Source organism: Variovorax palleresanus, assembly GCF_051144945.1.
Taxonomy (GTDB): Bacteria; Pseudomonadota; Gammaproteobacteria; order Burkholderiales; family Burkholderiaceae_C; genus Variovorax; species Variovorax paradoxus_S.
The window spans coordinates 445,295-558,674 of the sequence record NZ_JBJNVP010000001.1; the positions used below are offsets into that span (position 1 = coordinate 445,295).

Consider the following 113,380-nt stretch of genomic DNA (forward strand, 5'->3'; position numbering starts at 1 on the left):
GTGCAGCATCTGTCGATGATCGACTACCTCTGCATCTCGGGGACGCGAGAAGGGCGGGTGATCGAGTATGTGGACCATCTGCATGAACACTTCGCCGAGCCTTGCGTGATTCGCGGCGCGGCGTACATGCCGCCGACGGCCGCCGGCTTCTCGATCACGATGAAGCCCGAATCGCTCGAGCGTTATCGCTTCCGTGGATAGTCGAAAAATAGAAAGGCATCGCGCAGTCATGGACCTGAACCTCAAAGACAAGGTGGTGCTCGTCACCGGCGGCGGCAGCGGCATCGGCGCGGCCATTTCGCTCACGCTCGCGCGCGAAGGGGCGGTGCCGGTGATCTGCGGGAAGAATCCGCTGGATGCGGCATTCGAGGAAGAGCTGCGCGGGCTGCAGCCGCGGGCGCGGTTTCTCCAGTTCGAGTTGATGGAAGAGGCGGCTTGCGGCAAGGCCGTCGAAAGCACCGTCGCGGAGTTCGGCCGCATCGATGGGCTGGTCAACAACGCCGGCGTGAATGACAGCGTGGGGCTCGAAGCGGGGCGCGAGGCATTCGTCGCATCGCTGGACCGGAATCTCATTCACTACTACGTGATGGCGCATTTCTGCCTGCCGCACTTGAAGGCCAGCCGCGGGGCCATCGTGAACATTTCGTCGAAGACGGCGCTGACGGGGCAGGGCAACACCAGCGGCTATTGCGCGGCCAAAGGCGCGCAGTTGTCGTTGACGCGCGAGTGGGCTGCCGCGCTCGCACCGGACGGCGTGCGCGTCAACGCCGTGATACCGGCCGAGGTGATGACGCCGCTGTACCAGCGGTGGATATCGGCCTTCGACGAACCCGACCGCAAGCTTGCTGCCATCACCGACAAGATTCCCCTCGGCCGCCGCATGACCGCGCCGCAGGAGATTGCGAGCACCGCGGTGTTCCTGCTCTCCGATCAGGCCTCGCACACGACGGGGCAGTGGGTGTTCGTGGACGGCGGGTATACGCACCTCGATCGGGCGTTGACCTGATCACCTTTCACTCTTCCTTTCTTTCATCGACGATCGGAACGAACCACTCATGCGCCACTGCCTTGCCCTTGACCTGAAAGACGATGCGGCGCTGATCGCCGAGTACGAGGCCTACCACCGCAACATCTGGCCCGAGGTGCGCGCGCATCTGCATGCGCATGGCGTGACGGGAATGGAGATCTATCGACTCGGGACGCGGATGGTGATGCTGATGGAGACGGACGACGCGCGCTATGACGCCGAGGCCATGGCAGCTGCGACGCGGAACGATCCGAAGATCCGGGCGTGGGAAGAACTGATGTGGAAGTTCCAGGCGCCTACGCCTTGGACGCCTGCAGGAGAAAAGTGGGTGGGCATGCAGCGGATATTCGAGTTGTAGCTGCTTCTCGAACGCAGTCGCACTGCCAACCGCAGCCTGCAACCGGTTGCTCCGGCATCTCTTTTTTGTCGACCTCGACCTGAGCGCGAACCAAAACTGTCGCATGTGGAGTCCGAAGCGACGCTCCATGTCACTTTTCGGGGTCAACGCGCGTGTTCTTCCCCCGCGGGGAAGTGGGCATGGATCGTGCGCCCGTGTGCCACGGCCGGTGACGCCGTTGGACATGAATGCCCACGGCAAGTCCCCGGCAAAGCGGCCCAGGCGGCAGCTGATTCTCTTTGCCAGGACATTCACCCCGACATCGTGGACACCTACCTCGTGGGCGTGGGCGCGGGCGCCTGGCCCACCTGGAACAGCCCCGAAGGGGCGTACATCACCTACACCGCGCAGGCCATCCAGGCTTACGGCGCGACCCCGATGTTCACGCTCTACCAGATGGCAACGAGCGGCGAGGGCAACTTGAGCGTCCTCAACGACGCGAGCTTCATGAACAGCTACTGGGCGCAGGTCCGGCTGATGTACCAGCGCGTTGCGGCCCTCGGCACGCCCGTCCTGATCAATCTGGAGCCGGATTTCTGGGGATTCGTTGCGTCGCAAGCACCCAATCGCGACGCGACGCAGCTGACGGCCCTCGTGAACAGCCAGTCCGAATGCAGCGGCCTGCCGAACACCGCCGCAGGCCTGGGCCAATGCCTGGTGCAAATGGGCCGGCAGATCGCGCCCAAGGCGCTGCTGGGGTTCCCGCCCGCGTTCTGGAGCGGCACTCCTGCGGCAATCGGCGCCCAGATGCGCGCGGTCGGGGCGCATCAGGCGGACTTCATCGTCGCCCAGACGACCGACCGCGACGCGGGCTGCAGGGAGGTCCCGTCGCCGCCCGCGGAATGCACGGGCCGAAGCGGTCCGTTCTACTGGGACGCAAGCAACATCGCCAGCCCGAACTTCCACGAGTCGCAGCGCCAGATTTCGGACTATCGGGCTGCCCTGGGCAATGGGCTGCCGATCCTGTGGTGGCAAACGCCGATGGGCGTGCCATCCGACACGCCCGGTGGCACCGACCTGCACTATCGCGACAACCACGTCGACTACATGCTGCGCAACGCCCAGGAGTACGGCGACACCCACACCTTTGCGATGGTCTTCAGCCCTGGCGGGAGCGTTCAGACCTCGATCAGCACCGACGGCGGTCAATTTGCCCGCCTGTCGGCTCAGTACCTCGCACGAGGCGGCGCCACCTTGAAGTAGCGGCGGCAACCGGGAAGGCCGAGAGGCTGATTTGTCCGTCAGGGTTTGTCCTGACGGTGCAACGGCGCAAATGTCCTTCGCGCAACAAACGCGACGAGCCTATGTTCATAGGCTTCGCAAGCCTGAGGGAAACATGCAATGAGAGCTCGATCTGGTTTGGTCTTCGCCCGTGTCGTTGGGTGACCGATGCTGCCTGCCAAGGATCTGAGCGCTTTCTTTGAGCGATGCATCTGGCCGCGCGCCTTGACGCAGGCAGAACGAACCAAAGCGTTCGAGGCCCTGTACGTTCGGCATCATGAAGCGCACTCCTATGTGTGCCAACGCGACGAGATCGCCGACAGCTGGATTGGGGTGCTGGAGGGCTTCCTCCGGGTTCAGGACACCACGGTGGACGGTCGCCTGATCATGTTCACCGGGGTTGCAGCCAGCGGTTGGATCGGCGAAGGGTCGCTCCTGAAGCCAGAGCAGCGCAAGTACGAGATCATGGCCACGCGACCGACCATCACGGTCCATCTGCCAAGGACCACGTTCTCATGGTTGCTCGATCGAAGCATCCCGTTCAACCATTTCATGCTTTCGCATCTGAACGAGCGGCTTGGACAATTCATCGCGATGGTGAAGTTCGATCGACTGCTCGAACCGACGGCGCGCGTGGCGCGTGGCATCTCCAGCCTGTTTCATCCGGTGCTCTATCCGAACACCGACTCGACGCTGCGAATCAACCAGGAGGAAATCGGCTTGCTCGTCGGCATCTCGCGCCAGCGCGTCAACGTCGCATTGACCGAACTGGAAACCGCGGGCCTCATCCAACGGGGCTACGGCTACATCACCGTGATGGACAGGCAAGCACTTGCCAGGTACTCCTAGCGAGGCTGCCGCACATCGAAACCGGAGGGTTTTTCCTTAGAAATCAGTGGCCAGAATGTCGGTCTCGGAACAGTTGGCCAAGGGCTCGCCTTTCAGAATCTCCTGGGCATCGCGCCATCTCGTTGCGGTGCGCAGGCTGACAACTGATAAAGGAATAGAGACATGCACTTCTTCTCCCCAAAGGCACCCTTGGCTCGCGCGAAGCTTCACGCTGCTGCCGTCAGCGTGGCGATGCTGGCAGCTTGCGGCGGCGGCTCCGATAACGGCGGCGCGTTCCCCCTGCTGCTCCCTGGCCCGCCAACAGCACAACCCGAAAGTCCTCCATCCGCACCGGTTGTGACGGCTCAGAAGGCCTGCACCGACCTGACCGGAAAAACCGTTGCAGGCGCCGCCCTGACGGCCGTGATGGTGACTGCGACGGCGGACGTTCCCGTGTACTGCAAGGTCACCGGCACCATATCACCCGCGTTGAACTTCCAGATCTCTCTGCCGGAGGCATGGAACGGCAAGCTCTACTACCAGGGAGGAGGCGGCTATAACGGCGCCATTTCGCCGCCTTCGGTGCCGGCCCTGGGCCTGGGCTACGCCGTCATCGCCAGTGACTCCGGACATCAGGACAATGCCTTGAGCGCGGACTTCGCGCTGACCGATACCTTTGCGGCCCAGCTGTTCGGCAGCCTCTCGGTACCCACGGTGATGTCGACGGCGAACGAGACCCTGGCGGCTGCCTATGGGTCTCTGCCGGCAAAGTCGTACTTCGAGGGTTGCTCCAACGGCGGACGCGAAGCATTGATGGCGGTGCAGCGCTCGCCGAATCTCTTCGATGGCGTCATCGCACGTGCCCCTGCGTACAACTGGGTCGGGTTCATGGGCGCTTTCAATCGAAATTCCAGGGCGCTTGCCGCGCCTGGCGGTGCATTCACCGCTGCGAAGACGGCGCTCCTGAGCAAGCATGTGCGAGACGCCTGCGATGGGCTCGACGGAGTCGCCGATGGCGTGGTGTCGAACCGGGCCGCATGCACGCCGGCGCTCGTCAACGTGGCCGCCCTGCGCTGTGCCGGCGGAACCGACTCCGGCGACAGCTGCCTGTCTGATGCACAGCTCGACGTGGTGGCGTCCTGGACCACGGAAGCAAGCTTCACGGGTAGCGCCAGCTTCCGGAACGCCGGTTGGAACCTGACAGGAAACGAGGACGATCCGGGCGCCTGGAGAACCTGGGTCACGGGCGACGGCAATGTAACCATGGCGCTGCAGTTTCTGTTCCAGGATACGACGGTCAAGAACTATCTGGCCCGCGACAGAACGGTGAGTTCGCTCGCCTACACACCTTGGGATCAGAACCAGAATGCGCTCTATGCCATGGCCGCGCTCAATGATGCGACCAACACGGACATCCGGCCCTTCATCAACAGCGGCGGCAAGCTGATCTTGTGGCATGGCGGGAATGATTCGGCGCTCAGCGCGAAATCGACCGCGGAGTACTACGGGAATATGCGAAGCTCGGTGGGCGCCGCGGCGGCCGACGCGTCGACGCGTTTCTATGTGGCGCCGGGGGTCAACCACTGCAGCGGAGGACCGGGTGCCGATACCTCCGATCTGCTGACAGCCCTCGACCAATGGGTGACGAAAAGCGAAGCGCCCTCCACGTTGGTCGCGGAGAAGCGCGATGCACAGGGAGCGGTCGTCCTGAGCCGGCCTCTGTGCCAGTACCCGCAATATCCAAGATACACAGGTCCCGCCAATGATGCCGTCGCTTCGAAGTCAGCTGCCAACTACACCTGCAGCTCCTGAGTGATTGGGCCGCAGTTCTTTGCGCAGAATCTTTCCCACTGCTGATTTGGGCAATGATTCGAGAAACGTGATGTGGCGGGGCACCTTGTACGCCGCAAGGAGCTTGCGGCAATGCGCTTCCAACTCCTCCGCCTGCAAGCCCGGTGCGCGCCGAACGACGAAGAGGTGGGGCGCCTCTGCCGAGCGCTCGTCCGGCACCCCGACGCACGCACATTCGAGTACGTCCGGGTGCATGGCGACCACGCCTTCGATCTCGTTCGGATAGACGTTGAAGCCGGAGACCAGGATCATGTCCTTCTTGCGGTCGACGACGTACATCAGGCCTTGCGCATCCATGGTGACGATATCGCCGGTGCGGAACCAGCCGTCCTGCGTGAAGGACCTGCGCGTTTCGTCCTCACGATTCCAGTAGCCCGCGAAAACCTGCGGGCCCTTGATGAGCAACTCGCCGGGCGTGCCCAGCGGCACGGGCTCGCCCGCATCGTCGACGATCAGAACATCGGTGGAGGGCACGGGCGCACCGATCGTGCCGTTGCAGCCGGGCGCATTGAAGGTAGCGCTGGGTGATGTTTCGGTGAGCCCGTAGGCCTCGGTGATGGGCGGACCACCGGCTTTCACCCACTTCGCGGCAACTGCTTCCTGGATTGAAGCGCCGGCGCCGATGACAACGTTGCAGCGGGAGAAGTCGATGCCCGCGATCTCAGGCAAGGTCACCATGGCATTGAACATCGTGTTGACGCCGATCAGCATGTCGAAAGGCGCCCGCTTGAGTTCGGCGCAAAGCGCCTGGGCATCGCGCGGGTTGACGACCAGTCGGTTGTGGGCGCCGCTGGCAAGGGCGGTCAACGTCGTCCCGAGCGGAAAGATGTGGTACAGCGGCAGCGGCGTCACGATCTCGAAGTTGTCGATGTCGAGCGCCAGTGCCAACCATGACCGCATCTGCAGCGAACTGGCAAGGACGCTGCGGTGCGTCAGGCACGCGCCCTTCGAAACGCCCGTCGTGCCGCCGGTGTATTGCAGGAACGCAAGATCAGATGGACCGACCTGCTCGCTGGTGAAGTCGGCGTCTGCCAGCACCGACATCGCGTCGCGCAGACTCACGATGCGGGCGCCGTCGTTCGCGGCCGCAGCATCGGGTTGGCCGGCCGTCGCGAACAATGACTGCTTCACCTCCCGCATCGGTACGGTCATGACATACCGGAGCTGTGTCTGGTCGAGAATTTCGTTCACAAGGCCCATGAAGGGCTCGGCCGCTACCAGCGCGGTAGCCCCGGAATCGGCCAACTGGTACGCCAGCTCGCGCGCCGTGTAGAGGGGATTCATGGTCACACCCACCATGCCCGCACGCAGGATGGCAGCCAATGCCACCGGGTAGACGAGGTTGTTGTGCAGCAGGAGGGCCACCCTGTCGCCACGCTTCAGACCGGCCGCTTGCAGGGACCGCGCCAGCAGTGCCGACGCATGGTCGACCTGGGCGAAGGTCAGGGATTCGCCAGCGCAGGTCACGGCCGTCCTGGCGGCGTACCTCGTGAAAGCGCGTTCCAGCAGGGTGACGAGGGTTTCACTTTCGTCGAGGATGATGTCGTGCGGAAGCCCTGCCGGATAGGAGGCATGCCAGAGTCGGTGTTCCATGTGGTTTCCTTCGTGCGGTGAACGGGGTTCAGGACTGCAGCGCTTCGCGAACGAAGTCCATCCGGTCCTGGCCGAAGAACATCTGGTCGCCGACGAAAAGCGTGGGTGCGCCGAACACGCCGCGCTCGACCGCCTCTTGCGTCGCGGCCTTCAGCGCGGCCTTGGTCTCGACGTCCTGCGTCAGGCGCTCGATCTCGGCGGGATCGAATCCACCTTCGGTCAGGATGTGCGCCGTGAGTTGCGCATCGTTCAGGTTGAGCGCGTCGATCCAGAGCGCCTTGAACACGCAGCCCAGCAGCTGCTGCAGCTGCTCGGGGCGGCGCAGCTGAATTCCGGTGACCGCGCGCATGAGGAACAGCGTGATGACGGGAAAGTGCGGATTGCCCTGGAAGGGCACGCCATACCGGCGCGCGTGGCGCTCGTAGTCCATTTGCGTATAGCGTCCCTTGACGGGAATCGTGGCAGGCGAGGCGTTGCCCGTGGCCTGGTAGACGCCGCCCAGCAGCATTGGCCGGTAGACGAGTTCGGCGCCATGGCTGGCGCACAAGCCCGGCAGCTGCGTCCACGCGAGGTACGACGACGGACTGCCGACATCGAAGAAAAAATCAACCGACTTGCGCATTCATGGCTCCTTTAAGTTAACGGACGTTTGGTAAACGGAAGCTATGTGATTAATGCAACCCCGTCAACGGGGTTTCACTGGGTTCTTCTTCGATTGACAAACGAACGTTCACCAATTAACGTCCAATGACTTAACGAACGTTTTTTAAAGGAGAACGCATGGACCCATCAACCAATCCCCGCGGTGTGGCTCTCGTCGTCGGCGCCGGCGACGCCACTGGCAGCGCCATTGGCGCGCGTTTCGCCCGCGAGGGCTACGTCGCGTGCCTGACACGGCGATCGGCAGACAAGCTGGAGCCAGCCGTCGAACGCATCCGCGCGGCAGGCGGCCAGGCCTTCGGCTATGGCAGCGATGCACGCAAGGAGGACGACGTCGTCGCCCTCATCGACCAGATCGAGAAGGAGCGCGGCCCCATCGAGGTGATGGTGTTCAACATCGGCGCCAATGTGCCCAGCAGCATTCTGGAGGAGACGGGGCGCAAGTACATGAAGATCTGGGAAATGGCGGCCTTCAGTGCCTTCCTGAATGCGCGCGAGGTCGCGCGAAGGATGGTCGCGCGGGGGCGTGGCACGATTCTCTTCACCGGCGCGACGGCCGGCATCCGCGGCTCGGCGAATTTCGCGGCCTTTGCCGGAGCCAAGCATTCGCTGCGCGCACTGGCCCAGAGCATGGCGCGCGAGCTCGGCCCGCGAGGCATTCACGTGGCCCACATCGTGGTCGACGGCGCGATCGACACCGAGTTCATCCGCAGCAACTTCCCGGAACGCTATGCGCTCAAGGCGCAGGACGGCATCCTGAACCCCGAGCACATCGCGGAGAACTACTGGTACCTGCATACCCAGCCTCGAGACGCCTGGACGTTCGAGATGGACCTGCGCCCTTACATGGAAACCTGGTGAAAGACGACACATGAAAACACGCATCACGGAACTCTTCGGCATTCGCCACCCGATCATCCAGGGTGGCATGCACTACGTCGGCTTTGCAGAGCTGGCCGCGGCCGTCTCCAATGCCGGCGGGCTCGGGCTCATCACGGGCCTGACCCAAAGGACGCCCGAGCTGCTGGCCAAGGAAATCGCGCGCTGCCGCGACATGACGGACGAGCCCTTTGGCGTGAACCTCACGTTCCTTCCAACCTTGTCTTCGCCACCATACCCCGAGTACATCGCGGCGATTGCCGAGGGCGGCGTTCGCATCGTCGAGACGGCCGGGCGCAGTCCCGAGGCCTACATGCCCGCGCTCAAGAAGGCCGGCATCAAGGTGATCCACAAGTGCACCTCGGTACGCCATGCGCTGAAGGCCGAGGCCATCGGCTGCGACGCCGTGAGCGTGGACGGCTTCGAGTGTGGCGGGCACCCGGGCGAGGACGACATGCCCAACATGATCCTGCTGCCCCGGGCTGCCGAGGAACTGAAGATCCCATTCGTGGCCTCCGGCGGCATGGCCGATGCGCGCAGCCTGGTGGCGGCCCTTGCGCTTGGCGCGGAGGGCATGAACATGGGCACGCGCTTCGTGGCCACGCAGGAAGCACCGATTCACCAGAACGTCAAGGACGCCATCGTGGCGGCCACCGAGCTCGACACGCGGCTCGTGATGCGTGGCTTGCGCAACACGGAGCGTGTGCTGACCAATTCATCCGTCGAGCAATTGATCAGGATCGAGAAGGAAAAAGGAGCCGATCTCAAGTTCGACGACATCATCGACCAGGTCGCCGGCGTCTACCCGCGCGTGATGCTGCAAGGCGAGATGGATGCGGGCGCCTGGAGCTGCGGCATGGTGGTCGGCCTGATCAACGACATTCCGACGGTGCAAGATCTGATCGATCGCATCATGGAGGAGGCCGAGCAGCTGATCACACGGCGGCTCTCAGGGTTCCTCGAGCCCGCTCTGGCTTAGCCTTTGGGCATCCGCCGGCTCACTCCGCAGAGTGAGCCGGCTTCTCGAAGAGGCGAACCGCTGCTAGACGCGTTCGAGGCACAGGGCAATGCCCTGACCCCCGCCAATGCACAGCGACACCACGGCCTTGCGGCCGCCGGTTCGCTGGAGCGCATGGGCCACCTTCGTGATCAGGATCGCACCCGTTGCGCCGATGGGGTGGCCGTGCGCGATCGCACCGCCGTCGATGTTGTAGCGTGATGGCTCGATCTTCAGCTCGTCGCGCACGACGATCGCGATGGCCGCGAAGGCTTCGTTGACCTCGAAGCGGTCGACGTCCTGCACGTTCCATTCGGCACGGCCGAGTGCCTGGCGAATGGCGGGCAGCGGCCCCAATCCGAAGAAGCCCGGCTCGACCCCGGCCACGGCGACACTGCGAATGGCGAGCATCGGCGTGAGGCCGGCTTCGCGCGCGACCGAAGCCTCGCAAACGACCATCGCGGCGGCCCCGCCGTTGATCCCCGGGGCGTTGCCGGCGGTGATGGTGCCGTCGGGACGGAACGCGGGCTTCAGGCGTGCCAGCGTCTCGGCCGTGGTGTCAGGACGGTTTCCTTCGTCCGCGGCGAAGACCGTGGATGCCTTGCCGCCCTTGATCGTCAGCGGCTCGATCTCGTCATTGAACCACCCAGCCTCTTGCGCGGCGGCGAATCGCTGCTGGCTCTGGGCCGCGAACGCATCCTGCGCTTCGCGCGTCACGCCGTATTTCTGCACCAGGTCTTCGGTGTGCCAGCCAGAATGTTTGCCTGAGAAGGCGTCGTTCAATCCATCGAGCAGCAGAGAGTCCATGGCCTCGGCATTTCCCATGCGGGCGCCGAAGCGCATGCCCGGCAACAGGTACGGCGCCCGGTCCATGTTCTCCACGCCACCGGCGATCACCATGCTCGACACCCCGGCGAGCACTTCCGCATAAGCGGTCGCGACGCCCTGCGCGCCGGATCCGCAGACGCGGTTCACGGTCATGGCGGGCGCACCCACTGGCAGGCCGGCGTGGACCGCGGCCTGCCTTGCCACGTTCATTCCGTTGCCCGCCTGCACGACGTTGCCCATCACCACGGAATCGACGCGCGCCGGGTCCAAGCCGGAGCGGCGCAACACGGCGGCGATGGCGTGCGCGCCAAGCGATGCGGTAGAAGTGGTCTTGAGCGATCCGCCGAAGCCGGCGATCGCGCTTCGCGCAGGGGAACAGATGACGATCTCTTTGCTCATGGTGGACTCTCCTTGGTTAGATAACGGTCGCGCAGCAACTTCTTGTAGAGCTTGCCGGTCGCGTGGCGAGGAAAATCGGACTCGAAATCGATGCTCCTGGGCACCTTGATCGGCCCGAGCAATTCGAGGCAGCGGGCCTTCAGCGCATCGGCGATCCCCGTGCCCGTGAAATCCGAATGCGCCGGCTGGATGACGGCTTTGACTTCTTCGCCGTATTCCTCGTTCGGCACCCCGAAGACCGCGGCATCCGCAACGCGAGGGTCCTGCAGCAGCACGTCTTCGATCTCTTGCGGGTAGATGTTCACGCCGCCCGAGATGATGACGAAGTCCTTGCGGTCCGTCAGGTAGAGGTAGCCTTCATCATCGAGATGGCCGATGTCGCCGAACGAGCGCCAGCCCTGCGGACTCGTCGCCGCGCGGGTCTTGGCGGGATCGTTCCAGTATTCGAATTGGGCATCGCTTTCGAAGTAGACCTGCCCGGTTTCGCCCGTGAGTAGTTCATGGCCGGCGTCATCCAAAATGTGCAGGATGCCGTCGGTCGCGCGGCCGACCGAGCCCCTGTGCTGGAGCCATTCGCGCGAGGTGATGGCCGTGGAGCCGATGCCCTCGGTGCCCGAGTAGTACTCCTGAAGAATCGGACCCCACCAGTTGATCATCGCCTGCTTGACGTGCACCGGGCAGGGCGCCGCGCCATGGACCGCCTGCACCATGAAAGCCATGCTGTAGCGGCTGCGTACGCCCGCTTCCAGGCGCAGCAGGCGGTGGAACATGGTCGGCACCCAGAGCGAATGTGTACATGCGAAATGCGCGATGGCGGCGAGCGCGCGCTCGGCGTCGAATTTCGCCATCACGATGCTGGTGGCGCCGGCATGAATGGCCGCCGAGAGGAACCGGTTGGGCGCGCTGTGATAGAGCGGCGATGTGGAGAGGTAGACCGACGAGGCGTCGAGTGCGAACGACCGGGCCACCGCGGCGTTGCGGTTGTCGACCGCATCGAAGTCGCCTTCGAAGGGCGGCTTGCGCACACCCTTGGGCCGGCCGGTCGTGCCCGATGAATACAGCATCTCGCGTCCGGGCGCGAGCACGGGCGGCAGCTTGCCCGGCGCAGCCAGAAAGCGCGCATCCCAGGATTCGATGGCCGAATCCGCAAAGCCGATCCCGACGCGCCGTGCGCCACCCAGGTCCAACGACGAAGCCGTTTCGGCGCTCATGCAGGCCGACGACACGACCGCGACCGACGCCCCCGAGTCCTTCACGATGTACTCGAAATCCGCAGCCGACAGCCGCGTCGAGGCGAGCACGTAATACAGCCCGATACGCTGCGCGCCGAGTGCAAGAAAGAGCAAAGCGGGCGCGTTCTCGATGCACAGCACGATGCAGTCGCCCCGCTTCAGGCCGAGCGACAGCAAGGCGTTGGCCGCCCGGTTCGCCTCGCGTTCCAGCTGCGAGAAGCTGAACGCCTCGCCCGATTCGAGAAAGTGCACCGCCACCTTGTCGGGCGTGGCAACTGCGAAGCGGCTCAGGTGGTACATGCCGCGCGGTTAGAAAAGATCGATGGCCGGTTCCATCAATGCGGACGATCCCGCCCGGATCTCACCGCACAGCGCCGCGGTCTGCGGCAGCAGCCGCTGGAAGTAGAAGCGGGCCGTGGCGATCTTCGATGCATAGATCGGGTCGGTGGAGCCGGCGTTCTTGAACGCGACTTCGGCCATGCGGGCCCAACTCCACGCGAGGGCCAGGTGCCCGACCAGGCGCAGATAGGGCGCAGCCGCGGCGCCTGCGGCGTGCGGGTCCTGGGCCGACGTCGCCACCAGCTCGCCGGTGAGCTGTCTGATGTCGGCGACCAGCCCGGCGAGCGGCTCCGCGAACTCGCGCATCGACTCGCGCGGGCTGCAGGTCTCGGCGAATGCGCAGGCCATGTCCAGGAAGGCGCCCATCTGCCGCCCCTGGTCGGCCAGTACCTTGCGCGCGAGCAAGTCCATGGCCTGCACGCCGTTCGTGCCTTCGTAGAGGCCCACGATGCGCACGTCGCGCAGATGCTGCTCGACGCCGTTCTCGCGGATGTAGCCGTGCCCGCCGAACACCTGCATGGCGAGCAGCGTGCACTCCACCGCGAGGTCGCTGGACAGCGCCTTGACGAGCGGGGTCAAAAGGCCTAGCAGTTCGGCCGTCTCGTTGCGTTTGGCGGGGTCGGGATGAAGGCGCTGAAGATCGCTCAGCTGTGCGGTCCACAGCGCCAGGGCACGTGCGCCCTCGATATTCGCCTTCTGCGTGAGCAGCATGCGGCGCACGTCGGCATGCCCGATGATCGGGTCGGCCACCTCACTGGAAGATCTCGCACCGCTGGCACGGCCCTGCAGGCGCTCCTTCGCATAGGCCAGAGCCTTCTGGTAGGCAGCTTCCATCAGCCCGATGGCGATCATGCCGACCAGCACGCGCATGTGGTTCATCTGCACGAACATGCCCGCCAGACCCTTGTTGGGCGCACCCAGCAGCCAGCCGGTCGCGCCGTCGAAGTTGATGGTGCAGGTCGAGTTGCCGTGGATGCCCAGCTTGTGCTCGATGGAGCCGCAGACCACCGCATTGCGCGCGCCAGCCGCGCCGCTCGCATCGGGGATGAACTTCGGAACGATGAAAAGAGAAATGCCCTTCACGCCGGGCGGTGCGTCCGGCATGCGCGCCAGCACCAGGTGCATGATGTTGTCGGTCAGGTCCTGCTCGCCGCCCGAGATGAAGATCTTGCTGCCGGTGATGTTGTAGCTGCCGTCGGGCTGCGCCACGGCGCGGGTGCGCATCAGGCCCAGGTCGGTGCCCGCGTTGGGCTCGGTCAGGCACATGGTGCCGGCCCACTCGCCTGAGGCGATCTTCGGCAGGTAGAGCGCCTTCTGCTCCTCCGATCCGTTGGCCGCCACGTTCACGTAGGTGGCATGCGACATGCCCGGATAGGACGACCACGCCATGTTCGCGCCGCCAAAGACTTCGTAGACCGCGTTGGCCACGACCGAAGGAAAGCCCTGGCCGCCGAACTCGGGGCTGCACGCCAGTCCGGCCCAGCCGTTCTTCGTGAATTCGTCGTAGGCTTTCTTGAAGCCCGGCGGCGTCTGCACCACACCGGCCGAAGGCATGCTGCAACCGTGCTCGTCGCCCGGCGCGTTGAGCGGCGCGATCACCTCGGATGCGAACTGGCCAGCCGCGGTGAGCACCTGGTCGATCGTCGCGGCGTCGAGCTCGGGCTGGCCGCAGGCCTCCAGCATGGCCGGCACCTGGAGCAGCTCGTGCAATATGAATTGGAAGTCCCGCATTGGGGCCTGGTAGCTCATGGTGATATTCCTTCCTTGCCTCAAGCCACTTCGAACAGGCCCGCGGCGCCCATGCCGCCGCCGATGCACATCGTCACGACGACGAAGCGCGCGCCGCGCCGCTTGCCTTCGATGAGCGCATGCCCCACCAGCCGCGAGCCGGTCATGCCATAGGGGTGCCCGATCGTGATGCCGCCGCCGTTGACGTTCAGCTTTTCCGGATCGATGCCCAGGCGATCGCGCGAGTACAGCACCTGGCAGGCGAAGGCCTCGTTCAATTCCCACAGGCCGATGTCGCTCACCTTGAGCCCGTGGGTCTTCAGCAGCTTGGGCACGGCCAGGACCGGGCCGATGCCCATTTCCTCGGGCGCCAGGCCGGCCACCGCGATGCCGCGGTACGTGCCCAGCGCCTTGAGCCCGCGGCGCTCCGCAACTGCGCGCTCCACCAGCACGCAGGCCGATGCGCCATCCGAGAGCTGGCTCGAATTGCCCGCGGTGATGACGCCGCCTTCGATGACCGGCTTCAGCATGGAAAGGCCCTCGAGCGTCGTATCGGGGCGATTGCCTTCGTCGCGGTCCAGCGTGACGTCGCGGTAGCTGATCGCGCCCGTCTGCTTGTCGGCCACGGCCATGCGCGCGGTGATGGGCACGATCTCGTCATCGAACAGGTGCCGCTCCTGCGCCAGCGCGGTGCGGCGCTGCGCTTCCGCGGAATACGCGTCCTGCGACTCGCGCGAAATGCCGTACTTCTTTGCCACGATCTCGGCCGTGTTCAGCATCGGGATGTAGGCGTGCTGCACGCGCGCGATGAGCAGCGGGTCGGCCTCTTCGCCCACCCACTTGACGAAAGGATTCTGCACGGCGGAGATGTTCTCCTGGCCACCGCCCACGGTCACGTCCATGCCGTCCACGATGATCTGCTTGGCCGCCGTCGCGATGGCCATCAGGCCGGACGCGCATTGCCGGTCCATCGTCTGTCCCGGGACCGACTGCGGCAGTCCCGCGGCAAGCGCCGCGAGGCGTCCGATGTTCATGCCCGCAGTTCCGGCGGCCATCGCGCTGCCGACGACCACGTCCTCCACTTCTCCGGGATTGATGCCAGCCCGCTGGACGGCATGCTGGATCGCATGGCCCATCAGGGTCGGCGACTTGATGTTGTTCAATGCGCCGCGAAAGGCCCGGCCGATGCCCGTGCGCGCGGTGGAAACGATGACGGCTTCTCTCATGGTTCAAACTCCAAGGGGTTCGGTAAAAAGGTCGGCGTAGCGGCTCGCCACGACCGAGCGGTTCAGGCGCAGCGCGGGGGTGAGTTCTTCGTCGCCCTGATGCAGCGAGCGCGGGATGACGCGAATGGTGCGCACACGATGGTTCTCGGGCAGGCGCCCGTTCGCGATCTCCACCTGCGCCGCGATGAGCGCAGTGATCTCGGGCAGGCCGAGCAGGCTGGCGTAGTCGGTGAAGGACAAGCGCTGCTGCTGCGCATGCTTCCTGATCCGCTCCTCGTCCAGGGCGAGCAGCGCGGCCGAATGTCCGCCTTCCGCCGGCACGACGATGGCATCGGCGATGTACGCACTGAGCCGGAATGCGTCTTCCGCAATTTCCGGGCTGATGGATTCGCCCCGTGCGCCAATGGTCTGCGCGCGCACGCGGCCGAGCAATTGAACGCGGCCTTGTGCGTCGACACGCCCGAGGTCGCCAGTCCGCAGCCACCCGTCCGCAAGGGTCACGGCGGGGCTCAGCGTTCCGCGCACCCAGTAGCCCGGGCGCGGGATCGCACCGCGCACCAGCACTTCGCCATCGGGCGCCAGCTTCAGCTGCGCGCCTGTTTCGAACGGCGCGGAGGCGGTCTCCGTCGAGCGGCTGGCGAGAACGATCCTGCAGAAGCCGGCCTCGGCCATGCCGTAGCAGTCGAGCATGGGAACGCCGATGGCGTCGAACCAGTCGGCCACCTGCGCGGGGCTGGAGGCGCCGCCCGCGAGCGCGACCCGCACGTTCCGCAAACCCAGGGCGGCGCGTATGCGCGCCTGCGTCCTGCGCTGCAGCCAACCGGGCCGGTGCGCCGAAAGGCACGAGGCATACGTGGTTCGGGCGACTGGCACGGCCTCCTGCATGAACAGCTCGGTCGTTCCTTGCAGCTTCTCGAAAAAGCGTGGGGCTGCGAACAGGAAGTGCGGCTCGACCTCGCTCATGTCGTTGAACACCGTCGCGCCGTTCTCCGGCAAGTGGAGCAAGGCTTCGTGCATGAGCATGGCCTTCTGTGCCAACATGCGTTCGCCATAGTGCGCGAGCGACATGATCGACAAGGTCCGATCCCCCGGGCGCAGTTGCAGCCAGTGGCTCATTGCTCGCACTTCCCGCAAGAAGTCATGCTGGTGACGCGCGATCAGCCGCGCCGGGCCGGTGCTGCCCGCCGTGGCCGCGAGGAATGCAATCTGATCGCCGGTACCGGCGTCGATTCGCTGGTCGAACAGCGCTGGTTTCCTGGCCGCGGCTTGCGAACCGCGCGCAAGCCATTCGTCGTAGGAACTGACTTGCGGGTCCGTGAAGCGCGAGAGCCCGCGTGTCTCGAGGACCACGATGTGGCGCAGGTCGGGACAGGTGTCGCGTACTGCGAGCACTTTCACCAGCTGATCGGCGTTCTCGACGAAGACCACCCGCGTTCCAGCCTCGACGAGCGCATGCCCGATTTGCGCAGCCGTGCTGCAGGGGTACATGCCGTGAGACACGTAACCCATGGCCTGCGCCGCCATGTCGACGATCAACCATCGGGGCCGATTGTCCGAAAGAACCGAGACCGCCTCGCCGGCTTGCAGCCCGGCATCGGCCATCGCGAGACCGATGGCCCGCGCCTCGCTGAAATAGCCGCTCCACGACAGGCCCTGCCAGATGCCGCGCTCCTTGTGCCGGAGCGCGGGCCGATCGCCCCATTCGGCGCATCGGCACCGCCACAACTGAGGCAGGGTCGTGAGGCGCGCCTCGTCCGCGGCCAGCGATGCCGACACGTGGATCACAGGGAGCTCTTGGCCGGGTCGACCACGCTGGAGCGCGCAGTCCAGCGACCCTGCACGACTTGCTCGACCCGCGTCCATTCCGGGTCGATGTGGTTGTTGGCGAAGCGCTGCGTGTCGTACGAAGCCACGCCCTTGAAGGTGGACGCCTGGAGCGCCTTCACCAGCTTCTCGGTCGTCAGGTCGCGGCCCGCGGTGCGCAGTTCCTGGAGGAACCAGCTGGTGTAGTCGTAGAAGGCAGCGGCCACGTCGTCAGGCTCCGCCTTGAAACGCTTGCGATAGCCCTCGGCCCACGATTTCTCGGCGGCGGTGGCCTGGTCGGGCGTCGCGATGCGCCAGGTGCCAACGCCGTACACGCCTTCCATCGCATCTTTGCCGAGGGCGATGGTGAGGCCGGCACGGCCCGGGCTGGCGGTCAGCACGTTGACGCCGGTCAAGCCGAGCTTCTTCACTTCGGCCGCCACCGCGATGGTTTCGCGCGTGGTGGTTGCGCAGACGATGAGGTCCACGCCCGCGGCCTGCATGCGTGCGACGTGCGAGGAGAAGTCGAGATCGCCGACCTTGTAGCTGGCCTCGGCCGCGAGCGGCATGCCCTTGGCTGAGAGTGCCGCCTTTACACCCTTGCCGACCAGGTCGCCGAAGGGGCCTTCCTGGTAGACGAAGCCGACTTTCTTGCTGCCCAGGTTGCCGGTGGCCCACTTCACGGCGGCCGATGTCGTGCTGTCGTAGTTCAGGTTGGTCGTGAAAAGCAGCGGCGTCTGGCCGGCCGCCTGCCGCACGAGGCCCGAGGCGGCATACGGCGCGAAACAGATCACGCCGGCATCCACCGCTTTCTTGACCGTGGCCACGTTCGGTCCGGAACCGAAGGGGCAGAGCAGGGCAAAGACCTCGTCCTTGCGGATCAGCTTGTCCACGGCACGCACCGCTTGTGACGGCTGGCTCGCGTTGTCTTCGATGACCAGCCGGAGCTTGCGGCCGTTGATGCCGCCGGCCTCGTTGGCCTCGTCGATGCGCATCTGGATGCCGTTGCGGATCACGGGCATGGCGATTGCCACCGGGCCGGAAAGGTCCAGGTGCGTGCCCAGGACGAGCTCCTTGTCGCCCACACCCGCAGCGCGCGCGGATGTTGCGGCGGTCCACAGGGCGCCTGGCGCCGCGGCGGCCAGGGTTGTCTTCAGAAGGGTTCGGCGATCGAGTGTCATGGCAGGGTCCTTTTCTCAGTTCCAGGAAGGGCGTCGCCGCGCCGGCCGGATCCCGCCAGCGACACCTTGCGGTAGATGGTGCGATGCGCCACCCAGATAAAACTCCTTGATGTCTTCGCGCTGGGAGAGGGCCTCGCAGCTGCCAGCGGCAGCGACGCGCCCCAGCTCGATGACATAGCCGTGGTCTGCGGTGGCCAGCGCGATCGCCGCGTTCTGCTCCACGACCAGTACGGCCGTCCTGGTCTGCTCGCGGATGCGCTTGATGATTCCGAAGATGTCCTTGGTGAACAGCGGCGAGAGGCCCAGCGACGGCTCGTCGAGCAGAAGCAGGCGCGGCCTTCCCATCAGCGCGCGGCTGATCGCCAGCATCTGCTGCTCGCCGCCGGAAAGCAGGCCCGCCTGTTGGCGCTGGCGTTCGCGCAGGCGCGGAAACCAGTCGTACATCTGCTCCATGTCCCGCGCGATTTCCGTATCGCGCCGTGCGAATGCACCCATGCGCAGGTTTTCCGCGATGGTGAGGAACGGAAATATCTGGCGGCCTTCGGGCACCAGCACCACGCCGCCGCGGGCGACTTCATCGGCGTCCGTGCCGCCGATGGGTCGGCCTTCGAACTCGACGGTTCCATTGGAGGGCGCGAGCACGCCTGCAATGGTGTTGAGCAGCGTCGTCTTGCCGGCGCCGTTGGCGCCCAGCACGGTGACGATCTGCGCGGCATGCACTTCGAGGCTCACGCCGTGCAGCGCGCGCACGGGGCCATACCATGTCTCGAGATTGCGGACGGACAGCAGCGAAGTCATGAGTTCAGGTCCCCAGATAGGCCGCGATCACGCGCGGGTCGGCTTGCACCTGCGCCGGCGTGCCGTCGGTCAGAACCTGTCCCTGGTCCATCACGACCACGCGATCGGCGACCGCGGCGACCAGCGACATGTCGTGCTCCACCATGACCACGGTGACGCCCAGTTCGGCCTGGATGTCCTCCAGCCAGTACGCGAGCCTGCGCGTCTCTTCGGGGTTGAGCCCGGAGGCGGGTTCGTCGAGCAGCAGCAACTGGGGTTCCGCAGCCAGCGCGCGACCGAGCTCGACGACCTTGCGCACGCCATAGGGCAGTTCCGCGACCGGCCGATGCCGGAATGCGGCGAGATCCAGCAGGCGCACGACGTCTTCGACGCGTTCGCGCGTGTGGGCTTCCGCCCGCTGCACGGAGGGCAGGTTGAACATCTGCGAGAAGAAGTTGCCGTGGTTCGCGCGGTGGCGGCCCAGCAGCAGGTTCTCCAGCACCGTGGCGCCTTCGAACAATTCGATGTTCTGGAATGTGCGCGCGATACCCTGGCGGACCACGTCGTGCCGCGCCAGGCGCGAGATGTCGTGCCCGTTGAAGCGGATGCTGCCGCTGCTGGCGTCGAACACGCGCGTGATGAGGTTCAAGAGCGATGTCTTGCCCGCGCCGTTCGGGCCGATCACCGCGAGGATCTCTCCCGCACGAATCGAAAAGCTCACGTCGCGCACGGCCTTGACGCCACCGAAGGACAGGCTCAGATGCTCGACTTCGAAGAATGCGGCGCTCGATAGGGCCCCCACGCTTGTCACTTCGTGTACTGCGCTGCCCCCCGGGGGGGCCTTCGCGCCTTCGGGCGGCCGTGCGGCGCTCATCGGTAACGCTCCGATTTCATGTAGACCTTGGTCTGGTGAACACTGCTCTTGCGCACCCACGGGAACTCGGCCAGCACCTTGCGGATGCGAACCCAGCGCGCGTTGAGGCCGCCCGGCTCGAGCAGTACGAAGAAGGTCAGTACGGCGCCGTAGACGAAAAGCTCCAGCCCGAACTGAGCGCCGAGCCTGGCAGGCAGCGCTTCCTTCAGCGAGGAGATGAACGCGGGCAGGAGGCCGATCAGGATCGCGCCGAGGATGGCTCCGCGCAGGCTTCCGAGTCCGCCGATGAACACCATCAAGACGAGCTGTAGCGACAGCGCCAGGCCGAACGCTTCTGGCGTGATGTGTTGCATCTGGTGCGCGAGCAATGCACCGGCCAGGCCCGAGCACGCCGCTGAAAGGCTGAAGGCGAGCACCTTGGTGCGGGCGACGTCGATGCCCAGGCCCCGCGCGGCGGCCTCGGAGTCGCGAATGCCGATGAAGGCGCGGCCGGTGGCGGACCGCATCAGGTTGACCAGCAGGAGCAAGACCACCGCCAGCACCACCAGGCAAAGGAAGTAGAAGGCGCGCGGACCGCCGAGGCTGAGCCCGAAGAGGGTGGGGTCCGGCACGGCCATCCCGCTGTGGCCCCCGGTGACGCTCTTCCAACGGCCGAGTACATGCTCGCAGACGATGGCAAAAGCCATCGTCACCATCGCCAGGTGCAGCCCCGACACGCGGATGGCCGGCATGCCGACGAGCAAGCCGCCAAGCGCCGCGCCCGCCGTGGTGAGGAGCAGCGACACCGGCAGCGGCACGCCCTGGGTCAGGAGGATGGTGTGGATGTACGCGCCGATGCCGACGAACGCCGACTGGCCGAGCGACACCTGCCCGGTGAAGCCCGTGAGCATCATGAGGCCGAGGCTGGCCACGCACATGATGAGGATGAACGTCGCCTCGCCGATGTGATACGCCGGCAGCATCCAGGGTGCGGCAATGAGGGCCAGCGCGAGCAAGCCGTACGCAAGCCGCTCGGGCTTGCCGCGCAGCAGCCGCCGGCCATCTTCGAATCCCGTTTCGTAGCGTGCCATGGCGTCAGACCCTCCGTCCGTGGCTTTCGCCCAGGATCCCGCGCGGATACAGGATGAGAACCGCGATGAGCACCAGGTAAGGCGCCACGTCCTTGATGCCGTCCGGCAGGTAGACGCCGGCGAACTGTTCGATGAGGCCGATCAGGAGCCCGCCGATCACGGCGCCCGGCGCACTGCCGAAGCCGCCGAGAACCAGGGCCGCCAGCGCCTTGAGCATGACGAACCACAGGCCCAGGTCGACCAGCGTGATGGGCGCAAGCAGCAGCCCGCACAGCGCGGCGATGGCGCCGGAGATGGCCCACACCAGCGAATTGAGCCGCTTCACGCGCACGCCGCACAGATAAGCCGCCAGCTGGTTCTGCGACGTCGCGTGGATGGCAATGCCGAGCGTGGTGCGGCGTAAAAAGTAATACAGGAGTGCCGTCACGCCCATGGCGGCGCCGACGATCACCAGGTTGAGCTCGGCCACCACGCTGCCGCCGAGCTGCATGGATTGGCCTGTCCACGGCGTGGGATAGCTGCGCGACTCGGGCCCGAAGAACATGCTGACGCCGCCGCGGATCATGAAGCCGATCCCGATGGTGAGCATGACGCCCGAGAACTGGGGGCGGCCGACGATCCTGCGCATGATCTTCGCTTCCAGCAGAAAGCAGAACGCGGCCGAGATGCACAGCACGACGACGAAGCTGAGCCAGAAGGGAAGGCCGGCCGCGACGACGAAACCCCAGCCGAGGAATGCGGAAAGCATCACCACGTCGCCCTGTGCAAAGTTGAGAACCTCGGTCGCCTTGTAGCTGAGTACGAGGCCGAGCGCGACGAGTCCGTAGATTGCACCGCTGGAGATGCCTTGCACGATCAGTTGGGTCAGTTGCGTCATCACATCATTCGCTTGGCTTTAAATAACGATCGTTTGGTAAACGGTGGTGAACTATAGGTTTGCAAAGAGGGCAGCGTCAACACGCCGGAGCGGGTTTGGCGCAGGGACAAACCCTCGGTCAATCGACCGGTGACTCTGATAAAACACGGTCGTTTACCAAACGATCGGCATGCTATGATGGAGGCCCCACGATTGCTGAGGCCCATTCATGCGCTATCCGACAAACCACAAAGAGGAAACCCGCAAGAAGCTGCTCGCGAATGCCCGAGCCATCGCGAAGAAGGGCGGCTTCGGAACCACCGGTGTCGATGAATTGATGGCGAGCATCGGCCTGACTGGGGGCGCCTTCTATGGACATTTCCCGTCCAAGGAAGCGCTGTTCGCCGAACTCCTAGAACACGAAATCTCGAACAGCACCGACATGCTGGCCGGGGACCGCGACTCGCCGCCCGACCACGTCGCCAAGCGGCTGCGCAGCTACCTGAGCTCGTACCACGCCCTGCACCCGGAAACCGGGTGCGTCCTGCCGGCGCTGGGACCCGAGATCGCAAGGGCGGGGCCCGAGGTGCGTGCGGCCGTCGAGGAGGGGCTGAAGCGCCTGCAGAAGAGCTGGAGCTCGCGCATCGGCGACCCTGATGCGGCGTGGGCGCTGATTGCCCAGTGCGTCGGCGCACTGGTGCTGTCTCGCGCAGTCGAATCGGAGCGCACCCGCAAGGAAATCCTGGCCTCCAGCCGCCGCTTCATCGACCAGACGCATGCGCTGGACGAAGCTCCCGCAAAGCCGTCCAAGGCATCCTGACCGCCGAAGCCGATGTTGTCTCGGCGCACCACTCCTGCACCTGCGCTGATGCAAACGCTCTTTGCACCGCAGACATGCGCGGTTGCTGCCGCCAGCCTTCAGCGGTCGGCCTGCACCGACACCAAGGCGCATCAGCTCGCTCGCCTGGTCAGGCAGCACTATGACGCGGAACTCGGCAAGGTCGGTCTCAGAATCACGCAGTACCGGCTGTTGATGGAGGTTCTGGCACATGGGCCCGTGCGCCCCTGTGACCTGGCCGAGACGATGTCGCTCTCTCCATCAACGCTGACACGCACTCTCAGGCCTCTCATCTCGGCAGGCTGGGTGGATCTTGGACAGGGCGCTGACGGACGCACCCGCAGCGTGCGCATCACCGCTGCGGGCCGCAGGAAGTGTGCCGAGGGCCTGCCTCACTGGAACGGTGCGCAGGCCAGGGTGCATCAGTTAATCGGTAGCCAAAATGTCAGCGCATTGCATGCCCTCATAGGGGAATGCTTGATAAGCATGTCTGCAGCGGATAGATGACCAAGTGCCTTGGTCTTCGCCGCGGAGCGCCTTTGAGCCAAGGATTCCACGCCAAGGCGTCACTGGCCCGCACTGCTTGCGCGCAGCTGGGGCGTAGTGGCTTCTACGGTCGCTTCCTTCTTCATTCAAGTTCACCTGGAGATCGACATGAAATACTACTTGGCCAAATTCCTTCCACCCCGCGCCGACTTTCTCGCCACCATGACCCCTGCTGAAGTTGACCTGATGAAGGAGCACGGAGCCTTCCTCAACGATCTTCTTCAGAAGGGAGTGGTCGTGGCGCACGGCCCGGTGGACGATCCGGCAGGCGGATGGGGCCTCTCGCTCTACCAGGTGGAGGATGGCCAGGATGTCAGTGCAATCGCCGCGAACGATCCAATGGTGAGGTCTGGCGGCGCCCGCTATGAGATCTTTCCGATGCGGCATCTGAAGGCACGTGGCTGACACCACCCACGGCTACGGGACGCCCCGACGGACTGGCGACCAGCGCTGTAGTACGCCGCTTGGCCACGAAGCGGCGCCGTCAATTCACGAACCATGAGCCCACCATGACCCATCGTCCATTCTCGCTAGCCCTCTGGATTGCCGTGAGCGCCGTGGCCCTGACACAGGTTGCCTGCGCCTACAAGGCCGGGGACGCAGTCGATGCAGGCCGCTCGACCGCCACAACCGTAAGGACCGAGAACGGCAGCATCAAAGGCCTTGCGAAAGGAGATGCAGAAGTGTTCCTCGGGCTGCCTTTCGCGGCGCCGCCAATGGGAAGCCTGCGTTGGGCACCCCCCGAGAGAGCCGCTTCCTGGCAGGGCGTACGAGACGGGACGGTCGCGGGACCCAGTTGCCCGCAGATGGGTGGTTCCCCGGTCATCGGTCGAACGGAGAACGAGGACTGCCTTTACCTCAACCTCTATCGTCCCGCAGGCATCGCTTCGGGCGCATCGCTCCCCGTGCTTGTGTATGTTCACGGCGGGGCCAATACGGTCGGCGGCGCAGTCCAGATCGACGGCGCTCGCATGGCGGCAGAAAACCGGGTTGTGGTTGTTGCCGTCAATCACCGCCTCGGCGCACTCGGTTTCTTGAATCATCCCGCGCTCGCCCAGCAGGCCAAGGATCGCCTGGCGGGAAACTATGCATTGCTCGACATCAAAGCAGCACTGGAATGGGTTCAACGCAACAGCGGTGCATTCGGCGGCAATCCCCACAAGGTAACGTTGGGAGGAACCTCGTCGGGGGGAACCAACGTTTGCGCGCTCCTTGTCAACCCTGGTACCGCTGGGCTTATTCATGCGGCGATTATTTCCAGTGATGATTGCTTGCGGGACGTCGATACGGCCGCGCAATCGGAGGCGCGCGCGGCAGCCTTTGCAGCCAAGCTTGGATGCACGGATCCGGTGAGTGTCGCGACCTGCCTGCGCTCCAAGAGCGCCGGCGAGTTGGTGACTGCGGGCGGCGCTTGGAATCCACATGTCGATCCCAAAGGCTTCCACCGCAAGCCTGCGATCGACGCGATCGCGGCAGGCGAATGGAGGCCGGTGCCTGTATTGATGGGCAGCATGCGCGAAGAAGGGCGTGGTTCCGGCGTGGCTTTCGCCAACTTCACGGCCCAGGCGTACGCAGCCTGGGTCACCCGGCTCGTCGGGGCTGACCGAGTGCCAGCGCTGCTGGCAGCCTATCCTGCGGACAAATACGCGGGCCAGTACGCGCTGCCCTACGTCATTGGCGACTTCATTACCGACAGCGGAATGCGCGGTCTCGGCGGTTGCACCAACCTGGCGCTGGCGAGATCTCTCGCGCGGCAAACGCCCACCTACTACTACCAGTTCGAGGATCCAAGCCCACCGGCGCCCTCGACGCCGCCCGGCTACGAGTTTCGCGCGTCACATGGTCTCGATACCCCGTTCACGTGGCCCGATTCGCCGCACATGGCGCAGTCCTCCTCACGGTTCACCGAAGCGCAGTGGCAGTTGTCGAAAGAGATGACCCGCTACTGGGCCGCTTTCGCCAAGAACTTCAACCCGGAGGTTCCCGGCCAGGCGGCTTGGCCTCGACTGATCGCGGACGGATCGTTGATGTCGCTGCGGCCGGGCGGACGGAGCCAAGCCTCGCCTGTCGCACAGTTTGCAGAGCTCCACAAGTGTGCACTGTGGGAAAAGATGCCCTGGGTGCTCGATCGCGGCGAACGCTGATCTGCTGCGATGCGGAGCGGAAAAGACTTGCGTCAGGCCGCAAGCGGACAGCAGGGCAAACGACAGCGTTGGGTGCGACATCGTCCTCATGTCTTGCGCCCGAGCGATTTCGGCTCAGATGCAGGTGGCGAAGGCGGTTGCGCCGCTTCGCCGGATCGACCGGGATCTCAATGCGACATGATTGCTGCCGCTCTGATGGGCTCAGCCTGCCAGCCGCCGCCCAGCGCCTTGAACGCACTGACCGCCGCGCGCGCCGACTCCGTTTGCGCTTGCGCTCTTGCATCGGCCACGCGCAGCACGCTCTCGTCGGCCTGCAGCACTTCGATCAGGCTGACCACACCTCGCTGATACGCCGCGAACGATGCCCCCCGCGCACGGCCGAGCGATGCCTCTCCCTGCGCGAGCACGGCGGCCTGTTCCTCGCGCTTGACCAAGGTGGAGAACGCGTTTTCCACGTCTTCGGTCGCACGCAGCGCGGCAAGCCGGTAGGCCGCGAGCAACTCCGCGTCCTGCCCCTTGGCGAGTTCGATCTGCGCATCGATGCGCCCGAAGTCGAACAGCCGCCAGCGCAGGCCGAGCAGGGCCGCAGCCTGGCTGGCGCCCCCGGTGAACAGGTTGCCGCTGGCCACCGACGTGGCGCTGCCGATCGTTCCCGCCAGGGACAGCTTCGGGTAATACTCGGCCACGGCCATGCCGATGCGGGCGTTCGATGCCGCAAGGCGCCGCTCGGCGGCGATCAGGTCGGGCCGGCGCCGCAGCAATTCGGCAGGCGATCCGGCGGCGCTGATGCGCGGCGCGACGGGAATGGCCGCGGCTGTCGCGAGTTCGGCGCGGTGCGCGCCCGGCGCCGCACCCAGCATCACGTCGAGCGCGTTCATGGCCGCGGCCTCGCCCGCCTCGAGCGCGGGCACCGACGCACGAACCTGCGCCAGCGCGCCCTCGGCCTGGCGCAACTGCAGCTCTGCGGCCAGCCCCTTGCCGTAGCGCAGATCGATCTTCGACAGCAGGTCCTGCTGCGTGCCCACTTGCCGGCGTGCAATGTCCAGGCGGGTTTGCAGGCCGCGCAGGGTGATGTAGATGTCGGCGGTCTGCGCGGCCACCGCCAGGCGCGTGGCGGCCGCGCCGGCCTCCGAGGCCTGGTAGTCGGCCAGCGCGGCCTCGCGTCCCCGGCGCAGGCCGCCGAAGATGTCCAGCTCCCAGCTTGCGCCGAGGTTTGCTTCGTAGGCGTTGCCGTAGCGATCGAAACCCGGCTGCGCGTTCAGCACCTGGCCCAGCGGCGTCTCCACCGACTGGTAGGCCCTGGCGGCTTGTCCGCCGAGATTGCCCGAAGGCAGCAACGCCGCGTTCGCTGCACCGAGGCTGGCCCGTGCCTGCGCCATGCGGGCGGAGGCCTGCGCAAGATCGAGATTCTGTTTCAGCGCCTGTTCGACATAGCGGGCCAGTTGCGCATCGCCGAAGCCGGTCCACCAGGCCGCCAGCTCGGCGTTGGCGGTGGCCGATCGCCGGTCGAGCACTGCCTCGCCAATGAAGCGGTCCGGCAGGGTCGGGGCAGGCCGGACATAGTCAGGCCCGACAGCGCAGCCTGCGAGCAGGCTGAACAGCAGGGGCAGGGCAAGCGTACGTTGGGACATGGGTTGCTCCGAGACGGCGGACGGGAAAAGCAGAAGGAAGTGTGTGACTATAATTCAATTTGGTCACTTGTTGTCGTTTGTTTGTCCGGGCAGTAAGCTCCGGGCATGAACAACGCAACTTCTTCTCCGCCGGCTGCGCGGGGACCGGCCGATCACGACGTGCGCGCGCAGATCGTCGTCGCGGCCACCGAGCATTTCAGCCAGTACGGGTACGAGAAGACCACGGTTTCCGACCTTGCCAAGGCCATCGGCTTCTCCAAGGCCTACATCTACAAGTTCTTCGAGTCCAAGCAGGCGATCGGCGAAATGATCTGCTCGAACTGCCTGCGCGAGATCGAGGCGGACATCCGCGCGGCGGTCGACGCGGCCGATCGGCCGCCGGAAAAGCTTCGCCGCATGTTCAAGGCCATTGTGGATTCGGGCCTTCGGCTGTTCTTCCAGGACCGCAAGCTCTACGAGATCGCCATCTCGGCGGCCAGCGAGCGCTGGCAGTCGGCCATCGCCCATGAAGAATGCATCCGGCAGATGCTCCTCGAGTTGCTCAAGCAGGGGCGGGAGTCCGGCGACTTCGAGCGCAAGACCCCGATCGACGAGACCGCGGCGGCCATCTACTTGGTCGTTTATCCCTACGTCAACCCCGTGATCCTGCAGCTCAGCTCCGATCACACGGAGCAGGCGCCGGCCCAGTTGTCGGGTCTGGTGCTGCGCAGCCTGTCGCCATAGACGAATAATTTTGTTGGTGACTATTGACTAAAATGGTCACTGTTATCAGAATCGGGGCCCTGATCGATTCGTCAATGGGCCCCTCATGCACTCGCGCCGCTTCCTCACCTCCGTCTTCGTCTGCGCCTTGCCGTTCGCGTTGGTCGCCTGCGACGACAAGGCTCCGGCCGATCCGCGCACCCAGACGCCGCTGGTGCGCGCCGCCACCGTCCAGGCCGCCGCGTCGGCATCGCGCTCGTTCACGGGCACCGTAGCCGCCCGGGTCCAAAGCGACCTGGGCTTCCGCGTCTCCGGAAAGGTGCTGGAGCGCTTTGTCGATGCAGGCCAGACGGTCAAGCGCGGGCAGCTGCTCATGCGCATCGACCCGGTCGACCTCAGGTTGGCGGCGCGCGCGCAGCAGGAGGCGGTCAGCGCTGCGCGTGCGCGTGCGAAGCAGGCCGGCGACGAAGAAGCACGCTACCGCGATCTGCGCGGCACCGGCGCCATTTCGGCCTCGGCGTACGACCAGGCCAAGGCGTCGGCAGATGCCGCCCAGGCCCAGCTCAGCGCGGCGGAAGCGCAGGCCGAGGTTGCGCGCAATTCGAATCGTTATTCGGAACTCACCGCCGATGCGGACGGGACCGTGCTCGAGACGCTGGCCGAGCCTGGCCAGGTCGTCAACGCCGGGCAGCCGGTGATCCGCGTGGCGCAGGCTGGGCGCAGGGAGGCCGTGGTGCAGTTGCCCGAAACGCTGCGCCCGGTCGTCGGCTCTGGCGGACAGGCCACGCTGTTCGGCAAGGAAGATGTTGCCGTGCCCGTCAAGCTCCGGCAACTCTCCGATGCGGCCGACAAGCTCACGCGCACTTTCGAGGCGCGCTACGTGCTCGATGGCGAGCTCGCCAATGCGCCCTTGGGCGCCACGGTGACGGTCCATGTCGCGGACGGCAAGCCTGTCCAGGCAGGTGGCGTCCAAGTGCCCATCGGCGCCTTGTTCGATACAGGCAAGTCGACGGGCGTCTGGGTGATCGGTGGCGATCCGTCGACGGTGCGCTGGCAGCCAGTGGCCGTCGAGCGTCTGGACGGCGAACGTGCCCTGGTGGCCGGCCAACTCAAGCAGGGGGATCAGGTTGTCGCGCTCGGCGCGCACCTGCTGCGCGAAGGCGAGAAGGTGCGTGTCGCGACCTCGGCCGCGACACCTGCGGCGGGCGGAGCCCGCCCATGAGCGAAGGCCGCTTCAATCTCTCGGCGCTGGCCGTACGCGAGCGATCCATCACGCTGTTCCTGATCTGCCTGATCTCGCTGGCGGGGCTGGTCGCGTTCTTCAAGCTGGGCCGTGCGGAAGACCCCGCCTTCACCGTCAAGGTAATGACGATCATCACGGCATGGCCGGGCGCCACGGCACAGGAGATGCAGGACCAGGTCGCCGAGAAGCTCGAGAAGCGCCTGCAGGAGCTGCGCTACTACGATCGCACGGAGACCTACACGCGGCCCGGCCTGGCGTTCACGACCCTGACACTGCTCGACAGCACGCCGCCGGCGCAGGTGCAGGACGAGTTCTACCAGGCGCGCAAGAAGCTCGGCGACGAAGCGGGCAACCTGCCGGCCGGCGTGATCGGGCCGATGATCAACGACGAGTACGCGGACGTCACCTTCGCCCTGTTCGCGCTCAAGGCCAGGGGCGAACCGCAGCGCGTGCTGGTGCGCGACGCGGAGATGCTGCGCCAGCGGCTGCTGCACGTGCCGGGTGTGAAGAAGGTCAACATCGCCGGTGAGCAGTCGGAGCGCATCTACGTCGAGTTCGCGCACGACCGGCTGGCAACCTTGGGCATCGGGCCGCAGGACGTGTTCGCCGCGCTCAACAGCCAGAACGCGCTCAGTCCTGCCGGGTCCGTGGAAACCAGCGGCCCGCAGGTGTTCATTCGGCTGGACGGCGCATTCGACACCCTGCAGAAGATCCGCGACACGCCCGTGGTCGCGCAGGGCCGCACCCTGAAGCTGTCGGATGTGGCCACGGTCAGGCGCGGCTACGAAGACCCGGCCACCTTCATGATCCGCAACGGCGGCGAGCCGGCGCTGCTGGTGGGCGTCGTCATGCGGGAAGGCTGGAACGGGCTCGACCTGGGCAAGGCCCTGGACGTGGAAGCCCGCGCGATCAACGCCGAGCTGCCCCTGGGCCTCCGCTTCACCAAGGTCACGGACCAGTCGGTGAACATCAGCGCATCGGTCGACGAGTTCATGGTCAAGTTCTTCGCGGCCTTGCTGGTCGTCATGCTGGTGAGCTTCCTGAGCATGGGCTGGCGCGCGGGCCTGGTGGTGGCCGCCGCGGTGCCACTGACCCTGGCGGTGGTCTTCGTGGTGATGGCCGCGACCGGCAAGAACTTCGATCGCATCACGCTCGGCTCGCTCATCCTCGCGCTCGGCTTGCTGGTGGACGACGCCATCATCGCCATCGAGATGATGGTCGTGAAGATCGAGGAGGGCTACAGCCATGTGGCCGCGTCCGCCTATGCCTGGAGCCACACGGCAGCGCCGATGCTCTCGGGCACGCTGGTCACCGCCGTCGGCTTCATGCCCAACGGCTTTGCGCCGTCGACCGCGGGCGAGTACACCAGCAACATGTTCTGGATCGTCGGCATCGCGCTGATCGCATCCTGGGTGGTCGCCGTGGTGTTCACGCCTTATCTGGGCGTCAAGCTGCTGCCAAACTTCAAGAAGATCGAAGGCGGCCATGCCGCGATCTACGACACGCCGCGCTACAACCGGCTCCGTCGCGTGCTGGCGCGCGTCATCGCGCGCAAGTGGTCGGTGGCGGGGGCGGTCGTCGGCCTCTTTGTCGTGTCGATCCTCGGCATGGGCGTGGTCAAGAAGCAGTTCTTTCCGATCTCCGACCGCCCTGAAGTGCTGGTCGAAGTGCAGATGCCCTACGGTACCTCGATCACGCAGACCAGCGACGCGACGGCCAAGGTGGAGAGCTGGCTGTCCACGCAGCCGGAGGCCCAGATCGTCACCTCCTACATCGGACAGGGCGCGCCCCGCTTCTACTTCGCGATGGGGCCCGAACTGCCCGACCCGTCGTTCGCCAAGATCGTGGTGCGCACCGCCAGCCAGGAGGAGCGCGAAGCGCTGAAGCACCGGTTGCGTCAGGCCGTTGCCGACGGGCTCGCGTCCGAGGCGCGGGTGCGCGTGACCCAACTCGTGTTCGGCCCGTACTCGCCGTTCCCCGTGGCCTATCGCGTCAGCGGGCCCGATGCGAACGAGCTGCGCAAGATCGCGGCAGACGTGCGGCAGGTGATGGATGCCAGCCCGATGATGCGAACCGTCAACACCGACTGGGGCACCCGCACGCCCACGCTGCACTTCACCCTGAAACAGGACCGCCTGCAGGCCGTTGGGCTGACCTCCAGCGCCGTGGCGCAGCAACTGCAGTTCCTCTTGAGCGGTGTGCCGGTGACGACCGTGCGCGAAGACATCCGCACCGTGCAGGTGGTGGCCCGTTCGGCCGGCAGCACCCGGCTCGATCCCGCGAAGCTCGTGGACTTCACGCTCGCCGGTGCCGGCGGCCAGCGCATTCCGTTGTCGCAGGTCGGCGAGGTCGAGGTGCGCATGGAAGAACCGGTCATGCGGCGGCGCGACCGCATGCCCACGATCACGGTGCAGGGCGACATCGCCGAGGGGCTGCAGCCACCCGACGTGTCGACCGCGATCACCGCGCAATTGCAGCCGCTGATGCAGAAGCTGCCCGCCGGCTACCGCATCGTCCAGGCCGGCTCCATCGAGGAATCGGAGAAGGCGACGCAGGCAATGTTGCCGCTGTTCCCGATCATGCTGGCGATCACGCTCCTCATCATCATCTTCCAGGTGCGCTCGATCTCCGCGATGGTCATGGTGTTCCTGACGAGCCCGCTGGGGCTGATCGGCGTGGTGCCGACCTTGCTGCTGTTTCAGCAGCCCTTCGGCATTAATGCGCTCGTGGGGCTCATCGCGCTGTCGGGCATCCTGATGCGCAACACGCTGATCCTGCTCGGGCAGATCCACCTCAACCAGCAGGAGGGGCTCGACCCGTTCCACGCGGTCGTCGAGGCGACCGTGCAGCGTGCCCGGCCTGTGATCCTGACGGCACTCGCCGCGATCCTCGCGTTCATTCCGCTGACGCATTCGGTGTTCTGGGGCGCATTGGCATACACGCTGATCGGCGGCACCTTCGCGGGGACGATCCTGACGCTGGTGTTCCTGCCGGCGATGTATTCGATCTGGTTCAGGATCAAACCAGGCAACGCGACCCAGCCCGCGCACTGATGCGCTTCATCATCATTCATCGAAATCGAAGGAACCAGTCATGTCGAGTTCATCAGTCGTCGTAGTGACGGGCGCGTCCTCGGGCATCGGACGCGCCGCCGCAGAAATGTTCGTGGCGCGAGGCTGCCGGGTGTTCGGCACCGTTCGCGACCTGCGCAAGGCACCCGCGCTGCCCGGTGTCGAGTTTGTCGAGATGGACGTTTGCGAAGAAGGCTCGGTTCAGACGGGCATCGACTCCGTCATCGAGCGGGCCATGCGCATCGACGTGCTGGTCAACAATGCGGGAATGATGATGATCGGCGCGGTCGAGGAAACCGCGACGGCCGAGGCTGCGGTGCTGTTCGACACCAACGTCTTCGGCATGCTGCGCGTGACGCGCGCGGTGCTCCCCTACATGCGTCAGCAAAAACGCGGGCGAATCGTCAACGTGAGCTCCGTGCTCGGTGTGCTTCCGGCCCCGTACATGGGCCTGTATTCAGCCACCAAGCATGCGGTGGAAGGGCTGTCGGAGTCGCTGGACCACGAGGTGCGCCAGTTCGGCATTCGCGCAACGCTGGTGCAGCCGGCCTTCACCCGCACCAACCTCGATGCCAATGCACCCCGTGTCAAGGCGCGGATCGCGGGCTATGACCGCGAACGCGAACTGGTGTCGCTCTCGGTGGCTAACAGCGTGAGCAGTGCGCCCGAGCCGCACGGCGTGGCGAGCACCATCGTCGAGGCGGCGCTTGGCCCCTGGCGTATGCGCTGCACGCCGCCGGGGCAAGCGTCGCTCTTGACGAAGTTGCGCCGCTTCATGCCGGCGGGACCAGTGGACACGAGTCTGAGAAAACAGCTCGGACTCGGCGGTTGCTAAGCCGTTGCTCCTCCGCACAATGGCGGAAGACTTCCGGATTTTCTGGCGAGCCGGCTCGAGCCTGCGGGATTGCGCATGAGGATGGATTCAAAATGACGACTTGCCTCAATACCGCAGCGAACCAAAGACCGCCGATACATGATCACCCTTCACCATTGCGTCAGCGCACGCTCGTTCCGGCCCTTGTGGACGCTTGAAGAGATCGGCCTCTCCTACGAGCTCAAGATGCTGCCCTTTCCGCCGCGCGTGCTGTCTCGGTCGTACCTCGAGGTCAACCCGCTTGGCACGGTGCCGATGCTGTCCGACGGCGCCATGCGAATGACCGAATCGGCCGCGATCTGCCAATACCTGGCGGCGCGATTCTCGGCGGGCCAGCTGGATGTGGGTCGTGACGAGCCAGACTTCGGGCCGTACCTCAACTACCTTCATTTCGGCGAGGCGACCTTGACCTTTCCGCAGACGCTGGTGCTGCGGTATGCACACTTCGAGTTGGCGGAGCGAAAACAGCCGCAGGTCGCCGACGACTATGCCAAGTGGTTCCTGGCGCGCCTGCGAACGCTGGAGCCGCTGCTCGCAGAACGCGACTACCTCTGTGCGGGCCGCTTCACCGCGGCGGACGTGTCGGTCGGCTATGCATTGTTGCTTGCCGAGCATCTGGGCTTGGCAGAGCGCTTCACGCCCTCGGTGACGGCTTACTGGGAGCGTCTGCAGGCACGACCGGGTTTCAACGCGGCGATGGCTGCGCAATTGCAAGCTGCCAAGGCGCAGGGTGTCTCCTCGACCCCCGCACCGGCCATCAGACCCGATAGTCCTTGACGGTGCCCGCGGCCCCCATCTGACGCTTCAGCAAGCGGCGCTTTGGGATTGCGCCTTGGCCTGCACCCGGGCGTGGCGGAGTGGCTGAAACCCTTCGGCGACTGTTTGTGGCCGAGTGGGAAAGCCATCGTCCGATCCGCAGTAGCGGGCCACGGCGCGTCCCAGATGCGTGATCTCGTTCACTGTCGCACGGGGCGGTGCTGCGCCGTGCGGCGGTGAGAATGCCACCTTGATGTACCCGGCGTCTTCCAGGTGCTTCAGTTGATCGATGACAGCGTTGCCCCAGAACTGCATCGGCAGCCGCGCAGCCAGGACTTGGGTGAACAACGTATGCCCCATGTGCCTCTCCAGTCTTCAATCCTGGATCACATCAATCGCGCTCCGCGGGAAAATCGCATCGAGGTCGGAGCGAAGTTGCGAATGTCGCCCAACTTCGCGATCTCGGCGAGGCCTTCGTCGGTGATCCCCTCCACCGTCGCCATCGAAACCTGTGCGTACCGCCCAGCCGGCTCAAGGGTTGCGAACCTGGCCTCGATCAGCCCCGTGGCCATGAGCACGGACACGGCTCGAATTTCTTCTGGCTCAACGACCTGCACCGGCAGTTGAGTGTGGAGAAGCCTCATCAAGAACAAGAGTGGCATTCGGTCCCCCGGTTGCCGGCGCTTGCTTTGCGCAATGTGCCGGCTTGTTTTGGGACGGAAAGTGTGTTCCCGGGTGTGAGAGGTCGCAACCGGGCTTATCTGCAACCAGGGGGTCAATATGTGAAAAACATCACATTTGGAGACGTATTCAGGTGGAGAGATGCCCCGTGGGCACGTTCGACATCACTCTCGAGCAGGGTGGGATTCGGATTGATAGCCCGATTGCTCATCGCTCTGCAACTCCACCAGTGCCCGGTACAGTTGCTCGGGTGAGATCGGCTTGTGCAGCAGGGGAATCCCGCTGGCCAGGGCTTCGCGCAGACGCTCCGGGGCCGTGTCTCCGGTGATGATGAGGGCGGGTGTATGGCGGCCTTCCTGCCGATGCAATTGCTGACGCAATTCGGCGATGGCGTGAGCCCCGGTGCGCGGCCCACGCAGTCGATAGTCGCTGATGATGCACGCGGGGGGATTCTGCAGCGCCAGCGGCAGGGCTTCCTCCAGGGATTCGGCGTTGTCAGAGGGGCAGCCCCAGCTTTGCAGCAGGTGCACCATGGCGCTGCGCACAGTGGCATCGTCGTCGATCACCAGTACCCGCATGGGTTGCAACTGCGGCCCCTTTTGCAGCGGGGGTGGCACCGGTGCGACCGACAAGGGCAGCTCCAGCCGGAACACGCTGCCCCGCTCAGGCTTGGACGACAGCGTCAGCCCATGGCCCAATGACTTCGCCAGTCCGTCGGCAATAGCCAGGCCGAGCCCCAGGCCTTTGTGCCGGTCGCGTTCAGGGTTGCCCAGTTGGTGAAACTCCCGAAAGATGGCTTGCTGGTCGGCTGGTGCGATGCCGATGCCGGTGTCCCACACCTCGACACTCACGGTGTGCCGACGTTTTCGGCAAGTGACCAGCAAGCCGCCGCGCTGGGTATAGCGGATGGCGTTGGAGACCAGGTTGCGCACCACCATGCCGACCAGGATGGCATCGGATTGCACGGCAAGCCGGGTTTCCCGCGAGCGGTAGACCAGCCCCTTGGCATCGGCCAGCGGAGCAAAGTCGTTCTCGATCTGGTACAGCAGGTCTTGCAGGAGAAAGGGTTGTATCTGGGGCTGCACCACGCCGGCTTCGATGCGCGAAAAGTCCAGCAGGGTGTTGAGCATGTCGCTGGAGGCGCGCCAAGCCGACCGGGTGCTGACCAAGACCTCGCTCTGATACATCGACAGCGGGGTACGCGACAGCACGTCCAGAAACAGGCCTTGGGCGTGGATGGGTTGGCGCAAGTCGTGGCTGGCGGCGGCCAGGAAACGCGACTTGGCCAGGTTGGCTTGTTCGGCCGCTTCTTTCTGGACATGCAGGCGTTCGGCCAAGTCGGCAATCTGGAAGCGAGCCCGCAGCGATTCGGTCAGCTTGCCGTTGAGCGTCCGGGCAAAGCGCACCGCCAGCAGCGAATAGGCAAAAATCGTCAGGCCGACGGCCTGGTACAAGCGAGTGCCAAGCATCAGATTGCCCGCGACGGCACTCACCGCGCAGGGCAGGAAAAAGCCATGAAAGGTCGGCAGATGGATGGTCTGCGAAATCAGCGAACTCGAGACCATGCCGGCCAGCATGAGGGTGACCAGCAAGCGGTGCTCCACTTCGCCGTATTGGAGCAAGCACAGAGCACCGCCACCCCACAGCAACCCCGAGGCGAGCGACAGGACCGTGTGCAGATGAATCCGGCGGCTCACCTCCGCCTCTGTCACGGTCTGGTGCCGCAGCCACCACCAGCATGCCAGGCGCACCAACGCGTGCCCAACCAACAACCCGCTCCACACCAGCAGCACGGCCAAGGGAAGAACCTCGTGCATCACCCACAGCAGTGCAGTGGCCACCAGCAGACTGCCAAGGACGATGAACGGCACGTTGCTCTGCAACGTGATGAACTGGTGCAACTGGATCTGGGATTCGGCCTTGGAAGACAGAGGCGCAGGAGCGGGAGGCGGGTTCATTGAGGCAGTCTTCGGCAACTACCGGAGCCTGAGTTGTTTCACGTTGAGGATTTGCCTGCGCAGCGCCCCGCTGCGTGAGTCCTGTTAACCAATCAGCCCGTTTTGGCGTGCCGCAAACGTGGCCTGCGAGCGGCTGTTGACCCCCAGCAGGCCCAACACCGCTTGCACGTGCCCGCGCACGGTGAACTCCGACACCTGCAGGCGCCGGGCAATGAGCTTGTTGGGCAGACCCTCGCACAGCAGATCCAGCACCTCGCATTGGCGGGGGGTCAGCCGGGGCACGCTGGGCTTTGTCGGGGCGCTGTTGGCGAGGTGCGGCTGCTGCAGATGCGCCAGGGTGTCGCGAATCACCGAGATGATCTTGTCCGGGGTATCGCCCTTGGACACGAAAGCCGCCGCGCCGCGTGCCAGAGCCTGGGCGATGGTGTCCGGCGTCGCGATGGAGGACAGCATCACCACCGGCACCTGTGGCCAGCGCTGCCGAAGCAGCCCCAGCCCTTCCAGTCCGTTGACACCCTGCAGCTGTATGTCGAGCAGCACCAGCGCGGGGGGCTCGTCCGTCGTGCGCACGGCTTGTTCCAGGGACGCTGCCTCCAATACCTCGACGTCGGCCATGCCCTGCAGCAAAACCAGGCGCAGACCCGAGCGGAAAAGCGCGTGGTCGTCTATGAGCAGCAAACGCGAGAGGGACATGCGCAAATTACAACATTGGTTGCAAAAAGTTTCAATCAGTCAAAATTGACTATATGCGTGCCTGGGCGCCGTGTGCACGATGCAATTTTTTGATACAAAAAACAGGGGCTATTTCTCCATGAACCACGCCTACCGCCTCGTCTGGAGCGACGCCGCCGCACGCTTTGTGCCTGCCCCCGAGACCGCCAAGGGCCGCGGCAAGTCGTCGGGACGCGGCGCTGCCGTCGTGGTGCTCTGTGCGGCACTGCTGGCCAGCGGCGCGTGGGCCGGCCCCAGCGGCGGCAGCGTGAGCGCCGGCAGCGGCAGCATCAGCCAGAACGGCAGCACCACCACCATCACGCAGGGCAGCCAGAACCTGGCCATCAACTGGGCCAGCTTCGGCATTGCCGCCGGCGAGCGCGTCAACTTCGTGCAGCCCGGCACCAGCGCCATTGCGCTGAACCGGGTCATCGGCCCGGAGTCCTCGGTCATCAACGGCAGCCTGAGCGCCAATGGCCAGGTGTGGATCCTCAACCCCAACGGCGTGCTGTTCGGCAACACCGCCAGCGTCAACGTCGGCGGCCTGGTGGCCTCCACGCTGAGCTTGAGCGATGCCGACTTCCTGGCCGGCAAGCGCAGCTTCAGCGCCAATGGAAGCCAGGGCACGGTAGTCAACCAGGGCAGCCTGACCGGTGGCTACGTGGCCCTCTTGGGCAAGCAGGCCAGCAACAGCGGCACCATCACCACCGCCAACGGCACGGCGGCACTGGCCGCGGGCGACAAGATCACGCTGGACTTCAGCGGCAGCCGGCTGCTGTCGGTGCAGGTGGACGAAGGCACCCTGAACGCGCTGGCCGAGAACAAGGGGCTGATCCGCGCCGACAACGGCACGGTGATCCTCACGGCCAGCGCCAAGGATGCGCTGCTGAACACGGTGGTCAACAACGAGGGCGTGATCGAAGCCAAGGGCATCGACGCCGCGGGCGGCACCATCCTGCTGCTGGGCGGCCTCAACGGCGGCACCGTCAAGGTGGCGGGCACGCTGGATGCATCGGCCAGCGGGGCCCACGACGGCGGCTTCATCGAGACCAGCGGCGCGCATGTGCAGGTGGCCGGCGGGGCGAAGGTCAGCACGCTGTCGGAGACGGGCAAGACCGGCACCTGGCTGGTCGACCCGACCGACTTCACCGTCAGCGCCGGCAGCGCGGCCGGCACCACGAGCGGCATCGGTGCCGACACGCTGTCGGCCAACCTGGCAACGACCAACGTCACGCTGGCCACCGACAACAGCACGGGCACCGACAGCGGTGACATCAACGTCAACGCGGCGGTGAGCTGGGGGGCCAACACCACGCTGACGCTGAATGCGTACAACGACATCAACATCAATGCGGCGATCACCGCCACGGGCACCAGCGCCGGGCTGGTGCTGAACCACGGCAACTACGCCAGCACGGGAACGGTCACCAGCGGCACGGACTACAACGTGAAGGCGCCCATCACCTTGAGCGGGGCCAGCGCCGCGCTGGGCATCAACGGCACGGCCTACACGCTGCTGCACAGCATGGCTGAGATCGACGCCATCGACAGCACCGGCCTGAGCGGCAACTACGCGCTGGCGCAGGACCTCGATGCCGGCGGCACCACCTACACCAGCGCGCTGGTGGGCTCGAACAGCTTCGTCTTCGGCGGCCGCTTTGCCGGCCTGGGCCACACGATCTCGAACCTGACCATCAGCGCCGGCAGCGCCAACAGTGTGGGCCTGATCGCGCAAAACTTCGGCACCCTCCGTGATCTGGGCTTGGTCGGCGGCAGTGTGTCGGGCGGCGACCGCGTCGGTTCACTGGTGGGCTTCAACGGCAGCAGCGGCAGGATCAGCAACGCCTATGCCACCGGCAGCGTTTCAGGAGACGACTACGTCGGCGGCCTGGCAGGCTACAACGGCGTCGGCGGCAGCATCCGCAACGCCTATGTCGCCGGCAGCGTTTCGGGGACTGGCGACTTCGTCGGCGGGCTGGTGAGCGTGAATTACGGCACGATCAGCGACGCCTATGCCGCCGGCAGCGTTTCGGGAACCAGCAGCTGGGTCGGCGGGCTGGTGGGCGTGAACGCGGGCAGCGGCAGCATCAGCAACGCCTATGCCACCGGCAGTGTTTCCGCGGCTGCCGGCAACTACGTCGGCGGGCTGGTGGGCTTGAACGACGGCGGCGCGATCAGCGGCGCCTATGCCACCGGCAATGTCCTGGCAACCGGCGGATTCGTCGGCGGGCTGGTCGGCTACAACAACGGCGGCATCGGCAACGCCTACTGGGACAGCAGCACCACCGGCCAAGGCGCCGCGGTGGGCACGAACAGCGGCACGGTCACCAACGTCAACGCCGTCACCAGCGGCACCGCCTACAGCCACGGCAGCTACGCCAACCTGGGCACCTGGACCGAAACGGTTTCGGGCTCCGGCGTCTGGGTGGCCAAGGACGGCAGCGGCAACCCGCAGTGGGTGATGGTCGAAGGCGCGACCCGCCCCTTCCTGTATAGCGAGTACTCCACCAGCATCCGCAACGCCCACCAGCTGCAGCTGATGGCCTACAACCTCTCCGCCAGCTACAGCCTGGCCGCCGATATCGACGCCAGCGAAGCCGCCGGCTCCAACCCCAGCGGCATGTGGACCACGGCGGGCTTCTCGCCGGTGGGCAATGGCACGGTGGCGTTCAGCGGCAGCCTGGACGGCCAAAGCCACACCATCGCCGACCTGGTGATCAACCGCAGCACGACGTCGAAGGTCGGGCTGTTCGGCCAGACCGGCAGCAGCAGCGTGATCCAAGGCGTCGGTTTGCTGGGCGGCAGCGTCACCGGCGGCGACGAGGTGGGCAGTCTGGTGGGCCACAACGAAGGCAGCATCAGCAACGCCTACGCCACGGGGACCGTCAGCGGGGCCAACGGTGTGGGCGGCCTGGTGGGCTACGGCTTCGGCGGCAGCATCAGCAATTCCTTTGCCACGGGCGCCGTCAATGGCGCCGGCGACTGGGTTGGTGGTCTGCTGGGATTCAGCTACGCCAGCAGCATCAGTAATGCCTACGCCACGGGTGCCGTCAATGGCGCCGGGAACGATGTTGGCGGTCTGGTGGGCTACAGCGGCGGCTTCAACGGCAGCATCAGTGATGCCTACGCCACCGGCACCGTCAATGGCACCGGCAACGATGTTGGCGGCCTGGTGGGCTACAACCGCGGCAGCATCAGCAATGCCTACGCCACCGGTGCCGTCACCAGCGCGGGCAACCATGTCGGCGGACTGACGGGTCTTCACTACCTTGGCAGCATCAGCAATGCTTACGCCACGGGCGCTGTCCGCAGTTCCAACGCGGCTGGCGTCGTGGGCGGCCTGGTGGGCTACAACGACAATGGCAGCATCAGCGATGCCTACGCCACGGGTAACGTCACTGGCTCCGGAGACAATGTCGGTGGCCTCGTGGGCCTCAACGACGGCGTCATCAGCGATGGCCACGCCACGGGGGCCGTCCGCGGGGCCACCGCCGTTGGCGGCCTGGTGGGCCGCAACAGCGGCAGCATCGGCAGTTCCTACGCCATCGGCACCGCCACGGGTACGAACGACGTGGGCGGCCTGGTGGGCTTCAACTTCGGCGTCTACAGCTTCATCGGCAATGCCTACGCCACGGGCGCCGTCAGCGCATCCAACGACTATGCCGGCGGTCTGGTGGGCCGAAACGGCGCCGGTCGCGTCGTCAATGCCTACGCCACCGGGGCTGTCAGCGCGGCCAATGACTATGCGGGCGGCCTGATGGGCTGGAATGACGGGGACATCCGCAACACCTACGCCACCGGCGTCGTCAGCGGCGCCGGCCTTGTGGGCAGCCTGGTGGCCCACAACGCCGGCTACGTCACGGCATCGTTCTGGCTCGGTGCGGGCAACACTGGCGTGGGCCTCAATGCGGGGTCGGTCGATGCGCTGACACGGGGCCTGAGCATCAGCGAAGCCACCAGCGCCAGCACCTACAGCGCCGCCGGCTGGGACATCGCCACCACTGGCGGCAGCAGCGCGGTGTGGCGCATCTACGAGGGCAACACCATGCCCTTGCTGCGCAGCTTCCTGACCGCGCTGACCGTCACGGCCGGCAACGTCAGCAAGACCTACGACGGCACGACCAGCTTCAGCGACAGCTACGCCCTCAGCGATCCAGGTGCCGACACCAGCCTCATCACGGGGACCGCGAGCTACGACACCAGCAGCAAGAATGTGGGCAGTTACGCCATCACCGTCGGCGGCCTGTATTCCAGCCAGCAGGGCTACGACCTGATTTCAGCGGGTACCGCCAGCATCACCGCCGCCACGCTGACCGTCAGCGGCGCGACTGCGGCCGACAAGACCTATGACGGCACGACCGGTGCCATCGTGAGCGGCGGTAGTTTGAGTGGCTTGGTCAACGGCGACACGGTGACACTCAGCCAGAGCGGCAGCTTCAGTGACAAGAACGTCGGCACCGGCAAGACCGTCACCGAGACCTTCGCCATCAGCGGCAGCGATGCCGGCAACTACGTATTGGCCAGCAGCAGCGGCATTACCACGGCAAACATCACTGCCGCCACGTTGACCGTCAGCGGCGCGACTGCGGCCGACAAGACCTATGACGGCACGACCGGTGCCATCGTGAGCGGCGGTAGTTTGAGCGGCCTGGTCGGCGGCGACACGGTGACACTCAGCCAGAGCGGCAGCTTCAGCGACAAGAACGTCGGCACCGGCAAGACCGTCACCGAGACCTTCGCCATCAGCGGCAGCGATGCCGGAAACTACGTATTGGCCAGCAGCAGCGGCACGACCACGGCAAACATCACCGCGGCCACGTTGACCGTCAGCGGCGCAACTGCGGCCGACAAGACCTATGACGGCACGACCGCCGCCACCGTGAGCGGCGGTAGTTTGAGCGGTCTGGTCGGCGGCGACACGGTGACTCTCAGCCAGAGCGGCAGCTTCAGCGACAAGAACGCCGGCACCGGCAAGACCGTCACCGAGACCTTCGCCATCAGCGGCAGTGATGCCGGCAATTACGTGCTGGCCAGCAGCAGCGGCATTACCACGGCAAACATCACCGCCGCCACGCTGACCGTCAGCGGCACCACCGCCGCGAACAAGACCTACGACGGCACGACCAGCGCCACCGTGAGCGGCGGCGCCTTGAGCGGCGTGATCGGCGGCGACACCGTCGCGCTCGGCCAGAGCGGAACCTTCAGTGACAAGAACGTGGCCACGGGCAAAACGGTGAGCTACACCAGCAGCCTCTCCGGTACCGACTCCGGCAACTACGTGCTGGCTTCCAGCAGCGGCACCACTACCGCCGACATCACGGCCGCCACGCTGACCGTCAGCGGCAGCACCGCTGCGAACAAGACCTACGACGGCACGACCGTCGCCACGGTCAGCGGCGGTAGCTTGAGCGGCCTGGTCGGCGGCGACACAGTGACGCTCAGCCAGAGCGGCAGCTTCAGCGACAAGAACGTCGGCACCGGCAAGACCGTCAGCACCACCAGCAGCCTTTCGGGCATCGACGCGGGCAACTACGTGCTCGCATCGAGCAGCGGCAGCACCACGGCCGACATCACGGCCGCCACGCTGACCGTCAGCGGCACCACCGCCGCGAACAAGACCTACGACGGCACGACCGCCGCCACGGTCAGCGGCGGCTTGAGTGGCCTCGTCGGCGGCGATGCGGTCAGCTTGAGCCAGAGCGGCAGCTTCAGCGACAAGAACGCCGCGACCGGCAAGACCGTCAGCTACACCAGCAGCCTGAGCGGCACCGACGCGGGCAACTACGTGCTTGCGTCCAGCAGCGGCAGCACCACGGCCGACATCACGGCCGCGACGCTGACCGTCAGCGGCACCAGCGCCGCCAGCAAGACCTACGACGGCACCACGGCCGCCTCCCTGAGCGGCGGCAGCCTGAGCGGCCTCATCGGCGGCGACACCGTTGCGCTCGGCCAGAGCGGAACCTTCAGTGACAAGAACGCGGCCACGGGCAAGACGGTGAGCTACACCAGCAGCCTCTCCGGCACCGACGCGAGCAACTATGTGCTTGCGTCCAGCAGCGGCACCACTACCGCCGACATCACGGCCGCCACGCTGACCGTGAGCGGCAGCACCGCCGTGAACAAGACCTACGACGGCACGACCGCCGCCACGGTCAGCGGCGGTAGCTTGAGCGGCGTGATCAGCGGCGACACCGTGGTGCTCGGCCAGAGCGGCAGCTTCAGCGACAAGAACGTCGGCACCGGCAAGACCGTCACCGAGACCTTCGCCATCAGCGGCAGCGATGCCGGCAACTACGTGCTGGCCAGCAGCAGCGCCACCACCACGGCCAGCATCACCGTCGCCGCGTTGACGGTCACCGCCAACAACGACAGCCGCGTCGCCGACGGCAGTGCCTACAGCGGCGGCAACGGCGTCAGCTACAGCGGCTTCGTCAATGGCGAGACCAGCAGCGTGCTCGGTGGCAGCCTGGTCTATGGCGGCAGCGCTCAGGGCGCCACCGCGGCCGGCAGCTACAACATCGCGGCCGGTGGGCTGAACTCGGGCAACTACGCGCTGAGCTATGTCGACGGCGCGCTGGTGATCAGCGCGGCGGTGGCCAGCCCCGTGCCGTCGAGCCCCGTGCCATTGGGCGCCAACCCGTCGCTTGGCGATGCGCAGCAGCGCGCACTGGCCAGCCAGGCCGACTTGCCGAAGCCGCCGGCCAACCCGCCCGAGCGGCTGAGCATCGAACAGTGCGGGCTGCGCCTGGACGAACCCGCGACCGACTTCTTCACCCTTAACGAGAACAAGCTTTCATGCATGTCACGCCTCGAATCCCGCTGAGCCTGCTGGGCGCTTCCCTGGCGCTGAGCGCCGCGACGGTTTCTGCCGCCACGCCGGACGCCGGGCAGATCCTGCAGGAGCCCCGCGCGCCCTTGGCGGTACCGAGTGGCAGCGCGCCGGTGCTGAGCATCGACAAACCTGGCGCCGGCACTGTGCCGGAGGGCGGCGCGCGGGTCCGGCTCTCGGCCATCCGCTTCAGCGGCAACACCGCTTTCAGCAATGCCGCGCTGCAAAGCCTGCTGACCGACGCGGTCGGCAACGAACTGACCTTTGCCGAGCTGACCCGATTGACCGATCGCGTGACGCGGCACTACCGCGAAGCCGGCTACCTGGTCGCGCGCGCCTACCTGCCGGCCCAGGCGGTCAAGGACGGCGTGCTCGACATCGCGGTGCTGGAGGGCAATCTGGGCCAGGTCACGGTCACCAATACCGCTGGACTCAAGGACTCCGCTCTGGCGCCTTTGCAGGCACTGCCATTGAACGCCCCGGTACAAGCCCAGAGCCTGGACCGCACCCTGCTCACGCTGTCGGACTTGCCAGGCACCCGCGTGCAGTCGACCCTGCGCCCGGGCACGACCGTGGGAGCCTCGGACCTGCTGGTGGAGGTGAACAAGACCCGCGCCTTCCAGGGTATTGCCGATATCGACAACTTCGGCAGCACCTACACCGGGCAGTACCGCGTCGGCACCAGCATGTACTGGAACAATCCGCTGGACCGGGGCGACCAGATGAGCTTGCGGCTGCAGGTCAGCAACACCAGCATGCACTACGCGCGCCTGGGCTACCAGTTGCCGCTGGGTCGCGATGGCACGCGCGTGGGCGTGGCCGTGTCGCACCTGGACTACCGCCTGGGCAAGGACTTTGCGGCACTGGACGCCGACGGCAAGGCCGATACCTTCAGCCTGTATGTGCGCCACCCCTTGCTGCGCAGCCTGGAGAGCAACTGGTATGCCCAGCTCCAGATGGACGCCAAGAATCTGCGCGACACCGTGGGCAGCACCGCCACCACGTCGGTGCACCAGCTGCGCAATGTCGTGCTGGGGCTGAACGGCGACTGGCAGGATGCGGTGGGTGGCGGTGCCGGCAACAGCCTGGCCCTGAACCTGACCACCGGCCAGCTGCGGCTGGACAACGACAGCCTGGCGCAAGACGCGGCCAGCACCCGAAGCGCCGGGCACTTCAACAAGCTGAACTACCAGCTGCAACGCGTGCAGGCCTTGCGCCCCAACTGGTCGCTGGCACTCAACCTCAGCGGCCAGCTGGCCGACAGGAACCTGGCTTCGGCGGAGAAATTCAGCCTGGGCGGCAACAACGGGGTGCGGGCCTATGCGCAAGGCGAGGCCCTGGGCGACGCGGGCTGGCTGGCCAGCGCGGCGCTGCGCTGGCAGCCTGCGCCGGGCTGGCAACTGCAAGCTTTCTACGACGCGGGAGGCGTGCAGCTCAACCACCGCGCGTGGGACCGGACCGGCAGCACGAGCAACCGCGCGCATCTGGCCGGCGCCGGTCTGGGCGTGGGCTGGGCGACGGACAAGGTGGCGTTCTCGCTCACCTCGGCCTGGGCCACCGAGGGCCGGGCCAGCGATGGCCGCCGCGGCGCGCGGCTGTGGGCGCAGGCGACCGTGGCGTTCTGAATCGTTGAATCAAGCGGGTTCGCCGGCCTGAGCGTGACGCGGGCCAGCGCGAGAGGGCGAGCACAGCAGACTTGCCGCGCGTCGATGTTCGCCACGAGCCCGAGTCGGCCACCTGCACTTGCGGCTGTGCGCTCGAGCGCATCGCGAAGACGTGGCCGAGACGCTCGACCACGTTCTCGGTGTGTCATCCAAAAATCCGTTTGACACTGCGAATACCTTCTTCTATCCTTCGCGCCACGACGAAACCCATCATCGGGTGAGTCGGGCAGCAACATCGCTGCTTCACATACCGGCTATGAAAGCCCTCGAACAACGCGCAAGCGGGGTCGAGGGCTTTTTTGTTTTTGGAGCTTCAATGACATCGACCGACAAGGTCCCTTTGAGCGGCCAGGCCTTCCCGGACCTGATCGTGGCGAGCGTGCAGATGGAACCGCGGGTGGGCCACACGGCCGCCAACGTCGCCTGCTCGGTCGAGCGCATCGAACAGGCCGCAGCACAGGGCGCGTCGATCGTGGTGCTGCCCGAACTGGCCAACAGCGGCTACGTCTTCGAAAGCCGGCAGGAAGCCTTCGCTCTCGCCGAGACCGTGCCCGGCGGCCCGAGCACGCAGGCGTGGATCGACGTGGCGCGCCGCTGCAAGGTGCATGTGGTTGCCGGCATCGCGGAGCGCGGGGGCACCCGGCTGTACAACGCCGCCGCCGTCATCGGTCCCGAGGGATGGCTCGGCACCTACCGCAAGCTCCATCTCTGGGGCGACGAACACCTGTTCTTCGAAGCAGGCAACAACGGCGTGCCCGTCTTCGATACCGAATGGGGTCGCCTGGGCGTGCTGATCTGCTACGACGGATGGTTCCCCGAGGTGTACCGGCTGCTGGCAAGGCAGGGCGTTGACATCGTCTGCATGCCCACCAACTGGGTGCCCATGCCGGGTCAGCCTGCCGACCAACCCGCCATGGCCACGACGCTCGTCATGGCGAACGCGCACAGCAACGGGCTCAGCGTCGTGTGTGCCGATCGCGTCGGCACCGAACGCGGCCAGGCCTTCGTGGGGCAGAGCGTGATCGTCGGCTCGCAGGGATGGCCGCTGGCGGGGCCCGCCTCGCTCGACCGCGAGGAAATCCTCTACGCGCGCATCAACCTGAAGGCCTCGCGCCAGGGGCGCCACCTCAACACGTTCAACCACGTGCTGCGCGACCGCCGCGACGACGTCTACGACCTGATGCCGGGCAGCGGCCGACTGCTGTCGCGGCATTGACGTGGGAATTCTTCGGCCTGGCGCCGTCGCTCCCTGTTTTCTCCTTCCGTTTCTCAACTCCAACCTCCCGAGGACTTTGCCATGAAGAGCTTTTCGTCATTCACACGCATCGGCGCATTTGCCGCCTTCGCTGCGCTCACGGCCTGTGCGGAGGCCGCGGACCCGATCCGCATCGGCGTGGCCGTGGGCCTGTCGGGCGCCAACAGCGTGGTGGCGCCCGCGGTGGTGCAATCGTCGCAGCTTGCGGTCGAGCAGATCAACGCGGCCGGCGGCATCCTCGGCCGCAAGGTCGAACTGGAGATCGTGGACGATGCCTCGGGCGCAGTAGGCGCGCAGAAGGCCTTCGACACGCTGGTCTTCCAGAAGAAGGTCCAGGCCGTCATCGCCATGGAGACCAGCGCCGCGCGCAATGCCGCGCTGCCCGTGATCAGCAAGGGCAAGATTCCCTACATCTACACCTCGTTCTACGAGGGCCGCTCGTGCAACCCCTGGATGTACGTGAACGGCTGGGTACCCGAACAGCAGGTTGCGCCGATGGTCGACTATTTCGCGAGCGCCAAGGGCGCGAAGAACTTCTTCCTCGTGGGCAATGACTACGCGTTCGGCCGCGGCATGCTGGAATTCACCAAGAAGTACATCGAGAAGAAGGGCGGCAAGGTCGTCGGCGAGGAATACCTGCCGATCGACGGCAGCGACTGGACCTCGGTGGTCTCCAAGATCCGCTCGGTGAAGCCCGATGCGCTGATCAGCGCGACGGCCGGTGGCGCTCCTAACGTTTCCCTGGCCAAGCAGCTGAAGGGCGCTGGCCTCACGCTGCCCTATGGCAACCTCGCGATCGACGAAGGCACGGCAAAGACGATGGGCGACGTGGCCACGGGCCTGTACATGTCGGCCTCGTACCTCACGGGCATCGACACGCCGCAGAACAAGGAATTCATCGCCGCGATGACGAAGAAGTTTGGTGCCGACCTGAAGACGCCCAACGAACTGTCCGAGCCCCAGTACGAAGCGTTCTTCCTGTACAAGGCGGCGGTCGAAAGGGTGGGTTCGACGGACTCGGCCAAGGTGACCCAGGCGCTGGGCGAGGTGTCGTACACCGGCCCGCGCGGCGCAGTTGCGATGAACAGCAGCCGTCACACGCAGCTTTCGATGCGGCTGGGGCATGTGCAGGCCGACGGATCGATCCAGATCCTGGAGACTTTCAAGAACGTCGATCCGGGCGCACAGTGCCCCAACATCAAGTAAGCGCTGACAGAAAGCGCAACTGACTGACCTTCGGAGCCCCTCATGGTGCTATTGCTGGACTTGCTCACGACGGCGGCGATGCTGTTCGTCGTCACCGCGGGGTTGCTGATGATCTTCGGAGTCATGAAGATCGTGAACTTCGCGCACGGTGCCTTGCTCACGCTCGGCGGATACGCGAGCTACGTGGTGACCCAGCTCAAGCTGGACCCGTGGCTGAGCTGGCCGATCGCGCTCGTTGCGGGGATGCTGGTCGGCATGCTTGTCGAGTGGCTGATCGTGAAGCCGCTCTACAAGCGGCCGCTCGACGCCATTCTTGCGACGTGGGGCCTGGGCATCATCATCGGGCAGCTGATCGTGCTGAGCTTCGGGCGCGAGGTGCAGTTCGTCGACGCGCCACTCTCCGGCACCTGGTCGGTGCTGGGCGTGGACTACTCGGCCTACCGGCTGCTGCTCGTGCCAATCGCCATCGTCCTGTGCCTGTTGCTCACGGGACTCTTGAACGGCACGCGTTTCGGTGTTCGCACGCGTGCGGTGATCATGAACGAGGCGCTTGCCAGCGGCCTGGGCATCCATTCCGGGCGCGTGCGCTTCATCACCTTCAGCCTGGGTGCGGGCCTGGGTACGCTGGCCGGCACCATGATCACGCCGCTGTCGAGCGTGGATCCGAACATGGGCCTGCCGTGGCTGGTGAGCGCCTTCATGCTGGTGATGGTGTCGGGGCATTCGATGCTCAGCCTGCTCGCAACGTGCGTTGTCTTCGGTGCCTGCCAGGTGCTGGTGAGCACCTATGCGAGCCCGGTGCTCGGCGGTCTCACGATCGCGGTGCTGGCGGCGGTGACCCTGCGCATCCGCCCGAAAGGATTTGCCCGTGGCTGAAGCAATCAACATGGCGAGACCATCTTCTTCAATGCGCCGCACGCTCCAGTCGGGGCGCGGCATCGCCGTGCTCGGGGCCGTGGGGCTCGCGCTGGTCATCGTTGGGCCGTGGGTGTTCGACACCTACCTGCTCAACATCCTGATCAAGGCCTTCTTCTTCGCGATCGCGGCCATCACGGTGGACGTGCTGTGGGGGTACACGGGCTATCTGACCTTCGGCCAGTCGGCTTTCTTCGGCATCGGCGCCTATGCCGCGGGGCTCGTGTTCACCCACGGCGGCTTCAGCGTGCCGATGGTGTTGCTGGCGTTCGGCGCGGCCGTGCTGACGTGCGCCGCGGTGGGTGCACTGGTCGGATGGCTGTCTTTCTACCGAGGTGCGTCTCCCTTCTTCGCGACAGTGATATCGCTCGTGCTGCCCATCGTGCTGACGCAGCTGCTGTTGTCGGGTGGCGAATGGACCGGCTCCAGCTCCGGCCTGACGGGCTATGAGACCTTCGATCTGTCGATGGAGGCCTGGTACTGGGTGTCCGGCACCATGCTGCTGCTGGCCGGCGTTCTGGGCTGGGTGCTGGTGCGCAGCGATGCCGGCCGGGTGCTCGCAGCCATCCGCGACAACGAATCGCGTTGCACCTATCTCGGCATTCCGATCGAGTTCGTCAAGATTGCATTGCTGGTCGTCATGGCCGTCGTGGCCGGGCTTGCGGGCTTCGGCTACGGTGCGTTCAGCGGCGTGGTGGCACCGGAGCTCACCGGCTTCGCACTCGGGACCGAACTCGTCATCTGGGTGGCGCTGGGCGGGCGCGGCACGCTGTGGGGGCCATTGATCGGCGCCGTGCTGATCAACGTCGCCACGGCTTACCTGAGCAGCAGCATGCCGTTTGCGTGGCAGTTGATCCTGGGTGTGGCCTTCGTGCTCGTGATCGTGCTGCTGCCGCAAGGCCTGGTGCCGTTGCTCCTCAAGCCGTTCGGCCTCGGACGGCCTGCCGGGCACGTGCCGGCGCTGGCCGAGCGTCCGCTCGATGAAGCGCCCGCCCAGGACGCAGCCCCGGCCCTTCGCATGCACCAGGTGACGCGACACTTCGGCTCGCTCAAGGTCTTGCAGGGCATCGATCTCGAGGCCCATGCGGGCGAGCTGGTCGGCCTGATCGGCCCGAACGGCGCCGGCAAGACCACGCTGATGCGGTGCATGAGCGACGGCGCGGACCGCAGCTCGGGCACAGTGACGCTGTGTGGCAACGACATCCGCCAGCTCCCGCCGGAGGCCTGCGTGCGCTTCGGCCTGGGACGCAAGTTCCAGAACGCCAACATCTTCGAGTCGCTCACCGTCGCTGAGTGCCTTCGCATTGCCGGGACGGTGCTCGAATGGCCATCCCTGGTGCGCCAGGACCGCACGTTGCGCCTGCCGCCCTATGCACTGGACGTGGTGCGCACGACCGGGCTCGATGCGAAGCTCGCGACCATCGCGCGCGACCTCTCGCATGGCGAACAGCAGGCGCTGGAGCTGGCCATGGTGCTGGCGCTGAAGCCGCGCATCGTGCTGCTCGACGAGCCGACGGCCGGCCTCACCAAGACAGAGCGCACGCAGGTGGGCGTCATCCTCTCGTCGCTGGCGCACCGCTACCGCCTTTGCTGCCTGCTGGTGGAACACGACCTCGATTTTGTCGAGGAGATTGCCACGCGCATCGTGGTGCTGCACCAGGGCGCGATCGTGATGCAGGGCAGCTTCGAGGAAGTGGTGAATTCGTCGCTGGTGAAGACCATCTATTCGGGCAGCGCCCATGCGTCAAGGGAGGCCGAATGAGCCAGGCTGCATTGAGGCTGGAGGACGTGACCAGCGGCTACGGCGAATCGGTGGTCCTGCGCGGACTTTCGTTGAGCGTGGGTGCGGGCGAGGCCGTGGCGCTGCTTGGCAAGAACGGCATGGGCAAGAGCACCTTGCTGAAGACCGTGATGGGCTACCTGCCGAAGAAGGGCGGCGCCGTTCATCTGGCCGGCGCCGACATCACGCGCATGCCGCCGCATCGCGTCGCGCGCCAGGGCGTCGCGTATGCGGCGCAGGAGCATGCGCTGTTCGCGGATCTCAGCATCCGCGACAACCTGCGGCTCGGGCTCGCCAGGGAGTCCGAGTTCGACGATCGCTTCGGGGAGATCGAACCGCTGTTTCCGGTCTTCAAGAGCCGGCTGGCGCAGTATGCGGGCACGCTCTCGGGTGGCGAGCAGAAGATGCTGCTGCTGGCCCGGGCCCTGATGATGCGGCCCGCGCTGATCCTGCTCGACGAGATCACCGAGGGGCTGCAACCGTCGGTCATCGACCGGCTCGCCAATGCCTTGCTGAGCGAGCGCGCGCGGCATGGCACGGCACTGCTCGTCATCGAGCAGAACGTGCCGTTCGCGCTGCAGGTCGCCGACCGCTATGTCGTGCTCAAGCAGGGCGAGCTGATCGACACGGGCGACGCCAAGGCGCACGGCGCCGTCGACAAGGTGTTCGGCCATTTGCGGGTATGAGCCGCTTGTCGCGTGAGGCTGGAGGATGACTGAAGACATGACTCTCCCTATCTGCGTCCTGGTCGCTACCGGCGGCACGATCGCGATGAAGATCGATCCCCTGCGGAAGGTGCCCGTGCCGGCCTTGTCCGGCGAGGATCTGCTGGCGGCGGTGCCGGGCATCTCGGAGCTGGCCCGGCTGGAGGTGAACGACTTCTCCAACCTGCCTTCGGACCACATGGGGCCGGATAACTGGGCGTTGCTGAGCCGGACGGTCGACGCCGCATTGCAGCGGACGGACGTGGCGGGCGTGATCGTCTCGCACGGCACCGACACGCTCGAGGAGGCCGCCTGGTTCCTGGACCTGACGCTCGCCAGCGAGAAGCCGGTGGTGCTTGCCGGCGCGCAACGCAACGCGTCCACGCCGGATTTCGATGGCCCGCGCAACCTGATGAACGCGGTTCGCGTTTGCCTTGCCCCCGAAGCCAAAGGAAAGGGGGTGATGGTCGTCATGAACAACCAGATCCATGCTGCCCGCGATGTCACCAAGACGCACACCAGCGAGGTGGAATCCTTCAAGTCGGGCGACTTCGGATTTCTAGGCTCGGTCGACCAGGACCGCGTGGTCTTCTCGCGCTCGCCGCTGCGTCGCCAGCATGTGGCGCTGCGCGGCAAGGCGCTGCCCCCGGTGGAGATCGTGCCGATGTACGGCGGTGCGAGCGGCGCCATGCTGAACGCCGCGGTGGTGCAGGGCGCCGGGGGCATCGTGGTTCAGGCATTGGGCCTGGGCAACGTCAATGTCCCGATGTTCGAGGCGATCGAGTCTGCGATCCGGCAAGGCATCGCGGTCGTCGTCTCGACCCGGGTACCCAACGGACGCGTGGCGCCCGTCTATGGATTCGTGGGCGGCGGGAGTACGCTCAAGGCGGCGGGAGCGGTCTTCGCGGACAACCTGAGTCCGCAGAAGGCACGTATCCTGCTCATGCTGGCGCTGCAGGAAAACCCCGACCCGCATTTCTTGCAGACCCTGTTCGACCGATGAAGGAAACGCCGATGGTCACCGACACAGACATCTCCGCCGACGACGGCTGGCGCATCGGCGTGTTGTACTCGCGCTCCGGTGCCACGGGCGTGACCGAATCGGAGCATTTCTTCGGCACGGTGCTGGCCATCGAGGAGATCAACCGGCTGGGGGGCGTGCTCGATCGGCCATTGCTGCCGATCGCCTATGACCCCAAGGGCGACTCCACCGAATACCGCCGCCTTGCCACCCAATTGGTGCTGGAGGACGAGGTCAACGTGATCTTCGGCTGCTCGCGCTCGTCGAGCCGCAAGGCCGTGCTGCCGGTGATCGAGCGCAACAACGCGCTGCTGTGGTACTGCTCGTTCTACGAGGGCTTCGAGTATTCGCCGAACGTGATCTACACGGGCGCCGTGCCCAACCAGAACAGCGTGCAGCTTGCCGCCTACCTGCTCAAGAACAGGGGATCGCGCTTCTTCCTGGTGGGGGCCGACTACATCTACCCGCGCGAGTCGAACCGCGTCATGCGCGAGATGGTCGAGCAGCATGGTGGCGAAATTCTCGACGAGGTCTATCTGCCGCTGGAGGCGACCGAAGCCGAACTGCAGGAGGTCGTGCGCGACATCGTGGCCGCGCAGCCTGCCGTGGTGTTCTCCACGATGGTGGGCGAGTCGGCCAGGCGCTTCTACCAGATCTACCGGGAGCATGGCCTGGAGCCCGACCGCGTGCCGATTGCCAGCCTGTCGATGGCGGAGGAGGAAGTCCGGCTGACCGGCGCCGGCATCTGCGCGGGGCACATCACCGCGGCAACCTACTTCAACTCGCTGCAGAACGAAAGCAACGCGCGCTTCGTCGAACTGTGGCGCACGCGCTTCGGCGACCGGCCAACCAGCACCTGGTCGGAGATGGCGTACAGCCAGGTCCATCTTTTCGCGCGCACGCTGGAGCGAACCGGCAGCCTGGACACGCGCAAGCTCGTCAAGGCGTCGCATGGCGTGCATTTCGAGTCGCCGGAAGGCCGCCTGTCGATCGACGCCGAGAACAACCACTGCATGCTGACGCCGCGCATCGGCGTCTGCCGCGCCGACGGCCAATTCGACGTCGTGTGGCAGGGCGCGGGGCCGGTGAAGCCCGACCCGTACCTTTCGACCTTCGGGTTCTCCGAGTTCTGGCTGAGCTGAGGCCATGAGCAGCCTGCGCCGCCTCTACGACGATCTCCGCAGCATCTGCGTGGCGGTCGTCTATCCGCCGGGCGAAGACCGGGACGTGCTGCTCGACCAGCTCAAGCGAATCGGTTGCCGCCTGAAGGTCATCTGGCCGTTCCCGGCCGAGCCGCCGAAGGGAACCGACGTCATCTTCTTCCAGGTGTCGCAGGAACTGCAGGGCAGCGCGAGCTGGAGCGCCAGTGCCGTCGAGGCCACGCTGGTTGCGCTGTCGGACTACGAGAGCCCCACCACGCTGAAGCTGCTGCTCGACACCAGCGCCCACGGCGTCATCACGCGGCCGTTTCGCTCGAGCGGCGTGCTGAGCACGCTGGTGCTGGCCCGTTCGTCGCGGGGCTACCAGGAGCGGCTGCAAAGCAAGGTCAGCAAGCTCGAGGAAACCATCAAGTCGCGTCGGCAGATCGAGAAGGCGATCCGGCTGCTGTCGGAGACCCAGGGCCTGCAGGAGGCCCAGGCCTACGAGCACATGCGGGCACGCGCCACGGCCCTGCGGGTCACGGTTGCGGAAGTTGCGCTGATGGTCGTGGACGCACACGAAGCGATGGAGAAGCTCGGCCTGGGAAAGCCGCCTCGCGGCGGCTGAGGGGATCACGAGCGCTGCTTCATCGATGAGGGCTAGTCCGAGTTCTTGAAGACGAACTCCTGAACGGCAACAACATCGGTCGGCTGATTGGCACATTTGTACTGTGCCGCGGCCTTTTTCACTGCCGCGTGAAATACCTTCGGCCCCGAAACGATCGTTACCTCACGCACGATGCCTTCACGCACCAGCAGTTGCGCCTTCACGACGCCATCGACACCATCTCGAAGTGCTGCCGCAGGCATTTCGGGCCGGACCTGTGTCGGACAGGCCACGCCGATTTCGACGCGGCCTGGAGCCGCGGGCGGCGCGATGGGTGCTGTGGGCGCTGGAGGAGCCACAGCGGCCGGCTCCAGCGCGGGTGCAACGGAAGGCGCTGACGCCGGCTCAATCGCCGGCGCGGCCAAGGGGGTCGGCGCCGGCGGCGTGGGTGCGCGCGACATGGGCGGCGCGGGGGCCGCCTTGGAGACCACGCGTTTTACCTCCTTGGGCGAAGGAGGCGGTGGCGGTGGTGGCGGTGGAAGGAACACGTCCTGAATGACCACGGCTTCCATCGGCTTCCTGGTGCTTTCCGGTGTGCCCCGGGTGGTACCGCTCAGCAGCGCGTATCCAACCACAACATGGACACCCGCAACGACGGCCCAACCGATGACGCGACGCGACGGATCACTGCCGCGATAGTCTTTTCTCGACAACGTGCTCATTGGACAAACTGCTCACTGCCGATAACGGCGATCTTGGAAAGCCCCATGCGCCGGGAAGAAGACAGGACATGGGCGAAGGCCGCATAGCTGCAGTCCTTGTCCGGGCGCAGGCTGATCTCCGGCTGCACCGCAGGCCGCGAAGCCTCCAGAAGTTTGCTGCCAAGTTCTTCCGCGGTCGTGGGCATCCCCTGCCAATAAAGGGCATCCCGGGCGTCGATGTCGATTTGAATCTTCTCCGGCTTGATGGGCGCTGCCGTCGATGTGCCGACGGGCAGTTCGATGTTCACCGCGTGGAGCTGAAGCGGGATGGTGATGATCAACATCACAAGAAGCACCAGCATCACGTCGATCAGCGGCGTGGTGTTGATGTCGGGTTCGATTTCGTGGTCGCCGCCTCTTCTCGCGAAGCGGCGGCTCGTTTTTCTTGCCATGCAAGTTCCCTTTTTGATGAGTGCGAGGCTAGCCGTCGAGCGCGGGGGGTTGGGTAATGAAAGCCACTTTGGCGATCCCGGCGCGCTGGCATTCGAGCAGGATGCGGCCGACACTGTCGTACCGGGCGTCCATATCGCCTCGGATCTGCACCTCGGGTTGTGGATTCATGGCCGTCAGCGGCCTGAGCTTTTCCGACAGCGCTTGCGCATCCTTCAACTTCGCGTCGAACCAATAGATACTTCCGCCTTTGTCGACAGAAACGATGACCGTCCGAGGCTTGGCCTCCTGGACCTCCATGCGTTCCTTCGGCAAGGAAACGGGTACGGAGGCGGTCACCGCCGGTATGGTGATCAGGAAGACGATGAGCAGCACCAGCATCACATCCACCAAGGGTGTCGTGTTGATTGCCGAAATCACGTCGCCTTCCGCCGAGGGTCCGGCCGTCATTGCCATGGTGTACTACCTTGAATGAGCAAGGTGCTCATGCCGCCGCCATGCGGCCCAGGGCGGCATCCGGACCCGCCCTCATCGATGGCACCGTGGAGCCGACCACAACCGCGTTGAGTTCCTCGCTGAACTCCCGCACCTGATCCATGACGGCCTTGCTTCGCTTGGCCAGCAAGTTGTACCCGAGCACCGCAGGAATCGCGACAGCCAGACCGATGGCGGTCATGATCAATGCCTCGCCCACAGGGCCCGCGACCTTGTCGATGGAAGCCTGCCCCGACAGCCCGATTGCCGTCAGCGCGTGATAGATGCCCCACACGGTGCCGAACAAGCCGACGAAAGGGGACGTGGATCCCACCGTGGCGAGGAATGCCAAGCCTCCGTGCGCATTCGCATGCACCCGATCCACGGCGCCCTGCACGTTCATGGGAATCCAGTCGGGAAGCGGAATGTGGCGCTTGAGGCCCGAGTGATTGGCAACCGCTTCCGCCCCTGCTTGCGCGACATACCGGTACGGACTGTTTTTCTCGAGCGCCGCAGCCCCCTCCTGCACCGAGGATGCATTCCAGAACTTCCGATTCATGCTCCCGGCATAGCCGTGCATCCTCGCCAACTCGATGAACTTGGCGACCATGATGTACCAGCTCCCCGCGCTCATCAGCGCGAGCAGAAGGAGCACCGTCCGCGCGACCAGGTCGGAGCCCCTCCACAGCGCCTGAACCCCATACGGGTTCTCGATCGGGTCGACGTTCTTCCTGTCGGAACTCTTCACTTCCGAAGCGGCAGCCATCCCGGACTGCACTCTTTCCGGCGCTGTGGCCACGGACGGCGGTGTCGCGGCGGCAGCCTGGGCGAAAGCAGGAGGTGCCGCTTGAAGGGCAATGCACAGCAAGCCAACGCTCACGGCCCGCGCAATTTTGTTTGCTCGATAAGACAAGGTAATCCTCGCAAAGGTAGAAATGTTGATTGCAGGGCCGACGGTGGCCCTCGAACGCAGTCGCCGCAGATACGGTGCGGTTCAAGGCGAATCGACCGAAGCGGCACAGAAGAGAAAAAAACTTCAGGTCAAAGGCTCGATGACCTCCATCACTTCCGGGGTGCCGACCATGACGAATCCATCGCAATCCGAAAGCGGCGCGTGGCGCGCCAGGAGCCCGGCTTCTTCGCACAATGCCAGGCCGCCGGCCATGTCCCAGATCTTCACGCTGTGCTGCATGTGACCATCGAGGTACCCGATGGCGGCAAATGCCATGGCAGTGGCTGTTGAACGATAGGACTCCACCACCCATCCGGCACGGCGCAGCGCAATCGTGGTCGCCGCCGCGCGGTCGATGTCTGAATGCGCATCGCCGACCGAGACCACGCGGACGGCATCGAAGGCCGTCTCGCGCGTGGCGGGCAACCCGTTCACGAACAGGCCCGCACCTCGCTGCGCACCCACGATCAAGCCCAATGCGGGCATGGCAATCACGCCCATCGTTGCCCGGCCCTCGCTGATGAAGCCCAATGAAACGCCCCACAAGGGGATGCCGCGCAGGAAATTGGTCGTCCCGTCAATGGGATCGACGACCCAGGTGCTTTCCGCCAACGCGCCGGAGGCCCGTTCTCCATCGCCGAATTCCTCGCCGTAAACGGGTTCGCCCGGGTGGGTTCGCGACAGCTGCTCCCGGATGTACCTTTCGACGGTCTCGTCGACAGCCGAGACAAAGTCCTGGGGCTGCTTCGTGCGCATGGACACGTCGCGGCGATGTGTGAAGCTGTGCAGCGCGGTTGCCGCAGCGCTCTCCACAATGCCATGTGCAAGCGCGAGCCGAGGAGGCATGCTCACGCCGGATGAAAGTTCAAGCATTGAATTGGTCTCTTCCAAGTTGGGCGGTCCTGCAGGACCTGACGACGTGTTCCGGCATCACACCTTGCCCATGCCCGCAGCCAATACGTCGTCGCGCATGATTCGGCCCGCGACCAGGAAAATCACCAGGGCGGGAATCAGCAAGACGATGGCCACCACCGATGCAAGCGGAAACTGCAAGGAGTAGGGATCGAGGTACTGGTAAAGCAGGATCGGAAGTGTCTGGACCGCGGGAGCGCCCACCACGAAGGATTTGTCGAACTCCTCGAAGCTGGCCACGAACGACAGCAGCCCGCCGGCCAGCAGCGCTGGCACCGACAAGGGCAGAACGACATGCACGAAGGCTCTCCACGGGCTTGCCCCCAGGCAGCGCGCGGCGTGCAGAAGTTCGTCGGGCATGGTCTCGAAGGCCGCGACCAGCAATCGGATCATCAAGGGGAGCGTGCCGACCATCTGCACCAGCACCACGCCCGCAAACGTGTACATCAGTCCGAGTCGCAGGAACACCTCTCCCAAGCCCACCGCGACTACCACGCCCGGAACGATCAATGGCGCCAGGATGAAAATCTCGATCAACCGCTTGGCGCGCATCGGAAACTTGGCCAGCGCCCACGCCGTGGGAACGGAAACCACTGCAGTCAGGGCCGTCACGGTCAGCGCAATCAGCACACTGCTGACCACGGCTTCGATCATCGAGTCGTCGCCCAGGATCCGGGTCCAATGCGCCAGCGTATAGCGGCCAGGCAGCAGCCCCGGCGGTGACCAGCGTTGTGCCGTGCTCCACAGGAACATGAGCACCAGCGGGAGACCAACGGTCACCGCCAATGCGGCGTAGAGACCCAGCGAGACCCACACACGGTCGTCTGCGGTGAAGCGGCGCGGACGCACCGGGGTGTCTCGATCGGCGGCAGCGGCAGATCTAGTCATCATCGCGCTCCGCTTTGCCCGACAGCAGCTGCGTGGCCCGGCCCACGAGGTGGTAGTAGCCCAGCAGGACCGCCACTGCGAAGACGCTCAGCACCATCCCCATGGCATAGACCAGCTGCAGGTTCCCATTGCCGAATTCGGCGACCATGTGCACGGTCAGCGGCTGGGGAGCCGCCGCGCCAATCAGGTCCGGAATGGCAAATGCGCCCATCGACCCGATGAAGGTCAGCAATACGGCGGCGGAGATGCCCGGCAAGGCCATTGGCAACTCGACATGCAGCAGCGTGCGCCAACGGCCAGCCCCAAGGGTGCGCGACGCGCTGACGATGTCTTCGGGAATGGCGGCAAATGCACCGCCGATCACAAGTGTCATGAAAGGAAGCTGCTTCCAGACCGTGGTCAGGATCACGCCGACACCCCGTGGATCGCGCACCAGCGGTGGCAGATGGAGTCCGAATGGCGCCACTGCCCTGTCGAGGAAACCTCCGCGTTCCGCCACCGTCAGGACAACCAGTGCGGCGATGATGCCGGGCACCGCGATCGGCATCTTGTACAGGCCATTGAACAGCTTGCGTCCCCAAAAGTGTCTGCGCAGGACCAAGGCAAGAGCTATCGACAGCACCAGCGTCACGGTAACCGGTGCGATGCCGAAGTACATGGACCGGATCAGCGCGCGCTGCAGCGTGGGGCGGTTGAAGATTTCCGAATAGTGGGCCAGCGTGAATCCGCTTGCCTCGGCCGTGATGCCCACGCTTCCGAGAACGCTCCAGAGCAGGGGCGTGCCGAACAGCAAGCCGAGCAAGCCCAGTCCCGGCAACAGCAAGCCCACAGCCCGGATCGAGGCGCCGATGCGATTCGATCTCATCGCTCAGCCTCCATGCCTTCTTCCAGTGGATGCAGTTCTGAACTCAGCGCCACGGACACGCGCTGGCCCGGCTGCAGGATGGCGCCGCCGCCCGAGGTCGTCGCCCGCAGCGTGGTCACTCCCGTGCGCAATGTGTAGTTCACCTGAGGCCCGGTGAAGGAGACGGATTCGATGCTGGCCGCTCCGTTTTCATCGGCGGCGACCGCAACGTCTTCGGGTCGGATCGAGACCCGGACGGTTGTCCTGTTGGCCGCGGAAAGAGGCACGCGAGCTCCCCAGGGAAGAAGAGCTTCGCGGCCTTGAACCTCCAGCGTCAGCAGGTTCGTCTGCCCCAGGAACTCGGCGGTGAACGTCCGGGCCGGTCTTCGGTAGAGATCGATGGGTACCCCTATCTCGACCACGCGCCCGGCATTCATCAGCACGATGCGATCGGACATGGCCATGGCTTCGGCCTGATCGTGCGTCACATAGAGGCTGGTGGTGCCGACGCGGCGATGCAACTCGGCCAATTCGTGGCGCAGGCTGTCGCGCAGCTTCGCGTCGAGGTTGGACAGCGGCTCATCGAAGAGCAGCAGCGCCGGCTGCATGACGATGGCGCGCGCCAGCGCAACCCGCTGCTGCTGGCCGCCCGAGAGTTCCCGCGGCATGCGATCCATCAAGCTGCCCAGCCGGCAGATCTCGACCGCGTGTGCAATCCGCTCGGCCTGGGCGCCCGCCGGAACGCGCTTCATCTTGAGGCCGAAGGCCAGATTGCGCCCCACCGTCATGTGCGGAAACAGCGCATACGACTGAAAAACCATGGCGATGTCCCGACGCTCCGGGGGCAACGCTTCTATCCTCGCGCCCCGCAGACTGATCTCTCCCGAACTGGGCGCAGTGATGCCGCTGATGATCCGCAGCAGGGTCGACTTTCCGCAACCCGACGGGCCGAGGATGGTCACGAACTCGCCGCGGCGAACGTCGAGATCGATGGGATGAAGCGCGGCCGTGGTGCCATAGTTCTTGCACACCTGCCGCAAAGATAGTTCGGTCACCGGAAAGGCCCTTTCAGCGCTGCGAGAGCACCTTGTCTTCGAACGCCGTCGTCAACGCGCGCGCTGCTGCCCAGTTCATCGGCACGGACAGCTTTTCGTACTGCGCAGCGGGAACCATCAATGCGGCGGTTTCCGTGCTGAGGACCTGTTCGGCGCGTACGTCCGGGCGCAGCGAACGCGAGCCGTAGGTCGCCAGCTTCCAGGCCTGGAATTCCTTGCCGAACGCCATGTCGATGAACAACAGCGCCGCGGCCGGATGGGTCGTGTTGGCGGGAACGATCAGGCCATCTCCGCTGGCCGCCTCGCCGCTGGCCAGAAGCGTCAGGCGCAGGCTCGGTGGCACGAGCTGCGCACGCTGGAACCGAAGCACCTGGTCCTCCCAGACGGTGCCGATCGTCGCTTGACCGTTGTTGATGAGATTCAAGGTATCCGCATTGCCATTGGCGAGCTCCGACACCTTCATGAGGCTCCGCAAGTAAATCCAGGCCGCCTCCAGGCATGGGTCGGACATGGCCCAGCTGCGCGCATCCTCGGGGCTCGCCTGTGTCCTGTAGAGCTTCGTCCGGCAGGCGTCGTCCGGCGCGAAATGCAGCGCCGCCGAGAACAGGAATGCGCCGCCGGCACCGCCTTTGGCGGGAGAGGTCATCACGAACCTGCCAGGATTGCGCTGCGCCCATCGGAGCAATTCTTCGTAGCTGCGAGGCACCTGGTCTGCGGGCAGGACCGCACTGTCATAGCCGATCGCAGTTTGGCCGACGTGCACCACGGGCCAGGTGCCGCGCGTGCGCACGCCGAACACCACTTCTGTCAGCGCTCGGGGCACCGTGGCCAATTCGGGCAGGAGCGCTCCCAGGTCCAGATCCGCAATGACCCCGTTCCTGGACAGGGCGGCGAAGTTGTCGCTGCTCCCGGCCAGATAGACATCCGCCGGGGAGTTTTGACGGACCTTGTGCACCGCGATGAGCTGCTGGTTCGCCAAGCCGTTCCTCACGTTGCGATAGCGCACGCGCACGCCATAGCGCGCTTCGAAGCGGGGAATCAGGCCGTTCTTCCAGATGTCTTCAAAACCTCCCGCCGAGTTGTAAAGCATCAACTCGCCCTCTTTTCTGGCAAGAGGTTCGAGCACCGCGTAAAAGTTTTCTCGCGTCAGTGCCCGAACATCGAAGGTCGCGTTCTTCATCGGCACCTGCGCATGCGAGGGCTGGAACGCAAACGCGGATGCAAGCACCGAGGCGCACCTGGCGATGGCAAGGACATGCCGCCGAAGGCGGGCGGCCCATATGTGCGCTTTCATGCGAATTTCACCCGTCTCCGGAAGATGACAGTGCGAGTTGAGCAGAACAGTTTTCAAGCCTGATGAACGACCCTGAACGCGAACATGTCGCGAAACGCGCAGAACTGAAGCTTGCGAATCAACAACGGCTGCCCGAGTTCTGAAACATTGCGCGCCCAGTTTTCGCTCGCCTGGAGCATCTCGGCCGATTCCTCGGGCGTCAGGAACTGGTGCAGGTAGCCGAGCGTCAGGTGATATTGGTAGCGCTCATGGTTGGCGTCCCGCAGGCCGGTCAACCGGGACAGCTGTCCCCGCACGGCATCCAGCCGGTTCTTGGTCTCCGCGCGAGCGGGCTTGAGCTTGATCTGGAGCGTGCCTTCGCTGCGAAGGGCAGGTTTCCCGTCGACGACAAAATCGTAGGGCTCCGTTGTTGTGGCGTCCAGCGCCCGCATGCGCTCGGCATAGATGCGCGTGACAGCCTCCATGGGCGTATCGGGCGAGAACTCGCCGGGCCACCTGGGCCTGCCGCGATCCACCTCGTTCAGTCCGACGAAGACGGTGACGTGATAGCTCGACGGCGGCAGGATGCTGAGCTTCCTTGCGAAAGACTGGCGCGGCAGGTCTCGATAGACGTCCAGCAGCCGGTCGAACATGTCGAAGTCGGCACCCTGCTGCCCGACGTGCCCGATGAAGGTGTTTCCGGCGAAGGGCTGCACGGTTCCGTCGGCCCTGAACTTTCGACCGACGTCGTGGGGTGCACGGTGCGGCTGCACGGTGTGCGCAGGCGCCTCGCTCGATGCCGATTCGGCACATACGGCACCGGTGCCGGCGAGAGCCGCAACGCACCCCACGGCGGAGCCGCGGGACAGAAACAGACGACGCTGAAGCATGGTGGAGATCCTGCTGAAGTGTGGATAAGGAAGAGCGAACATCACAGCTTGTAGGTAAGGCCGACGAGAACCGAGGGCGCAAGCTTCCATGCCGATTGGACGTACTCCTGCGAACGGCCGAAGTTGTATTGCATGCCCTGGCCCGTGAGGTTGAGGATGTCCAGCGTCAGGCTGAGCTGCTTCGAAACGTCGTAGGCGATCTGCAGGTCCACATTCCTGGTGGACTGCTGGTAGCGGTTCGCATAGAAGCCCAGCGCGCTGTAGTTCGGGAAGCGGTCGTCCCAGAGCTTGCTGACGTAGTTCCAGGCGATCTTTGCGTGCAGCGGACCGCGGTCGTAGTAGAGCGCGATGTTCGCGATCTTCCTTGGCTGCTGCGGCAGTGCGGCCAGCTTCGTGGTCGATCCATCCGTCAGCGTGACCGGATAGTTGGCGTGGGTGAAAGTGGCGTTGGCGCTGATGCCCAGGCCATTGAAGGGAGCCGGCAGGAACGTGAGGTCCTTCGTCGCTCCGAGCTCGATGCCCGACAGCCTGACCAGCCCGTCCACATTGCGTGCCTGCGTGACCAGCACCGGTGTCGACACGCCACTGACCTGCATCTGCTGGGTTTGTCCGTAGTTGAAGATCTCGTTCTTGATCTCCTTGTAGAACGCCGCGACGGAAACGATCCCTCGCCCGTTGTCGAGATACCAGTCGTGGCCGATGTCGACGTTGTTCGACAGCCGTGGTTTCAGATCGCTGTTGCCCTGCGAAAGGGTCGCGACGCTTCCGCCGGACGCCAATGCTCCTCCGCGAGTCGCCATTTGATCGAAGCGCGGCCTGCCCATCGTTTGCGACAAGCCCACCCGGAGCTTGCTGGATGACGTGGTGTCGTAAACGGCAACGACCGAGGGAAGGAGCTTGTCGTAGTCCTTCTTGGCCGACACCGGATTCCAAGCGCCATTGGTGGAAAGGAATCCATTGGTGTTGAAACTCGTGTGCTCGAACCGCAAGCCGCCCGCCAGCAGGAAGCGGTCCGTCTTGTACTGGCCTTGGGCATAGGCGGCATAGACGTCTTCGCGGTAGCCGTAGGTTCCGCCGTACTGCGCGGCCGTGTCGATCGCAGCCTGCACCCTGCCGGCGTTGGCGGCAAATGCCGCATCGGCAAGGCCCGGATCGATCACCGGAATGCCGCTGCCGTTGCAATTGAAGCCGCAAATCGTGCCCGAGCTGACGGCAGCCAGGCTGTAAGGCATCCCGCTCCATGTCGAGCGCGAAAAGGAGGTGTCGGCGCGTGTCGAAACAAAACGCGCGCCCAGGCCAAAGCCAAACCCTCGGCTGTCGCTCTCCATGTTGCGGCGCGTGTTCGCCTGCAGGTCGTAGACCGTCTGCGCGTACTCCGTGGCGTCTTCCCGGTGGTAGTTCAGCGGGTAGCGAGCCAGGTTGCCCGCATCGAGCGGTTTCACTGCGTTGAACACGGGCGTCGCACCGCTGGTGTCATAGTTGAAGGACATGCCCTTCTGCACGAAGTTGTCCCAGGTCTGGGGGTTGGACACGGACGACCGGGAGACGCTTCCCCGCACGTCGGCCGTCCACCCCGGCTCGATTTCATAGGCCAGTTCGCCATTTGCGCCGTAGAGCATCCGCTGCCAGCGCAAGCGCCCCAGCTGGGCGGTCTGATCGATCGAGTTCAAGGTGCCCGACGTGGGCGTCTGATTGGCATTGGCAGCCGTTCCATTCACAGCCGCGACGAGGTCGTTTCTGTTGGATTTTTCGTTCTGCTTGAGCATGTAGGCGCTCAGGTGGCCAGACAACGGCCCTTCCGGCCTCCAGTCCAGCCGCGTCGTCAACCCAAGACGCTCGCGCTTGTTGTCATAGTTGTACCAGCGCCGCTCGGTCGGAACCGCATAGCCGTTGCCGGAGTAGGGCGTGGAACTGCGTTTCCCGTTGCGGTCATACCAGTTCAGAGTGCCTCCGGATTCGATTTGCGGCACATTGATGCTGCGGCTCCAGTAGCTGGCCGTTGTCAGCAAGCCGAATTCGTTGTGATCGCCGAAGCGCTTCGCCCACTTGCCCGCAGCCTCACCGCCTGGCTTCGAGCCGCCGTACTTGTCGCCCATCAGGTTCTGGCCCAGCTTCGCGGATACGTCGACCGTGTTGTCCGGGAGCTGGAAGGCGTTGGCGGTGACGATGTTGACGATGCCGCCGATCGCGGCGCCATCGCTTTGAGGCAGAAAGCTCTTCGTCACATCGATTCGCTGCGCAATATTCGACGGAAGCATTTCCATCAGTATCTGCCGGCTTCCGATGTCTGCTGTCGCAAAGGCGAAGCCGTCGATCTGCGTGACGTTGTAGTTGGCATTCAGTCCGCGAATGATGACGAACCGAGGCTCCCCCTGATAGCTCAGCGTGTTGACGCCGGTCACTCGCTTGAGCGCATCTCCGACGTTGAAATCGGGAAGCTTGCCGATCTCGTCGGCGGCGATGGTATCGACGGCCACCGCGGACTCCTTCTTCGCGGCAATCGTCTTTGCGTTGGACGAGCGCACCCCCGTGACCACCACGGTCCCCAGCGAAGGCTCCGACGTCGGTGCCGCAGCTTGCTGCGCGTTTGCTGCGGAAGCAGCGAGAACAAGAAGAACAGCTGCGGTGATCGTCGATGGCCGACCTGCAGGGTGAGCAGTGGCGTGGCGCCTGCCGGGCGGCTTCTGGATCGCGGGACTTGGGCTTGACACGGGAACGCTCCTCGAGGGGTTTGGTTTGGAATGGCAATTACTTTAAGTTCATTAAATTAAAATAATGTGACATCCCGCCGCCTACACTCCGTTGCATGACCGCAGATCGCCAAGCCACGACGCTCAGACCGCAGTTCCTCCGGCGCGAAGGAGCATCTCCCGTCAATCCCAATGAACGCGCACTCCTGGACGCCATACGCCGATCCGGAACCATTTCGAGGGCCGATCTCACGCGCGCTTCCGGCTTGAGCGCGCCGGGGGCCAAGGCACTCATCGACAGCCTCAGCGAACGCCAGCTCATTGAACTGGGCACGCCATCGATCCGTGGACGAGGGCAGCCGAGCGCATCCGTCACGCTGGCACCGGATTTCGCCTACTGCATCGGCACGTCGGTGATGGTCGACGGCTTCGGCGTGACGCTTTCGAATTTCTCCGGACAGCTGCTCGAAACCCACTTCACGCCAACGTTTCCGATGCGCCTTGCGGCCGTGGCCACGGGGGTGCGCAAATCAGTCGGGATGATGCTCAGGAAACATCGCATCGATCCCGAGAAGGTGTTCGGCATGGGACTGAGCATGACGGGGCCGTTCATCGGCAGCGGCTCGCGCGTGAACCCCCCGCTGTCCATGCCCGAGGAGTGGATGCAGGAAGAATTGGACGCGTACTTCCGTGCCCGCCTGGAGATGCCGGTGTGGCTCGATAACGACGCAAATTGCGCGGCGATCGCGGAGAGCCTGTTCGGCGTCGGTCGATGGGCATCGAATTTCGTCTATCTGCATTTCACCGACGGGCTGGGCGGAGGCGTCATCAAGGAAGGCAGAGTGGTGAAAGGCAGCCACGGCAATGCAGGCGAGCTGGGCCGCATCTTTCCTTTGACCGGCTTGAAGCGCCCGAGCCTGGAAGGACTGCGACAGCAGGTGGCCCAGCGCGGCCGTGATGTGCCGAACATCGAAGCCATGCTCGCGATCTACGACCCCGAATGGCCGGAGATCGAAGCCTGGCTGGACGAGGTCGGCCCGGGGCTGTCCATCGTCATCGCGGCCATCGCCGCGCTATGCGATCCGCAGGCTGTCGTGTTTGGGGCGAGACTTCCTTCCGATCTGGCCCATCGCCTCATTGCCAAGGTGGACCTCCAACAACAGGCGCGGCGCGACGCGCCCATGCCGGACCCTCGACTGGTCGTCTCGGAAGGACCTCGGGATGCGGCGTCCATTGGAGCCGCGAATCTGCCATTCAAGGAACACTTCTTTCTGTGAGCAGCAGGCATGCTTTCGCTGAAATACCGACCGTACGACAAGGCCGAAGAGACCGAGGCGGCAAGGCTCGAGCCTGCCGCCGCCTTCAGAAGTTGTGCTGAATGCCGGCGCCCACGGCGCGCACCACGTCATTGGCGACACGATTGTTTGGATCGCTTCGATCAAGGAAGGCGTACAGGTTGGTGCGTTTGCTCAGGTTGTAGAGGTAGCCCAGCTGGAATCGCTTGAGCTTGGCATCGCGATTGGTCTGGACATCCTTGGTCATGTAGTTGCCGACGAGCTTCCCGTTCCCCAGGTCCCAGGACGCACCGACGTAATGGACATCGGTCTTGCTCCGCGCTGTCGGACCGCCCTGAGTGTTGTCCCGGTTGAAGAGCACCCATGCACGGATGGCGCCGAAGTCGTATGAGGCAACAGCCATCCACTTGTCTTTGACGTCATTGACCAGGGCGCCGCCCCGTTTCTTGTTCTGCCCATAGCCCACGCCGAGGCCCAGCGGCCCACTACCCTCACCGTAGCTGAGCGATACGTCGGCTTGCTTGTAGTCGCTCTCGAAACGCACAGGCGTGTTGGCGGCCTCCGTGATCCCATCGCCGTTGAGGTAGTAGCCCGCGCGAAACACAAAGTTGTTGACGATGGGGCTCGCATAGCCGATGGCATTCGACTCCCGCGTCCGTGCGTTCAGGATCGAGGTGCCCACGGCGGTTGCACCGGCATCGTGGATGACGAACTCGGTATGTCGCGTGACGAGTGCGTACAGCGGTGTCCGCCGACCATCAATGAAGCCGCGAGCGGCGACGTGCAGTCCCACGCCGCGTCCATCGCACTGGCCTTGACGATGGACCCGGTGCGTGAGCTCAGGCCAAACCGGAACGGGTGCTCAGGTCAAACTGGAATGGGTGCTCAGGGAGCATCGGAATACGCACGGTACGGCTCCTATCTGGGGGAGATCAGTCCGGCGCCCGAGAACCTCATCAATCGCGACTTCCACGCCGCAGCGCCGAATGAGAAGTGGCTCACCGACATCACCGAGTTCCAGATCCCGGCCGGCAAGGTGTACCTCTCGCCCGTCATCGACTGCTTCGATGGTCTGGTCATCAGCTGGTCCATTGGGACGCATCCAGACGCTGAGCTCGTCAACACGATGTTGGATGCGGCCATCGAGACGGTGGTCGAAACTAACGACCGGCCCGTTGTCCACTCAGATCGCGGCGCCCACTATCGCTGGCCTGGTTGGCTATCGAGGATCGCAGATGCGAAGCTCATTCGCTCGATGTCTCGCAAGGGGTGCTCGCCTGACAACGCTGCATGCGAAGGCTTCTTCGGTCGGCTGAAAACGGAATTGTTCTACCCTCGGGACTGGAGGGCCGTCTCGGTCGAGCAATTCATCAAAGAAGTTGATTCTTACATCCGCTGGTACAACGAGAAGCGGATCAAGATCTCCCTTGGCTCTCGCAGCCCCATCGAGTACCGAGAGAGTCTTGGACTTGCGGCGTAGAACCAGTCCAAGTTTTTATCCGCACCCCCGCCGGGTGAGTTTTCCGTGGCAATCAACACCGAGCTGGCACCTTCATCAAGCCAAATCGAAGCAGCAACCGGCGTAGTACGGCTTGTCGCCGCCCTCGACGAATGGCACTTCGATTGTCAGGACCTCGTTGCGCCAGGCATCGCGGCGCTTGTAGCCAGCGCTTCTGAGTTCGGCCCACAGTTCTTCGACGTGCTGGATGCGATAGGGGCAGAACGCAATGCCGATGCTGTTGATCGTGTAGAGCGTGCGTTCGGGGTGCACCGCCGTCGTGTTCAGCACGATGCGTTTCGGCTTTACTGCGAGAACGGCCAGGATCTCGGCGATTCGCTGCGGCAAATACTGCAGGCTGCCCGAGGCATACAGTACGTCGCAGCCGCTTGCATCCTTGTAATCTATGGTGAAGTCCATCTGGGCGGGCGCGTCGCGCTGAACGGCCAGCTCTTTCCCTGTTTGCACCACGCCGGGGACGTCGCAGACTGTCCAGCGCAGGTCATCGGGATAAGGCAGAACACGGCGAAACGCGTAATACTTTATTCCCACGTTGCCGCCCAGGTCGAAAACGCGCCGCATGCCATCGTCGAACGATCTTCCGAGCCAAAAAAGGCCGGGATAGTCGTAGAAGTAAATCTGGTGGCTGTAGAGCTCACCAGCCGCCTTGGCGTTGCTGTATCCCACAGCCTTCGAATCAGGCGCCCCGGCCTCCGCGGCCGCAAAGCTCTCAAACGAGCCCATGAAGAGGTTTTCGGTTTCATTGACGAGGAACTTGCGCCGATACGCGTGGACGCGGTAGCGCAAGGGCAGCAGGTTGGCAAGCATGAGCTGGTTTCCTCTTTGGCTGAAAGAACACCACTGCGCGACGCCCTAACGGCGCGCCGCCGCGGAGAACTGCGATCTCCGAATCCTAGCGATTCCGGCCAGATCTTGGTGGCACCGTCTCCGAACGCGAGTTCGGGCCACCACATCACCGGGAAAATGCCAGCGTGACGAACTGCTCAGCTTTTGCTAGGGGGCGAATGGGGCTGCCTGCAGCTCGCCGATGCGTACCGGCGCGGCCGACCGGGCTCGCTTCGAGCATGTGGCGGTAGCCCGCGCCGCGCTTGCCCCAGCGCACCGCTTCGGCCATCACGCGCAGCGAATTGCCGCGTTTGGAAATCTGGTAGGCGTGCAGCGAGGCGTCTGCGGCTGTCGAGCGGATCAGCGGCAGGCCGAGCAACTGCTCGGCGGGCGTGGTCGCCAGTGCCACGTCTTGTCGAACTGCTGCATCACATCCACAAGAGCCTGTTCAACCTCGGCCGTCTGCAATTTCTGCATCAGAGCCGTTGGCGCTTCCTATAATCCGCCCGGTCGGTAGAACCCTCCTTGCTGGAGCGATCTCCGCCACGGTTCGAAGGTGCCCCCCATGCCGGAAATGGTTTGGGAGGTTAAACGGGAAGCAGGTGCGCGCGTCGATGACGCGCAATGCCTGCGCTGCCCCCGCAACGGTAAGCGGATAGAGAAGTTTCGAGTGAGCACCTGCGGGTGTTCGCAGCCACTGCGCTTGAATCGAGCGTGGGAAGGCGAGGCTTCTGTTGTTGTGCGCAAGCGCATGACAGCAACCCGCGAGCCCGGATACCGGCCTTCGCAATCGCCTTCGGACGCTGCGGGAGTGCGTTTGTCCGGGCTGCTCGGCACCTGCGTGCCGGGTTGGCATCGGCTCGTGCAATTGCAGCGTGTGTCTCTTGGAACAGCCCAGCGGGAATGCGGGCTAGAGGAACAGCATATGCACAAGCCTGCCGAGCTCGGGATCCGGCCCCGGGTTTCAGGTCCTTTCACGACCCGACACATCACGATCCCGGGCCTTGTCGCCTTGCTCGCCAGCACGTCTGCGCTGGCGCAAGAGAGCTTGCGACCGATCGAGGTGACGGCCCCCCGGCAGGATCAGGCGCCAGCGCTTCAGGCAACAACGACCGAAGTTGCCGGCAGGCTGGGCCTGAGCGTGATGGAAACGCCGGCTTCGGTCGAGGTCATCAGCCAGGAAACCATGGAACGGCGTGGCGCACGGACTTTCGAGGAGGCCTTGCGCGGCGGGGTGGGCATCACTGCCGGTGGAGCGCCCGGATCGCCATCGGTGATCTCGACGCGCGGCTTCACCGGAGGTTTCATCACCTATCTGTTCGACGGCGATCGCATTGCAGTGCCGACGATGGTGAGCCGGCCCCAGGACACCTGGAACTATGAGCGCATCGAAGTCTTGAAGGGCCCCTCGTCGGTGCTCTACGGTGAAGGCGCCATCGGCGCGGCCGTCAACTTCGTGACCAAGCGACCCGACCGCAGCAACCCCGGGGCCGAGGCCATGTTTTCCTATGGGAGCTTCGGCACGGCCAGGGCCGGCGTCGGCCTGGGTGTCAACGTGGGCGAGGCCAGCGCTTTCCGACTGGACTTCAGCCACCAGCAGACCGGTGGGTACATCGACCGCAACAAGCAGCGCTACGACAACCTCACCATGGGCTTCAGCACGGCATTGACGCGTGAGCTCACGCTTGAACTGTCGATGGACTACGCCAGGGACAGTGCGCTGTCCTACCAGGGCACGCCGCTCGTGCCGCGCGCCTATGCGCTCCAGCCGACGGACATCGTCAGCGACGCCAGCGGGCGATTGGTCGATCGCGGCATCGCGTTTCGCAACTACAACTTCGACGATGCCGAGATGAGTGCGAACAGCCTCTGGACGCGCGCCAAGCTCAGCTGGCAGATCGCGCCGGAATGGAAGCTGCGCAACCAGCTTTCCTACTACACGGCGGACAGGGCGTGGCGCAATTCGGAGTCCTTTGCCTTCGCTGCGCCGGGCCGCATCGTGCGCGACCTGGTCGGCATCACGCACGACCACCAGATCCTGACGAATCGGCTCGATCTCACGAACACGTCGCCGATCGGGGGAATGAAGAACCGGTTCGTTGGGGGGCTTGAATACACGAAGACCGACTTTTCTTCCAACCGCGACTTCTCCAACGGATCGACCGCAGCCAACAATGCGCTCTCGGTGAGCGAGTTCGCCACCATCCCGGGACGCTACGGCAACTTTGCCGCGAACCCCGCCCTGTTCGCGGGTGCCGGCAATCGCACGATCTTCGACGCACGGATTCCCACGGGATCCATCTTCATGGAAGATGCCCTGTCCGTCAGCGACCGATTGACCCTCGTGGGCGGCTTGCGGCAGGACTACGTGAAGCTGGCGCGCCAGAACATGGACCTCAACACCGGGGCCCGGGCATCGTTCACGCAGAAGTACAAGCCCACATCGGCGCGTCTGGGCGCGGTTTTCGCGATCGACCACCACACTTCGGTCTACGCCCAGTACTCGAACGCGAGCGCGCCGGTCGGTACGGGCAACCTCCTGCTGCTCTCGGCGGCCAACGCCGCCTTCAGCCTCTCGACGGGCAAGCAGCTGGAGCTCGGCCTCAAGCAGTCGGCGATGGAGGGCCGCCTTGACTACACGCTGGCGGCCTACAGGATCGAACTCGACAACGTGCTGTCGCGCGATTTCAGCAACCCGACGCTCACAGTCAACAGCGGCAAGCAGTCCGCGCAGGGCCTGGAACTCGCCGCGGTCTGGAAGGCGACACGCGAGCTGACACTGAGCGGCAATCTCGCATGGGTCGATGCGAAATTCGACAGCCTCATCGAGGCCGGCAACGTCTCGCGCGCGGGCAACACCCCGCCGAACGTGCCGGGCGCGGTTGCCAATCTCTGGGTCGACTACAAGGTGCCGGGATGGCCGCTGCGCATCGGTGGCGGCGTCAACCGAACCGGGTACGCCTACGCCAACAACGCCAACACGGTCCGCATGAACGGGTTCACGACTGCGACCGCCTATGCGACCTGGAGCCTGCAGAAGGGCGAAATCACCTTTCGCGTTCGCAACCTGACTGACCAGTTCTACGCGTATTGGAGCGGCGCCAATTCGAACAATCAAGTCATGATCGGCGCGCCGCGCAGCTTCGAAGTCAGCTACCGGGCGGCCTTCTGATGAGCGCGCGCGGGAGAGCCATTCCTGCATTCAGGCCACGGCGCCATGCGCCGGCGGCACGGGCATGAAGCGCGCACTGATCTTCATCCACAAGTGGCTCGGCATCTCGTTGGCCTTGCTGTTCCTGATGTGGTTCGTCACCGGGATCGTGCTGTACTACGTGCCGTTCCCGAACCTCTCGCAGGCCGAGCGGCGCGCGGGGTTGCAGCCTCTGGCGCTCGGCGCTGGTTGCTGCCTGACCGCCGAAGAGGCTGCCAGGCGGGCCGGCGTGAGCTTCGCCGAGGCACGCCTGGGCATGGCCGGCCCGGGAGAGCCGGTCTGGCGACTGCTGGTCGACGCCGGGCAGGCGAAGGCCGCGCAGTGGCAAGCCTTCGATGCCCGCACCGGCACCGCGACGGCCCCGCTCGGCGCCGTGCAGGCCATGAAGGTGGCCGAGTCCTTCAGCGGCCGACGCGCGCTTTCGGCCGAAGCGCTGGAGCGTGACCAATGGACGGTTCCGCAAGGCTTCGATCCATACCGTCCGCTCTTCAAGGTCAGCCTGGAAGGAGACGACGGTCTCGAACTGTACGTCTCGAGTACTGCCGCCGAAGTGGTGCGCGACACCCGCCGCAGCGAGCGGTTCTGGAACTGGATCGGTGCGGTCCCGCACTGGATCTATCCGACCGTGCTGCGGCAGTTTCCGCAGGCGTGGAACCAGGTGGTCGTCTGGCTGTCGATCCCTGGCGTGGTGCTGGCCGCGACCGGACTGGCGCTAGGCATCTGGCAGTTGTTCCTGAACCGAACGCGCTGGATTCCCTATCGCAAGTTCTGGATGCGCTGGCATCACATCGCGGGCCTGGTCGCCGCGGTGTTCACGCTCACCTGGATCTTCTCGGGCCTGATGTCGATGAATCCCTATGGCGTGTTCTCGTCACGCGGGCTGTCGGCTTCCGAGCGCGAGCGCTGGCTCGGCCCTGGCCGGGACGCGGTCCTGGCGCCGCCGCTTGCCCTGGCTGCGGTCTCGGCCGGCGAGGCCGGTGCGCAGCCATTGGAACTGGAGCGGGTTCGAGTCGGCGCGCAGGTCTGGTATCGAATCCAGGGCACGGACCGGCGGTGGTGGGTGCGCGCTGACGACGTGAGCGCCGCATCGACATTGGATCCGGCACTGCCAGATGCGCTGATGTCGGGCGTCCTGCGGCATCTGCGTGGCGAAGACAGGCCTGCGTCGAGCGTGGTGCGGATGGATCGCTATGACGATGCCTACTACGCGAAGAATCCAGGCTCGGCCGAAGCCTCGGAGGGCCGGCCCTTGCCGGTCTGGCGCGCGCATTGGTCCGACGGCACGGACCTCTATGCCGATCCCGCCTCGGGCAGGGTGCTGTTGCGGGTCGACCGGTCGGGACGATGGCAGCGGTTCATGTACCAGGGATTGCACAGCCTCGATTTCGAGCCGCTGCGCGAACGGCCTCGGTTGCGCGAGGCGTTGGTGCTGATCCTGTCGGCCCTGGGCATTGCCTTGTGCATCACATCGTGCGTCATCGGCTGGCGCGCCCTGGTGCCCAAGGCGGTGGCGCGCAAGACAACCGGGCGGCGCACCGCATGAGTGGAGGTGTTCCGCTATGATCAGCCTGTTGGTGCTCGCTTCGTCTTTCCGGTCGAAGCAGTTCAACGGGAATCAGGAGGGGTGGCGCGGCAAGCCATCGCGCGCCCTAACCTGAGCTGCCCCCGCAACGGTAAGCGAACGTGAGCCCTCGTGCTCGCCGCTCGTGTCTATAGCCCACTAGGTGAATCCGCGCAATCTGCGCTGCCTGGGAAGGGAACACGGGTCGTCTTCGCCAGCCCGGATACCGGCCAACGAGGCGGCGCGCTGCGCGAACGGCGCGCCTTGTGGTGCGTACCTGCGGGGAAGCGGGTGAGCATGGCTGGCGCGGTATTTTCTCTATGACACGCATCCCCTTCAGGCGACATGGTCCTGGCTCACGCCGCTGTATGCCGCTGTGCGGTGGCGTTCACGCGCTGCGAGTGGCCGGCAGGCCGATGAGGGTCGAGGGATGATTGCACCCGCAGACTTCAGCTGTCCCGCGCTGCTGGTCACGGCCCCGGCCTCGGGCCAAGGCAAGACCACCGTCACTGCCGCTTTGGCGCATTGGCATCGCAGCCAGGGCCGGCGCGTGCGCGTGTTCAAGACCGGGCCGGATTTTCTCGACCCCATGGTCCTCGAGCGTGCCAGCGGCGCGCCGGTGCAGCAGCTCGACTTGTGGATGGGAGGGGAGGCGCACTGCGCCGAGCTCTTGCACCGTGCGGCTGCAGAGGCCGACCTGATCCTGGTCGAAGGCGCGATGGGGCTGCACGATGGAGCGCCGTCGAGTGCCGATCTGGCGCTGTATTTCGGACTGCCGGTACTGGCCGTGATCGATGCATCGTCGATGGCGCAGACCTTTGGTGCAGTCGCCCACGGGCTGGCGACCTATCGCCCCGGCCTGCAGCTGGCGGGCGTGCTGGCCAATCGCGTGGGCAGCGCGGGCCATGCGCAGATGGTGCGCGAGAGCCTGCCGGCCGGCATGGCCTGGTACGGCGCGCTGCCGCGCGGCGGGCACTACGCGTTGCCGTCGCGTCACCTCGGCCTCGTGCAGGCCGGCGAGGTCGACGACATCGCCGAGCGCATCGGAGCCGCCGCGCTTGCGCTTGCCGAGCACGGGGCGCTGCCGATGCCGCCTGCCGTGGAATTCAACGCGCCGCTGCGCTCGGCTTCGGATTCAGGTCTGCCCGCCTCGCTCGCCGGCGTCACCATCGCCATCGCGCAAGATGCCGCCTTCTCGTTCGTCTATTCCGCCAATCTCGAGCTCCTGCGTATGCTGGGCGCGCAACTGTGCTTCTTTTCGCCGCTGGCCAACGAACCGGTGCCGCAAGAGGCGCACGCGCTGTACCTTCCGGGCGGTTACCCGGAACTGCACTTGCAAGCGCTGGCGGGCAATGCAGCGACGCGCGAATCCATCGCTGCGCACCATGCTGCGGGTCGCCCGATGGTCGCGGAGTGCGGCGGCATGCTGGTGCTGCTGGAGTCGCTGAGCGACGCTGCCGGCCACAAGGCGCCCATGCTGGGTTTGCTGCCCGGGCAGGGCGCGATGTCCGACCGGCTCGTCAACCTCGGCATGCACAGTCTGGAGTTGCCCGAAGGCGAGGTCCGCGGCCACACTTTTCATCACGCCCGCATCGACACGCGCGCGCCGGCTGCACTGCACACGCGGGCCCGGCGCCACCACGGCCAAGCCGAAGCGGTCTTCCGCCAGAAACGCCTTTTCGCGTCCTTCATGCATCTGTACTTTCCGAGCAATCCGGCGGCCATCGCCGCGTTGTTCAAGCCCTGATCGCGCGCTGGCAACGCCGCACGCGACCCCACAGAACCACCACAGCCCATGCAAACCTCGACGCCCACGCCCATGCAAAGCCGCAAGATCCCCGCCACCATCGTCACCGGCTTTCTCGGCAGCGGCAAAACCACGCTGCTGCGCCACCTGTTGCAGAACGCCCAGGGCCGGCGTATCGCGGTCATCGTCAACGAGTTCGGCGAATTGGGCATCGACGGCGAGTTGCTGCGCGGCTGCGGCATCGGCTGCGACGAGACCGGGGCGCCGGACGGCCAGTTGTTCGAGCTGGCCAACGGCTGCCTGTGCTGCACCGTGCAGGAAGAGTTTGCGCCGGTGATGGAGCAACTGGCCGCGCGGCGCGATCAGATCGATCACCTGGTCATCGAGACCTCGGGCCTGGCCCTGCCCAAGCCCCTGGTGCAGGCCTTCCAATGGCCGGCGCTGCGCAACGCATTCACGGTGGACGCGGTGATCACGGTGGTGGATGCACCGGCCGTCGCCGCCGGCCGCTTCGCGGACGACCCGCTGGCGGTAGATGCCCAGCGCCGCGCCGACGAAAACCTCGACCACGATTCGCCCTTGTCGGAGTTGTTCGAAGACCAGCTCGCGACCGCCGACCTGGTGGTCGTGCACAAGACGGATGGGCTCGACGCGGCGACGCTGGCCGGCGTGGAGGCCGTCATTCGCGCCGAGACCGCGACAGGCGTGAAGCTGGTGCATGCGCAGCACGGGCGCATCGACCTGGGTGTGCTGCTGGGCATGGAGCGGGCGGTGGAGGATGCGATCGACCAGCGCAAGACTCACCACGACGAGGAGGAAGACCACGACCACGACGCCTTCGACTCGGTCTCGGTGACCCTGCAGGTCCCTGACCGCGGCCGCTTGCTGGCCGCCTTGCAGAGTCTGGTCGAGCGCCACGAGATCTATCGGGCCAAAGGCTTCGTCGCCCTGCCCGGCGCAGCGATGCGGCTGGTGGTGCAAGGCGTCGGCACGCGCTTCGACAGCTACTTCGACCGGCCATGGCGCGCCGACGAGGTTCGGCAGACGCGCCTTGTGCTGATCGGGGCAGGCCTCGATGCGGCGGTCTTGCAAGCCGAACTGGACGCGGTGCTGGACGTGGCCGCGGTGGCCTGACGCGTCGCCGAAAGCCCTCATGCATCTGCTGTCCACCCGCCCCGGCGGCCACGTCGAAGACGGCGGCCAGGGCGTCGTGCGCGTGGCGCAGACGCCCGCCTCGGTGGTCGTGCTCAGCGCCGCCGACACCACCCTGTCGCTGCTCGCCGACGCGGCCGGGCATATGGGCGCCGACTATCCCAGCGTGCGCCTGGCCAACCTGATGTGGCTTCGACAGCCGGCTTCCGTGGACATGTATGTCGACGACGTGCTGCGCCATGCCCGCGTGGTGGTGATCGACCATCTGGGTGCCCCGAGCGACTGGGCCTACCTGGTGGAGCGCGCCATGTCCTCGGCACGCGAACGCGGTCAATGGCTGGCGATATTCTCGGGCGATGCCTCCGAAGACATGCAGCTGCTCATGCGCAGCAGCGCGCCGCATGACGATTGCCGCCATCTTTGGCGGTGCCTGCGCGAAGGAGGGCTCGACAATGCGAAGGCCTTCTTCTCGCTGATCGGCCATGCGGCGTTCGGGCTGGGCAGCCGGCCGCTGCAGCCGGTGACCCTGCCTTCGGCCGTGCGCTATCGGCCACGGGAGGCTGCCGGCTGCGCCACCTGGAAGGCAGAAGCGCCGGTGGCGCTGCTGCTGTTCTACCGCGCCCATCTGCAGGCGGGCAACACGGCGGTGTTCGACGCCATGCTGGAAGCGCTGTCGGCCGCCGACCTGAACGCGGTGGCCCTCGCCGTGGATTCGCTCAAGAACCCCGACAGCCACGCCGCGGTGCAGGCGCTGGTCGCGGAACACCGCGTGGCGATCGTACTGAACGCGACCAGCTTCGCGGTGGCGTCGATCGACGGCCGCGACGATGGGAGCGCAGGCGACGGCGACCCGTCACTGGCGACGCTGGCCACGCTGGCCGGGGACGCCCCCGTGCTGCAGCTCATTACGGCCGGCGGCACGCAGGAGCAATGGCTGGCCGACCCGCACGGCCTCGCGCCGCGCGATCTGGCCATGCAGGTGGTACTGCCCGAGGTGGATGGGCGCATCCTCACGCGCGCCATCAGTTTCAAGGGCATGGCCCGGCGCTGCGAGCACACCGAGCTCGATGTGCTTCGCTACCAGGCCGAGCCCGGCCGAATGGCCTTCGTGGCCGAACTGGCACGCCGCTGGTGCGTGCTGCGCGACAAGCCCAACGCCGACAAGCGGATCGCGCTGATCCTGGCCAACTACCCGATCGACGATGCGCGCATCGCCAATGGCGTCGGGCTGGACACTCCGGCGTCGACCGTGGTCGTGTTGCAGGAACTGCGGGCCGCGGGGTACCTGACCGGGGATCTGCCCGCCAGCGGCGACGCCCTGATCGCAGCGCTGTTGCGCGGCATCACCAACGACAGCGACGCCAATGGCGGCCGGCCCGCCGCGCAGAGCTTTTCCCTGGCCGACTACCTGGAAGATTTCAATCGATTGCCCGCCGACAGCAGGGCGGCGGTCAACGCCCGGTGGGGCGCGCCCGAGCAAGAGCCGTCGCTGCGCAGCGGGCGCTTCACGATTGCCGGCCTGCGCTTCGGTCACGTCTTCGTCGGCATTCAGCCGGCGCGCGGGCGTGCCGTGGACCTGGCGGCCACCTACCACGACGCGGACCTGGTGCCGCCCCACCACTACCTGGCCTTCTACTTCTGGCTGCGCCGCGCCTTCGCGGTCGACGCGATGGTGCATGTGGGCACGCACGGCAATCTCGAGTGGCTGCCGGGCAAGAGCGTGGCACTGAGCGAGGCGTGCTGGCCCGACGCCATCCTGGGCCCGCTGCCGCATCTCTATCCCTTCATCGTCAACGACCCGGGCGAAGGGAGCCAGGCAAAGCGGCGTACCCAGGCCGTGATCATCGACCACCTGATGCCGGCGATGACGCGCGCCGAGACCTATGGCCCGCTCCAGCAGTTGGAGCGGCAGATGGACGAGTACTACGAAGCCCTGTCGCTCGACCCGCGACGCGCGCGGCTGCTGCGCGAGGACATCCTCGGACGCACCGTGCGCGAAGGCTTGCACGAGGAACTGGGTTTCGCGCGGCCGACCGACGAGAGTGCCCGGGAGAGCCTGTTGAAGGGGCTGGACGCCTATCTTTGCGAGATCAAGGAATCCCAGATTCGTGACGGCCTGCATGTTCTGGGGCGTTCGCCGCAAGGCCGCCAGCGCATCGACACGCTGCTGGCGCTGGCGCGTTTTCCGGGCGGCACGGCCGCCAGCCAGAAGAGCCTGCTGGTCGCACTGGCGCAAGACCTTGGCGTGGAGGGCGCGGACGGCTTCAGCGCTCTGGCGCCGGACTGGGCCGCGCCGTGGCATGGTCCGCGTCCGAAGGAGTTGCAAGCGCTCAGTGCCGAGGCATGGCGCCACGCCGGCCACACGCGCGAGCGGCTGGAACTGCTGGCCGCGCGCCTGGTGGCGGCGCAGGCGGTGTCCGGCGACACCCGGGCGGGCGCTGCGCACGATGCCTTCGATGTCCATGACTGGCCGCATGCGGCACCGGTGCTGCAGCGCCTGAAGAAGGTGCTGGCCCCCCGCCTCGATGCCTGCGGCCCCCAGGAAATGACGCAATTGCTGCGAGGCCTGGCCGGACGCTTCGTGCCCCCTGGCCCGAGCGGCGCGCCGTCGCGCGGTCGGCCCGATGTGCTGCCCACCGGACGCAATTTCTACAGCGTCGACACCCGTGCCGTGCCCACGCCCACGGCCTACGCCATGGGTGCGGCCGCGGCGGAAAGACTGATCGAGCGGCACCTGCAAGACCACGGCGCGATGCCTGGCGAGGTGGGCTTGTCCGTCTGGGGCACCAGCACCATGCGCACCGGCGGCGAAGACGTGGCGCAGGCTTTCGCGCTGCTGGGCGTGCGGCCGAAGTGGGCCGACGGCAGCGCGCGCGTGATCGACATCGAAGTGCTGCCGATGGCTGTGCGCCATCGGCCGCGTGTGGACGTGACGCTGCGCGTGTCGGGGTTCTTCCGCGATGCCTTTCCCAACGTGATCGACCTTTTCGACACGGCCGTGCGCGCCGTGGCCGCGATCAGCGAAGACGATGAATCCGACGAGGTGAACCCGATCCGTGCCCGCGTGCGGCGCGAGGCCGCCGAGGCCCTGGCGGCCGGCCAGCCCGTCGACCAGGCGCAGCGCCAGGCCACGTGGCGCGTGTTCGGCCCGCGCCCTGGCGGCTACGGCGTGGGTGTGCAGGAGGTGCTGGACGGCGGTCGATGGCAACACAGTGCCGACATCGCCCAGGCCTATCTGCAGGCCGGTGCCTTTGCCTATGGGCAGGGCGAACACGGTGTTGCCGCGCGCGCCTCGTTCGAGCAACGTCTGGGGCAGCTCGATGCGGTGCTGCACAACCAGGACAACCGCGAGCACGACGTGCTCGACGCTGCCGATCACGCTCAGTTCCAGGGCGGGATGGCGGCCGCCGTGGCGCATCTTGCGGGCGCACCGGCTGCGCTCTACCACGGCGATTTCAGCGTGCCGGGGTCGCCGCGCATCCGCAGCTTGCGCGAAGAGGTCGCGCGCGTGGTGCGATCGCGCGCCGTCAACCCGAAGTGGCTGGACGGCGTGCAGCGGCACGGCTACAAGGGCGCGGCGGAGATCGCCGCCACCGTGGACAACCTGTTCGCGTACAGCGCCACCACGGGCGTGGTCGGCGATCACCAGTACGCGCTGGTGGCCGATGCCTACCTGCACGACGACAAGACGCGCGAGTTCCTGCAGCGGCACAACCCGCTGGCCTTGCGCAGCATTGGCGAACGCCTGCTGGACGCCATGCGGCGCGGCTTGTGGCAAGAGGCCGGCGACCACCGCGAACGTATCGAACACCACCTTCTGGCGCTGGAGCGCCGGCTCGAGGACCACGGCGAAGGGCCGCTCTGATGACACCCCATTCCACCGAAGCGATCGCCGGCCCGAAGCTCGAGCCCGCCGGCCGCACGACCTTCCCCTTCAGTGCGCTGATCGGTCAACCCATGTTGCAACGCGCGCTGCTGCTCGCGGCCATCGACCCCGGTATCGGCGGCGTGCTCATCAGCGGACCGCGCGGCACCGCGAAGTCGACCGCGGCGCGGGCCTTGGCCGCGTTGCTGCCGCCTACGCCCGCTTCATCGGCTGCGCCCTTCGTCACCTTGCCGCTGTCCGCCACCGTCGAGCAGCTGGTGGGAACGCTGGACGTCGAGGACGTGCTGCGCGATGGGCGGCTGCGCCTGGCACCGGGCCTCTTGACGCGCGCCCACCATGGCGTGCTGTACGTCGATGAAGTCAACCTGCTGCCCGACGCGCTGGTCGACGCGTTGCTCGATGTCGCCGCCAGCGGCGTGAACACCGTCGAGCGCGACGGCATTTCGCAACAGCACGCCGCACGCTTCGTGCTGGTCGGAACCATGAATCCCGAGGAAGGCGAACTGCGCCCCCAGTTGCTGGATCGTTTCGGCCTGTCGGTGGCGCTGGCCAACCCGAGCGAGGCCGCGCAGCGGATGGCGATCGTGCGCGCGCGTTTGCGCTTCGACGAAGACCCGCTTGGGGTGGCCGAAGCACATGCCGGTGAACAGGCCCGCCTGGCTGCGGCGGTCGTTGCAGCCAGCGCCGGGCTGGCGCGCCTGGCGTGGTCGGATGCCGTGCTGCAGCGCGCTGCGGAATGCGCGCTCGCGGCTGGCGTGGACGGCATGCGGGCCGACCTTGTGATGCTGAGAGCGGCGCGTGCGCTCGCTGCATTCGAGGGCCGCACCGAAGTCACGACGGACGATGTCGATGCGGTGGCGGAACTGGCATTGGCCCATCGACGGGAGGAGGGCAGGAGCAGCCCGGCGCCGGAGCCGAAAGCCGACATGCGGCAGGCGGCGCCGACATCCACCGGCAGTTCCGCACCCTCCGCCAACAGTTCCCCCATGGGCGACTGGGGTGCGCTGCCGCCGATTCCCGAAGCCACTGCCCGCGTGCTGCCCGAAGGAGGGTGGCCCGCAAAAAAAGCGTGAGCCACCGCAGCCGCCTCATGCGCGCCGGGCGCGGAGGTCTGCGGTGGCTGAATCCAGCTCGGCAGCCATTGCTGGCGCCGCCTGCACATCCGGATGCCGGGCCTTCGCGGGCTTCCATCGCATGGTTGCCCACCCTGCTGGCCAAGGGCCCGCAGCCTTTGCAAGGCGGGCATCTGCGCTACACCCAGCGCTCGGTGCAACCGGCGCGTCTGCACCTGATCGTGCTCGACACCTCCGGCTCGATGCGCCAGCGCGGGCGACTGGCACTGGCCAAGGGGCACGCCACTTGGCTGATCGAGCAGGCAGCGCGCGCCGGCGACAGTGTGGCCATGCTGAGCTTTGGCGGTCAGGGCGTCGAGCTGCGGCTGCCGCCCGGTCGGGCGCGCGCGTCTTGCAGGGAAAAGGTTCGGGCGCTGGGCGGTGGCGGGGGCACGCCGCTGGCGCATGCTTTGGCACAGGCCGACAAGGTGCTGCGCCGCGCCGAGCGTCGCGACGGCCCGGCCGAATCCTGGCTCTGGCTGCTGACCGATGGCCGGACGCTGGAGCAGCCGGCGGCACCCGAGGCCCCGCGGCATGTCGTCATCATCGATTTCGACGAAGCCGCGCGCGCCATCGGCCGCTGCGCCGACTGGGCGCAGCGCTGGGGCGCGGAACATCGCCTCGCCAGCCGACCCGAGTGACCCCACGAATAAAGTAGAACCATGTCCCACGCAGCTCACCCAGCGCCCACCGCGCTGCTCGCCGATTGGCTGCGCCCTGCCGCCAAGGGCAGGTGCCCCGGCGCGCATCGCGCCATGGCTTCCGGCGATGGCCTGCTGGTGCGGGTGCGGCCGCAGCTGGCGCGCTTGACGGTCGCGCAGGCCCTGGGGTTGTGCGAGCTGGCCTCTCGCCTGGGCTCGGGGCTCATCGACCTGACCCATCGTGCCAACCTGCAGTTGCGTGGCGTGACGCCCGACGCCCACGGCGCGGTGATCGATGCACTCTGCGCCCTGGGCCTGGCCGATGCGGACGCCACGCGGGAAGCCTGGCCGCTGGTCCTCGTGGCGCCTTGCTGGCAGGCGGGCGATGACACCGAAGGCATCGCCACGGAATTGTTGTCGCGCCTGAACGAACTGCCCGCGCTGCCGCCCAAGTTCGGGTTCGCAGTGGATGCGGGGCCGGCGCCGGTCCTGGCTGCGGCCCCGGCCGACGTGCGCATCGAGCGGGCCCGCTCGGGTGGCCTGCTGGTGCGTGCCGACGGCGCCGCGGCCGGACATCCCGTGTCCCGTGCCGGGGCGGTGGATGCGGCGCTTGCGATGGCCGACTGGTTTGCGGCGACGGCCAAGGGGGTCGAACCGGCATCGCGGCGAATGCGTCGCCATCAACAGATCTTCAGCTGGGCCGACGGCCCGCAGCCGCTCGAACCCGCGGCCGCCTCGGCCTCGCTGCCCACACCCGGCATGTCCTCGCTCGGATCGGTCTACGGCGTGCCCTTCGGACAGATCGAGGCTGCGGCCCTCGCCACGCTGTTGCGCGACAGCGGCGCCGTGGCGCTGCGCCTGACGCCGCATCGCGCCCTGGTCCTGGAAGGGGGGCGGTGGTGCGATGCGAGGGCTTTCATCACCGTGGCCGGCGATCCCTTGCTGCGCGTCGATGCCTGCCCCGGCGCGCCTTCGTGTGCCTCGGCAACGGTGGCGACCCATGCGGTCGCCCGCGCACTTGCTTCGGGGCTGGCTGCGGCGGGCACCGATGCACCCCGCAGCCTGCACGTGTCCGGCTGCGCCAAGGGTTGCGCACGTGCGCGCCCGGCCGATGCCACTTTGGTGGGCCGCAACGGCGCCTTCGATCTCGTGCGCAGCGGATGCGCCTGGGATGCGCCCGTGCAAACCCGACTGTCCCCTGAAGCCTTGTGCTCACTCATCGGAATGCCCTGATGCACGTCTTTGAAACCGATGGCGCGGAAATCTACCGTCGCTCTTTCGCCATGATCCGGGCCGAGGCCGATCTCTCGCGCTTCGATGCCGACGACGAGCCCGTCGCGGTGCGCATGATCCACGCGGCCGGCCTGATCGGGCTGGAAGCGCAGTTGCGCTTCCAGCCCGGCTTCACCCGCGCGGCGCGGGCGGCGCTGGCGGCCGGCGCACCCATCCTGTGCGATGCACGCATGGTCAGCGAAGGCGTGACCCGCTCGCGCATGCCGGGCGGCAACGAGGTGGTGTGCACCTTGCACGACCCCAAGGTGCCCGGTCTGGCCGCGGCCATGTCGACCACCCGGTCTGCCGCCGCGCTGGAACTGTGGCGACCTCGGCTGCAGGGCGCCGTGGTGGCCATCGGCAATGCACCGACGGCCCTGTTCCATCTGCTGAACATGCTGCAGGACCCGGCCTGCCCGCGGCCGGCGGCGATCATCGGTTGTCCGGTCGGCTTCGTCGGCGCGGCGGAATCGAAAGACGCGCTGTGGGCCGAACAGCCCGCGCCCTGCTGCATCGTGGCCGGCCGCCTGGGCGGCAGTGCCATCACCGTGGCGGCGATCAACGCGCTGGGGAGTCGTCTGGAATGAACCCGCGCGGCACCCTGTACGGACTGGGCCTGGGCCCCGGGGATCCGGACCTGATGACCGTGCGCGCGCACCGCCTGTTGCAGCGCGCGACCCATGTCGCCTACTTTCGCAAGGCCGGCCGGCCCGGGCAGGCGCGCCGCATCGTGGACGATCTGCTGCCCGAAGCGGTGACGGAACACGCGATGGAATACCCCGTCACCACCGAGATCCCGGTGGACGATCCGGCCTACAACCAACTGCTGTCCGCCTTCTATGCCGAGTGCGCGTCGCGGCTGCGGGCGCTGTCGGACGCCGGCCACGACGTGGTCGTGCTGTGCGAGGGCGATCCGTTCTTCTATGGCTCGTTCATGCACCTCTACACCCGGCTGATCGAGACCCACCCGGTGCAGGTGGTGCCGGCGATCACCGGCATGTCGGGTGCATGGACGGCCACTGGCCAGCCCATCACCTGGGGCGACGACGTGTTGACCGTGCTCATGGGCACGCTGCCCGAAGCGCGGCTCGCGCGCCACATGGCCGACAGCGAGGCGCTGGTCGTGATGAAGATCGGTCGCCACATCGACAAGGTGCGCCGTGCATTGACGACGGCGGGTCGGCTGCAAGACGCCTGGCTGGTCGAGTTCGCCACCATGCCGGGTCAGAAGGTGATGCGGCTTGCGGAGGCCGAAGGCCGCGTCACGCCCTATTTTTCGATCGTGCTGGTGCATGGGCAAGGACGGCGGCCATGAGCGCCGCCCGGCCGCCCGAAGGCGCTCGCACCGCAGTGCGCAGCACGGAGGTCGCCTGATGAGCGTGCCGACGCATGCCGCGGGCTGGCTGGTCATCGCCGGGCTGGGCCCTGGCGCCGATGGCTGCGTGACACCCGAGGTGAGCGCGGCCCTGGCCGATGCCACCGACGTGGTTGGCTACATCCCCTACGTGGCCCGGGTGGCGCCGCGCGCCGGACTCAGGCTGCACGCGAGCGACAACCGCGTCGAGCTGGAACGCGCCGCCCACGCGCTGCGCCTGGCCGCCGAAGGCCGGCGCGTGGTGGTGGTGTCGTCGGGCGACCCGGGTGTGTTCGCGATGGCCTCCGCGGTGTTCGAGGCGGTAGAGGCGGGCGATGCTGCATGGCGCCTGCTGGACGTGCGCGTGTTGCCCGGGATCACCGCGATGCTGGCTGCCGCCGCGCGCGCCGGCGCGCCGCTGGGCCACGACTTCTGCGCCATCAACCTGTCGGACAACCTGAAGCCATGGGCGCTGGTGGAACGCCGTCTGCGGCTGGCGGTGCAGGGCGATTTCGCGATGGCCTTCTACAACCCGCGCTCCGTGTCTCGCCCGAGCGGCTTCGCCCGAACGCTGGACGTCCTTCGCGAGGCCTGCGCAGCGGCGGGAAGCCCGGCGCGTCCGGTGATCTTCGCCCGTGCCGTGTCCACGCCCGACGAGACCATCCGCGTGGTCGCACTTGGAGATGCACAGCCCGAAATGGCCGACATGCGTACCGTCGTCATCGTCGGCTCCAGTCTGACGCGGGTCATTGCCCGCGAGGGCCGACCCTGGGTCTACACGCCGCGCTCGGCGCCGCGCGAGGTGGGCGCATGATGCGCTGCCTCCAGCCACAGCAGCACCTCGGCCACGCGCGTCGCTTCCTGCCGCGCGGGCAGCGGTGGCCGCGCCACCATCACGATCGGCAGCTCGAGCTCGCGGGCCGCGTGCAGCTTGGCCTCCGCACCGGTGCCGCCGGCGTTCTTGCAGACCAGGACGTCCACGCGCTGCGCGCGCAGCAGGGCGATGTCGCCTTCCAGGTCGAAGGGCCCGCGCGAGACGATGACCGTGTGTTGCGGCAAGGGCGGCCGCAGCTCGGGCAGGTCGACCAGCCGCAGGATGTAGTGGTGCTGCGGCTGTGCCGCGAAGGCAGACAGGTGCATGCGGCCCAAGGCCAGCATCACGCGCCGCGGTGGTCCGCTCAGCGCGGCGACAGCCGCGGGCAGGTCGGGCACGGGCTGCCAGCGGTCGCCAGGACCTGCCTGCCAGCCGGGGCGAGTCAAGGCCAGCAAGGGCAGGCCGCACTCCGCGCAAGCCGCCACCGCGTTCGCGCTCATGCGCGCGGCGAAGGGATGGGTGGCGTCCACGACGTGCGTCACCCGCTCTTCGCGCAGGTGGCGCACCAGGCCGTTCACGCCGCCGAAGCCGCCCACGCGCACGGCGATGGGCTGCGCCTTGGGCTGGGCCACCCGGCCGGCATAGGACAGCACGGCGCGTTCGCCCCTTTCGGCGAGCGCCCGCGCCAGCGCGCTCGCTTCGAGCGTGCCGCCCAGGACCAGGACATTGCGCATGGCTGAATTCACTTCTGAAGTTACCCCGTGGTTGACGATCATCGGGCTCGGCGAAGACGGGTGGGAGGGCCTGCCTTCCGCCAGCCGCGCGGCACTCGATGCGGCCGATCTGGTGGCCGGCAGCGCCCGGCATCTGGCGTTGTTGCCCCATCTCCGCGCCGAGCGGCTCGAATGGCCGGTGCCGTTTGCCGATGGCATCCCGATCCTACTGGCACAGCGCGGTCGCCGCGTGGCGATGCTGGCCTCGGGCGACCCGTTCTGGTTCGGCGCGGGCAGCTCGGTGACGCGCCATCTCGGCGCGCACGAATGGCATGCCTTGCCCGCTGCATCGACCTTCGGCCTGGCGGCTGCGCGCCTGGGTTGGCCGCTGGAGCACTTGACCTGCCTGGGCTTGCACGCGGCGCCGCTGGCGCGTCTGCGACCGCACCTGCACACGGGCGAGCGGCTGCTGCTGCTGCTGCGCGACGGTGCCGCAGTGACGGCGCTCGCGCGCTACCTCGTCGACAACGATTTCGGCGCCAGCGCGATGAGCGTGCTCGAAGCACTGGGCGGCCCGCACGAGCGGCGGCGCGACGTCGCTGCGTGCGCCTTCGACCTGGCCGATGTGCGGCATCCGGTGGCCGTGGCCTTGCAGTTGGCCGGAACGGGCATGGCCATGCCGTGCAGCACAGGCCTGCCGGACGACGCATTTGCGCACGACGGCCAGCTCACGAAGCAGAAGGTGCGTGCCCTGGCGCTGTGCGCCCTGGCACCGCGGCCCGGCGAGCGGCTGTGGGACATCGGTGCGGGCTCCGGGTCGATCGGCATCGAATGGCTGCTGGCGCATCCGAGGTGCGAGGCCGTCGCCATCGAGGGCGACCCCGAACGCGCGATGCGGCTGCGTGCCAACGCGGACCGGCTGGGCGTCGATCGGCTCGTTTTGGTGACAGGCAGCGCACCCGAAGCCTTGGCCGGCCTGCCGCCGCCGGATGCGGTCTTCATCGGCGGCGGCCTCAGCGATGCAATGCTGGCGCATCTGTGGCGCTTGCTTCCGCAAGGCTGCCGCGTGGTGGCCCATGCAGTGACGCTGGAATCCGAAGCGCTGCTGAGCGACTGGCACGCGCGCGCCGGCGGCAGCCTGACACGCATCGAGCTGGCGGAGGCCGCGCCATTGGGAACGCGGCGCGCCTGGCGCGCTTCCTACCCAATCGTGCAATGGAGTGCGACGCGATGATGGTGGCGGGTTTCGGCTTCAGAAGCGGCGCGACGCTGGCATCGCTGCGCGACGCGTTGGCGCACGCGGCCGCGGCCTTGCAACCCACGGTGCCGGTGCAGTCGGTTGCCTGGCTCGCCGCTGCGCAAGACAAGGCCGACGCACCGTGCCTGCGTGCGCTGGCCGAGGCGCTGGGCGTGCCGGTGTGCGCCGTGGAGGCTGCGCGCATGAACGCCACCGTCACCCTGACCGACCACGCCCGGGTGCGTGTGCTGCGCGGCAGCGGCAGCACCGCCGAAGCCGCGGCCCTGGCGGCAGCCCTGATGCACGTCGGTCCGGGTGCAACGTTGCTTCATCCACGCGTGGTGTCGACCGACCGCCTTGCCACCTGCGCGATCGCCGCGCGAACCCAACAACCGGAGTTTCGACCATGACCATCCACTTCATAGGCGCCGGTCCCGGTGCGCCAGACCTGTTGACCCTGCGCGGGCGCGACCTGATCGGCCGCTGCCCTGTCTGCCTCTATGCCGGCTCGCTGGTGCCCGAAGAAATTCTGGCGCACTGTCCACCCGGCGCGCGTATCGTCAACACCGCGCCGCTCGATCTCGACGCCATCGAGGCCGAATTCGTCGCCGCCCATGCGGCAGGGCAGGACGTGGCGCGGCTGCATTCGGGCGATCTGTCCGTGTGGTCGGCCATGGGCGAGCAATTGCGCCGTCTGCGGGCCGTCGGCATCCCCTACACGGTCACGCCCGGCGTGCCCTCGTTCGCCGCCGCGGCGGCCGCGCTGGGTGCCGAGCTCACGCTGCCGGGCCTGGCGCAGTCGGTGGTGCTGACGCGCACATCCGGCCGCGCGTCGCCCATGCCCTCGTGCGAGACCTTGGCGGGCTTCGCCGCCACCGGAGCCACGCTCGCCTTGCACCTGTCCATCCACAAGCTGGCCGAGGTGGTTGCAGAGCTGGTGCCGTTCTACGGCGCCGAATGTCCGGTTGCCGTGGTCTATCGTGCAAGTTGGCCGGACGAGCAGATCTTCCGCGCGACCTTGGCCACCATCGAGGCGACGATGGGCGAGGGCGTGGAACGCACCGCGCTGATACTCGTCGGCCCCGCACTGGCCGCAGAAGGCTTCGCCGAAAGCCGCCTCTATGCCGGCGACTACGATCGAAGGTTCCGGCCGACACGCGCCGAACCGGGCAATCCGCCAAGCACCTGACATCGCATTTCTCGTTTCCTCCCATCAACCCCCTCGCAGCTCCGCGCAGCGGACTGCACTCACCCTACGGAGCCCCGCCATGCACATGGAACCCGGAATCGTCGACGGCAGCAAGATCGTGCTGTCCTATGCCACGGCGAGCGCCTGCGCGCTCTATGCAGTGAAGCTGTCCCTGAACCACATTCGCGAGGAGGGAGTGGGCTCGCTGCTGCTGCGCAGCGTGCTCGCCGCCATGCTGGTCTTCGTCTTCTTCGAGGTGTTCCCGCACGCGCCGGTCGGTGTGTCCGAGGTTCACCTGATCCTGGGCTCGTCGCTGTTCCTGATTCTGGGCGCAGCGCCCACCGCCATCGGCCTGGCCGCGGGGCTGGCGCTGCAGAGCCTCTTCTTCGAGCCGCAAGACCTGCCGCAGTACGGCATGAACGTCACCACCTTGCTGGCCGCGCTGTTCGCCCTGCAGGCGGTGGCCAAGCGGGTGCTGCCGGCCAAGCTTCCCTATGTCGAGCTGGGCTACGTGCATGTGCTCAAGATGTCGGTGGTGTTCCAGGGAGGGATCGTCACCTGGGTGGCTTTCTGGACGATCTACGGCCGCGGCTTCGGGGCGGAGACGCTGCAAGCCGTGGGCAGCTTCGGCGCCGCCTACATGACGGTCGTGCTGCTGGAGCCGCTGGTCGACCTGGCCGTGCTGGCAGCAGCCAAGGGGCTGCGCGGGCGGGCAGGGCAGGGTGGGTCGGTGCTGCTGACGCGGCGTCTGCACCACGCAGCCTGACCACGAGTTGGCCGATTGCCGCGCAGGCCCGCTGATGGATGCCGTTTCCGTTTCCACGATCGAACTGATGCTGATTGGCATCGGCACCGGCAATCCCGAGCATCTCACGCTCCAGGCCATCGGTGCACTGAACCGCGCCGACCTCATCCTGATTCCGCGCAAGGGCGCCGACAAGGCCGAGCTCGCCGACTTGCGCCGCAAGATCTGCGCAACGCATCTGAACGGCCAGGCCCGACTGGTCGAGTTCGATCTGCCTGTGCGCGACATCGCCGCGCCCAGCTATCTTGACGGCGTGCACGAGTGGCACGCCGCCATCGCCGCCGTGTGGGCGGAGCAGATCGCCACATGCCTGCCTCATGGCGGTCGCGTGGCACTGCTGGTCTGGGGAGACCCCTCCCTCTACGACTCCAGCATGCGCATTGCCGAACGGTTGCAAACGGCTGGCATGGCGCTGCGGGTCGAGGTGATTCCCGGCCTGAGCAGTATTCAGTTGTTGACCGCCGCACACGCCATCCCGCTCAACACCCTGGGGGCCCCGGTGCTGATCACCACCGGACGTCAGTTGAGGGCCGGCGGCTGGCCGGCAGGCCTGGACACGGTCGTGGTCCTGCTCGACGGTGCCGGCGCTTTTCAGGTTCTACCCCCGGAGGGCATTGAGATCTATTGGGCAGCGTATCTGGGGATGCCGCACCAATTGCTTCTTGCCGGCCCTCTGGCCAGCACGGGACCACGCATCTCTGCGCTTCGCGCAGCAGCCCGCGAGGAGCACGGCTGGATCATGGACAGCTACCTTCTTCGACGGAACTCCGCAACCGTCACCTACGAAGACGATTTGATATGACTTGCGAATTCGAGCAGCGACTTCCGCTGTTTGGTGTTTAGCTGACCGAACCACAGGATGAGTTTGGCGAGCTCGTCATCCGGTGCGTAAAAGTATCTTAGTCGAACATCTTTCGCCGCTCTAGTCGTTCATGCTGCAGGCGCAGGGGCAATGGGTGGCATTGGCAGTGCACCCACGCCCCATCAAATCCCCCGGGTCCGAATCTTCATGCTCGACCGACGCAGCGCAAACACGCCGTCGAAGGTCCGGCACCACACGATATCCTGAGAGCTTGCGATGAGGCGTGCAGGCATCGGATACCCGCCGCCCGGTGTCAGCAGTTCCGTCGAGAAGACGAACTCCCGCTCGGGCGGGGCCTTCGCGGACGCGTCCTTCCTGCCGGCTTCCTCCCTGGCGATGAAGGCCGCGAGTTCGCCGAAGCCCTGCGCGGCCTCCGAAGCGAGCTTGCGCTGAAGGTCCTCCGAGGGCCGGGCCAGTTCGTCGAGGCTGTAGATCGAGGGCAACTGGTACATGTACAGGCCCGACCACCGATCGGCCCCGCTGCCCTGTTCGAGCTGGACTGCCGCAGCCGCCACCAGCCTGCCGTTGGGCGACTTGCTGATGGAGAGATAGGGCGTTGCGCCCGTGCGCACTGCGCCGCCAACATCGGCGAGCTCGAGCCCCTGCCGGATCGCCGCATCGAGGAACAACTGCCGCGGCTCGAGCCTGAGCTTGCCCTTCATGCGGGCCGCATCGAGGCCGGTCTGGCTGTCGACCATGCCCATGTTGGCGAGCGCGCCCAGGGCACCGAACACCAGGCCGGCCGTCAGACTGCCGCCCTGTGTCTGCGTGTAGACGATGGTCTTCGCGTCGTCGAGGTGGCGAGTGGCGTGCCGCGGCTCCTCCACGATCGCCGCATGCGCGAGCACGAACATCGACGGTGCGTCCGCCGCGACGGGACGATTCCTGTAGCTCGGCGGCGCCACGCAAGCCGTCAGGCCGGCTAGCGCCAGCAGCGCGCACACTCCCACCGCGCGACGATGCGCGCGGGCCTCGAAACCGATCATGGCTTTTTCTCCTCACTCCGTGGTCCGACAAGCCGCTCTTCGGCGGCGGGCGGATCATAGCCGCCGGACCGTACGCAACCGTTGCCGGTCGGTTCGCAGACGGCCAGTCGCATGGACGCCTTCGGCTTCGGTGGCCCGACGCCGGTGATGAATCAGCGCGAGCGGCTTGATTGCTCGAAAAGGTGGCCGACCGATTGGAAAGAAGGTTCGACGCCGCCCGCGTGACTAGCGCGCAAGTTCCGCGTCGAAAAGGGGACGGTGCTGCGCGCCGTGTGTGGGGGCGCTCGACTCGGTGCTGTGCCGCCTGGGTCGAGGCGAGAGGGGGAGGGAGGGGATGCGGTGAGCCGCGTTCGGTGCGCTAGGCTGAAGGCGCGGGCAGGCGGTCCTTCAGTGCTTGAACCCGGACTCGCGCTGGGCTCGCAGTGCCAGGATGAAGACGGTCTCGATCCCAGCCAGGTAACGGTACAGCGCCACATAGCCGCGGTTGCCCTTGCCGATGATCAGCTCGCGCTTTCCGCCTGCGACGGGGCGGCCGATCAGCGGGCTGCGCGAAAGGATCTGAATGGCCTCGAGAATCTCCCCGACCCGGCTCGCCACATCGGCGACCTGGTGTTGTTCCAGATGGTCGATGAAGCGGTCGATGTCATCCAGAACCTCCGGTGCCAGCTCGATGCGGACCATGGCCCGGTCAGGGCGCCGGCCTGCGCGCCATAGGCCGGCGCGGTTTCTGGCCGGCCGCGCGTGCCTTCAAGTAAGCCGCAGCGTCCTCCCAGGCGACCGATTCGCCGGTGCGCTGCAGCGCCGCCCACCGCTTGTCTGCGATCCGATGCAATTCCTCGTCCAATTCGCTGCGCTCGACCATGTCGGACAGCGCGTCCAGAATGAACGCGTGCGAAGACCTGCCCGACCTCGCAGCCGCAGCCGCGATGCGGGCCTTGAGCTCATCTTCAAGACGGATGGTCGTTGTCGGCATGTTGATGGACCTCATGACGTTGACGGTGTGCAAGTGTAGCACACTTGTAGCACATCGGGTCTTGCAGCTCGCATGTCTTTAGTGCCCATACTCGAAACAGGACAGAAAGTTTCGAATTGCTGTCAAATTGCGGTATGGAGCCCTGCTGCGCCGCAGGTTCGCAGGTGCCGATTCGGAGCTTCGGGTATGAAACGCAGGTCTAAAAGCGAGACGGCGGCATGGGCTCCGAGGCTTTTCGCGGCCGAACCTGTTCCGCATGCGGCAGTTCTACGAGACCTATGTCGACGCGGGCGAGAAAGTCTCGGCACTGCTGAGACAAATCCCCTGGTCTTGCCCGCGCCGGGGTCCAGCCTCGGCTCTCGAACTAAGGGACTGAGGGCCGCAACCGATCCGTTGGGCCCCCGCCGCACTGCGCAGAACGCAGCACAGCTCAATGCGGCTGATTCGTATCGCCTGCTGAATCCCGGTCAGGGTCCTCCAGCACCGGGAGCAGAGGGGCCACTATTTCACCAATGTGTTGAGCGTTCCTGGCGCCGATTTCGCGCATCTCCGGTGAGAGCCGCGGGTCCGCTGCGGCGGCTGTCCAGAAGCGGTGTGCCGCTTCGAACGCCTGCTCCCAGACCTCAGGCCTGGCCCCCAGCGACTGAAACGATGGCGTGACGAGCCGCAAGGGCGGCTCGATGCCGCCTCCGACGGGCGCGTACATCATGGGGAGCATGTCGTAGGCCGGCGATACCTCGGTAGGTCGCCCTCGCTCGTCGGTCATGAGCGAGAGATTCTCAAAGTGTCGATCGCCATTGCCGATCAGCTCTGAGAAGGCGGTCAGCACGAGGATCCGCCGCACGGAGTCAGGCCCGATCATTCCTGCTTCCTCGCAGCGCTGCGCGAACGATGGCCAGTTGTCCCGCATCCTGAACAGCTCGTCATCGATCGCCCCTGCGGAGATCATTCCCCGGCGGCCGAACCGCCCGACTCGGTCGAAGCGCTCGACCTCGAGGAAGCCGTACTCCTCCATCTCGAAGTAGCGAGCCGGAGCCGCTGGCATCCCGGACTCGCCGAGGGCGCGCAACGCCAAGTCCTCCAGGAGAAGCATTTCCGAGGAGCGGGTCCCGACGCGTGCAAACTTCACAATGAGATGCCCATTCGCCTCTGTCTCGCACGTGAACTTGGGCTGTTCGCCGCCCGCGCTGCTGCCGGCGCCCGTCTGGCTCGTCGCGTTCGCCAAATCCTGATAGGCCCGAGGAATGTCGGCGGTCGTGATCGGCGGGACCTGCCGCGACGCCATGTGGGCCGCGAACGAACTGGCGCCCCACATGAGCGCCCCAGCCACATCCGACCCGACCGAGCAGAGGAACTTCACCCGGTGATCGTCGGACCAGTCGCGAAGGGAGGAGGGCACCCCAATTTCTGTGGCCACGACCTTCGCGATCCGTGCGCCGAGGTAGCCGGACGGCGCCGCGAATGCCATGGCCGGCGGCAGCCCTTCGTGCAAGCGGCTGTCTGGCCCGCCAAGATCGACCCAGGTGCCACCTCGGAGAAAGTTGACGGCGCCAATCTCTGTGACCCGACCATCCTCGCTCACCCGGAAGATGGGCTGAGGGGTGGGCACGGGTTCGGTGCGGACGAGTGCGTAGCGGGGCGTGCGCACGCCAGGTTCCCGGAATCGAAGAACTTCGGCACCGAATTCGTGAATGGTCCGAGAGAAGGTTGCTTGACTGACTTGAAGGAGCGCAAGCAGCTCGCCAACAGGCCTCGGTCCCTGGGAAAGAGCGTGACGGACGAGCGTCTTTCTGTCTGCCTCGCGGGCTCCCGATGATCGGGTTGCGGCGCTCATTGAATCATTGAATGAATAGTTCGGTGAACGACAAGTCTACTACATCGCGACAGCGTCGGCGCATATGGCCCATGCCGTTCGGTCACGACGCCAGCGCCTCTGCTACCTTCGGACTTTTTGAGCGAGTTCGAATGTCGATGACACTTCGCGATACCCCCGCCGAAAAACGGCAAATCTACCGCGACGCCTTGGCCGCAGAGCAGGCCCGCTCATTGGCTGCGACCGACAATTGGTGCCGACATGAAGGCCTTCCACCAGGCCTATCACCCTCGCATGGTCGAACTGCTTGGCGAGGCGATGGCCCTGTACGCGCAGCAGCTGCCGCCTGGCCGATCGGAACGAAGCTACAAGAGCCATCTCCAGCCACGCTGCGCCGCTGCGTGGATCGCAAAGCTCGCTGCCCCTGTCTCGACTGCGACTGCCTGGTGTCCTCATGATTTGCCAGGAAAGAAACTTCTGCTCCAAAATAACTTACCGTGCGACAGGTAATATCTTATTGAATTTCAAGGAGACATGATGGCTTTCAACACGTTGCAGCTAGTGGTCAAGGATCGGATCGCGGTGGTCACGCTCGATCGTCCTCCCGTCAATGCCCAGAACGCCGAACTGCGCAGCGAACTGACTCAGGCGTTCGACGAGCTTTCCGACCGCGAGGACGTGTCGGTGGTCGTCCTCACCGGCAGCGGCAAGACCTTTTCGGCGGGTGCCGACATCCGCGAGCGCCCCAATCTCGGCGCGACGCCGGGCGCCTACGGCCGCCACAACCGGTTGGTGCGCGAGTCCTACTATGCGGTCGTCGAGTGCGCCAAGCCCGTCATCGCCGCGATCAACGGTCCGGCGATGGGTGCGGGTTTCGGCCTAGTCATGGCTTCCGACATCTGGGTTGCCTCGGAGGACGCGTTCGTCTCGATGCCCGAGATCAACGTCGGCCTTGCCGGCGGCGTGACCTTTCTGCAAGAGGTGTTCGGGCGCTCGCGCGCACGGCGCATGTTCTACACGGGCATGAAGGTCACTGGCCAGGAGTTGTACCGACTCGGCCTCGTGGAAGCCTGTCTGCCGGCCGACAAGCTCATGCCCTATGCGATGGAAATTGCCGCAGAGATCGCCTCCAAGAGCCCGATCGCGCTGCGCCTGGCCAAGGAAGCTGCGCGCATGACACAGGTGATGCCTTCGCGCGATGCCTACCGCTACGAGCAGGGCAACACGGTGGCGCTGTCAAAAACGGAAGACGCGAAGGAAGCGCAGCGCGCCTTTCTCGAGAAGCGCGCGCCGGTCTACACCGGACGCTGACGGCAGGCGGTGCCCGGCCGTGCGCCACGCATGTGCGTGCTATTATTTTTGATCCCGCGGGTTCGCGCACCTGCGTATCCAGGCGCTCCCGCGGGCTTCCACGCCAGAACTTCAAGAGGACCTTCGCCCCATGGCCACCCTGTCCAACGTCGCCGAGGCGACCGATCCGGAACGGGGCTCTAGGCGCAAGTCCGACGTGCGCCAAGAGCAGTTGACCGAGATCGCCTGCCGGCTGTTCGCCAAGAAGGGCTACGAAGGCACTTCGCTGCGCGACATTGCCGACGAAGCCAAGATCACCAAGGCTGCGCTCTACTACCACTTCCCCAACAAGGAAGCGTTGTACGAACGCATCGTGCTCGAGTCGATGCAGACGCTGGTGGACTCGGTGCGCGAGGCGATGTCCCGCGGCACGAGCCCGCTGGACAAGGTGCGCCTGTTCATGGAGTCGTCGGCCGACTTCCTGGACCGCAACCGCAATTCGTGGATCGCGGGCTCCAACGCCTTCTGGTCCGGCAGCGAGGGCGATCCGCGCGCGGGCGCCGTCTATCTGCGCGACGAGTACGAACACCTCCTGCGTGATTGCATCGCCGAGGCCATCGCCAAGGGTGAGGTTCGCAAGGTCGACCCTGCCATTGCCGGGCGCATGCTGCTGTCGATGCTCAACCACATCTGCCGCTGGCATTCGCCCAAGGGGCGGCTGAGCACGCGCGAGGTGATCGAGCAGTACCTCGACATGGCCTTCGGCGGCCTGCGCGCGACACCGCGCACCTGATCTTCCGGACACGGTGGCGCGAATGCGCGCCGCATTGCCCGAGAGGGTAAACCCGGTTATTAACTTACCGGCCGTTAAGTAAACTTTGCTCGAGATTCAACGATGCAAGCCCTTCAACGATTCCTTCTTTCGGTGTGCTCCGGCGTACTGGCCGCGGCACCGGTTCTGGCCCTGGCGTTTCCTGACAAGCCAGTGCAGCTGATCGTTCCGTACGCGGCTGGCGGACTGACCGACAACCTGGCACGCGTCATTGCGCCAGCGCTGTCCGCACGCTGGGGACAGCCGGTGGTGATCGACAACCGAAACGGGGGAGGGACCTCGATCGGCACCGCCGCAGCCGCACGTGCGCCCGGCGACGGCTACACGCTGCTGCTCACCGCCTTCGGCTACATCGGCAATCCGCTGCTGATGAAGAACCTGCCCTACGACCCTGCCGCGCTGGTGCCCGTCACCATCGTGGCAGATGCGCCCAGCGTGCTGTTCGTGTCGGCCAAGCTGCCCGTCGATACCGTGCCCGAGTTGATCGCCTATGCCAAGGCGCATCCGAAGCAGGTGGTGTTCGCATCTTCGGGCAACGGATCGAGCCCGCACATCGCTGCGGAATTGCTGGCTTCGCTGGCGGGCATCGACATCGTGCATGTGCCTTACCGCGGCAACGGGCCCGCGCTGAACGATCTGCTGGGCGGCCAGGTGCAGGCGATGTTCGATTCCCCTGCATCCATGTCCCATGTGCGCGCCGGCCGGCTCAAGGCCCTTGGCGTGGCCAGCGACGCACCCGTGGCGCGCTTGCCCGGGCTGGTGCCCATCGCGCGCTCGGGCGTGCCGCAACTCGCGGGCTTCGCCGCAGGCGGCTGGTTCGGTCTTTTCCTGCCGAGCAAGACGCCGGCCGAACTGCAGCAACGCATTTATGCCGACCTGCGCGCTGTGCTGGAGACCCCCGAGATACGCGCGGCCATCGAGCGCGCCGGCGTGGAGCCGCGCCTCATGACCCAGCCCGAGTTTGCAGCCTACCTGCGCGCCGAGCACGACCGCTGGGCGCCAGTGATCCGCGAGCGCCGCATTCAGCTCGACTGAGGAAGACCCGATGTCCAGCAGCTTTCATTGAGACCCGACAAGACACATGACAAGTCCAACATCGACCGATCCCTACGCCGCTTTCCGCGAGGAACTGCGCCAGTTCGCCGCCGAGCAGTGCCCGGAAGACCTCAAGCGCTTCGTGCGCAGCAATCGCAAGATCACGCGCAACGAGTACCGCATCTGGCAGGAGAAGCTCTTCGCCCGCGGCTGGGCCGCGCCCAACTGGCCGGTGGCCCACGGTGGCACGGGCTGGGACCTGCAGCAGCGCTACCTGTTCGAGGAGATCACCGCGCAGGCCGATTGCCCGCCGCAGTACCACCACGGCCTGGGCCACATCGGCCCGGTGATCCTGCACTTCGGCACCGAGGCGCAGAAGGCGCGCTTCCTGCCACGCATCCTCGACGGCAGCGAGTGGTGGTGCCAAGGCTACTCAGAACCCGGTGCCGGTTCCGACCTGGCTTCGCTCAAGACATCCGCACGGCGCGATGGCGATCACTACGTGCTCAACGGCCAGAAGATCTGGACCTCGCACGCGCAGGAGGCCGACATGATGTACACGCTGGTGCGCACCTCGAGCGAAGGGCGCAAGCAGGCCGGCATCTCGCTGCTGCTGGTGCCAATGAACGCGCCCGGCATCGAGGTGCGCCCGATTCCCACCATCGACCACTGGCACCACGTCAACGAGGTGTTCCTCAACGACGTGCGCGTGCCGTGCGAAAACCTGGTCGGCGCCGAAGGCGAGGGCTGGAAATGCGCCAAGTTCCTGCTCGACCGCGAACGCCTCTCGCCCGCGACCGTGCCGCGCCTGGCCCGGCTCGCCGAGCAGGTCGAGGAGCTCTTGATGGCTCGGCGCGGCGCCAATCCCGCCGCGGCCGCCTCGCCCAGCTTCCATGTGCTGCTGGAACGCCTCTACCTGGCCCAGGCCGGCGTGAAGGGCGCGCGCGAGATGCTGCTGAGCGCCATCCAGGAGGAGATGCAGGGCACGCTGGCGGCGTCCAAGTCGTCGGCGCTCAAGCTCTTCTGCTCCGACCTGTCGCAGCAGATCATCGGCATTGCACTCGACATTGCGGGCCCGGCGTACGCGGCGCGGCTGGTGGCGTCCACCGGTGTCGATGCCGAGCAGGACGTCGACCTGCAGCGCGAGCTCGTGCACACCTATCTTTTCTACCGCTCGCGCACCATTGCCGGCGGCACCAGCGAAGTTCAAAAGAACGTCATCGCGCGCGACCTGTTCGGAGCTTGATCCATGCCATTCCATGCTGAGCCGATGTTCCCCGGCGACCTCTACGACACGACCTTGCGCGTCGCTTCTTCCGCAGCCGCCACGGCCGGTGCCGACGCCGATGCCCGCGCGGCGGGTGCGGCCTGGCGCCAGTTCCTGGACCTGGGCTGGCAAGCCGTGCTGGTGGCCGAGGCCAGGGGCGGCGCCGGTGCCTCGCTGGGCGACATCGCGGCCATCGCCGAGGCGGCCGGCCGCCATGCGCTGGCCGCACCGCTGGTCGAACGCTGCGCCGTGGCGCCGACCTTGCTGTCGCGCATCGCCGGCAACCCCGCCGCCGATGCGCTGCTGGGCGAGATTGCAAGCGGCGAGGCCTCGGTCTGTCCGGTGCTGGCACTCGACGAGCCCGCACCTACGGCGCGCCTGGAGGGCGGGCGCGTGGTGTTCGACGGCTGCCTGCGCGGCGCCGACCTGACCGAGCCGGTGACGCACCTGCTCGTGCTGGCCGCGCTGGATGGCAAGGACGCGCTGGTCCTGCTGCCGCGCGCCGCGCTGGCCGAGCTGGCCGCCTCCGCGCGCGGCTACATGGGCATCGATGCACGCCACACCGCGGACATCGACGTCGCGGGGCTCGCACTGCCCGAAGCCGCCGTGCTGCTGCACGGCGACATGGTTCGCCCGCTGGTGGGGCATGCCAATGCGGTGGGTGCGTTGCTGTCGTGCGCGCAGATGGTCGGTGCCATCGGCGCCATGATCGAGCAGACCATCGAGTACCTGAGCATGCGCGAGCAGTTCGGCGTGGCGCTCGCCACCTTCCAGGCCTTGCGCCACAAGGTGGTGGAGATGTACGTGGCCTACGAGAACGTGCGCGGCATGGTGCGCCAGCAGGTGCAGGTGCTGGACGGCTTGCGCGGGGCGCTGCCGGGGCGCGAGGCGCGCCGCGAACTCGCACTCGTGAAGCTGTACCTGGCCGTCACCGGCCGCCAGGTCGCGGAGACGGCCATCCAGCTGCACGGCGGCATCGGCATGTCGCGCGAACTGCCTGCGGCGCGCCTGGCCATGCATGCCCTCGCCTGCAGCCAGCAGTGGGGCGATCGTTTCAGCCAGCTCGATCGGCTCGCCGCCGATGCCGCGCTGCATTGAGGAGCCTGTGATGCATTCGCTTGATTCGCTTTTTCATCCTTCGTCGGTGGCGTTGATCGGCGCCTCGTCCGATCCCGAGCGCATCGGCGGACGGCCACTGCGCTTCATGCTCGAAGGCGGCTTCGAGGCGCCGCTCTATCCGGTCAACAGGAGCGGCGACACCATCCAGGGCCTGCCCGCCTTCGCCAGCGTGCTGGACATTCCGCATCCGGTCGACCAGGCCGTCATCGCCGTGCCGGTGGCCGGCGTGGAAGCGGCGGTGCGCGACAGCATTCGCAAGGGCGTGAAGGCGATCCAGGTGCTGACCGCCGGCTTTGCCGAGATCGACGACGCCGGCCGGGCGCTGCAGGACCGCCTGGTGCAGATGTGCCGCGATGCCGGCGTGCGCATGGTAGGGCCCAACTCGCTGGGTCTGCTCAACGTGCCCACGCGCTTCTTCTCGACCTTCTCCACCGCGCTGAATGGCCTGAAGCCCAAGGCCGGGCCCATCGCGCTCGCCACGCAAAGCGGCGCCTTCGGCTCCGCCGCCTATGGCATGGCATCGCTGCGCGGGCTGGGCTTCAGCAAGATCATCGCGACCGGCAACGAAGGCGACGTCGACGTGGCGGAGTGCATCGACTATCTCGTGGACGATGCCGGCACGCGCGTCATCTGCGCCGCGCTGGAATCCTGCCGCGACGGCGAGCGCCTGCGGCGCGCGTTGCTGAAGGCCGCCGCCGCCGGCAAGCCCGTGCTCATCATGAAAGTGGGGCGCACCGAGGTCGGCGCCGCCGCAGCCTCGACGCACACAGGCTCGCTGGCCGGCAACGACGCGGTCTACGACACCGTCTTTGCGGAGTGCGGCGCCTGGCGGCCCGAATCGCTTGAGGAGATGCTCGACATCGCCTACGTGTTCTCGGTCGCGAACGCGCTGCCGCACAACGCCGGCATGGGCATCGTCACCGGCTCCGGCGGCATCGGCGTGCTGATGGCCGACGACGGCGGTGGGCGCGGCATGTCGCTGCCGCCGCTACCCGAGGCTGCGCGCCGTGCGGTGCTCGAGCTGCTGCCGTTCGCGGTGGCGAGCAATCCGCTGGACATGACGGCGCAGGTCACATCGGTTGCCAGCGGCGTGTCGCGCACCGTGGGCATCATGTTGGACCACACGGACTATGGCACCGTGTTCGCCTACCTGGCGCACGTGGGCCTGTCCCCCGAGCGCTTCGCCTCGACGCAGGCCGAACTGATCGCGCAGCGCCAGCGGCATCCGGACCGGCTCATGGTGCTGGTGATGCTGTCGAAGCCCGAGGTCAACCAGGCGCTCGAACAGCACGGCATTCCGGTCTTCGAGGACCCCTCGCGCGCGGTGCGTGCGCTGGCCGCGCTGGCGCACATCCGCGCGCGCCGGCTGGCCCTCTACACGCCGGTGCAGCGAGTGCCCGCCGCGTCGCTGCGCGGAGACGTTTCGACCGAGGACGGCGCCAAGCGCGCGCTGGCGCAAGCCGGCCTGCCCGTGCCGCCGGAGCGCCTGTGCCGCAGCGCCGGCGAAGCCGCGGCTGCCGCGCGGGCCCTGGGCTTCCCGGTGGTCGCCAAGATCGTCTCGCCCGACATCCCCCACAAGACCGAGGTCGGCGGCGTCATGCTCGGCCTGCAGGACGCAGCGGCGGTCGAGGCGGCGTACGCAGCGCTGATGGCGCGCGCCGGCAAGGCGCGGCCCGACGCGCGCCTGGAGGGCGTGCTGATCGCGCCGATGCTGCAGGGCGGTGTCGAGGTCATCCTGGGCATCCACCGCGACCCGACGTTCGGGCCGATGGTGATGTACGGCTCGGGCGGCACGGCCGTCGAGCTGTTCAAGGACGTGGCCTTCGCTTCCGCGCCGCTGACGCCGGCGCGCGCCGCCGGACTGATCGAGCGCGTTCGCTCGACGCAACTGCTGCGCGGCTGGCGCGGCGGGCCGCGCTACGACGAGGCTGCGCTGATCGATGCACTGTGCCGCCTGTCCGACTTCGGCATGGCGCATGCGCACGAGCTGGAAAGCGTCGACATCAATCCGTTCGTGGTGCGCGCCGAAGGCGCCGCATGCCTCGACGCGGTGATCGTGCTGCGTGAAACGGAAACGAAGGAGCATTCGCATGCCATCTGAAGAACGCCTGGCCGCGCTGGAGGCGCAACTCGAAACCTTGACCGCGCGCGAGGCCATCCGTACATGCCTCTACCGCTATTGCCGCGGCATCGACCGCTGCGACGAGGCAGCGCTGCGCTCGTCCTACTGGCCCGATGCCACCGACCGCCACGGCCCCTACAGCGGCAGCGCCAACGGCTTCATCGACTGGGCACTGGCCAAGCTCAAGGAGAGCGGCCGGGTGATCCACATGATCGGCAACATCTCGATCGAGCTGCGCGGTGCCGAGGCGGCAGTGGAGAGTTACTTCCAGGCTTTCCAGGTCGACGCAGACGCGCAAGGCAAGGAGCGCGAGACATTTCTCGTCGGCCGCTACATCGACCGCTTCGAGCGGCGCGGCGCGGGCGAATGGCGTGTGGCCGCCCGCACCGTGGCGTACGACTGGATCCGCGAGTCGGCGGCGCCGGTCGGCACCGAAGCCGAGCGCTTCGGCGTGCGCCAGCCGAACGGCGGCCGCTTTCCCGACGACCCCTGGTACGCGCTGACGGCATCGCTGCCGTAGCCGGCGCCTCACCGCTGCGCACCCGCCCGAAGAGACAAGAGTCCCTCGCTTTTTTTCCTGATTGCCGCCCCTGGCCTTGCCGGAGGGTGGCTTTCTGCGTGCCGGCCTGCAGGCGAGTCCTGAAGGCGGCCGGGCTCCCTTCAACGGGCCCGCGCTCAAAAAATCCCCTACGAGGAGACAAATCTTGCCGAGATTCTTCAAGCCATTCGCAGCCGCCACTGCAATTCTTTGCGGCACACCGTTCGCATTCGCCCAACAGGCGCAGAAAGAGGAGTTGAGACAGATCGTGCTGCCCGCCGGAGGCATGGCGGCGTCGCCGTCGAGCCTGACGGTCTATGGGCTGATCGACACCAGCCTGGCATATGCCACCAATGCCGGGGGGCGCGTGAAGCGCCTGGACAGCGGCCACATGAACGGTTCGCGCCTTGGCTTCAAGGGCAGCGAAGACCTGGGCGACGGGCTGCGCGCCAACTTCCTGCTGGAGATGGGGCTCAACTCCGACGCGGGCACGCTGGGGCAGAACCAGGGGGCGGGCGCCAAGTCGTTCGGCCGCGGATCGATTGTCGGCCTGTCGGGCTCGATGGGCGAGATCCGCCTGGGGCGCACCGTGGTGGCCATCGGCTCCGAGGTCCAGGCGGTGGGCGACGCATTCGGGCTTGGCGGTGGCGGCAATCTTCAAGGGATCCAGCCCGCGCCGGGACGGGTCAACAACACCATCTGGTACCAGTCACCGAACCTGGGTGGCTTCATCACCAAGCTGTCTTACTCGCCCGGTGAAACCACGGTCACCAGCGGCACGGCAGCACGCTCCAAGGCCGGCGCGAGCACCGCCGCTTCCGTGTTCTACGTGGGGCATGGGGTGAGTGCCGCCATCGGCTATTCGACCTACAAGCAACTGGCCGATGCCAGCACCTTGCGCTGGTTCCACTCCGCGGCCGCTTACGACTTCGGCGTGGCCAAGCTGTTCGGCTCGTACGCGACCTTTCGCAATCCGGGCATCGCAACCACACCGGCCACCCACGCGGCAGCGGACAACAACATCATGTTCGCGGGCTTCCCGCTGGTGGGCTACTACAGCGGGCAGAAAGACCGCAGCGCGTCGATCGGGGTGGCGGTGCCTTTCGGTTTGAGCACCGTGCTTGCGCAGGTGGTGCGCGTCGACGACAAGGGGCCGCTGAACCGGGACGCGACGCAGTTCGGCATTGCCTACATCTATGCGCTGTCCAAGCGCACCAGTCTGTACGCCGACCATGGCCGCGTGCGCAACCGCAACGGCGCGTCCTACGCAGTGACCGGCGCCACCACGCAGGCGGGCCTGGACCGCGGCGGCAACAGCCGCGCCACCCACGTCGGGGTGCGCATGGCGTTCTAGCCGGCCTCATGGTTCGCCCGCTAGGGAAAACGCATGCGGGGTCACTACCATCGCATGCGTGATTTCTGAAGGACATGGATGCCCACCGGAACCGTCAAATCGGCCACGCGCGTGCTGCAGGTGCTGGAGTATTTTGCGCAGCTGCGCACGCCTCTGGCGCTCAAGCAGATCAGCGATGCGCTGGGCTATCCGCAGTCCAGCACGACCGTGCTGCTCAAGAACCTCATCGCTCTGGGCTACCTCAATTACAACCGCGCCGATCGCGTGTACTTCCCGACGCCCCGCGTGGCCTCGCTGGGCGACTGGGTCACGCAGGCGCTGTTCGGGCAGGGGCGCATCGTCGAGGTGATGCGCGACCTGCACAGCGCCACCGGCGAGACCGTCTCGATCTGCATGCTCAACGATATTTACGTGCAGTACATCCGCGTGATCCAGTCGACGCATCCGTTGCGCTTTCACACCGACGAGGGAAGCATGCGGCCGCTCACGCTCTCGGCGGTCGGCTGGCTGCTGCTGACCGACCGCGGCGATGCCGAGATCGAGAACCTCGTGCGGCGCGCCAACATCGCCGTACCGCGCAAGGAAGACCGCGTGGCGCTGGATGTCATTGCACCGCAGGTGGCCGACGCGCGCGAGCGCAAGTCGCTCTACATGGAGAACATGCCGCTGCTTGGCGGCGCCACCATCGGCGTGGTGCTGCCTTGCCTGGTGCAGGGGCGCATCGCGGTGCTGGGCATGGGCGGTACCATCGAGCGCATGCGCCCGCACCGCGCGCGCTACACCGCGTTGATGCGGCGGCTCGTCCAGCCGCTGGGCGAATCCCGGTCTGCATAGCCCCTCGCAAGCCCTACGGAAAATCATGGATGTGATCTTGTTCGCCGCAAGTGTGATTTTCTTGATGACCTGGCAGGTGGTCGGCATCATTTCCTTGCATGAGGTCCGCGCCGCCGCGGCCGCAACAAACAAGGAGACACACACATGACCACTGAGCCTCGCAACCTGCATCCATCTCGCCATCCATTGAATCCGCACACCGGGGCCCAGCGGCTCGACGTGGTCGTGGTCGGTGCCGGCTTCGGCGGCATGTACGCCGTGTATCGCTTCCGCGAAATGGGCCTTCGGGTCCAGGGCTTCGAGGCGGGAGGCGATGTCGGTGGTGTCTGGTACTGGAATCGTTACCCGGGCGCACGCGTCGACCTGCCGAGCATCGACTACAGCTTTTCGTTCTCTCCCGAGATCGAGCAGGAATGGACCTGGTCGGAGCAGTTCGCCGCGCAGCCCGAGCTGCTGAGGTACATCAATTTCGTGGCCGACCGGCTCGACCTGCGCCGGCACATCCAGTTCAGCACACGCGTGACCCGCGCGGTGTGGGACGAGTCGCGCAAGCTGTGGACCGTGATCACCGATCGCGGCGACACGTACGAGGCCACGTACTGCATCATGGCGACCGGCCCGCTGTCGATTCCCAAGGACCCCGAGATTCCCGGCATCGACCGCTTCAAGGGCCAGCTGCTGCGTGCCGCCAAGTGGCCGCATGAACCCGTCAGCTTTGCAGGCCGCCGCGTGGGTGTCATCGGCACGGGATCGACCGGCATCCAGATCGTCCAGGAAGTGGGCAAGGAGGCCGGCGAGCTCTTCGTGTTCCAGCGCACGCCGAGCTTCACCATGCCGATGCGCAACGAAGCGCTCGAGCCGGCCTACGTGGCCGAGGTCAAGCGCCACTATGCCGGCATCCGCGAGTCGGCCCGCAACAGCGCGGTGGGCGGTGTGCGCCCGCAATCCACGCGCGCCTTCTTCAGCGTGACACCCAGCCAGCGCCGGCAGCTCCTTGAAGACGCCTGGAAGAACGGCGGCCTGGCCATGCTCGGCACCTTCGCGGACCTGCTGACCAACGCGGAAGCCAACGAGCAGGTCGCCGAGTTCGTGCGCGGCAAGATCGGCGAGATCGTGAACGATCCGCAGACAGCCGAGAAGCTGAAGCCGCGCGGGTATCCCATCTTCGCGCGCCGGCCCTGCCTGGACGGCAGTTACTACGAGACCTTCAACCGGCCGAACGTGCATCTGAAGGACTGCACCTCGGACCCCATCGAAGAGATCACCGAGCGCGGGGTGAAGACGCAGGCCGGCGAGGTCGAACTCGACGCGCTCATCTTCGCCACCGGCTACGACGGCCTGACGGGCGCGCTGCTGGCCTTCGACATCGTCGGGCGGGGCGGGCGCACGATGAACGACAAGTGGAAGGACGGTGCGCGCTCGCACCTGGGCCTGATGATGGAAGGCTTCCCCAATCTCTTCATGACCACCGGGCCGAACGGTCCCGCCGCGCTCGCCAACATCATCCGCATCAGCGAGCATGACGTCGACTGGATCGCGGCCGCCATGACGCACATGGACAAGAACGGACTGTCGACCATCGAGCCGACGCCGCAGGCAGAACAGGCGTGGATGGACATCGTCTTCGCGCTCTCGCAGCGCTCGCTGCTCCTCAAGGCCAAGACCTGGTACGTCGGTGCCAACGTGAAGGACAAGCCCCAGGGGCTCACGCTCTTCACGGGCGGATTCCAGAAATACAGGGAGCATTGCGCCGCGGCAGTGCAGGGCGGCTATCGCGACTTCGTGTTCGAACACGCACAGGAAGCCCTCGCAGCCTGACGTCATGGCCCGGGACCCGCGTGCGCGGGTCGGGGCGTGGCCTTACACGGCCAGCGTGCCGCCGTCTACCGGCAAGGTGACGCCGTTGACGAAGCTCGCAAGCCCCGAGGCCAGGAACACCGCCGGACCGGCGAGTTCGTGCGGCTGGCCCAGGCGCCCGGCCGGAATGCGCTGCATGAAGCGGCCCAGCCGCGCCGGGTCGGCACGCGTGGCTTCGGTCATGGGGGTCTCGATCACGCCGGGTGCGAGCGCATTGACGCGAATGCCGTCCGGCGCGAGGTCGAGCGCCAGCGACTGCGTGAGCATCTTCACCGCTGCCTTGGAGGCCGAATAGCCCAGTGCGCCGCCTTGGGCGATGAACGCGGCACCCGACGCCACATTGAGGATGCAGCCGCGCGTGCGCCGCAATGCCGGCAGCCATGCGTGGACGGTGTTGAAGACGCCGAACAGGTTCACGTCCATGGTGCGATGAAGGTTCTCCTGCGCGCGTGGACTGTCGATGCCTTCGCGGATGATCACGCCGGCGTTGTTGACCAGCGTGTCGATGTCGCCGGCGGTGTCCTTCACCGCTTCCGCCAGCGAAAGGCAGGCCTGGGCGTCGGACACGTCCAGTGCGTAGGCCCAGCCTTCGGTGCCCGCCGCATGCACGGCCTGCAGGGTTTCGGCGCAGCGATCGCTGCGCAGGTCCGTCACGATGACACGCGCACCTGCCTGGGCATAGGCCACCGCGATGGCGCGGCCGATGCCGCTGGCGGCTCCGGTCACCAGTGCCAGCCGGCCGGAGAGAAGCCCTGGCGTGGCCGGCCAGGTCGAAGGAAGGTCATGGGCTGCCATTGGCATGCTCCTCAGGGTGCCGCGGCCGCGCGGCGCTGCCGGCGGGTGGCGAGACAGGAATGGAACTGGCCGACGATGCCCTTGCGGAACAGCATGACGACCAGCACGAAGACGACGCCCTGGATGATCAGCACCCATTCGGCGAAAGACGCGAGATAGTTCTCCATCGACACGATGACGATGGCGCCCACCACAGGGCCGAGCAGCGTGTGCATGCCGCCGACGATGCAGATCAGCAGCGCCTCGCCCGAAGTCGCCCAGTGCACGTCGGTCAGCGAGGCGAGCTGGAACACCAGCACCTTGAGCGAGCCGGCCAGCCCCGCCAGCCCGGCGGACAGCACGAAGGCCAGCAGCTTGTAGCGGTTGACGCGGTAGCCCAGCGACTGGGCGCGCGGTTCGTTGTCGCGGATGGCACGCAGGATCTGTCCGAACGGCGAATGCACCACGCGATGGATCAGCCAGAAGCCGAAGACGATCAGCGCCGCGACGAAGTAGTAGAGCGTCAGCGTGTTCTGCAGCGAGAACAGTCCCAGCACCATCGGCCGCGGAATCTCCTGGATGCCGTCTTCACCGCCTGTGAAGGGCACGCGCAGCGCAATGAAGTACACCAGCTGCGCGAAGGCCAGCGTGATCATCGAGAAGTAGATGCCCGAGCGGCGGATGGCCAGCAGGCCGGTGACCAGCCCCACGAGCGCCGCCGCGGCGATGCCCGCGAGAACGCCGGCGGCGCCGTCCCAGCCCCACACCTTGACCGCGTGCGCCGTGACGTAGCCCGCGGCGCCGTAGAACATGGCATGGCCGAAGGAGAGCAGGCCGACGTAGCCCACCAGCAGGTTGACCGAGGCGGCCAGCAGTGCGAAGCACATCAGCTTCATGAGGAACATCGGGTAGACCGCGAAAGGCGCGAGGGCGAGCACCGCCAGGGCGGCGGCCAGCAATGCGGTGTGGGTGCGGCGATGCAGGGTGTCCATGTCGGTTTCCTCAGTGGGCGCGGCCGAACAGGCCGTGGGGGCGGACCGCGAGGACCAGGATCATCACGACGAAGATCACCACGCCGGCGCCGTCGGGATAGAAGATCTTCGTCAGGCCCTCGATCGCACCGAGGCCGAAGCCGGTGAAGATCGAGCCGAGGATCGATCCCATGCCGCCAATCACCACCACCGCGAACACCACGATGATCAGGTTCGAGCCCATCAGCGGGCTCACCTGGTAGATGGGAGCGGCCATCACGCCGCTGAGCCCGGCCAGGCCTACCCCGAGCCCGTAGGTCAGCATCAGCATGCGCGGCACGTTGATGCCGAAGGTGCGCACCAGCGGCGCGTTCTCGTTGGCAGCGCGCAGGTAGGCGCCGAGCTGCGTTTTCTCGACGAAGAACCAGGTGCCCATGCACACCGCCAGCGCGGCCACGATGACCCACACGCGGTACATCGGCAGGAAGGTGACGCCCACGTCCAGGCCGCCAGACAACGGATTGGGGTAGGGCTGCCCGCTCACGCCGAACTGCAGGCGGAACGCGCCTTCCATGAGCAAGGCAACGCCGAAGGTCAGCAGCAGCGCATAGACATGGTCCAGCGTGTACAGGCGCCGCAGCATCCAGCGTTCGAACAACAGCCCGAAAGCCGCCACCACCAGCGGCGCGATGACGATGGCGCCCCAGTACCCGATGCCAAGGTACTCCAGCAGCCCCCAGGTGACGAAGGCGCCCAGCATGTACTGCGCGCCGTGCGCGAAGTTCACCACGCGCAGCAGCCCGAAGATGATCGACAGCCCCAGGCTCATCAGCGCATAGAAGGCGCCGTTGATGAGCCCGACCATCAGTTGCCCGATCAGCGCCGCCGGGGAGATTCCGAATAGCCCGTCCATCGTGTGTTCGTCCTGCGTTGATTGCTTTGTTCAGAGCCCCAGCAGGGACTCGATGCGGCCGCGCTGCGCGTCCAGCTCGTCGCGGCGGAAATGCGCCGCGACCTGCCCCTCCTCGATCACGTAGAAGCGATCGGCCAGCGTGGAGGCGAAGCGGAAGTTCTGCTCCACCATCAGCACGGTGAAGCCGCGCTGGCGAAGCATGCCGATGGTCTGGCCGATGCGCTCGACGATCACCGGCGCGAGGCCTTCCGTGGGTTCGTCCAGCAGCAGCAGCCGCGCGCCGGTGCGCAGGATGCGCGCGATGGCCAGCATCTGCTGCTCGCCGCCCGACAGCCGCGTGCCGGGGCTGTGGCGGCGCTGCAGCAGGTTGGGGAACAGCGTGTAGATCTCTTCGACGCTCAGGCCGCCCGGGCGCAGTACCGGCGGCAGCATCAGGTTTTCCTGCGTCGTAAGGCTCGCGAAGATGCCGCGCTCCTCGGGGCAGTAGGCCAGCCCGAGCCGGGCAATGGCTTCGGGCTGCAATCCGATGGACGGGGTCGAGCCAATGTGGATCTGCCCTTCGCGCCGCCCGAGCAGGCCCATGATGGCGCGCAGCGTGGTGGTCTTGCCGGCGCCGTTGCGTCCCAGCAGGCAGACCACCTCGCCTTCGTGCACTTCGAGGTCGATACCCTGCAGCGCCAGTGTCTCGCCGTACCAGCCGCGCAGGCCGTCCACGCGCAGCATGGCCGTTGCCGCGGCCTCACGCATGCACGCCTCCCACATACGCTTCGATCACGCGGGCATCGCGCGACACTTCGTCATAGCTGCCCTCGGCCAGCACCTGGCCGGCCTGCAGCACGGTCACCTGGTCGCACAGCGCCTCGATGACCTTCATGTTGTGCTCGACCATCAGTACCGTCCGGCCTTTGGCAGCATCGCGGATCAGCTCGACCACCGGGCCGATGTCTTCATGGCCCAGGCCCGCCATCGGCTCGTCGAGCAGGATCATCTCGGGCTCCATTGCAATGGTGGTGGCGAGCTCCAGTGCGCGTTTGCGGCCGTAGGGCAGTTCGCCGGCCAGCGCATCGCGCCAGTGAGCCAGGCCCACGCGCTCCAACAGCTCCATGGCGCGGGCGTCCAGGCTGCGCAGCACGCGCACGTTGCGCCAGAAGGCAAAGCTGCCGCCGGCCTTCTTCTGCAGCGCGACGCGCACGTTCTCCAGCACCGTCATCTGGCCGAACACGGCCGAGATCTGGAACGAGCGCACCAGGCCGGCCATCGCCACCGATGCGGGGTCGCTGCGCGAGATGTCCCGGCCATTGAAGATCACATGGCCGGCGCTCGGCCGCAGGAAGGTGGTCAGCAGGTTGAAACACGTGGTCTTGCCGGCGCCGTTGGGGCCGATCAGCGCGTGCACGGAATGCCGGCGCACGCGCAGGTCGACGTTCTTCACGGCAAAGAAGCCGCTGAATTGCCGGCTGAGCTGCCGCGCTTCGAGGATGGTGTCCATGGCGTGAGCGATCCGGTGCTCAGAGAAAGGCGTGCGTCACGCCGCCGTCCACCAGCAGCGATTCGCCCGTGATGAAGCTGCTGTCGGATGAGGCGAGGAAGCACACCGCCTTGGCGACGTCGTCCACCGCGCCGAGCCGCTTCATCGGTGTCTTGGCGAGCCGCACCTGGGCCTTCTCGGGCGTGAGATTGATCTTCACGCCCTCGGTCTCGATGGACCCGGGGCAGATCGCGTTGACGCGGATGCCGCGCGGCCCGAGGTCGGTTGCCGCCGAACGCGTGAGCCCCAGCACGCCTGCTTTCACGCCGCAGTACAGCATGCCTTCGGGCAGGCCCAGGTAGGCGGCCGATGAGGCAATGTTGACGATGCTGCCGCCTTCGCTCATGGCCTCGGCCGCCACCTGGATGCCCCAGGCGACCGAGTTGAAGCCGGTGCCGACCATGCGCTCGAGCATCTCGGGCGTGATGGCATCGATGGGGCCGTAGCGCACCCAGATCGCGTTGTTGACCAGGATGTCGAAGCGGCCGAACTTTTCCTTCAGCACCGGGATGGACTGGGTGAAAGTGTCGCGGCGCGCCACGTCGCCGCCGAAAGCCATGGCCCGGCCACCCCGGGCCTGGATGGCTTCGGCGGCGTCGCGCGCCAGGTCTTCCTGGCGGTCGAGCACGCCGACGATGGCGCCTTCCGCGGCCAGGGCCTCCGAGATGGCGCGGCCGATGCCGCGTGCGCCGCCGGTGACCAGCGCCACCTTGCCTTCGAAACGTTGAGTCATGTTGTCTGCCTTGTCAGATCGGTTGAGAGGCGTCGGCAAAGCGGGACTCCGCGAGTCCGCGCACGCCGGCGCCGTGAATGGCGAACACCGCGCCCGCGTCCGGATGGTCGCTGCGCAGCAGGTTGCCGCTGTTGCTGATCGACGTGAGGTAGATCACGTCGAGCTCGGGGCCGCCGAAGCAGGGGCAGGTGACATAGGTCACAGGCAACTGGATGGTGCGTTCGAGCCGGCCTTCGGGAGTGAAGCGCGCGAGTTGCCCGGCCTGCACCAGCGCCACCCAGAGGTGGCCCTGGGCATCGACGGCGGCGCCATCGGGAACGGAGCCCAGTGCGCGCGTGTCCACCAGCACTTCACTCGGGCCTGAGACGCCGGTGGCCGTATCGTAGGGATGGCGGCGGATCTGGTGCGTGTGGCTGTCCGCAAAGTAAAGCCAGCGGCCATCGGGGCTGAAGCAGGTGGCGTTGGCGACAGCAATGCCGCGCTCCAGCGTGGCCACCGTGCCGTCGGAAGCCAGCTGGTACAGCGCACCCTGGGGCTCGGCGCGGCCCAGGGTCATCGAGCCGACCACGAAGCGGCCCGCGCGATCGACGCGGCCGTCGTTGAGGCGCATGCGCTCGGCGGGGTGCGTGACGCTCGCTTCCAAGGGTGTGAGCGAGCCGCTGTCGGGGTCGAGCAGCCAGAAGTCGTTTTCCAGCGCCAGCAGCAGGCGGCCGCTCTCGCACAGCGCGATGGAGCCGATGTGCTGCGGTGCATGCCATTGCGCGCTCGCGCCGGTGGCGGGCGTGTGGCGGTGGACCCGTTGCGCGCGGCCGTCGATCCAGTAGAGCGACTGGCTGCGCACGTCCCACAGCGGGCACTCGCCGAGCAGGTCGCGCCGGGGATCGAGGATGTCGATCCGCAATGGCTGGGCAGAGGAGGCGGTAGCCATGGGGCGACTACTTGCCCTTGATGAAATCGCAACTGCTCTCGGCCAGCGGGCGCCAGGTCTGCTCCGGCGGGATCTCGGCGCGCACCGTGTAGTAGTCGTTCGCGCCCTTGGACTCGGCGGGCTTCTTCACCTGCACGGCATAGACGGGGCGAAGCGCCTGGCCGTCCTCGCGGATCCTGACGTCCTTCGAGAAGAAATCGTTGATCGGCATGGCCTTCATCTTCGCCGCGACGGTGGCGCCGTCGTCGGTGCCCGCGGCTTTGACGGCGTTCAGGTAATGCATGGTCGCGCTGTAGGCGCCGGCATGGATGTAGGTCGGTACCACGCTCTTGTTGCGGGCCATGAAGCGCTTCGACCATTCGCGCGAGGCATCGTCGCGGTCCCAGTAGAAGGGCACCGTCAGCTGCAGGCCCTGGGCCACGTCCAGGCCCATCGCCGCCACGCTGTTGATGGTCATGCCGAACACCGACACCACCTGGCCGTTGCGCGTGAGCTTGTATTCGGCCGCCTGCTTCAGCGCGTTCGAGAGGTCCAGGCCCGCGTTCAGGATGACGATGGCCTGCGCGCCGCTGGCCTGCGCCTGCAGCAGGTACGACGAGAAATCGGTGGCGCCCAGCGGGTGCTTGACGGAGCCCACCACCTTGCCGCCCGCGGCCTGGATGAACCGGGCGGCGTCGTCCTGGAAGGCCTGGCCGAAGGCGTAGTCCACGGTGATGAAGTAGAAGCTCTTCACGCCCTGCTTCATCAGGCTCTGCACACCCGCCTTGGGCAGCGCATAGGTGTCGGTGAGGAACTGGAAGTTCATCGGCGAGCACGACTTGTTGGTCAGCTCCGCGCTCACCGTGCCGGCGATCAGGTAAGGCTTCTTGCGTTCCTTGAGCAGCGATGACACGCCCAGCGCGATGGAGGAGGCCGAGCCGCCGACGATGGTGTCGACTTTTTCGGTGTCCAGCCATTTGCGCGCGATGTTCAATCCCACGTCGGGCTTGTTCTGGTCGTCGGCCAGCAGCACCTCGACGGGCTTGCCGAGTACCTTGCCGCCAAAGTCCTCGACGGCCATCTTCACGGCCAGCGAAGAGCCGGGACCGCCGTTGCCCGAATAGGGGCCCGTCTGGTCGGCCATGACGCCGATGCGCACCACGTCGTCG

The 113,380-nt window shown here is 66.3% G+C and carries 99 protein-coding genes, 2 pseudogenes and 2 riboswitches (2 of these 103 cut by a window edge); of the genes and pseudogenes, 57 read left to right on the top strand and 44 right to left on the bottom strand.

All coding sequences use genetic code 11. From position 1 onward, the window contains the following. From ACJ7Z0_RS02145 to ACJ7Z0_RS02170, 6 genes are all read left to right on the top strand, one after another. Positions 1–201, top strand: the 3' portion of a protein-coding gene (locus tag ACJ7Z0_RS02145; protein ID WP_434788456.1) for an L-fuconate dehydratase. 1,080 nt of this gene lie to the left of the window's left edge; 201 of the gene's 1,281 nt are visible here — the last part of the coding sequence; its start codon lies off the left edge, out of view; the stop codon is at positions 199–201. A 28-nt stretch (positions 202–229) separates the two neighbouring features. Then, entirely contained in the window at positions 230–1,006 is a 777-nt protein-coding gene (locus ACJ7Z0_RS02150) for an SDR family oxidoreductase (RefSeq protein WP_434788457.1), read from the top strand. A gap of 49 nt (positions 1,007–1,055) precedes the next feature. Beyond that, positions 1,056–1,385, top strand: a complete 330-nt coding sequence (locus tag ACJ7Z0_RS02155; RefSeq protein ID WP_434788458.1) for an L-rhamnose mutarotase — start codon at positions 1,056–1,058, stop codon at positions 1,383–1,385. A 303-nt stretch (positions 1,386–1,688) separates the two neighbouring features. Continuing rightward, positions 1,689–2,627, top strand: coding sequence for a hypothetical protein (locus ACJ7Z0_RS02160; protein ID WP_434788459.1), 939 nt, complete (start codon positions 1,689–1,691; stop codon positions 2,625–2,627). Between the two features lie 186 nt (positions 2,628–2,813). After that, positions 2,814–3,494 (top strand): Crp/Fnr family transcriptional regulator, encoded by a 681-nt coding sequence (locus ACJ7Z0_RS02165; protein WP_434788460.1) that lies wholly within the window; start codon positions 2,814–2,816, stop codon positions 3,492–3,494. Between the two features lie 162 nt (positions 3,495–3,656). Further along, positions 3,657–5,285, top strand: a complete 1,629-nt coding sequence (locus ACJ7Z0_RS02170) for a tannase/feruloyl esterase family alpha/beta hydrolase (protein WP_434788461.1) — start codon at positions 3,657–3,659, stop codon at positions 5,283–5,285. On the opposite strand, the gene ACJ7Z0_RS02175 is transcribed toward ACJ7Z0_RS02170, so the two are convergent. Both ACJ7Z0_RS02175 and ACJ7Z0_RS02180 read right to left on the bottom strand, forming a co-directional pair. After that, on the bottom strand, positions 5,256–6,917 hold the full coding sequence (locus tag ACJ7Z0_RS02175; protein ID WP_434788462.1) for an AMP-binding protein: 1,662 nt from the start codon (positions 6,915–6,917) through the stop codon (positions 5,256–5,258). The genes ACJ7Z0_RS02170 and ACJ7Z0_RS02175 overlap by 30 nt on opposite strands. Before the next feature lie 28 nt (positions 6,918–6,945). Then, positions 6,946–7,539, bottom strand: a complete 594-nt coding sequence (locus ACJ7Z0_RS02180; protein WP_434788463.1) for a 2-hydroxychromene-2-carboxylate isomerase — start codon at positions 7,537–7,539, stop codon at positions 6,946–6,948. Between the two features lie 158 nt (positions 7,540–7,697). Between ACJ7Z0_RS02180 and ACJ7Z0_RS02185 the strand changes: the two genes are divergently transcribed. Together ACJ7Z0_RS02185 and ACJ7Z0_RS02190 are read left to right on the top strand one after the other, a co-directional pair. After that, complete coding sequence (locus ACJ7Z0_RS02185) at positions 7,698–8,438, top strand: SDR family oxidoreductase (protein ID WP_434788464.1); 741 nt, start codon at positions 7,698–7,700, stop codon at positions 8,436–8,438. A 10-nt stretch (positions 8,439–8,448) separates the two neighbouring features. Next, complete coding sequence (locus tag ACJ7Z0_RS02190) at positions 8,449–9,435, top strand: NAD(P)H-dependent flavin oxidoreductase (RefSeq protein WP_431121193.1); 987 nt, start codon at positions 8,449–8,451, stop codon at positions 9,433–9,435. A gap of 63 nt (positions 9,436–9,498) precedes the next feature. Here the strand turns inward: ACJ7Z0_RS02190 and ACJ7Z0_RS02195 are convergent, their stop codons facing one another. From ACJ7Z0_RS02195 to ACJ7Z0_RS02240, 10 genes are all read right to left on the bottom strand, one after another. After that, complete coding sequence (locus ACJ7Z0_RS02195) at positions 9,499–10,680, bottom strand: thiolase family protein (RefSeq protein ID WP_434788465.1); 1,182 nt, start codon at positions 10,678–10,680, stop codon at positions 9,499–9,501. Continuing rightward, the gene (locus tag ACJ7Z0_RS02200; protein WP_434788466.1) at positions 10,677–12,212 is read right to left on the bottom strand and encodes an AMP-binding protein; all 1,536 of its coding nucleotides are present in this window, start codon (positions 12,210–12,212) and stop codon (positions 10,677–10,679) included. Before ACJ7Z0_RS02200 ends, ACJ7Z0_RS02195 begins: the two co-directional genes overlap by 4 nt. Before the next feature lie 9 nt (positions 12,213–12,221). Then, on the bottom strand, positions 12,222–14,000 hold the full coding sequence (locus ACJ7Z0_RS02205; RefSeq protein WP_434788467.1) for an acyl-CoA dehydrogenase C-terminal domain-containing protein: 1,779 nt from the start codon (positions 13,998–14,000) through the stop codon (positions 12,222–12,224). 20 nt (positions 14,001–14,020) lie between these two features. Further along, positions 14,021–15,205: an acetyl-CoA C-acyltransferase gene (locus tag ACJ7Z0_RS02210; protein WP_159275828.1), complete on the bottom strand. Its 1,185-nt coding sequence runs from the start codon at positions 15,203–15,205 to the stop codon at positions 14,021–14,023. 3 nt (positions 15,206–15,208) lie between these two features. After that, positions 15,209–16,990 (bottom strand): AMP-dependent synthetase/ligase, encoded by a 1,782-nt coding sequence (locus ACJ7Z0_RS02215; protein ID WP_434788468.1) that lies wholly within the window; start codon positions 16,988–16,990, stop codon positions 15,209–15,211. Next, positions 16,987–18,189 carry an ABC transporter substrate-binding protein gene (locus ACJ7Z0_RS02220; RefSeq protein WP_434788469.1) on the bottom strand — a complete coding sequence of 401 codons (1,203 nt, stop codon included), beginning with the start codon at positions 18,187–18,189 and terminating at the stop codon, positions 16,987–16,989. Before ACJ7Z0_RS02220 ends, ACJ7Z0_RS02215 begins: the two co-directional genes overlap by 4 nt. A gap of 15 nt (positions 18,190–18,204) precedes the next feature. Then, positions 18,205–18,987 (bottom strand): ABC transporter ATP-binding protein, encoded by a 783-nt coding sequence (locus ACJ7Z0_RS02225; protein ID WP_434788470.1) that lies wholly within the window; start codon positions 18,985–18,987, stop codon positions 18,205–18,207. A gap of 4 nt (positions 18,988–18,991) precedes the next feature. Continuing rightward, complete coding sequence (locus ACJ7Z0_RS02230) at positions 18,992–19,768, bottom strand: ABC transporter ATP-binding protein (RefSeq protein ID WP_434788471.1); 777 nt, start codon at positions 19,766–19,768, stop codon at positions 18,992–18,994. A gap of 68 nt (positions 19,769–19,836) precedes the next feature. Further along, positions 19,837–20,910: a branched-chain amino acid ABC transporter permease gene (locus tag ACJ7Z0_RS02235; protein WP_434788472.1), complete on the bottom strand. Its 1,074-nt coding sequence runs from the start codon at positions 20,908–20,910 to the stop codon at positions 19,837–19,839. Between the two features lie 4 nt (positions 20,911–20,914). Further along, positions 20,915–21,787, bottom strand: a complete 873-nt coding sequence (locus tag ACJ7Z0_RS02240; RefSeq protein WP_434788473.1) for a branched-chain amino acid ABC transporter permease — start codon at positions 21,785–21,787, stop codon at positions 20,915–20,917. A 208-nt stretch (positions 21,788–21,995) separates the two neighbouring features. Here ACJ7Z0_RS02240 and ACJ7Z0_RS02245 point away from each other — a divergent pair, with 208 nt between their 5' ends. From ACJ7Z0_RS02245 to ACJ7Z0_RS02260, 4 genes are all read left to right on the top strand, one after another. Beyond that, positions 21,996–22,586, top strand: coding sequence for a TetR/AcrR family transcriptional regulator (locus tag ACJ7Z0_RS02245; RefSeq protein ID WP_431121171.1), 591 nt, complete (start codon positions 21,996–21,998; stop codon positions 22,584–22,586). Between the two features lie 48 nt (positions 22,587–22,634). Then, positions 22,635–23,111 (top strand): MarR family winged helix-turn-helix transcriptional regulator, encoded by a 477-nt coding sequence (locus tag ACJ7Z0_RS02250; RefSeq protein ID WP_434788474.1) that lies wholly within the window; start codon positions 22,635–22,637, stop codon positions 23,109–23,111. Between the two features lie 147 nt (positions 23,112–23,258). Further along, positions 23,259–23,555, top strand: coding sequence for a YciI family protein (locus ACJ7Z0_RS02255; protein WP_431121167.1), 297 nt, complete (start codon positions 23,259–23,261; stop codon positions 23,553–23,555). 104 nt (positions 23,556–23,659) lie between these two features. Then, the gene (locus tag ACJ7Z0_RS02260; RefSeq protein WP_434788475.1) at positions 23,660–25,294 is read left to right on the top strand and encodes a carboxylesterase/lipase family protein; all 1,635 of its coding nucleotides are present in this window, start codon (positions 23,660–23,662) and stop codon (positions 25,292–25,294) included. Between the two features lie 167 nt (positions 25,295–25,461). Here ACJ7Z0_RS02260 and ACJ7Z0_RS02265 read toward each other — a convergent pair whose 3' ends face one another. Continuing rightward, a complete protein-coding gene (locus tag ACJ7Z0_RS02265; RefSeq protein WP_434788476.1) occupies positions 25,462–26,925 on the bottom strand; it encodes an efflux transporter outer membrane subunit in 1,464 nt (487 codons plus the stop codon). A 105-nt stretch (positions 26,926–27,030) separates the two neighbouring features. On the opposite strand from ACJ7Z0_RS02265, the gene ACJ7Z0_RS02270 reads away from it, so the two are divergent. The 5 genes from ACJ7Z0_RS02270 to ACJ7Z0_RS02290 all read left to right on the top strand — a co-directional run bounded on the left by ACJ7Z0_RS02270 (position 27,031) and on the right by ACJ7Z0_RS02290 (position 33,592). Beyond that, positions 27,031–27,648 carry a TetR/AcrR family transcriptional regulator gene (locus ACJ7Z0_RS02270; protein ID WP_434788477.1) on the top strand — a complete coding sequence of 206 codons (618 nt, stop codon included), beginning with the start codon at positions 27,031–27,033 and terminating at the stop codon, positions 27,646–27,648. Between the two features lie 85 nt (positions 27,649–27,733). Next, positions 27,734–28,849 (top strand): efflux RND transporter periplasmic adaptor subunit, encoded by a 1,116-nt coding sequence (locus tag ACJ7Z0_RS02275; protein ID WP_434788478.1) that lies wholly within the window; start codon positions 27,734–27,736, stop codon positions 28,847–28,849. Beyond that, positions 28,846–31,923 (top strand): efflux RND transporter permease subunit, encoded by a 3,078-nt coding sequence (locus ACJ7Z0_RS02280; protein ID WP_434788479.1) that lies wholly within the window; start codon positions 28,846–28,848, stop codon positions 31,921–31,923. Before ACJ7Z0_RS02275 ends, ACJ7Z0_RS02280 begins: the two co-directional genes overlap by 4 nt. 40 nt (positions 31,924–31,963) lie before the next feature. Then, positions 31,964–32,776, top strand: a complete 813-nt coding sequence (locus ACJ7Z0_RS02285) for an oxidoreductase (protein WP_434788480.1) — start codon at positions 31,964–31,966, stop codon at positions 32,774–32,776. A gap of 138 nt (positions 32,777–32,914) precedes the next feature. Continuing rightward, the gene (locus ACJ7Z0_RS02290; RefSeq protein ID WP_434788481.1) at positions 32,915–33,592 is read left to right on the top strand and encodes a glutathione S-transferase family protein; all 678 of its coding nucleotides are present in this window, start codon (positions 32,915–32,917) and stop codon (positions 33,590–33,592) included. Positions 33,593–33,619: 27 nt separating this feature from the next. Here ACJ7Z0_RS02290 and ACJ7Z0_RS02295 read toward each other — a convergent pair whose 3' ends face one another. From ACJ7Z0_RS02295 to ACJ7Z0_RS02310, 4 genes are all read right to left on the bottom strand, one after another. Further along, the gene (locus ACJ7Z0_RS02295) at positions 33,620–33,931 is read right to left on the bottom strand and encodes a hypothetical protein (RefSeq protein ID WP_434788482.1); all 312 of its coding nucleotides are present in this window, start codon (positions 33,929–33,931) and stop codon (positions 33,620–33,622) included. A gap of 26 nt (positions 33,932–33,957) precedes the next feature. Continuing rightward, positions 33,958–34,155: a hypothetical protein gene (locus ACJ7Z0_RS02300; protein WP_434788483.1), complete on the bottom strand. Its 198-nt coding sequence runs from the start codon at positions 34,153–34,155 to the stop codon at positions 33,958–33,960. Between the two features lie 261 nt (positions 34,156–34,416). Further along, positions 34,417–36,210: an ATP-binding response regulator gene (locus ACJ7Z0_RS02305; RefSeq protein WP_434788484.1), complete on the bottom strand. Its 1,794-nt coding sequence runs from the start codon at positions 36,208–36,210 to the stop codon at positions 34,417–34,419. 84 nt (positions 36,211–36,294) lie between these two features. Continuing rightward, positions 36,295–36,903, bottom strand: a complete 609-nt coding sequence (locus tag ACJ7Z0_RS02310) for a response regulator (protein WP_434788485.1) — start codon at positions 36,901–36,903, stop codon at positions 36,295–36,297. Positions 36,904–37,021: 118 nt separating this feature from the next. On the opposite strand from ACJ7Z0_RS02310, the gene ACJ7Z0_RS02315 reads away from it, so the two are divergent. From ACJ7Z0_RS02315 to ACJ7Z0_RS02360, 10 genes are all read left to right on the top strand, one after another. Further along, complete coding sequence (locus tag ACJ7Z0_RS02315; protein WP_434788486.1) at positions 37,022–43,744, top strand: YDG domain-containing protein; 6,723 nt, start codon at positions 37,022–37,024, stop codon at positions 43,742–43,744. Beyond that, positions 43,717–45,375, top strand: a complete 1,659-nt coding sequence (locus ACJ7Z0_RS02320; protein WP_434788487.1) for a ShlB/FhaC/HecB family hemolysin secretion/activation protein — start codon at positions 43,717–43,719, stop codon at positions 45,373–45,375. The genes ACJ7Z0_RS02315 and ACJ7Z0_RS02320 overlap by 28 nt, the downstream gene beginning before the upstream one ends. A gap of 355 nt (positions 45,376–45,730) precedes the next feature. After that, positions 45,731–46,630, top strand: coding sequence for a nitrilase family protein (locus ACJ7Z0_RS02325; protein ID WP_434788488.1), 900 nt, complete (start codon positions 45,731–45,733; stop codon positions 46,628–46,630). 81 nt (positions 46,631–46,711) lie between these two features. Beyond that, the gene (locus ACJ7Z0_RS02330; protein ID WP_434788489.1) at positions 46,712–47,875 is read left to right on the top strand and encodes a substrate-binding protein; all 1,164 of its coding nucleotides are present in this window, start codon (positions 46,712–46,714) and stop codon (positions 47,873–47,875) included. Between the two features lie 42 nt (positions 47,876–47,917). After that, positions 47,918–48,751 carry a branched-chain amino acid ABC transporter permease gene (locus ACJ7Z0_RS02335; protein ID WP_434788490.1) on the top strand — a complete coding sequence of 278 codons (834 nt, stop codon included), beginning with the start codon at positions 47,918–47,920 and terminating at the stop codon, positions 48,749–48,751. A gap of 31 nt (positions 48,752–48,782) precedes the next feature. Beyond that, entirely contained in the window at positions 48,783–50,552 is a 1,770-nt protein-coding gene (locus ACJ7Z0_RS02340) for a branched-chain amino acid ABC transporter ATP-binding protein/permease (protein WP_434788756.1), read from the top strand. Next, positions 50,549–51,256: a branched-chain amino acid ABC transporter ATP-binding protein gene (locus tag ACJ7Z0_RS02345; protein ID WP_434788491.1), complete on the top strand. Its 708-nt coding sequence runs from the start codon at positions 50,549–50,551 to the stop codon at positions 51,254–51,256. Before ACJ7Z0_RS02340 ends, ACJ7Z0_RS02345 begins: the two co-directional genes overlap by 4 nt. A 25-nt stretch (positions 51,257–51,281) precedes the next feature. Further along, the gene (locus tag ACJ7Z0_RS02350) at positions 51,282–52,277 is read left to right on the top strand and encodes an asparaginase (protein WP_434788492.1); all 996 of its coding nucleotides are present in this window, start codon (positions 51,282–51,284) and stop codon (positions 52,275–52,277) included. An 11-nt stretch (positions 52,278–52,288) separates the two neighbouring features. Continuing rightward, on the top strand, positions 52,289–53,437 hold the full coding sequence (locus ACJ7Z0_RS02355; RefSeq protein ID WP_434788493.1) for a transporter substrate-binding domain-containing protein: 1,149 nt from the start codon (positions 52,289–52,291) through the stop codon (positions 53,435–53,437). Between the two features lie 4 nt (positions 53,438–53,441). Beyond that, positions 53,442–54,062: an ANTAR domain-containing response regulator gene (locus tag ACJ7Z0_RS02360; RefSeq protein ID WP_434788494.1), complete on the top strand. Its 621-nt coding sequence runs from the start codon at positions 53,442–53,444 to the stop codon at positions 54,060–54,062. 32 nt (positions 54,063–54,094) lie between these two features. Here the strand turns inward: ACJ7Z0_RS02360 and ACJ7Z0_RS02365 are convergent, their stop codons facing one another. The 11 genes from ACJ7Z0_RS02365 to ACJ7Z0_RS02415 form a co-directional block, all read right to left on the bottom strand. Further along, positions 54,095–54,763, bottom strand: a complete 669-nt coding sequence (locus ACJ7Z0_RS02365) for an energy transducer TonB (protein ID WP_434788495.1) — start codon at positions 54,761–54,763, stop codon at positions 54,095–54,097. Next, positions 54,760–55,194, bottom strand: a complete 435-nt coding sequence (locus tag ACJ7Z0_RS02370; RefSeq protein ID WP_434788496.1) for an ExbD/TolR family protein — start codon at positions 55,192–55,194, stop codon at positions 54,760–54,762. The genes ACJ7Z0_RS02365 and ACJ7Z0_RS02370 overlap by 4 nt, the downstream gene beginning before the upstream one ends. A gap of 28 nt (positions 55,195–55,222) precedes the next feature. Further along, positions 55,223–55,648, bottom strand: coding sequence for an ExbD/TolR family protein (locus tag ACJ7Z0_RS02375; protein WP_434788497.1), 426 nt, complete (start codon positions 55,646–55,648; stop codon positions 55,223–55,225). 28 nt (positions 55,649–55,676) lie between these two features. After that, complete coding sequence (locus ACJ7Z0_RS02380; RefSeq protein WP_434788498.1) at positions 55,677–56,579, bottom strand: MotA/TolQ/ExbB proton channel family protein; 903 nt, start codon at positions 56,577–56,579, stop codon at positions 55,677–55,679. A gap of 123 nt (positions 56,580–56,702) precedes the next feature. Beyond that, entirely contained in the window at positions 56,703–57,509 is an 807-nt protein-coding gene (locus tag ACJ7Z0_RS02385; protein WP_434788499.1) for an inositol monophosphatase family protein, read from the bottom strand. A 39-nt stretch (positions 57,510–57,548) separates the two neighbouring features. Next, the gene (locus ACJ7Z0_RS02390) at positions 57,549–58,418 is read right to left on the bottom strand and encodes an ABC transporter permease (protein ID WP_434788500.1); all 870 of its coding nucleotides are present in this window, start codon (positions 58,416–58,418) and stop codon (positions 57,549–57,551) included. Next, complete coding sequence (locus ACJ7Z0_RS02395; protein ID WP_434788501.1) at positions 58,411–59,220, bottom strand: ABC transporter permease; 810 nt, start codon at positions 59,218–59,220, stop codon at positions 58,411–58,413. The genes ACJ7Z0_RS02390 and ACJ7Z0_RS02395 overlap by 8 nt, the downstream gene beginning before the upstream one ends. A gap of 59 nt (positions 59,221–59,279) precedes the next feature. Continuing rightward, positions 59,280–60,317 carry an ABC transporter ATP-binding protein gene (locus ACJ7Z0_RS02400; protein WP_434788502.1) on the bottom strand — a complete coding sequence of 346 codons (1,038 nt, stop codon included), beginning with the start codon at positions 60,315–60,317 and terminating at the stop codon, positions 59,280–59,282. 13 nt (positions 60,318–60,330) lie between these two features. Then, positions 60,331–61,497 carry an ABC transporter substrate-binding protein gene (locus ACJ7Z0_RS02405; protein WP_434788503.1) on the bottom strand — a complete coding sequence of 389 codons (1,167 nt, stop codon included), beginning with the start codon at positions 61,495–61,497 and terminating at the stop codon, positions 60,331–60,333. Positions 61,498–61,664: 167 nt separating this feature from the next. Continuing rightward, complete coding sequence (locus ACJ7Z0_RS02410) at positions 61,665–62,480, bottom strand: DUF1868 domain-containing protein (protein WP_434788504.1); 816 nt, start codon at positions 62,478–62,480, stop codon at positions 61,665–61,667. A gap of 41 nt (positions 62,481–62,521) precedes the next feature. Then, positions 62,522–65,191, bottom strand: coding sequence for a TonB-dependent receptor (locus ACJ7Z0_RS02415; protein ID WP_434788505.1), 2,670 nt, complete (start codon positions 65,189–65,191; stop codon positions 62,522–62,524). Between the two features lie 95 nt (positions 65,192–65,286). Between ACJ7Z0_RS02415 and ACJ7Z0_RS02420 the strand changes: the two genes are divergently transcribed. Then, the gene (locus tag ACJ7Z0_RS02420) at positions 65,287–66,447 is read left to right on the top strand and encodes an ROK family transcriptional regulator (RefSeq protein ID WP_434788506.1); all 1,161 of its coding nucleotides are present in this window, start codon (positions 65,287–65,289) and stop codon (positions 66,445–66,447) included. Between the two features lie 85 nt (positions 66,448–66,532). Here the strand turns inward: ACJ7Z0_RS02420 and ACJ7Z0_RS02425 are convergent, their stop codons facing one another. Then, entirely contained in the window at positions 66,533–67,258 is a 726-nt protein-coding gene (locus tag ACJ7Z0_RS02425; protein WP_434788507.1) for a porin, read from the bottom strand. A 114-nt stretch (positions 67,259–67,372) separates the two neighbouring features. Between ACJ7Z0_RS02425 and ACJ7Z0_RS02430 the strand changes: the two are divergent. Further along, positions 67,373–67,945, top strand: a pseudogene (locus ACJ7Z0_RS02430) (IS3 family transposase); the annotation flags it as partial. Positions 67,946–68,020: 75 nt separating this feature from the next. Here ACJ7Z0_RS02430 and ACJ7Z0_RS02435 read toward each other — a convergent pair. After that, complete coding sequence (locus ACJ7Z0_RS02435) at positions 68,021–68,791, bottom strand: TIGR04325 family methyltransferase (RefSeq protein ID WP_434788508.1); 771 nt, start codon at positions 68,789–68,791, stop codon at positions 68,021–68,023. Positions 68,792–68,936: 145 nt separating this feature from the next. Then, positions 68,937–69,218, bottom strand: a complete 282-nt coding sequence (locus ACJ7Z0_RS02440; RefSeq protein WP_434788509.1) for a Rossmann-fold NAD(P)-binding domain-containing protein — start codon at positions 69,216–69,218, stop codon at positions 68,937–68,939. A gap of 129 nt (positions 69,219–69,347) precedes the next feature. Continuing rightward, positions 69,348–69,609: riboswitch (cobalamin riboswitch) on the top strand. 125 nt (positions 69,610–69,734) lie between these two features. On the opposite strand from ACJ7Z0_RS02440, the gene ACJ7Z0_RS02445 reads away from it, so the two are divergent. From ACJ7Z0_RS02445 to cobJ, 11 genes are all read left to right on the top strand, one after another. Continuing rightward, positions 69,735–71,981, top strand: coding sequence for a TonB-dependent receptor (locus ACJ7Z0_RS02445; protein WP_434788510.1), 2,247 nt, complete (start codon positions 69,735–69,737; stop codon positions 71,979–71,981). A 64-nt stretch (positions 71,982–72,045) separates the two neighbouring features. Further along, the gene (locus ACJ7Z0_RS02450) at positions 72,046–73,563 is read left to right on the top strand and encodes a PepSY domain-containing protein (protein WP_434788511.1); all 1,518 of its coding nucleotides are present in this window, start codon (positions 72,046–72,048) and stop codon (positions 73,561–73,563) included. A 12-nt stretch (positions 73,564–73,575) separates the two neighbouring features. After that, positions 73,576–73,830, top strand: a riboswitch (cobalamin riboswitch). Positions 73,831–74,011: 181 nt separating this feature from the next. After that, complete coding sequence (locus tag ACJ7Z0_RS02455) at positions 74,012–75,328, top strand: cobyrinic acid a,c-diamide synthase CobB (protein WP_434788512.1); 1,317 nt, start codon at positions 74,012–74,014, stop codon at positions 75,326–75,328. Between the two features lie 72 nt (positions 75,329–75,400). Continuing rightward, complete coding sequence (gene cobW, locus ACJ7Z0_RS02460; protein WP_434788757.1) at positions 75,401–76,462, top strand: cobalamin biosynthesis protein CobW; 1,062 nt, start codon at positions 75,401–75,403, stop codon at positions 76,460–76,462. Between the two features lie 19 nt (positions 76,463–76,481). Next, positions 76,482–80,345: a cobaltochelatase subunit CobN gene (gene cobN, locus ACJ7Z0_RS02465; RefSeq protein ID WP_434788513.1), complete on the top strand. Its 3,864-nt coding sequence runs from the start codon at positions 76,482–76,484 to the stop codon at positions 80,343–80,345. Continuing rightward, on the top strand, positions 80,345–81,439 hold the full coding sequence (locus ACJ7Z0_RS02470; RefSeq protein ID WP_434788514.1) for a magnesium chelatase ATPase subunit I: 1,095 nt from the start codon (positions 80,345–80,347) through the stop codon (positions 81,437–81,439). Before cobN ends, ACJ7Z0_RS02470 begins: the two co-directional genes overlap by 1 nt. 68 nt (positions 81,440–81,507) lie before the next feature. Then, positions 81,508–82,119 (top strand): vWA domain-containing protein, encoded by a 612-nt coding sequence (locus tag ACJ7Z0_RS02475; protein ID WP_434788515.1) that lies wholly within the window; start codon positions 81,508–81,510, stop codon positions 82,117–82,119. 21 nt (positions 82,120–82,140) lie between these two features. Then, a complete protein-coding gene (locus tag ACJ7Z0_RS02480; RefSeq protein ID WP_434788516.1) occupies positions 82,141–83,352 on the top strand; it encodes a ferredoxin-like domain-containing protein in 1,212 nt (403 codons plus the stop codon). Further along, the gene (locus tag ACJ7Z0_RS02485; RefSeq protein ID WP_434788517.1) at positions 83,352–83,978 is read left to right on the top strand and encodes a precorrin-8X methylmutase; all 627 of its coding nucleotides are present in this window, start codon (positions 83,352–83,354) and stop codon (positions 83,976–83,978) included. The genes ACJ7Z0_RS02480 and ACJ7Z0_RS02485 overlap by 1 nt, the downstream gene beginning before the upstream one ends. Beyond that, positions 83,975–84,706 carry a precorrin-2 C(20)-methyltransferase gene (locus ACJ7Z0_RS02490; RefSeq protein WP_431121105.1) on the top strand — a complete coding sequence of 244 codons (732 nt, stop codon included), beginning with the start codon at positions 83,975–83,977 and terminating at the stop codon, positions 84,704–84,706. Before ACJ7Z0_RS02485 ends, ACJ7Z0_RS02490 begins: the two co-directional genes overlap by 4 nt. Before the next feature lie 58 nt (positions 84,707–84,764). Then, positions 84,765–85,559: a precorrin-3B C(17)-methyltransferase gene (cobJ, locus tag ACJ7Z0_RS02495; RefSeq protein ID WP_434788518.1), complete on the top strand. Its 795-nt coding sequence runs from the start codon at positions 84,765–84,767 to the stop codon at positions 85,557–85,559. Here the strand turns inward: cobJ and ACJ7Z0_RS02500 are convergent. Further along, positions 85,520–86,293: a cobalt-precorrin-6A reductase gene (locus ACJ7Z0_RS02500; protein ID WP_434788519.1), complete on the bottom strand. Its 774-nt coding sequence runs from the start codon at positions 86,291–86,293 to the stop codon at positions 85,520–85,522. The genes cobJ and ACJ7Z0_RS02500 overlap by 40 nt on opposite strands. On the opposite strand from ACJ7Z0_RS02500, the gene cbiE reads away from it, so the two are divergent. The 5 genes from cbiE (at position 86,292) to cobF (ending at position 90,305) form a co-directional block, all read left to right on the top strand. Continuing rightward, positions 86,292–87,506, top strand: a complete 1,215-nt coding sequence (gene cbiE / locus ACJ7Z0_RS02505) for a precorrin-6y C5,15-methyltransferase (decarboxylating) subunit CbiE (protein ID WP_434788520.1) — start codon at positions 86,292–86,294, stop codon at positions 87,504–87,506. The genes ACJ7Z0_RS02500 and cbiE overlap by 2 nt on opposite strands. Then, a complete protein-coding gene (locus tag ACJ7Z0_RS02510) occupies positions 87,488–87,919 on the top strand; it encodes a cobalamin biosynthesis protein (RefSeq protein ID WP_434788521.1) in 432 nt (143 codons plus the stop codon). The genes cbiE and ACJ7Z0_RS02510 overlap by 19 nt, the downstream gene beginning before the upstream one ends. After that, positions 87,916–88,698: a precorrin-4 C(11)-methyltransferase gene (gene cobM / locus ACJ7Z0_RS02515; RefSeq protein WP_434788522.1), complete on the top strand. Its 783-nt coding sequence runs from the start codon at positions 87,916–87,918 to the stop codon at positions 88,696–88,698. The genes ACJ7Z0_RS02510 and cobM overlap by 4 nt, the downstream gene beginning before the upstream one ends. Before the next feature lie 79 nt (positions 88,699–88,777). Continuing rightward, a complete protein-coding gene (locus ACJ7Z0_RS02520) occupies positions 88,778–89,464 on the top strand; it encodes an energy-coupling factor ABC transporter permease (protein WP_434788523.1) in 687 nt (228 codons plus the stop codon). A 34-nt stretch (positions 89,465–89,498) separates the two neighbouring features. Then, positions 89,499–90,305, top strand: coding sequence for a precorrin-6A synthase (deacetylating) (cobF, locus tag ACJ7Z0_RS02525; protein ID WP_434788524.1), 807 nt, complete (start codon positions 89,499–89,501; stop codon positions 90,303–90,305). Between the two features lie 182 nt (positions 90,306–90,487). On the opposite strand, the gene ACJ7Z0_RS02530 is transcribed toward cobF, so the two are convergent. The 3 genes from ACJ7Z0_RS02530 to ACJ7Z0_RS02540 form a co-directional block, all read right to left on the bottom strand. Next, positions 90,488–91,351 (bottom strand): hypothetical protein, encoded by an 864-nt coding sequence (locus ACJ7Z0_RS02530; protein ID WP_434788525.1) that lies wholly within the window; start codon positions 91,349–91,351, stop codon positions 90,488–90,490. Between the two features lie 387 nt (positions 91,352–91,738). Next, complete coding sequence (locus tag ACJ7Z0_RS02535; RefSeq protein ID WP_434788526.1) at positions 91,739–92,032, bottom strand: type II toxin-antitoxin system RelE/ParE family toxin; 294 nt, start codon at positions 92,030–92,032, stop codon at positions 91,739–91,741. 7 nt (positions 92,033–92,039) lie between these two features. Next, on the bottom strand, positions 92,040–92,357 hold the full coding sequence (locus ACJ7Z0_RS02540; protein WP_434788527.1) for a ribbon-helix-helix protein, CopG family: 318 nt from the start codon (positions 92,355–92,357) through the stop codon (positions 92,040–92,042). Positions 92,358–92,547: 190 nt separating this feature from the next. On the opposite strand from ACJ7Z0_RS02540, the pseudogene ACJ7Z0_RS02545 reads away from it, so the two are divergent. After that, positions 92,548–92,700 (top strand): annotated as a pseudogene (locus ACJ7Z0_RS02545) (DUF1016 N-terminal domain-containing protein); the annotation flags it as partial. Between the two features lie 54 nt (positions 92,701–92,754). On the opposite strand, the gene ACJ7Z0_RS02550 reads toward ACJ7Z0_RS02545, so the two are convergent. Beyond that, positions 92,755–94,158 (bottom strand): HipA domain-containing protein, encoded by a 1,404-nt coding sequence (locus ACJ7Z0_RS02550; protein ID WP_434788528.1) that lies wholly within the window; start codon positions 94,156–94,158, stop codon positions 92,755–92,757. Between the two features lie 516 nt (positions 94,159–94,674). Here ACJ7Z0_RS02550 and ACJ7Z0_RS02555 point away from each other — a divergent pair. From ACJ7Z0_RS02555 to ACJ7Z0_RS02605, 11 genes are all read left to right on the top strand, one after another. Next, on the top strand, positions 94,675–95,448 hold the full coding sequence (locus tag ACJ7Z0_RS02555) for an enoyl-CoA hydratase/isomerase family protein (protein ID WP_434788529.1): 774 nt from the start codon (positions 94,675–94,677) through the stop codon (positions 95,446–95,448). 130 nt (positions 95,449–95,578) lie between these two features. After that, entirely contained in the window at positions 95,579–96,220 is a 642-nt protein-coding gene (locus ACJ7Z0_RS02560; RefSeq protein WP_434788530.1) for a TetR/AcrR family transcriptional regulator, read from the top strand. A 102-nt stretch (positions 96,221–96,322) separates the two neighbouring features. Then, the gene (locus ACJ7Z0_RS02565) at positions 96,323–97,294 is read left to right on the top strand and encodes a Bug family tripartite tricarboxylate transporter substrate binding protein (protein ID WP_434788531.1); all 972 of its coding nucleotides are present in this window, start codon (positions 96,323–96,325) and stop codon (positions 97,292–97,294) included. A 46-nt stretch (positions 97,295–97,340) separates the two neighbouring features. Continuing rightward, positions 97,341–98,540, top strand: a complete 1,200-nt coding sequence (locus ACJ7Z0_RS02570; protein WP_434788532.1) for an acyl-CoA dehydrogenase family protein — start codon at positions 97,341–97,343, stop codon at positions 98,538–98,540. A gap of 3 nt (positions 98,541–98,543) precedes the next feature. Beyond that, positions 98,544–99,659 carry an acyl-CoA dehydrogenase family protein gene (locus ACJ7Z0_RS02575; protein WP_434788533.1) on the top strand — a complete coding sequence of 372 codons (1,116 nt, stop codon included), beginning with the start codon at positions 98,544–98,546 and terminating at the stop codon, positions 99,657–99,659. 10 nt (positions 99,660–99,669) lie between these two features. Then, positions 99,670–101,781, top strand: a complete 2,112-nt coding sequence (locus ACJ7Z0_RS02580; protein WP_434788534.1) for an acetate--CoA ligase family protein — start codon at positions 99,670–99,672, stop codon at positions 101,779–101,781. Continuing rightward, on the top strand, positions 101,771–102,322 hold the full coding sequence (locus ACJ7Z0_RS02585) for a nuclear transport factor 2 family protein (protein ID WP_434788535.1): 552 nt from the start codon (positions 101,771–101,773) through the stop codon (positions 102,320–102,322). The genes ACJ7Z0_RS02580 and ACJ7Z0_RS02585 overlap by 11 nt, the downstream gene beginning before the upstream one ends. A 184-nt stretch (positions 102,323–102,506) precedes the next feature. Continuing rightward, positions 102,507–103,694, top strand: coding sequence for a porin (locus ACJ7Z0_RS02590; protein WP_434788536.1), 1,188 nt, complete (start codon positions 102,507–102,509; stop codon positions 103,692–103,694). A 78-nt stretch (positions 103,695–103,772) separates the two neighbouring features. Next, on the top strand, positions 103,773–104,528 hold the full coding sequence (locus ACJ7Z0_RS02595; RefSeq protein WP_434788537.1) for an IclR family transcriptional regulator: 756 nt from the start codon (positions 103,773–103,775) through the stop codon (positions 104,526–104,528). Between the two features lie 25 nt (positions 104,529–104,553). Next, complete coding sequence (locus ACJ7Z0_RS02600; protein ID WP_434788538.1) at positions 104,554–104,676, top strand: hypothetical protein; 123 nt, start codon at positions 104,554–104,556, stop codon at positions 104,674–104,676. Then, positions 104,673–106,346, top strand: coding sequence for a flavin-containing monooxygenase (locus ACJ7Z0_RS02605; protein WP_434788539.1), 1,674 nt, complete (start codon positions 104,673–104,675; stop codon positions 106,344–106,346). The genes ACJ7Z0_RS02600 and ACJ7Z0_RS02605 overlap by 4 nt, the downstream gene beginning before the upstream one ends. Before the next feature lie 42 nt (positions 106,347–106,388). Here ACJ7Z0_RS02605 and ACJ7Z0_RS02610 read toward each other — a convergent pair whose 3' ends face one another. The 8 genes in view from ACJ7Z0_RS02610 to ACJ7Z0_RS02645 are tightly spaced (at most 30 nt apart) and all read right to left on the bottom strand, a layout consistent with a single transcriptional unit that may run on beyond the window. Next, complete coding sequence (locus tag ACJ7Z0_RS02610) at positions 106,389–107,180, bottom strand: SDR family NAD(P)-dependent oxidoreductase (RefSeq protein WP_434788540.1); 792 nt, start codon at positions 107,178–107,180, stop codon at positions 106,389–106,391. An 11-nt stretch (positions 107,181–107,191) separates the two neighbouring features. Beyond that, the gene (locus tag ACJ7Z0_RS02615; RefSeq protein ID WP_434788541.1) at positions 107,192–108,151 is read right to left on the bottom strand and encodes a branched-chain amino acid ABC transporter permease; all 960 of its coding nucleotides are present in this window, start codon (positions 108,149–108,151) and stop codon (positions 107,192–107,194) included. A gap of 10 nt (positions 108,152–108,161) precedes the next feature. Further along, positions 108,162–109,043 (bottom strand): branched-chain amino acid ABC transporter permease, encoded by an 882-nt coding sequence (locus tag ACJ7Z0_RS02620; RefSeq protein WP_434788542.1) that lies wholly within the window; start codon positions 109,041–109,043, stop codon positions 108,162–108,164. Between the two features lie 30 nt (positions 109,044–109,073). Continuing rightward, positions 109,074–109,790, bottom strand: a complete 717-nt coding sequence (locus ACJ7Z0_RS02625) for an ABC transporter ATP-binding protein (RefSeq protein ID WP_434788543.1) — start codon at positions 109,788–109,790, stop codon at positions 109,074–109,076. Further along, the gene (locus tag ACJ7Z0_RS02630) at positions 109,783–110,532 is read right to left on the bottom strand and encodes an ABC transporter ATP-binding protein (protein WP_434788544.1); all 750 of its coding nucleotides are present in this window, start codon (positions 110,530–110,532) and stop codon (positions 109,783–109,785) included. Before ACJ7Z0_RS02630 ends, ACJ7Z0_RS02625 begins: the two co-directional genes overlap by 8 nt. A 19-nt stretch (positions 110,533–110,551) precedes the next feature. After that, positions 110,552–111,304, bottom strand: a complete 753-nt coding sequence (locus ACJ7Z0_RS02635; RefSeq protein ID WP_434788545.1) for an SDR family NAD(P)-dependent oxidoreductase — start codon at positions 111,302–111,304, stop codon at positions 110,552–110,554. A gap of 13 nt (positions 111,305–111,317) precedes the next feature. Continuing rightward, positions 111,318–112,232 (bottom strand): SMP-30/gluconolactonase/LRE family protein, encoded by a 915-nt coding sequence (locus ACJ7Z0_RS02640; RefSeq protein WP_434788546.1) that lies wholly within the window; start codon positions 112,230–112,232, stop codon positions 111,318–111,320. Between the two features lie 7 nt (positions 112,233–112,239). Continuing rightward, a protein-coding gene (locus tag ACJ7Z0_RS02645; protein WP_434788547.1) for an ABC transporter substrate-binding protein crosses the window boundary here: on the bottom strand, positions 112,240–113,380 show its 3' portion. The gene runs 83 nt beyond the window's last position; 1,141 of the gene's 1,224 nt are visible here — the last part of the coding sequence; its start codon lies off the right edge, out of view — the gene reads right to left on this strand; its stop codon occupies positions 112,240–112,242.

What these genes read in the sequence shown, in the direction of transcription:
- ACJ7Z0_RS02150 (WP_434788457.1), top strand. Translation starts at nt 230, where the DNA reads ATGGACCTGAACCTCAAAGACAAGGTGGTGCTCGTCACCGGCGGCGGC.
- ACJ7Z0_RS02155 (WP_434788458.1), top strand. Translation starts at nt 1,056, where the DNA reads ATGCGCCACTGCCTTGCCCTTGACCTGAAAGACGATGCGGCGCTGATC.
- ACJ7Z0_RS02165 (WP_434788460.1), top strand. Translation starts at nt 2,814, where the DNA reads ATGCTGCCTGCCAAGGATCTGAGCGCTTTCTTTGAGCGATGCATCTGG.
- ACJ7Z0_RS02170 (WP_434788461.1), top strand. Translation starts at nt 3,657, where the DNA reads ATGCACTTCTTCTCCCCAAAGGCACCCTTGGCTCGCGCGAAGCTTCAC.
- ACJ7Z0_RS02175 (WP_434788462.1), bottom strand. Translation starts at nt 6,917, where the DNA reads ATGGAACACCGACTCTGGCATGCCTCCTATCCGGCAGGGCTTCCGCAC.
- ACJ7Z0_RS02180 (WP_434788463.1), bottom strand. Translation starts at nt 7,539, where the DNA reads ATGCGCAAGTCGGTTGATTTTTTCTTCGATGTCGGCAGTCCGTCGTCG.
- ACJ7Z0_RS02185 (WP_434788464.1), top strand. Translation starts at nt 7,698, where the DNA reads ATGGACCCATCAACCAATCCCCGCGGTGTGGCTCTCGTCGTCGGCGCC.
- ACJ7Z0_RS02190 (WP_431121193.1), top strand. Translation starts at nt 8,449, where the DNA reads ATGAAAACACGCATCACGGAACTCTTCGGCATTCGCCACCCGATCATC.
- ACJ7Z0_RS02195 (WP_434788465.1), bottom strand. Translation starts at nt 10,680, where the DNA reads ATGAGCAAAGAGATCGTCATCTGTTCCCCTGCGCGAAGCGCGATCGCC.
- ACJ7Z0_RS02200 (WP_434788466.1), bottom strand. Translation starts at nt 12,212, where the DNA reads ATGTACCACCTGAGCCGCTTCGCAGTTGCCACGCCCGACAAGGTGGCG.
- ACJ7Z0_RS02205 (WP_434788467.1), bottom strand. Translation starts at nt 14,000, where the DNA reads ATGAGCTACCAGGCCCCAATGCGGGACTTCCAATTCATATTGCACGAG.
- ACJ7Z0_RS02210 (WP_159275828.1), bottom strand. Translation starts at nt 15,205, where the DNA reads ATGAGAGAAGCCGTCATCGTTTCCACCGCGCGCACGGGCATCGGCCGG.
- ACJ7Z0_RS02220 (WP_434788469.1), bottom strand. Translation starts at nt 18,189, where the DNA reads ATGACACTCGATCGCCGAACCCTTCTGAAGACAACCCTGGCCGCCGCG.
- ACJ7Z0_RS02225 (WP_434788470.1), bottom strand. Translation starts at nt 18,987, where the DNA reads ATGACTTCGCTGCTGTCCGTCCGCAATCTCGAGACATGGTATGGCCCC.
- ACJ7Z0_RS02235 (WP_434788472.1), bottom strand. Translation starts at nt 20,910, where the DNA reads ATGGCACGCTACGAAACGGGATTCGAAGATGGCCGGCGGCTGCTGCGC.
- ACJ7Z0_RS02240 (WP_434788473.1), bottom strand. Translation starts at nt 21,787, where the DNA reads ATGACGCAACTGACCCAACTGATCGTGCAAGGCATCTCCAGCGGTGCA.
- ACJ7Z0_RS02245 (WP_431121171.1), top strand. Translation starts at nt 21,996, where the DNA reads ATGCGCTATCCGACAAACCACAAAGAGGAAACCCGCAAGAAGCTGCTC.
- ACJ7Z0_RS02250 (WP_434788474.1), top strand. Translation starts at nt 22,635, where the DNA reads ATGCAAACGCTCTTTGCACCGCAGACATGCGCGGTTGCTGCCGCCAGC.
- ACJ7Z0_RS02255 (WP_431121167.1), top strand. Translation starts at nt 23,259, where the DNA reads ATGAAATACTACTTGGCCAAATTCCTTCCACCCCGCGCCGACTTTCTC.
- ACJ7Z0_RS02260 (WP_434788475.1), top strand. Translation starts at nt 23,660, where the DNA reads ATGACCCATCGTCCATTCTCGCTAGCCCTCTGGATTGCCGTGAGCGCC.
- ACJ7Z0_RS02265 (WP_434788476.1), bottom strand. Translation starts at nt 26,925, where the DNA reads ATGTCCCAACGTACGCTTGCCCTGCCCCTGCTGTTCAGCCTGCTCGCA.
- ACJ7Z0_RS02270 (WP_434788477.1), top strand. Translation starts at nt 27,031, where the DNA reads ATGAACAACGCAACTTCTTCTCCGCCGGCTGCGCGGGGACCGGCCGAT.
- ACJ7Z0_RS02275 (WP_434788478.1), top strand. Translation starts at nt 27,734, where the DNA reads ATGCACTCGCGCCGCTTCCTCACCTCCGTCTTCGTCTGCGCCTTGCCG.
- ACJ7Z0_RS02280 (WP_434788479.1), top strand. Translation starts at nt 28,846, where the DNA reads ATGAGCGAAGGCCGCTTCAATCTCTCGGCGCTGGCCGTACGCGAGCGA.
- ACJ7Z0_RS02285 (WP_434788480.1), top strand. Translation starts at nt 31,964, where the DNA reads ATGTCGAGTTCATCAGTCGTCGTAGTGACGGGCGCGTCCTCGGGCATC.
- ACJ7Z0_RS02290 (WP_434788481.1), top strand. Translation starts at nt 32,915, where the DNA reads ATGATCACCCTTCACCATTGCGTCAGCGCACGCTCGTTCCGGCCCTTG.
- ACJ7Z0_RS02295 (WP_434788482.1), bottom strand. Translation starts at nt 33,931, where the DNA reads ATGGGGCATACGTTGTTCACCCAAGTCCTGGCTGCGCGGCTGCCGATG.
- ACJ7Z0_RS02305 (WP_434788484.1), bottom strand. Translation starts at nt 36,210, where the DNA reads ATGAACCCGCCTCCCGCTCCTGCGCCTCTGTCTTCCAAGGCCGAATCC.
- ACJ7Z0_RS02310 (WP_434788485.1), bottom strand. Translation starts at nt 36,903, where the DNA reads ATGTCCCTCTCGCGTTTGCTGCTCATAGACGACCACGCGCTTTTCCGC.
- ACJ7Z0_RS02315 (WP_434788486.1), top strand. Translation starts at nt 37,022, where the DNA reads ATGAACCACGCCTACCGCCTCGTCTGGAGCGACGCCGCCGCACGCTTT.
- ACJ7Z0_RS02320 (WP_434788487.1), top strand. Translation starts at nt 43,717, where the DNA reads ATGCATGTCACGCCTCGAATCCCGCTGAGCCTGCTGGGCGCTTCCCTG.
- ACJ7Z0_RS02325 (WP_434788488.1), top strand. Translation starts at nt 45,731, where the DNA reads ATGACATCGACCGACAAGGTCCCTTTGAGCGGCCAGGCCTTCCCGGAC.
- ACJ7Z0_RS02330 (WP_434788489.1), top strand. Translation starts at nt 46,712, where the DNA reads ATGAAGAGCTTTTCGTCATTCACACGCATCGGCGCATTTGCCGCCTTC.
- ACJ7Z0_RS02335 (WP_434788490.1), top strand. Translation starts at nt 47,918, where the DNA reads ATGGTGCTATTGCTGGACTTGCTCACGACGGCGGCGATGCTGTTCGTC.
- ACJ7Z0_RS02340 (WP_434788756.1), top strand. Translation starts at nt 48,783, where the DNA reads ATGCGCCGCACGCTCCAGTCGGGGCGCGGCATCGCCGTGCTCGGGGCC.
- ACJ7Z0_RS02345 (WP_434788491.1), top strand. Translation starts at nt 50,549, where the DNA reads ATGAGCCAGGCTGCATTGAGGCTGGAGGACGTGACCAGCGGCTACGGC.
- ACJ7Z0_RS02350 (WP_434788492.1), top strand. Translation starts at nt 51,282, where the DNA reads ATGACTGAAGACATGACTCTCCCTATCTGCGTCCTGGTCGCTACCGGC.
- ACJ7Z0_RS02355 (WP_434788493.1), top strand. Translation starts at nt 52,289, where the DNA reads ATGGTCACCGACACAGACATCTCCGCCGACGACGGCTGGCGCATCGGC.
- ACJ7Z0_RS02360 (WP_434788494.1), top strand. Translation starts at nt 53,442, where the DNA reads ATGAGCAGCCTGCGCCGCCTCTACGACGATCTCCGCAGCATCTGCGTG.
- ACJ7Z0_RS02365 (WP_434788495.1), bottom strand. Translation starts at nt 54,763, where the DNA reads ATGAGCACGTTGTCGAGAAAAGACTATCGCGGCAGTGATCCGTCGCGT.
- ACJ7Z0_RS02370 (WP_434788496.1), bottom strand. Translation starts at nt 55,194, where the DNA reads ATGGCAAGAAAAACGAGCCGCCGCTTCGCGAGAAGAGGCGGCGACCAC.
- ACJ7Z0_RS02375 (WP_434788497.1), bottom strand. Translation starts at nt 55,648, where the DNA reads ATGGCAATGACGGCCGGACCCTCGGCGGAAGGCGACGTGATTTCGGCA.
- ACJ7Z0_RS02390 (WP_434788500.1), bottom strand. Translation starts at nt 58,418, where the DNA reads ATGACTAGATCTGCCGCTGCCGCCGATCGAGACACCCCGGTGCGTCCG.
- ACJ7Z0_RS02405 (WP_434788503.1), bottom strand. Translation starts at nt 61,497, where the DNA reads ATGAAGAACGCGACCTTCGATGTTCGGGCACTGACGCGAGAAAACTTT.
- ACJ7Z0_RS02410 (WP_434788504.1), bottom strand. Translation starts at nt 62,480, where the DNA reads ATGCTTCAGCGTCGTCTGTTTCTGTCCCGCGGCTCCGCCGTGGGGTGC.
- ACJ7Z0_RS02420 (WP_434788506.1), top strand. Translation starts at nt 65,287, where the DNA reads ATGACCGCAGATCGCCAAGCCACGACGCTCAGACCGCAGTTCCTCCGG.
- ACJ7Z0_RS02435 (WP_434788508.1), bottom strand. Translation starts at nt 68,791, where the DNA reads ATGCTTGCCAACCTGCTGCCCTTGCGCTACCGCGTCCACGCGTATCGG.
- ACJ7Z0_RS02445 (WP_434788510.1), top strand. Translation starts at nt 69,735, where the DNA reads ATGCACAAGCCTGCCGAGCTCGGGATCCGGCCCCGGGTTTCAGGTCCT.
- ACJ7Z0_RS02450 (WP_434788511.1), top strand. Translation starts at nt 72,046, where the DNA reads ATGAAGCGCGCACTGATCTTCATCCACAAGTGGCTCGGCATCTCGTTG.
- ACJ7Z0_RS02455 (WP_434788512.1), top strand. Translation starts at nt 74,012, where the DNA reads ATGATTGCACCCGCAGACTTCAGCTGTCCCGCGCTGCTGGTCACGGCC.
- cobW (WP_434788757.1), top strand. Translation starts at nt 75,401, where the DNA reads ATGCAAAGCCGCAAGATCCCCGCCACCATCGTCACCGGCTTTCTCGGC.
- cobN (WP_434788513.1), top strand. Translation starts at nt 76,482, where the DNA reads ATGCATCTGCTGTCCACCCGCCCCGGCGGCCACGTCGAAGACGGCGGC.
- ACJ7Z0_RS02470 (WP_434788514.1), top strand. Translation starts at nt 80,345, where the DNA reads ATGACACCCCATTCCACCGAAGCGATCGCCGGCCCGAAGCTCGAGCCC.
- ACJ7Z0_RS02480 (WP_434788516.1), top strand. Translation starts at nt 82,141, where the DNA reads ATGTCCCACGCAGCTCACCCAGCGCCCACCGCGCTGCTCGCCGATTGG.
- ACJ7Z0_RS02485 (WP_434788517.1), top strand. Translation starts at nt 83,352, where the DNA reads ATGCACGTCTTTGAAACCGATGGCGCGGAAATCTACCGTCGCTCTTTC.
- ACJ7Z0_RS02490 (WP_431121105.1), top strand. Translation starts at nt 83,975, where the DNA reads ATGAACCCGCGCGGCACCCTGTACGGACTGGGCCTGGGCCCCGGGGAT.
- cobJ (WP_434788518.1), top strand. Translation starts at nt 84,765, where the DNA reads ATGAGCGTGCCGACGCATGCCGCGGGCTGGCTGGTCATCGCCGGGCTG.
- cbiE (WP_434788520.1), top strand. Translation starts at nt 86,292, where the DNA reads ATGGCTGAATTCACTTCTGAAGTTACCCCGTGGTTGACGATCATCGGG.
- ACJ7Z0_RS02500 (WP_434788519.1), bottom strand. Translation starts at nt 86,293, where the DNA reads ATGCGCAATGTCCTGGTCCTGGGCGGCACGCTCGAAGCGAGCGCGCTG.
- ACJ7Z0_RS02510 (WP_434788521.1), top strand. Translation starts at nt 87,488, where the DNA reads ATGGAGTGCGACGCGATGATGGTGGCGGGTTTCGGCTTCAGAAGCGGC.
- cobM (WP_434788522.1), top strand. Translation starts at nt 87,916, where the DNA reads ATGACCATCCACTTCATAGGCGCCGGTCCCGGTGCGCCAGACCTGTTG.
- ACJ7Z0_RS02520 (WP_434788523.1), top strand. Translation starts at nt 88,778, where the DNA reads ATGCACATGGAACCCGGAATCGTCGACGGCAGCAAGATCGTGCTGTCC.
- cobF (WP_434788524.1), top strand. Translation starts at nt 89,499, where the DNA reads ATGGATGCCGTTTCCGTTTCCACGATCGAACTGATGCTGATTGGCATC.
- ACJ7Z0_RS02530 (WP_434788525.1), bottom strand. Translation starts at nt 91,351, where the DNA reads ATGATCGGTTTCGAGGCCCGCGCGCATCGTCGCGCGGTGGGAGTGTGC.
- ACJ7Z0_RS02535 (WP_434788526.1), bottom strand. Translation starts at nt 92,032, where the DNA reads ATGGTCCGCATCGAGCTGGCACCGGAGGTTCTGGATGACATCGACCGC.
- ACJ7Z0_RS02550 (WP_434788528.1), bottom strand. Translation starts at nt 94,158, where the DNA reads ATGAGCGCCGCAACCCGATCATCGGGAGCCCGCGAGGCAGACAGAAAG.
- ACJ7Z0_RS02555 (WP_434788529.1), top strand. Translation starts at nt 94,675, where the DNA reads ATGGCTTTCAACACGTTGCAGCTAGTGGTCAAGGATCGGATCGCGGTG.
- ACJ7Z0_RS02560 (WP_434788530.1), top strand. Translation starts at nt 95,579, where the DNA reads ATGGCCACCCTGTCCAACGTCGCCGAGGCGACCGATCCGGAACGGGGC.
- ACJ7Z0_RS02565 (WP_434788531.1), top strand. Translation starts at nt 96,323, where the DNA reads ATGCAAGCCCTTCAACGATTCCTTCTTTCGGTGTGCTCCGGCGTACTG.
- ACJ7Z0_RS02570 (WP_434788532.1), top strand. Translation starts at nt 97,341, where the DNA reads ATGACAAGTCCAACATCGACCGATCCCTACGCCGCTTTCCGCGAGGAA.
- ACJ7Z0_RS02575 (WP_434788533.1), top strand. Translation starts at nt 98,544, where the DNA reads ATGCCATTCCATGCTGAGCCGATGTTCCCCGGCGACCTCTACGACACG.
- ACJ7Z0_RS02580 (WP_434788534.1), top strand. Translation starts at nt 99,670, where the DNA reads ATGCATTCGCTTGATTCGCTTTTTCATCCTTCGTCGGTGGCGTTGATC.
- ACJ7Z0_RS02585 (WP_434788535.1), top strand. Translation starts at nt 101,771, where the DNA reads ATGCCATCTGAAGAACGCCTGGCCGCGCTGGAGGCGCAACTCGAAACC.
- ACJ7Z0_RS02595 (WP_434788537.1), top strand. Translation starts at nt 103,773, where the DNA reads ATGCCCACCGGAACCGTCAAATCGGCCACGCGCGTGCTGCAGGTGCTG.
- ACJ7Z0_RS02600 (WP_434788538.1), top strand. Translation starts at nt 104,554, where the DNA reads ATGGATGTGATCTTGTTCGCCGCAAGTGTGATTTTCTTGATGACCTGG.
- ACJ7Z0_RS02605 (WP_434788539.1), top strand. Translation starts at nt 104,673, where the DNA reads ATGACCACTGAGCCTCGCAACCTGCATCCATCTCGCCATCCATTGAAT.
- ACJ7Z0_RS02610 (WP_434788540.1), bottom strand. Translation starts at nt 107,180, where the DNA reads ATGGCAGCCCATGACCTTCCTTCGACCTGGCCGGCCACGCCAGGGCTT.
- ACJ7Z0_RS02615 (WP_434788541.1), bottom strand. Translation starts at nt 108,151, where the DNA reads ATGGACACCCTGCATCGCCGCACCCACACCGCATTGCTGGCCGCCGCC.
- ACJ7Z0_RS02620 (WP_434788542.1), bottom strand. Translation starts at nt 109,043, where the DNA reads ATGGACGGGCTATTCGGAATCTCCCCGGCGGCGCTGATCGGGCAACTG.
- ACJ7Z0_RS02625 (WP_434788543.1), bottom strand. Translation starts at nt 109,790, where the DNA reads ATGCGTGAGGCCGCGGCAACGGCCATGCTGCGCGTGGACGGCCTGCGC.
- ACJ7Z0_RS02630 (WP_434788544.1), bottom strand. Translation starts at nt 110,532, where the DNA reads ATGGACACCATCCTCGAAGCGCGGCAGCTCAGCCGGCAATTCAGCGGC.
- ACJ7Z0_RS02635 (WP_434788545.1), bottom strand. Translation starts at nt 111,304, where the DNA reads ATGACTCAACGTTTCGAAGGCAAGGTGGCGCTGGTCACCGGCGGCGCA.
- ACJ7Z0_RS02640 (WP_434788546.1), bottom strand. Translation starts at nt 112,232, where the DNA reads ATGGCTACCGCCTCCTCTGCCCAGCCATTGCGGATCGACATCCTCGAT.